Origin of the sequence: Mycobacterium sp. GA-1841, from assembly GCF_001954135.1 — a bacterium.
Classification (GTDB): Bacteria; Actinomycetota; Actinomycetes; order Mycobacteriales; family Mycobacteriaceae; genus Mycobacterium.
On sequence record NZ_MBEQ01000024.1, the window covers coordinates 112,683 to 227,352 of the forward strand.

A 114,670-nucleotide genomic window follows, 5' to 3' on the forward strand; every position below is an offset into this window, starting at 1 on the left:
GCGCCGCCGTACTCGCCGCCGGTGGAGAAGCCCTGAACCATCCGCAGCAGCACCATCAGCACCGGGGCCCAGATCCCGATCGACGCATACGTCGGCACCAGCCCCACACACAGCGTGGAGCCGGCCATCAACAGAATCGTGATGGCCAGCACCTGTTTACGGCCGATCCGGTCTCCCAGCGGCCCCCAGACGAACCCGCCGAGAGGCCGGACCAGGAAGGACACCGCGAACGTCATCAGAGCCAGCAGTGTCGCGTGCTCGGAGCTGCCGGGGAAGATGGCCGCCGATATGTAGGTCACGCCGTAGGCATAGATGCCGTAGTCGAACCATTCGGTGGCGTTACCGATCGCCGAGGCGGCGACGGCACGCCGTTGAACTTCGGGGGGAGTGTCCTCCACAGCGGACTGATCGGTTGTTTCCGATGGACCCGATGAGTCGTTCGTCTCGTTCGTGCCGTCCGAGTGCGCGGTGCCCACGGGACCTCCTCGTGCCTGACGACACTGCTCCCGTCACATACCTCGACGTCGGCTGATGAAGATCAACACCGCAGGGCCAGACCGTAGTTTGATTGGCTACCTTCTGCTCCGCCGCTGACGTTACCGCGCCACACGTCCTGATGCGAATCTCCCCCGTGCTCGGCGGGTCCGGGTCAGAATCGGTGTTCGCCCAACCAGAGGGCATTGACACCGGTAATGCTGCGTTCGGCCTGATCGAGGATGCCCCGCACCGAGTGTCCGACCAACACACCCATGGCCTGCGGCAACGATGCCGCCGCAGGCTGGGACGACGGTTTGGGCCGCAGCATGTCCAACCAGGACGAGCCGGGATAGCCAAGAACCCGCACCTTGGTGTCCGGGTCCAGCCCGGCCAACACCTTGGCCCGGGTGATCGCGGTACGCAGACCACCGAGTTCGTCGACGAGGCCGCGTTCTTTGGCGTCCGACCCCGTCCACACCCGGCCGCGGGCCACCTCCTCGACCTGCTCGACGCTGAGGTTGCGCCCGTGTGCCACCCGCTCGATGAAATCGGTGTACATCACGCCGGTCTCGGCTTCGATGTTGGCATGCTGCTCGTCGGTGAACGGCGCATCCGAGGACCAGGCGTCGGCATTGGCGTTGGTACGCAACGAATCTGTGCCGACCCCGAGTTTGTCCTTGAGCTCACGCGACACCAGTTTCCCGGTGATCACACCGATGGATCCGGTGAGGGTGCCGGCATTGGCCACGATCTCGTCGGCCGCCATCGACACGTAATAGCCGCCCGAAGCCGCGACCGCGCCCATCGATGCAACCACGGGCTTACCCCGCTCACGGGCCCGAACCACTTCGCGCCAAATGGTTTCCGACCCGCTCACCGACCCGCCCGGGCTCTCGACCCGCAGCACGATCGCCGATACGTCGTCGTCGGCCGCGGCCTCCCGCAATGCCGCGGCGATCGTGTCCCCGCCGGCGCTCGAGTTCCCCAGCGGCAGCACCTGCGGCCCGCCCCGGCCGCTGACGATGGGGCCGTGCAAGGTCACCACCGCGACGGTGGGCCTGGCCTTGCGACCGGGAATCGGCGGCGCGGGGACCTTGGGCGCCGTCCGCGCGTATCGCGAAAGATAAAGCCGCGGAAGGGCGTCGGGGTGGCTGTCGGCGTCGGCGCCGGCCTCGGTCGGGCCCCCGGACAACTCCCCGATCCGCGCGTAGGCCTCGTCGCGGAAACCGATGCGGTCGACCAACCCGGCACTGACCGCGGCGTCACGCAACACCGGCGCGGTGTCGGCCAGCGCGTCGACCGCCTCGGGGCTCAGGTTCCGCGATTCCGCGATCGCGTGCCATACCTGGGTCTGCAGGCTCTCGATCATCCGGCCGTCGGCTTCGCGCTGCGCGTCGGTGTACCGGTCCTCGGTGAAAACGTTTGCCGCAGATTTGTATTCGCCGCGGGCGACGAACTGCGCCTCGATGCCCACCTTGTCCAGCGCGTCGCGCAAGAACATCGCGTTGGTGGCGAAACCGATCAGACCGACGGTCCCCGACGGCTGCATCCACACTTCACGGAAGGCCGAGGCCAGATAGTAGGACAACGTGCCCGGATAGGTTTCGGCCCAGGCCACCGTGGGCTTGATGGCGCTGAACGCCGTGATGGCCTCGCGCAGTTCCTGAACCGGACCGGGCGCGGCGGCCGGAAGCTGCACCCGCGCGATCAACCCGGCGACCCGGTCGTCCTCGGCGGCGCGGTGGATCGCGGCCACAGCGTGACGCAACGTCATCGGGCGGCCCCCGCCGGCGATCATCGCGAGGGGGTCGAAGCCGACCGTCTCCGGCGGTATCGACAGGAGATCCAGCTCGAGCACGCAGCCGCTGGGCACGCCGTTGTGGCGGGCGGTGTCGACGCGACGCACCAACGCCTTGAGGTCGTCCTGGCCGGGAAGTCCTGGGAGGAAGGCGAACATGGTTCCGAGCCTACCGGTCACCTGAGAGTGCCGAGCAGACGCAAAACTGCCCCAAAACCGAAGTTTTGGGGCAGCTTTGCGTCTGCTCGCGCAGAGAAAATTACAGCACGGCGGCGAGCCGCCAATTACAGCTCGGTGGCCGAACCGCCGGCAGCGGTGATCGCCTCGCGGGCACTTCCACTGAACTTGTTGGCGGTCACGTCGACCTTGACGGCCAGCTTGCCGTCGCCGAGAACCTTCACCAGGGTGTTCTTGCGAACCAGGCCCTTGGCGACCAGCTCGTCGACACCGACGGTGCCACCCTCCGGGAATGCCTTGTTGATGTCGCCGACGTTGACGACCTCATACTCGGTCCGGAAGCGGTTCTTGAAGCCCTTGAGCTTCGGCAGCCGCATGTGGATCGGCATCTGGCCACCCTCGAACATCACCGGGACGTTCTTGCGGGCCTTGGTGCCCTTGGTACCACGACCTGCAGTCTTACCCTTGGAGCCCTCACCACGACCGACGCGGGTCTTGGCGGTCTTCTCCCCGGGAGCGGGCTTCAGGTCGTGAAGCTTGATAACAGACATCAGGACTTCACCTCCTCCACCTCGACGAGGTGGTGCACAACGTTGATCAGACCACGGGTCTGATCGTTGTCCTCACGCACCACGGACTGACGGATCTTCTTCAGACCCAGCGTCCGCAGGCTTTCGCGCTGCTTCCAGCGTGCGCCGATGGTTCCGCGCACCTGGGTGATCTTGAGTTCTGCCATGGCTATGCCGATCCCTCACGCGCTGCTGCGGCAGCCAGCGCTTCGCTCTCACGCCGGGCCTTGAGCATGCCGGCCGGCGCCACGTCCTCCAGCGGCAGACCGCGACGGGCCGCCACCTCTTCGGGCCGCTGGATCATCTTCAGCGCGGCAACGGTGGCATGCACCACGTTGATCGCGTTGTCGCTGCCCAGCGACTTGGCCAGGATGTCGTGCACGCCGGCGCATTCCAGCACCGCGCGAGCCGCACCACCGGCGATCACACCGGTACCGGGGCTGGCCGGACGCAGCATCACCACACCGGCGGCCGCCTCACCCTGAACCGGGTGGACGATGGTGCCACCGATCAGCGGGACGCGGAAGAAGTTCTTGCGAGCTTCCTCGACACCCTTGGCGATGGCGGCCGGAACTTCCTTGGCCTTGCCGTAGCCGACGCCGACCATGCCCTTGCCGTCGCCGACGATGACCAGAGCGGTGAAGCTGAAGCGCCGACCACCCTTGACCACCTTGGAGACGCGGTTGATCGACACCACGCGCTCGATGTAGTTGCTCTTCTCACCGCTGTCGCGGCCACCACGGCCACCGCGGTCGTCGCGGCGGCCGCGGCCACCACGGTTGTCGGAAGCGCCTGGGCCGCCGGCACCAGTTGCCTGCTCGGCCATCATGCAGTCCTCTCGTTGACAGTCATCAGAATTTCAGCCCGCCCTCGCGCGCGGCATCCGCCAGCGCCGCGATCCGGCCGCCATAGGTGTAGCCACCACGGTCGAACACCACGGTGTCGACGCCGGCGGCCTTGGCGCGCTCGGCGATCAGCTGACCGACCCGAACGCTGTGCGCCTTCTTGTCGCCCTCGACGGCGCGAACATCGGCCTCGATCGACGAGGCAGCCGCCAGGGTGACGCCTTCCAGGTCGTCGACGAGCTGCACGTGGATGTGCCGTGCCGAACGGTTGACCACCAGACGCGGGGTCTGGGCGGTGCCGGAGACCTTCTTGCGCAACCGGGCGTGCCGACGCAGCCGGGAGTTGCGGCGGGTCTCAGAGATGTTCTGCCCCACCGGCTTCTTCTTGGTGGCAGCAGCTGCTGAGTCAGTCTTAGTTGCAGCCATGATTACTTACCTGTCTTTCCGACCTTGCGGCGGATCTGCTCACCCTCGTAACGCACACCCTTGCCCTTGTAGGGGTCGGGACGGCGCAGGCGGCGGATGACCGCGGAGATCTGACCGACCTTCTGCTTGTCGATACCTGAGACCGAGAACTTGGTGGGCGTCTCGACGGCGAAGGTGATGCCCTCGGGCGCCTCGATCACCACGGGGTGGCTGTAACCGAGCGCGAACTCCAGGTTGGAACCCTTGAGTGCGACGCGGTAGCCGACGCCGAAGATCTCCATCTTGCGGGTGTAGCCCTCAGTGACACCGGTGACCAGGTTGGCCACGAGGGTCCGGGACAGACCGTGCAGGGAGCGGCTGCGCCGCTCGTCATCGGGGCGGCTGACCACGATGGCGCCGTCCTCGTTGCGCTCGACGGTGATCGGCTCGGCAACGTCCAGCGTCAGGGTGCCCTTGGGGCCCTTGACCGAGACGTTGCGGCCGTCGATCGTCACATCGACCCCGGCGGGAACCAGGACCGGCTGCTTTCCAATACGCGACATGTTGTGCTGCCCCCTACCAGACGTAAGCGAGGACTTCGCCGCCCACGCCCTGTCGTGCTGCCTGGCGGTCGGTGAGCAGGCCCGAGGACGTGGAGATGATCGCCACGCCCAGGCCGCCGAGCACCCGAGGCAGATTGGTGGATTTTGCGTAGACCCGCAGGCCGGGCTTGGACACCCGGCGCAGGCCGGCGATGCTGCGCTCACGGCTGGGGCCGTACTTGAGCGAGACCACCAGGGACTTGCCGACGCGAGCATCCTCGGTGCGGTAGTCGTTGATGTAGCCCTCTTTCTTGAGGATCTCGGCGATGTTCGCCTTGATCTTCGAGTGGGGCAGAGTCACCTCATCGTGATACGCCGAGTTGGCGTTGCGCAGACGTGTCAAAAAGTCTGCGATCGGGTCAGTCATCGTCATGACAACCGGCTCACCTTCCTCGCGGCGGTTCCCCGTACCCAGTTTTTGGGGGAGGCCTTCCGCAACCTGTTGTTGGGGTCTGTTACCAGCTGGACTTCTGCACGCCGGGCAGTTCACCGGCGTGCGCCATCTCGCGCAGGCAGATGCGGCACAGCCCGAACTTGCGGTAGACCGAGTGCGGACGACCGCACTTGTTGCACCGCGTGTACGCGCGAACCGCGAACTTGGGCTTCTTGTTGGCCTTGTGGATCAACGCCTTCTTTGCCATGTGCTCAGTTCTCCTTGAAGGGGAAGCCCAGCGCCTTCAGCAGCGCACGGCCTTCGTCGTCGTTGGTCGCCGAGGTGACGACGGTGATGTCCATGCCGCGGGGACGGTCGATGGAATCCACGTCGATCTCGTGGAACATCGACTGCTCGTTGAGGCCGAAGGTGTAGTTGCCGGTGCCGTCGAACTGCTTGCCGTTCAGGCCGCGGAAGTCGCGGATACGGGGCAGGGCGATGGAGATCAGCCGGTCCAGGAACTCCCACATCCGGTCGCCGCGCAGCGTGACGCGAGCACCGATGGGCATGCCCTCACGCAGCTTGAACTGTGCGATGGACTTACGGGCCTTGCGGATCTCCGGCTTCTGGCCGGTGATCAGCTGCAGATCGTTGACCGCACCGTTGATCAGCTTGGCGTCGCGGGCGGCGTCACCGACACCCATGTTGACGACGACCTTGACCACGCCGGGGATCTGCATGACGTTGTCGAACTCGAACTGCTTGTTGAGCGCCTCGCGGATCTCTTCGCGGTAGCGCTGCTTCAGCCGGGGCTGAACCTTCTCTGGTGCAGTCATCAGATGTCCTTGCCATTGGTCTTGGCGATGCGGACCTTCTTGCCGGTCTCCTCATCGACGCGGTAACCCACGCGGGTCGGCTTGCCGTCGGAGTCGACGACCATCACGTTGGACACGTGGATCGCGGCTTCCTGGGTGACGATGCCGCCCGAGGATGCGCCGCGCTCGTTCTGCGACTGCGCGGTGTGCTTCTTGATCCGGTTGACGCCCTCGACGAGGACCTTGTCGCGGGTCGGGTAGGCCTCGATGACCTTGCCCTTGGCACCCTTGTCCTTGCCCGAGACCACCAGCACGGTGTCGCCCTTGTGGACCTTCATTTACAAAACCTCCGGCGCCAGCGAGACGATCTTCATGAAGCGCTTCTCGCGCAGTTCCCGGCCGACGGGCCCGAAGATGCGGGTACCGCGCGGGTCGTTGTCGGCCTTGATGATGACGGCCGCGTTCTCGTCGAACTTGATGTAGCTGCCGTCGGCGCGACGACGCTCTTTGACGGTGCGCACGACGACGGCCTTGACGACGTCGCCACGCTTGACGTTGCCGCCGGGGATGGCGTCCTTGACGGTCGCGACGATGACATCACCGATGCCGGCGTAGCGTCGCGATGAGCCACCGAGCACACGGATGCACAAGATTTCCTTGGCGCCCGTGTTGTCGGCGACCTTCAACCGCGATTCCTGCTGAATCACTCGATCTCCTGACCTGGTTTTGTATGCACGCCAGATACCGACCTGGACGTGCGCGGTCTTTGTTTCCGAAGGGCACGCGGGGCTGACTCGTTACAGCAGTCAGCCGAGGTCTGCCCAAGGCAACCCCTACATAGTAGGTGAGCACGGCGAATGCACCAAATCGTGGCTGATCAGCTCACGAACGTGCAGTGAGATCGTACTTTCCTCCCCGACGGTGATCTGTGTGCACCGTCGGCGCTACCCCGCGGCCGCCACGCAGCGAAACCCGATGTGCGTCGTCGAGCTGTCCTGGGACTGCGGGGAGCGCGCCGCCGGACGGTACCGGTGGCAGTACTCCGGTGCGCACAGGTGCGAACCACCTTTGAGCACCTGGTTCACCCTCGGATCAGGGTCGGTGGGAGGCGGGCAGCACGCCGGGGCGTCACCCTGCGGCTGGTGGTGGGCGGTGAACCGGGTGGTGGTCCACTCCCAGACGTTGCCGATCATGTCGGCCAGACCGAAGGCGTTGGGCGGGAAGGTGCCGACCGGCGAGGTGCCGTACCAGCCCAGTGCGCCGTCGTTGCGGTAGGGAAAGCGGCCCTGCCAGGTGTTGGCCATCAAGCGGCCGCCCGGATTCATGTCGTCGCCCCAGGCGTAGGTGCCGTCCGCTCCCCCGCGCGCGGCGTACTCCCACTCGGCCTCGGTGGGCAGCCGCCGTCCGGCCCAGGCCGCGTACGCCGCCGCGTCCGGATAGGCGACCTGGACGACGGGATGGTCGGGTGCCGCGGGCTCACGATCCGGTCCGAACGGGTGACGCCAGTTGGCCCCGGGTGCCCAGTCCCACCATTGACGCCAGTCCCGCAGGTCGACGGGGCCGCCGGCCGGAACGAACACCAGTGCGCCGGGCGCCAGATCGGCCTCGTCCACGCCGGGGTACAGCGCCGGGTCCATCGGCCGCTCGGCAACCGTGACGTATCCGGTGTCCCCGACGAATGCGCCGAACTGCGCGGTGGTGACGGGGTGACGTTCTATCGCGAAGGCACCGACGGTGGCGGTGTGTACCGGAACTTCCTCGGGGTAGAACGCCGTCGAGCCCATCCGGAAGGATCCGCCCGGAAGTTCGACGAGTTCGGTGAACACAGATCCGAGGCTAGTCGCGATCGATCAGTCCTTGGCGAAGGCGGCGGCGAGATCCCGCTCGAGGTCCTGATAGGGCTCGCCGGACAGGTCGACGGTGACCTGCGCGATGGTGCCGCCGGTGAACCCGAACGGTGCCCGATAATGCTGGGACACTGCCGATCCCGGGTTGCGGCCGATGCAGATGCCACCGCCGGCGAGCGCGAACATTCCCGGGTGGGTCTGCATGTCCGCCAGCTCTGCCACCGCCGTGTCGTCGATGAACATCGTGGTGTCACCGAGCGGGGTGTGACTGCCCTCGACCGTGCCGGTGCGCCGGTACTGTACGCCGAAGATGTGCCGCCCCAACGGGATCGGGTCCGGTGAGACCAGCAACTGCTCGTGTTCGCCGAGGAAGTTGTAGACGTAGTGCAGCCGTCCGTCGGCGACGAACAACACGTGGCCGCCGTGGGCACCGCCCTGCTTGAACAGCACCCCTTGCGCGTCGGCGTCGTCCACGTCGGCTTCGGCGAGCACGGTGAACGACTGCCCCCGTAGTTCGGCGGCCGCGCCCAGCCCGACCTCGGCGGTGTGGGGATAGTAGGTGTAGCTGGTTCGCTCGCGGGCCAGGTACGGCCGCCACCGCGTCATGGTCTCCAGGATGTTGAGGTCGGCCAACGGCAGGCCGTGGTATTTCTCGGCCTCGGCGAACCACAACGCCGTCAGTTCGGCGAGTTTGTCGGGGTGTTCGGCGGTCAGATCGTGACACTGGCTACGGTCGGCCTCGATGTGGAACAGCTCCCAGCGGTCAGCGTCGAAGTGTGACCAGCCCGACGGGGTGGCGGCGTGCACGGTGTTGGCGAACCAGCCCTTGTGCCAGACGCCGCGGGTTCCGAGCATGGCGTAGAACTGGGTCTCCTTACCGGTGGGCGCCTCCGGATCATCCAGCGCCACTTTGAAGCTCACGCCGTCCAGCGGCTTCTGCGGCACTCCCCGCACAGTTGCCGGCGGGGTGATACCGAGCAGGTCGTACACCGTCGGGGTGATGTCACAGACGTTGACGTAGTTGTCCCGTACCTCGCCCTGGGCGTCGATCCCGTTGGGCCAGGAGATGATCGCCGTGTCGGCGATGCCACCTTCGTGGGAGGCGTACCGCTTGAACAGCTTGTAGGGCGTGTTGAACGCCAGCGCCCAGCCGATCGGATAGTGGTTGTAGGTCTCCGGCGAACCCAGCCGGTCGATGAACTTCAGCCCCTCCTCGGCGGTGTCGATGTAGCCGTTGAAGAACTTGGTCTCGTTGACCGACCCGTTCGGGCCGCCCTCACCGCTGGCGCCGTTGTCGGAGATCACCACGATGATGGTGTTGTCGAGCTGCCCGGTTTCCTCCAGGAAGTCGAGAATCCGGCCGATCTGGGCGTCGGTATAGGACAGGAACCCGGCAAACACCTCGGCCATCCGGGCGAACAACTTTTTCTCGTCATCCGACAGCGAATCCCACGGTCTGACCGTGTCCTGTGCGGGCCACGGTTCACCGTTGGGCCCCTTGACATCTGAGTAGGGATTGACCGGTGACAGTTCGGTGTCGGGCGGCACGAGGCCCAGTCGTTTCTGGTTTTCCAGCACGATGTTGCGGTAGGCCTCGTAACCCATGTCGAAACGACCCGCGTACCGGTCGGCCCACTCTTTGAACACATGATGTGGGGCATGACCGGCTCCCGGGCACAGGTAGGTGAACCAGGGCTTGTCCGGGGCGATCACCTTGGCGTCGCGGATGAACTCGATTGTCTTGTCCGCCAAGTCGCGGGACAGGTGGTAGCCGTCTTCGGGGGTGCCCGGCGGGTCGACCGGATGGTTGTCGTACACCAGGTCCGGATACCACTGGTCGGTCTCCCCACCCATGAATCCGTAGAACCGTTCGAAACCGCGGGAACACGGCCAATGTCGTTTGGTGGCAGCGAGGTTCGACTCCTCCAAGGGGGTCAGATGCCACTTGCCCACGCAGTAGGTGTTGTAGCCGTTCTCGGTGAGCACCTCCGACAGCAGGGCGCTCTCATACGGAATCCGGCCGTTGCAGTTGGGAAATCCGTCGGTGAACTCCTCGATGGTCGCCATTCCGACCGTGGTGGCGTTGCGCCCGGTGAGCAGAGACGCCCGGGTAGGTGAGCACAGTGCGGTGGTGTGGAACTGCGACAACCGGACACCGCGCTGCGCGATGCGGCTCATCGCCGGCATGTCCACCAACCCGCCGAAACAATCCCAGGTGGCGATGCCGGTGTCGTCCCAGACCAGGTACAGCACATTCGGTGCCCCGTCAGGCGCCGTCGGTGCCGCGTAGGGGCCCCAATCCGGTTCACTGTCGCGGATATCCAGCTCGATCTTGCCTTTGAACGCCGGGTTGAACGCTGAATTGAACGCCGAGTTGGGCCCTGTGGCCATGGCGACCTCGATTCCCGGTTGGCGATTCGACCCCGGTAAGACTGATCGCGGAGAGATTACACCTGCTCACCGACGTTTGCCGGAGAAACTGACGTTCCCTTCAACACCGACGCTGAGGTGGTCGGCCATTGCTGGACCGGCCGCAGCCCAGAGCTATCACAGCAGCTGTGGGATCAGCACCCGGGTATCGGGCACGAAAGCCCAGTTCGGATCGGTCAGATGCGCCTTGAGCTCCGCATCGCTCCACCACCACCCATCGGCGATCTCCTCGGGTTGGTGACTGACCGGGCCGTCCCATCGCGCCTCATATGCAAACAGGTGACACCGCATGGGCTTTCCGGCCCACCGGCCGTCCCAGGCCACCGACGCCAGTGGCGTCAACGGGACCCCGTTGATGCCGAGTTCCTCGGCCAGTTCCCGGGTTGCGGCCTGCACCGGCGTCTCGCCCGGGTCGATGACCCCGCCGGCCAGGCAATCGTGCATGCCGGCGAACACGGCTTTGGTCATGGTGCGTCGGTGGACATAGAGCCGACGGCCGTCGGTCGAGCGCACCAGCACACCGGCACTGCCATGCCACAAGCCCTCGGCATACACGCGTGAACGCGGGGCTGCACCAAGCACTTTCCCGTGGGCGTCGTACACGGCGACGAGTTCGTCGGTCACGGTGCAACGCTAGCGAACCCGGCGCCACCCATGCCCCGGCGCTACGGCGTGACGATGTTGAACCAGAACGGGAAGGTGTCCAGCATGCCCACGAAGTCGTCCACCGATTGGCGGTTGCCCTCGAGCGTGACCTTGTTCTGGTCGATGCCTTCGTCGAGCCTGAGCTTGCCCATTTGGATCTGGTTCATCGTGTCCTTGGTCAGCTTGAGATTCGCGTTGGCGTTCGGGATCGGCGCTGTGGTGTAGTTCAGCACCCCGTTCTCGACGATCAGGCCGTACTGCTTCTTGAGGTCGGTGAAGTCGACGTTCATCGTGATGGTCTTGCCCGCGGCCTTCTGGCCGTTGAGCCGCACGGCCAGATAGTCGAACATCATTTCCGGCGGCATGGCGTTGATGGTGTCCGGACTTGCGGTATCCGTGCCGCCGGCATTCGGAACGCCGTTGCGCAACTCGTAGGCGCCCTGCAGGTACACCGACCGCCACGGCCCCGACTCGGCCTGATACCCCATCTGCTCGAAGCTGTCGGCCAGCAGGTTCTTGGCGTCGGCGTTGTTCGGGTTGGCGAACACCACGTGCTTGAGCACCATCGCGGTCCAGCGGTAGTTGCCCTCGTCGAAGTCCTTCTTCGCCTTCTGCAGCACGGCGTTCTCGCCACCCATGTATTCGACATACTTCTTGCCCGCCGGCTCCGGCGGCAGATCATCGAGATCGGCTGGGTTTCCGTCGTACCACCCCATGTAGCGCTGGTACACCGCACGTGAATTGTGCTTGAGCGTGCCGTAATAGCCGCGGTCAGGCCAGAAGTTGTTCAACTCCGGCGGCATCTGGATCTCTTCGGCGATCTCCGATCCGATGAGTCCGTTGTTCATCAGGCGCACCGACTGGTCGTGAATGTACTTGTACATGTCACGCTGCTTTTTCCAGTAGTCGATGATCTTGTCGCGGCCCCACATCGGCCAGTGGTGGCTCTGGAACTTGACGTCGGTGTTCGGCCCATAGGTGTTGATGGTGTCGTCGAGAAACTTGGCCCAGATCCGCGCATCGCGCACCTGTGCACCGCGCAGCGTCAACAGGTTGTGCATGGTGTTGGTGGTGTTCTCGGCCATCCACATGGCCTTGAATTGCGGGAAGAATGTGTTCATCTCCGTGGGCGCCTCGGTGCCCGGCGTGAACTGGAACTCCATGTCCACCCCGTCGATCGTCATCTTCTGACCGCTGCTGGTCACGAGGTCGGTCGGCAGGATCAACGTGGGTTGGCCGGTGGACACCGTCATGCCGAGACCACCGTTGACGCCGCCCTGCGGATTGCGCGGCAACAGCGCGCCGTACATGTAGACCGCGCGCCTGCCCATGGCATTGCCGGCGATGACGTTCTCACTGACGGCGTCCTCGACGAAGTTCGCCGGCGCAACGACTTTCACCTTGCCGGAATCGACGTCGGCCTGGTTGATGATGCCCCGGACGCCGCCGTAGTGATCGACGTGGGAGTGGCTGTGCAGGACGGCGACGATCGGCCGGGGGCCCAGCTTCTGGTTGACCAGCTCAAGTGCGGCCTTGGCGGTTTCCGGTGAGATCAGGGTGTCGTACACCAGCCAGCCAGTGTCGCCCTTGATGAAGGTGATGTTGGACAGGTCGTACCCGCGGACCTGGTAGATCTTGTCTGGGACCACCTCGAAAAGGCCGTATTCCATGCACAATTGGGCGTTGCGCCACAGGCTGGGGTTGACCGTGTCCGGGGCGGGCTTGTCGTCGGCAATGTATTTCTTGTACTCCTCGAGGTCCCAGATCACATCGCCGTTGTCGTTGGTGATCGTCAGGGTCTCCGGACGCTCGATCAGCCCCCGCTTGGCGTCCTCGAAATCGGACCGGTCACTGAACGGCAGCGAGTCGGCCACTTTCCGGTTGGCGGCCTTGGTGGCCTCGGACGCACCTTTGACACTGTTGTCGGTCTTGACTCCCCCACCGCCACCAGCTGACGATCCACCGTTTGTCTCGTCGTTGCACGCGGCGATCAGCGTGGTCGCGACACCCGCCACGGCCAGCCCACCCAATACCCGGCGCCGCGGGAACTGTGCACGCGATTCGTGAGGCTCATCAGCTTGATACGACTTCGCATTCGGATCCATGTGCGCAAATTATGCCGCCGCGCCTTAGGATCTGCGGGCGAAACACCGTAGTCGAGGTCAAACGGTCCACCAATTCACATCATCGGAAATCACATCCACGGATGCGCCGGCTTCCAACACGAATTTCGACTCAGCATCGATGAGTTGCCGGGCCTGAGCACGTACTTCGACGTCGGCACCCGAATTGTTCTTGACCGTGTACCGCGAACTGTTGTTCCGTGCCGTGGGAAATGTGACCGCTGAAGTGCCGGCGGCCAGCAGGTAGACATAATCCACGCCAGGCGCGTTCGCCAACGTGGCAGCGCCGGACAGTGTGACGACCGAGCGCTGCGGCGACGTCGAATTTCCCGACGTGTTTCCCGCAATACCGACGTTGCGTCCCTCGGCGCGGACCGGCGCCACCCGGTATCCGTTGTTGTCCCATTGATTTCCGGATATCGCCAGATCGTCGACGTAGCGCGCATCGACCGCGTAACTCCAGCCCGCGCCCTGGTCGGTGTTTGCGATGAAGTTGCCGGTGATGTTGAAACCCTTGGTCCGCTGCTCGGCGTCGACCGAGTAGATGCCGATGGCCGGATATTCGTTCGGCGCGCCCTTGCCGCCGTTCGTGATGTTGTTGCCGACGATCGCCACCTGCTCGTGATCGGATGTCATCCACGGCGGCATGGTGAAGACGATCGCCTCACGTCGGGCGCCCTCACAGATGTTGCCGATGATCGTCACCTGTTTGTTGCCACGCAGCTCGATGTTGTGCTGCGGCGCACCGTTGAGATGGTTGGCGATGATGCGCAGCGGGCCCGCCTCGAGCGACAGGTTGGGTCCCGTCGAACCGATGTTGTTGTTGACGATCCACGAGTCGTAGAAGCGATACGTGGTGCGGATGCCGCAGCCGGCGCATTGTTCGATGAAATTGTCGTCGATCCAGTTCAACAACCCGTCGAAGTCGGAGTTGAGCCGCATGCCGTAATCGGTCCAGCCCAGGATCCAACAATGCCTGATGTAAGTCTTGTCCACATCGATGTCGAATCCCGGTGACCCCGCGCAATTCGCATCGATCGTCAGGTTTTCGATGCGACATTCGATCCACCGGCCGCTGATCGGCGCCACGTTCGACGTCACCTTCAACCGGGCCGCATGTTCACCGGCACCGACCAGACAAATGCGAACAAATCCGTCGGAACCGTTGCCGAGGGAGTCCGACAACGCATATTCCCCCGCGGGGAAGAAGACGGTACCGCCGCCACCATCGTGGGCCTGCCGGATCGCGCTCATCACGGCGGCGTGATCATCGGTTGTTCCGTCTCCGAGGGCACCGTGCGACGTCACATCGATCACAGCCATAGTGCCCAATGCTATTGCCGATATCGACGTGGCGGTTCTGCGTATGTCGCATCCTGCGACGGTGGCGATGAAATGATGCCAGTGTCAACAACCAGCCATGGATCACTGTCCAGTGGGAGGTTCGATGGTTCGAGTCATTGTTCTGCTTTCCGCCGCGCTCACCGTGCTGTCGGCGTGTGGCGGATCGTCAGAACCTTCCTCGACAGGCACCGCGGACAACCCCGGCGCCGTCCTGTCTCAATCCCCTTTGGTCAACTTGGTTCCGGCATTGCAGGACGCCAGTTCCGAAGCCAAGGTCATGACGTACGCGTCGCGCAACGGGGTCAACGACGCGGTGTCTCACGTGACCGGGACGGTGTTCGTGCCCAAGGCCGACCCGCCGAAAGATGGCTTCCCGGTCGTCGCCCTCGGGCATCGGACCGCGGGTACGTCACCGGACTGCGCGCCGTCGTTGTCGCCGGATCTGCGTGGTGAGGCGACGACGGTGGTCGCGCTGCTGAATGCCGGTTATGTGGTCACCGTGCCCGACTACCAGGGGCTGGGGAAGCCGACCGAACCCGACGACTACGACTTCCATCCCTACCTGGACTCCACCACGTCCGCGTACAACATGATCGATGCCGTACGGGCGGCGCGGACCATCGCGCCGAACACGTCCACGGCGTGGGCGTCGCTGGGGGCCCTCGAAGGCGGCCAAGCCGCTTGGGCGGCCAACGAACTCGTCGACAACTACGGTCATGACCTCAACCTCGTGGCCGCCGCCGCCTTGGCTCCCATGGCCAACGTCGACGGTCTTGCGGACGCCGCGATGGCCGGCACCTTGACCACCGGCCAGAAACTGGCGTACGTCGCCTATCTCGCGGCGTTGGAAGACCAGTACTACGACGATTTCCAACTCGACGACTACCGCCGCGGGGCCGCCCAACAACACTGGGATGCCCTGCTCGGCTGCAACGACCCCGCCCAACGGACAGCACTGGCCGATCAGATCGGTCCCGACGACCTGCGGCCGGCCAATCCCGAGGCCTTGCGGACGTTGCGTGGGTATCTGCAGAAGACGAGCCTGCCGCAGGGGCCGACGAAGGCTCCGATGTACGTCATCTACGGCGGCGAAGACGCCGTGATCCCGGCGGTCTGGACGGACCGGGCGCTGTCGGACGCATGCACGATGGGCGACGGTATCCAGATCGCGTTCTGGCCGGACAAGACTCGCGAGCAGATCGAGCCTCTCGCGGCGCTGGGCTGGCTCACCGACCGCATGAAATCGATCCCGGCGGCCAACGATTGCCCGGCATTCCTGGCCGGCCACCACCGATGACCGACTGACCACAGCGGAGGGAACCGATGTCACTGACCAGTGGATGGCTGCCGATCACGCTTGAGGTGCTCGCACTCGCGGCCGTGGCCTTCGCCTTCGGGAGACCGCCGCGGTGGTCTCTGCTGCGTTGGGTGACCATCGCCCTTTTGTCGGGTGTGCTGTTCGCGGTGATCGTGCGTGTGGTGGTCAGATACCAGGGCTGGTCGGAGCGAGCCGCGTCGGTGGGCGCGGTGATCTGGGTGGTGATCACCGGATTCGCCACGGCCATCATGGTCCTGGCCTGGCGGCAGAACGCGTGGGGACGGCGCATCGTCTCGGTGCTGGCCATCGCCCTCGCGGTACTGTCCTCGTTCGCGCAACTGAACATCGCCACCGGCTATTTCCCCACCGTGCAGGCGCTGTGGCAGCGTGTGACGGGTTCCGAACCGCCCCAATGGATCGACGAGGCCGAGTTGGCCGCGCTGCGCCAGAGCGGTGAGCAGCCGACCCGCGGAACCATCACGTGGGTGGGCATCCCCAGGGACGCCTCAGGTTTCGGGCACCGGCGCGAGTTGGTCTACCTGCCGCCGGCCTGGTTCCGGTCCGATCCCCCACCGCAACTACCCGCCGTGATGGCCATCGGCGCGGAGTTCAGCCACCCCTCGGACTGGCCGCAGTCCGGCAACGCCCTCAAAACCCTCGACCAGTTCGCCGCGTTCCACCACGGGTCCGCCCCGGTGGTGGTGTTCCCGGATGCCACCGGAGCCTTCAACAACGACACCGAATGCGTGAACGGACCGCGTGGCAACGCGGCCGATCACCTCACCGAAGATGTCCGCCCATACGTGATCTCACACTTCGGCGTGAGCGCCGATCCCGCGCATTGGGGCTTGGCCGGCTGGTCATCGGGGGGAACGTGTGCCCTGATGCTGGCGGTCAGAAACCCGGAGTTGTTCAGCGCATTCGTCGCCCTCGACGGGCAACTCGGCCCCAACAGTGGAACGAGAGACCAGACGATCGCACGACTCTTCGACGGCGATGCCGCAGCATGGGCAGCATTCGATCCCCGGACGATCATCGAAAAGCACGGACGCTACGACAACATGTCTGCGTGGCTGGGGGTTTCGGAGCAGACCCCGACAGTGCACCGTGCTGCCGGCCGGCCCCTGGACGATCCCGACGCCATCGCCGACTGGGACCAGTACTCCGAGGACCACGCGGCCAACGCCAACAAGCTGTGCGCGCTCTTGAGCGCGCACAACGCGCAGTGCTCGGTGGTCAGTTATCCGGGCTCGCACACGTTCGGCGCCGCCGGTGTCGGTTTCGCGAACGCATTGCCCTGGCTGGCCGGCCAACTCGGCACCCCCAATGTCGAGGAGATCCCGCTGCCCGGTTAACCCGGAGCCGGCTCGTTCACCCGGTACAGCCGCCAATCTGGCTGGCCGTCACCGTCATTGGGAACTTCCAACTCCAAAGTGGCGACTTCGGCACCCGTGTCATACAGCGTCGGATACCGCACGTTGAGAGCGTCGGCCGTGCCGCGCCCGGTCGCCGGCACCGCGAGCAGATATCTGATCCCGTTGCCGGGCGGATCGTTGAGCAGCTCTGTGAAATCGGGGTCCGAAGGGATCACGAAAACCCGAGGTCGGCTCGACGCGGCCAGCACCCCGAATCCGTAGACCGTGTCGGTGATCACCGAGCTGTCCGGCAGGTCGAGGTTTTCCAGGTAGGCGGCGATCTTGCGTTCGGTTCCGAACGTCCGGGCGATCTGGTGCTCGATGGCCTTACGGTCGGTGACGTTGTACGGATCGGGCTTGAGTATCGCGCCGAGACCGTATTCCTGTGGTGCATATTCCGGTTGGGCCATACCGAACACCGTCACCGGGATGCCGACCGCCACGGTCAGGGCCACCGCCACATAACGCAGCGCAGGCCGTGGCGGCGACGGATCGGTGACCACGGCGGGCGCATATCTGCCGCGTCGCGTCGGCTTCACGAGCACGCCGTCGGGTACCGCGAGCATCGCCAGGCAGGCCGTCATCGGGATCGCCGTGATGAAGAACCGCAGAAAGGGAAAGGTCGAACCCGAGGCATAGCTATAGGTCTGGAATGCCAGCACCGCACCGAACATGGTCAGCGGCACGACAAGTACCTGCCAGTTCGGCCGGCGCCACCGCTGTATCGCCACCCACGCCGCCAGCGGAACCAGCGTGGGCGCCAACAACATGATGCAGATCAGCGAGAATTCCACTCCATGGGCGAAATTCGGCGCGCTCTTGCCGGATTGTTCGATGATCGCGGTATTGCCGTACTGAGAGGTGAACTGGGCGAAGGCCTCGCCGGTGATCAACCAGCCCGCTGCCGCCCAACCGAGGAATGCCAGCACACCGGGGCCGCTCACGATCAACATGTCCAAGATGGCACGCCGTAATCGGGGTGGTGGTTTGGCCCGCAGATATGTCGTCACACCGACCAGCAGCCCGGCAGAGCCGACCGAGGCCAGCGCGTCATAACGGGTCAGGTAGGCCAGTCCCATCGCGATACCGCCGGCCGCGACGAGGTGGTGGATATCGTCGTCGACCATCCACATGATGATCCGGCGCACCGCCCATGACATGAAGAAGATGAACGGCGCTTCACTCATCCCGTTCGAGCCGTAGAACACGATCATCGGGTTCAGGGCGAACAGCAGTGTGATGGTCACCGAATACCCGCGTGGCAGACCACGATCGGTGCCCATACTCAAAATCTGGACCACCGCACCTGCCATGAATGCCGACGACATGATGGTGCCGGCGAACGCCCGGACCGCCATGTCCGGCCACAGCGGGCTCATCGCGACCGCCGGGATCTGCACCATCGCCGCCACCGGGGTGAAGATGAACCCCAACGCCGCCAGGTGCGGATCCCGACTGAACAGCACCGACTGGGTGGCGACCACGCGCGACAAGGTGTCACCCATGATGAAGCCGTTGCGGATCTGCAGCCAGTACCCGACGGCAAGGTAGAGCACCATGGTGGCGAAGAAGATCGTCAACTTCAGCCGCCGGTCGGAGCCGCCGAGGACGGTGCCGGTCATGCGGCCGCCGGTTCTCCGGAGGCGTCCTCGGGACGCGCGGCCAAGCCGTGAAATGTCTTCTCCCAATACGATGGCTGCCGGATCATCTGGTAGACGCCCTTGGCCGCGGCGACACTCATCATCAGCCAGAACAACGGCACGCTCAGTGCTGCCAGCAACAGGTCCGACCGATCGTCCTCACGCAACGCCACCATGTTCATGTACATGACGGTGACGTTGCCGATGATCATCGCGATCAGGGCCGGAAAGTAGATGAGCACGGGGAACACCGAGGCCACGACCGCGGGCTGGCCGAGGAACCACAGCACGGTGATGAACCAGAACAGCAGGTTGAGGACCGCGATGATCGGGGTGCCGGCCAGCACCAGGCTGAACCGGATGAAGCTTCGTAAACCCAAGGTGCGGTACAACTTCAGCGGTTCACGGATGTGCACCAACCAGGTTTGCAGGTAGCCCTTGTACCAGCGTGAGCGCTGACGCACCCAGTTGATCGGATCGCTGTTGGCCTCCTCCAGGGTGTAGGAATCGATCACCGCGGTGCGATACCCGTTGGACGCGATCCGCAGGCCGAGATCGGCATCTTCGGTGACGTTGAACGGATCCCACGCTCCGATCCGGCGAAGAATGTCGCGACGAAGGTGGTTGGAGGTACCGCCCAACGGTATCGGTGACGAACTCACCATCATGCCCGGCAGCAGATAGCCGAACCACAGCGCATACTCGGCGGTGAACCAGGCGGTGAGCAGATTCTGGTGACCGTTGTGGTACACCAATTTGGCCTGTACGCACGCCACCTCGTCGGGGAGGTCGCGGAACGCCGCCACCACCCGGCGCAGTTGTAGCGGCTCGGGCAGATCCTCCGCATCGAAGATCGTCACGATCTCGCCGGTCGCGAAGTACAGCCCGTAGTTGCACGCCTTCGGTTTGGTCCGCGGATCGGCGGGCGGCACCAGCAGGATGGTGATGACGTCGGATTCCCCGCACTCTTTTGCGGCCTCGATCGTCACGTCGTCGTCGGCCTCGAGCAGCAGCAGCACCTGCAATCGGTCCCGCGGATAGTCCAGGGCATCCATGGCCGAGATGAGGTCGGCCACCACTTCCGGTTCGTTGTACGCCGGCACCAAGATGGTGTAGGGCGGTAGTTCCTCGTCGGGAATCGCACTGGCCACCTCGTCGGGGATGACGATGGGGCGCGACGCCAGCCCACGCTTGAAGATCAACACCCGGTCACCGAGGGTCAACAGATAGGCCAGTGTGCACAACCCGATCAGCACCACCGTGGTTTCCAGTGGCCGCCAGATGCCCAGTGCGACAACGGCCACCAGCAACACCCACAGCGCGGGCCGCTGCCATCCCATCAACGGGTGGGATGCCGAATGCAGCGGATCGTCCTCACGCAGACCGTTGATCGCGCGGTCCAGGGCATACGCACGCTGTTGTTCGGTCGCGGTTTCCGGATCGAAGGTCTGCTCGCCATTCATCGTGCGGCCCCCGGCTTGCCGAACTGCGCGGCGACGAACGCGCGGCCGAATTCCAGTAACAGGCCCTCGTCTTTGAACGACGGGCGGCTCTGGATGAGGACCGCGTTGCCACGGAACAACACGGTCAACAGATTCCGGAGGGTCGCGGCGAGCCCACGCTGCGGATCAGGGAACGGTGCGTCGGGCTGATGGTTGTCCACCGCGAAGATGTCGATGATCTGTTCACGTTTCTCGTCACCCCACGCGAACCGCAGCAGGTCCCAGGTGACCAACAACCGGTCGTCGACCGCCGATACCAGTTTCGCGGTCACCCCGTGTCCGAGGTCGACCATGCGAGGAGCGCTGAGCCGGGCAGCCGTGGTGTCGTAGAGCACCTGCCCCGGATAGGCGTCGAACGAGAACGGCAATTCACTGACGATGCTGTCCACCATGAGAGTGCGCGGCGCGGCGAGTTTGTCGAAGCGAGCATCACCGACGTCAGCCGTCATCCGTTGCCGTACCAGCCGTGCGTCGTCACCGTAGTATCGGGTCACGCCGACCTCGGTGTGTTCGTCGGTGATCGACCAGCCCGGCGGAGCCACCAGCGGCCGGCCCGGCACCAGGTCGAACGGAGCGGTCCGGCTGATCTTGGTCGCGGTCGTGACGGCAGGCAACGGCATGAGCGCCAACGCGATACCCACCGCGAGCACCAGAGGTACTGCTGCCCAGATCTGGCGGGCAGCAAGAGGTTCGACGAGCCTGGCGAACAATCCTTTCGTCTGATGCCGGCGCCTGCTGTATCCGTACCCGATCCCGAGGACCAAGACGAGCGATACCAGCGAGGGAATCATCTGATACGCGAACACTGGCGCGTCGCGAGCCACCACGGCCATGACGCCGACGATCACCAGTCCGAGCACGAGTGTGGCACCTGCCCCGAGAATCGCACTCCCGCGCGTGCGGCCGGTCGCAATCGCGGCCGCGGCCGCGGCGATCACCAGCGTCGCGACCGCCGCGGCGAACCTGCCGCCGCCCAGCAGGATGACCACCACCTGGTACGGCAGCGCCGAGGACAATCCGAACAGCAGCCATACCCAGCCGAACCGGGCCACCGGCCGTATCCCGAACAGCACCAGGGCACTGCTGAGGATGAACACCCCCATCGCGAAGATGTCGAGGCGCAGCAGGTAGAAGAAATCCGAGTATCGCTGGAGCAGGACACCTTGGACCATGAGTGCCAGGCCCAGGCCGATGATGCCGACGATCACATCCGTCTGCCGGTCGTGGATGGGCAATTCCGTGCGGCCCCGGTAATCGATTCCCAGCGCCGCCAGGCCGGCGGCCACCGGGACCATCCACATGTATCCGATCAAGCCGCCGGCCAACGTGGTCTGCCACAGGATGACCAAGCTGTCCCAGAACGCCACGGCGGTGAGCGCGACGATCAGCGCCCATCGAGCCGCCAGCCGAACCCCGTGGCTGAGCGAAAACCACCATTCGGCCAGCCGAGTCCACTCGCCGCGGATGCCCTGGGCCGTGGCCGTCGTCACGACATGCCCCGGGACCGCCCACGCCACGCAACCAATCCGGCACCGAGCGCCGCGAGCACAACGACGCCTGCGCCGACCCACAACCGAAGCGAGTTCCGGTGTGGTGCTGCAGATTCGGCCTGGGAAACCGATGTCGTGAGGGTGAACGGGTCGCGCCCCGGCATCGCGATCGCCGCGTTGCCGGAAAGCCCCGACCATCGGGCCGTGTCGGCGTCCAACCAGCCCAACAGCCGGTCCAACTCTGCGGGCGCACCGGTCGAGGAGGCGACCAGTACCGTCCGCCCGCCGGTGTACACGGTCTGCAGTGAGCCGAAACCGACCTTCGGATCCAGCGTCACCGTGGACGAACTACCCGATCCGTCGACGTTGTCGACAGTGATCACACCTTCGGCGTTCATCCGGACCGGCAGGGCGATCCGTTCATCGTCGAAGCCGTCGGCGCTGATCAACAACGCGGGGTTGGCCGATGCGGCCGCGTCGGCCACGGTTCGCACCTCGGCGTCGAACGGTCGCGAGCTCAGGCGCTGTAGGCCGGTCAGGATCTGGACCGCCCGTCGCAGATTGTCCAGGCCTGAATCGATGCCGACCTCGATCCGTGGCATCATCGCCTGGGGCAAGGACTGGAACCCTTGCGGTAGCGGCGGTTTCGCTTCCTTGCTCTCCACCGGCGTCTCGCCGTCGATCGTCAGCGTGATCGGTTGGAATTCACCGCACCGGCCGGTGTTGCCGGCGGCGTCGATCGCGATGTCGACGTTGGTGTAACGCTGCAGGCGGGAGTTCGGCACGTCGATCCATCGATCGATCACGCCGGACGCCTCGGTCGGCCAGCGGTCGATGGTCTGACCGCCGATGCTCACCACCACCTGGCCCGCGATGCCGGCCGGAAGCGGGGTGTAGGAGCCCTGCAGATGAACGCGCACGTCCTGGACCGCGCGCCCCAGTCGCGTCTGGTCCAGAGGAACCGTGACCCTGGGGTTGACCAACGCGGTGGCGTTGACCCCGGGCTGACCGAGCTGACGGATCGTCGTGTGGTCGGCGGCAAGAGCCGGCGTGCTGGACAACGGCCCCACCACCGCCTTCGATTCCACGGCGAGTTGCGAGATGTCACTGGACAGTAACCGCGCCTGGTTGGTGACCTCGCCCGGCGGCCCCGAGATGAGCAACGCCGGAACGGCATTGGGCCCCGCCAAACTCAGCCCCGGTGCCTGCCCCTCACGCACGATGACCTGGCGTTCCAGCGGCTGCGGTGGCGCGACCGGGCCGGCGCCGACCTCGAGGACATCGACCGCGGGACGCTGAAGCCCGTACCGCGCCACCACGGCCGTGGCAACCCGAATGGCCGCGTCGGCTTCGGACCGCGAAGGATTCGGCGGGACGAATACGGTGAGCTTGTCCAACACCGGTGGCAGGAAGTCCGCGATCACGGTCGGCGGCAATTCCACGCCGCTGAAGCGAACACCGGCGTTGGCCAGGCGCAGGGGGTTCGTCGAGTCATACGCGCAGTAACCGTCCGGCATCGTCAGGTAACTGTTCAACTGCACGGTCACCGCGTTGTCCACGATCCGGGCTCCGGCCAGCGGGAGCACGACCGGCGCCTGATCGGCCGGCAATGGTGTGCGCGACAGGAGCCGCTGCCCCTGGGTCACCTCGATGGTGCCGCCCTGGGTATTGACCGGAACCTGCACTGTGGCAGTCAACTCCGCGGGGGCGAGCCCGCGCGGCACCGGGATGGTGAGGGTTTGCGATCCCTGGATCCCGTAGAACGCGATGTCCGCGTTGACACCCAGGGTGCGCAAATCGAGTGTGGGAGAACTGACCAGCGATGATTGTTCTTCTGGCGCGGCCACAGCAACACCGGGCAACACCGTTCCGACGACGACGGCGGCGGCGGCGGCGACCACCGGCAGGATTCGTGCGGTCATCTGTCGGAGCCTAGGCCGCATCACCTGCGGGTACCCGGCTTCGCCGAAAAATTCATGCGTATCGCTGGCCATCGCTGTTCACTTTCTCGGTGTCGAGGAGGCTGTTTCACCCGCAGCGGGTGAGGCGCCTGCGGGAAACTGGGCAGCTACGAGCCCACGACCGAATCTGGTCAGGAGTTCTTCGTCCTTGAAGACCCCGGCACCCGCATCAAGCACCGCGTTACCGCGGAACAGCAACGTGATCAGGGTGCGAAGATTCGAGGCGATACTGATCGACGGGGTCGGGAACGGTGCGTCGGCATCGTGGTTGTCCACCGCCAGGATGGTGACCCGCTGCGCCAATCTGGAATCACCCCACGCGAATTGCAGTGAATTCCAGGTGACCAACAAATCGTCGTCGACCACCGACAACAGCAGGCCGTCCACCCCGAAACCCAGGTCGATGTGACGCAGCCTGCTCAACCGCACGCTGGTCAGGCCGTAGAGCACCCGGGCCGGATACACCCCGAACGTGAACGGACGCCGACTCACGATACTGTCGACCACCACGGTTCTGGGGCGGGATGACTTGTCCCAACGCGGGTTTCCGAAATCGGCCAGCATCTGCTGACGAACCAGCACCGCGTTGTCACCGTAGAGACGATTGACCGGATGGTCCTCGCGGGCGGTCTCCGACCAACCCCGCGGCGCGGTCAGCGCGGAATCGAATGTCAGAGCGACCGGGCTCGGCCGGCTGATCGGGGCCGTGGTCACCACGGTGGGCAACGGACACATCGACAAGGCCACCGCAGCGGCCGTCACCAACGGAACGCCGGCCCACACCTGTTTGGCCGCAAGCGGTTCGAATTTGCGGTCGAGGAGACGTTTCGGACTCCCCCGGCGTGAGCGCAGATACAAGGTAACACCCACCAGGCAGATCGCCGACAAAGCCGGCAGCTGCTGGAAGGCCAACAGTGGCAGGTCGGGCGCCAGCTGGCTCATGGCGATCAGCACGGCGAAACCCACCACCCAGGCACCGAGCGAGCCGATCACCCCTCGCCGGAAGGTGCGCCCGACGGCGATGCCGGTACCGACAGCCGCGATGAGCAACGTCGCCGCGCCGGCCGCGAACTTACCGCCAGCGAGCAACACCACCGTCAAGTAGTACGGCAAGGAGAAAACCATCGCCGAGAGCAGCCATACCCAGAAAAACCGCGCCACCGGGCGGAGGCCGAAAAGCACTATGCAACAGCACAACACGAACAGCCAGGCGGCGACCAGATCCAACCGCAGCAGGTGGAAGTACAAAGCGTAGCGGTCCAGCAGCGCGGCCTGGATCATCAGCGCGAAACCCAAACCGATGATGCCGACGATGATGTCGGTCTGCCGGTCATGAATGGGCAGCTCGGTGCGGTTGCGCCGCGCTACTCCCAATGCCACCAGTGTGGCGGCCACCGGGACTGTCCAGACGTATCCGCCGATGCCGCCTTCCACCGTCGTGATGACCAGGCTCGCGAAGCTGTCGTAGAAAGCGAACGCCGTCAGACCGACGATCAGGACCCACCGGATGACGAGCCGAAAAGTGGGATGGACGTCGTAGTACCAGGTGAGAAATGCTGCCAGCCCAGACGGTGCGGACGACGACGTGGCAGTCATCCGACCTAGATACCCCGCACCGTCGCTAACGTCACAGTTAATAACCCGACGTGGTGCCCACCGCTCGAAAACGACCGAATAGCACGCCATACCTGCGCCGTCATGAGCGTGATGGTATGGGACGGCCACTGGCGAGCAAACCCATATTTGCATTCACCGCGCAAATTGAACGCCGGTCGGCGGATGTGGCAAATCAAGCCCACCCGATGCCAGGCGGGTTCCCGACGACTTTCCGACGCCCAGCCAGAATCAGCGAATCTCGCCCTCGCCCCAGCGCCGAATTCGACACACCCCGAGCAGCAGGCCACACGCTCGTCCGCCGATGAGGCTGCAGGTGCTACCCGTCGACGACGTCACGGATCCCTCACCGCCGCGGCCCTCACGTCAACGAAAGCCGGCCCACCATCTCCCCCGTCGGCTGCGGCGACCCGCCCTCGGGTTCCATTGTGAACGCCAACGCGATCGAATCCCCGAGATCGCGCACCATGGCGGTGGTCGAGGGTGTGATGGCACCCATCGTCCCCGCCGACGCCGGTCCCTGATCGGTCATCAGCCACATCTGATAGACCATCCCGGGCGGTGGAGGAGTCGCGTCGTTCATCACCACGACACCGGTCCGCTCGTCGCGCGAGTACACGAACGTCGCGGTGCCGCCGGCGCTGAGCTGTCCGGCCGCAGTGCGGACATCGCCGGCCGCTATCACCTGTTCGGCGGTGGTCGGCACGCTCGCCGGGCGCAGGGCGAGCCCCGCCCCGAAGCCGGCTGCGGCGACCACCACCGCGGCGGCGGCCGCCGGCAACCCTGTGCGCCAACGGGAACGGCCACGGTGTGGCTCGCGGGAAACCGCGAGTGCCTGCTCACGCAGGGACGCCGGTGGGGTCACGGCCCCCGTCGACGACACCATCGCCATCGCCTCGCGCACCGCACGCACCTCGGCGCGGAATGCCTCGGCGGTCTCGGCAGGCGCCTCGGCCAGCCGCCGTTCGATGTCGGCGCACTCGGTGTCCGAAACCGCGTCCAACGCATATGCCGTCGCCATATCCGGCAACTCGAAATCTCCTGTCATGTCACCCCCAGACAGTCACGGAGCCTGCGCAGGCCGTCGCGCATCCGGGTCTTGACCGTGCCCAGACTCGTCGACAACCGTTCGGACACCTGCGGGTAGGTCAGACCGTCGTAGTAGGCCAGCTCGATGGCCTGCCGCTGCAAATCGGTCAGCGATCCCAGACAATCGGCCACCTGCCGTCGCTCGTCGGAGTGGATCGCCGAGTCGGCGACCACATCACGATTCCGTTCGGTGCTCACCGCGACGTAATGCGCCTCGCGCCGACTGGCGGCCGCCTCGGACCGCACCCGATCCACCGCACGGCGATGGGCCAACGTCATCAGCCACGCCAGCGCCGACCCCTGCTGCGGCTCGTAGTCGGCGGCACGCCGCCACACCTGGGCGTAGACGTCCTGCGTCGTCTCCTCGCTGTAACCAGGATCGCGCAGAATGCGCAGGATCAATCCGTACACCCGGGCGCTGGTGGCGTCGTACAACCCGGCGAACGCCTCGGCGTCGCCGCGGGCGACCCGGCGCAGCTGAGCGTCGAGGACATTGCTGACGTCCGGCATACGTGCCATTGACCCGTAGCCTAGCGTCAAGCCGACACTGTCCATCGCCGGTCAGCCATACGTGAACGAGAAGGCCTGCAGCCCTTGGCTCAACCGGACTTCGATCTCGCCACGATGCACGTCGCGGTCACTGACGATCTGCCGCAGGGTGGGCGGGCCGCCGACCGGCACGGTCGTGGCCTCCCCGCCCCGCAGCACGGTCACGGTGCCGGTACCTCCCACGACGAGATAGACGTTCTTGGCCCGGTAGTCGAGCTTGATGGCCGAATCGACGCCTCGGGCGGTCGCGCCCTGATAGTCCAGGCGCCAGGACCCGTGGAGGGCGAACGAGTCCGCAGGCAGGCTCGCGGGATATTCGAACCTGGCGTCACCCTCGTCGTACGTACCGCCGCCGGCGTAGTTGATGTCCTTGCCCACACTCAGATAGGTCTCCGGGGTGAGGACCGACGTCGGCGTGATGTCCGGCGCGTTCACCGGCGCCGGCAAGGCGGTGCCGTTGGCGTCCACGAGCAACTCGCGGATCAACCGTTCGGTCACGTCGTAGCCGCCCTCGCCGAATTTCACGTGCCGCACAACACCGTTCGCGTCGATCAGGTACTCGGCCGGCCAGTACCTGTTCTCGTAGTTCGTCCACGTGGAGTACGAATTGTCCAGGGCGACCGGGTAGGTGATGCCCAGGTCGGCCGCACCATCGGCCACGTTGCCGGGCACCCGCTCGAACGCGTATTCCGGCGTGTGCACCCCGATCACGGCGAGGCCGGATTCCTTGTAACGGTCGTACCAGTCGACGACGTGGGGGATCGCGCGTTGGCAGTTGATGCACGAGTAGGCCCAGAAGTCGATCAGTACCACTTTGCCGCGCAGCGATTTCAGGTCGACGGGTGCTCCGCCGGGCGTATTGAGCCATTGACCGATTCCGGTGATCTCCGGTGCCGGACCACAGTTCTGCAGTTCCTCGGCCCCGTCGGCGCATTGCGACAACGCTTTACCGCCGGTCGGGCTCAGCCGGCCGGCCACCTCGCCGGCGGTGGCCACCCGGTCCTGCAGTCCGCGGGTGTAATCCGGGATCGCCCGCTGCAGCTTCGCCGGTACATTGGCGGCCAGCGCCACCGCGAACGCCAGCATCACCACCCCACCGACCAGCCGGATCTTTCGTTGCTGACGACGAAACGCGTTGACCCGCTCGGTAATCCGACGCCCGGCGAGCGCGAAGGCGAGTAGCGGCAGCGCGGCGCCGAGGGCGAACGACAGGGTCAGTACGACGGTGCCCGCGCCGATCGAACCGGTTGCGCCGGCGACGACGATCGCCGCAAGCACCGGACCCGCGCACGGCACATAGAGCACACCGAGTGCCAGCCCCAAGCCGAAACCGCCCCTCCCAGAACCGAACTGCTTCTGCGGTATCCAGCTGAACGGCTTCTCCAGCAGCTGCTCGACGCGCGGGAAGATCAGCCCGAGACCGATCAGCGTCAGTGCCACCAGGCCCGCCCAACGCAGCGCGTCCTGAGGCAGACGCAACACCTGCAGCAGGGCCGAGCCGGCCAACGTCACGACGCTGAAGCTCAGCACCAGCCCGGCGATCACCAGATAGGGACGCAGAGTGTCGGCCAATGTCGGTTTTGCCGCAACGATCGTCGCGCCGTCCGACTCGGTGACACGAGCACTCTGCGCACCGGAGAAGAAGATGACGGGCAGTACCGGCAGGATGCACGGCGAGATGCCGGTGATGAGGCCGCCGAGAAATCCGATGAGCACCAACGTGTACATGATCGGTATTCGGTGCCGACGAACCATCGGATTGGTCCGGATCCGAACCCATCCGCGCCGACCCCCGCTCCGAATACCCACTGACCGAGAAAGTGACGACGGTCACCGTCAATACCGGATAGGGAGTCGGAAATGTTGAACCTTCAGTACAAGGCGGGAGCGGCGGCGGCGATGGCAGCCGCGGCGATGTTCATGCTGCCCGCCTGCGCGAATGACACCGCACAATCCGCGCCGGAGACACCGGAGACCACCAGCGCGCCCGCGGCGCCGATGGCCGGAGACCCGGCATCAGACCTGGTCGGCCCGGGCTGCTCGTCCTACGCGGAAAAGGTGCCGACCGGCCCCGGGTCGGTGGCCGGTATGGCGCAGGACCCGGTCACCGTGGCCGCCTCCCACAACCCGATGTTGACGACGCTGACCGCCGCGCTGTCGGGCAAGCTGAACCCGAACGTGAATCTCGTGGACACCCTCAACGGTGGTGAGTTCACCGTGTTCGCCCCGACCGACGACGCGTTCGCCAAGATCGACCCGGCCACCATCGACATGCTCAAGACAGATTCGGCGATGCTGACGAACATCCTCACGTATCACGTGGTTCCGGGTCAGGCCAGCCCGGCCAAGGTCGTCGGCACCCACCCCACCGTCCAGGGCGCGTCGGTGACGGTGACCGGCTCGGGGGACGCACTGAAAGTCAATGACGCCTCGGTGGTGTGCGGCGGGGTGCACACCGCCAACGCCACCGTGTACCTCATCGACACGGTGCTCATGCCGCCGGCCTGACGACAACTGCAGAGCCAAGCAAAATGCCCCAGATCCGAAGATCTGGGGCATTTTCTGCTCACATTGCGAGGTGCAGGGAAGGAGCGTTTACTTGGCCTTCTCCAGTACCTCGACCAGACGCCACCGCTTGGAGGCGGACATCGGCCGGGTCTCCATCAGCGAGACGCGGTCGCCGATACCGGCGTCGCCGTTCTCGTCGTGCGCCTTGACCTTCTTCGTGGTCCGGATGATCTTGCCGTAGAGCGGGTGGCTCTTACGATCTTCCAGCTCGACCACGATGGTCTTCTGCATCTTGTCGCTCACCACGTAGCCGATGGCGGTCTTGCGACGGCCACGGGTCTCCTCGGTGCGCGGAGTGTGCTTGGGGCCCTTAGTCTCAGCCATCAGCTTTCCTCACCTCCGGGCCCGGAAGCCAGACCCAACTCACGTTCACGCAGCACGGTGTAAACCCGTGCAATCTCCTGGCGCACAGTGCGCAGCCGACGATTGTTGGCCAGCTGACCGGTAGCCATCTGGAAGCGCAGGTTGAACAGCTCTTCCTTCGACTCGCGCAGCTTGTCCTTCAACTCGGTGTCGGACAGTTCGCGCAGTTCACCAGGCGTAGTTCCCACTGCCATCAGAACTGCTCCTCTCGAGTCACGATGCGTGCCTTGATCGGCAACTTGTGGATCGCGCGGGTCAGCGCGTCCCGGGCGATCTTCTCGTCCGGGTAGCTGAGCTCGAAGAGCACGCGACCGGGCTTGACGTTGGCGACCCACCACTCCGGCGAACCCTTACCGGAACCCATGCGGGTCTCGGCGGGCTTCTTGGTCAGCGGACGGTCCGGGAAGATGTTGATCCACACCTTGCCGCCACGCTTGATGTGCCGGTTGATGGCGATACGAGCGGACTCGATCTGCCGGTTGGTGATGTAGGCGTGCTCCAGTGCCTGGATGCCGTAGTCACCGAAGCTCACCGACGTGCCGCCGCTGGCGATGCCACGCTGGCGCGGGTGATGCTGCTTGCGGTGCTTGACCTTACGGGGAATCAGCATGGTTTAGCTCTCCGTGCTCTCAGCGGCCGGCGCAGGCTCAGCAGCGACAACCTCAGTAGCGGCGGGCGCATCTCCGGTGGCGGCGCGGCCGGCTTCGGTGCTCGTCGCCGTGGTGCCCGAAGAACCGCTACGACGCGGCCGGGTGCCCGACGGACGCTCACGACGCGGCCGATCGCTGGCCGGCGCGGCGGCGGCGAGCTCACGCTTGCCACCGACGATGTCGCCCTTGTAAATCCAGACCTTCACGCCGATCCGGCCGAAGGTGGTCTTGGCCTCGTAGAGGCCGTAGTCGATGTCCGCGCGCAGCGTGTGCAGCGGAACCCGACCCTCGCGGTAGAACTCCGAGCGGCTCATCTCAGCACCGCCGAGGCGGCCCGAGCACTGCACCCGGATACCCTTCACGTTCGGCTGACGCATGGCCGACTGGATCGCCTTGCGCATAGCGCGGCGGAACGCCACGCGGTTGCTCAGCTGCTCGGCCACACCCTGGGCGACGAGCTGAGCCTGCGACTCAGGGTTCTTCACCTCGAGGATGTTGAGCTGAACCTGCTTGCCGGTCAGCTTCTCCAGGTCGGCACGAATGCGGTCGGCCTCGGTGCCGCGGCGACCGATGACGATGCCGGGACGCGCGGTGTGGATGTCAACGCGAACCCGGTCGCGGGTGCGCTCGATCTCCACGTCGGCGATGCCGGCGCGCTCAAGACCCGTGGCCAGCAGACGGCGGATGGCGACGTCTTCCTTCACGTAGTCCTTGTACTGCTTGTCGGCGTACCACCGGGACTTCCACTCGGTCGTGATGCCGAGCCGGAAGCCGTGGGGATTGATCTTCTGGCCCACTACTCCGAGCCTCCCTTCGTCTCGGCAGACTGCTTCGTGGCGGTCGCGGCCTTGCTGCCCTGAGCCCGACGGCTACGCGCCGACGCGGCGGCTGCACCCCGTGCGGAACGGCTTGGCCTACTTTCAACGATCACCGTGATGTGGCTGGTGCGCTTGCGGATCCGGAACGCACGGCCCTGGGCACGCGGACGGATGCGCTTGGCGGTCGGACCCTCATCTGCGGTGATGGTCGCCACCACCAGCGTCGTCGGATCCAGCCCGTCGTTGTTCTGCGCGTTGGCGGCAGCGCTGGCGATCACCTTGGCGACCGGTTCACTGGCGGCCTGCGGCGCCCACCGCAAGATGTCGAGGGCTTCCTCGACGCTCTTGCCGCGGACCAGGTCGATGACGCGACGGGCCTTGCTGGCCGAGACGCGCACGAAGCGCGCCTTCGCCGTCGCTGACGGATATTCAGTGACTGTGGTACTCATCGCCGCTTGCTCTTCCGGTCGTCCTTGATGTGACCCTTGAAGGTGCGCGTCGGGGCGAACTCTCCGAGCTTGTGCCCGACCATCGCCTCGGTGACGAACACCGGGACATGCTTGCGGCCGTCATGCACCGCAAAGGTGTGCCCGATGAAGTCGGGGAGGATGGTCGATCGACGCGACCAGGTCTTGATGACCTGCTTGGTGTTCTTCTCGTTCTGAACGTCGACCTTCTTGAGCAGATGGTCGTCGACGAACGGACCCTTTTTAAGACTACGAGGCATCGCTGGTTCTCCTACTCCCTCTGCCCGGCTCAGCGCTTCTTGCCGGTGCGCCGGCGACGGACGATGAGCTTGTCGCTCGGCTTGTTGGGCTTGCGGGTGCGGCCCTCGGGCTTGCCCCACGGGCTGACCGGGTGGCGGCCACCGGAGGTCTTGCCTTCACCACCACCATGCGGGTGGTCAACCGGGTTCATCACGACACCACGGACGGTCGGGCGCTTGCCCTTCCACCGCATACGGCCGGCCTTGCCCCAGTTGATGTTGGCCTGCTCGGCGTTGCCCACCTCGCCGACGGTGGCGCGGCAGCGCACGTCGACGCGACGGATCTCACCGGACGGCATACGCAGCGAGGCGTAGGTGCCTTCCTTACCCAGCAGCTGGATGCTGACGCCGGCCGAGCGGGCCAGCTTGGCACCGCCACCGGGACGCAGCTCCACGGCATGGATCACGGTGCCGGCGGGGATGTTGCGCAGCGGCAGGTTGTTGCCGGGCTTGATGTCGGCGTTCGGCCCCTGCTCGATGACGTCACCCTGCTTCAGCCCCTGCGGCGCGATGATGTAGCGCTTCTCGCCGTCCAGGAAGTGGAGCAGCGCGATGTTCGCGGTGCGGTTGGGGTCGTATTCGATGTGCGCGACCTTGGCGTTGACGCCGTCCTTGTCATGGCGACGGAAGTCGATGACGCGGTAGGCACGCTTGTGGCCGCCGCCCTTGTGCCGGGTGGTGATGCGGCCGTGGGCGTTACGTCCACCCTTGCCGTGCAGCGGGCGAACCAGCGACTTCTCCGGAGTCGAACGAGTGATCTCGGCGAAATCGGAGACGCTGGCACCGCGACGACCGGGGGTCGTCGGCTTGTACTTGCGAATTCCCATATCAGTTAAATCCTCTTAGTTCCCGGCTTTACGCCGGCGCTCCGAACAGGTCGATGGGCTTGCTGCCCTCGGCCAAGGTGACAATCGCGCGCTTGGTGTCCTTGCGCTTGCCGAAGCCCGAGCGGGTGCGCTTGCGCTTGCCCTGCCGGTTGGCGGTGTTCACCGAGCTCACCTTGACGTCGAAGATCTTCTCGATCGCGATCTTGATCTGCGTCTTGTTCGAGTCCGGGTGCACGATGAACGTGTACACGTTGTCCTCGATCAGCCCGTATGACTTCTCCGAGATGACCGGGGCCAGGATGATGTCGCGGGGGTCTGTAATCGTTGCCATCAGACCGACGCTCCTTCTTTGGTATTCGCCGAGATGTAGGCGTTCAGGGCCTCCACCGAGAACACCACGTCGTCAGCGTTGAGCACGTCGTAGGTGTTCAGCTGATCCGGCGAGATCACATGCACACCAGGCAGGTTGCGAACGCTCTTGAGCCCGACCTCGTCGGTGCGGCCGATGACGACGAGCACCTTCTTGTTCTGCGTCAGGCTTCCCAGGAACGACTTGGCGCTCTTGGTCGACGGGGTCTGGCCCTCGACCAGCTCGGTGATCGCGTGGATGCGCTCGTTGCGGGCCCGGTCCGAGAGCGCACCGCGCAGGGCGGCGGCGATCATCTTCTTCGGGGTCCGCTGGCTGTAGTCACGCGGCTGCGGGCCGTGCACGATGCCACCACCGGTGAACTGCGGTGCGCGGGTCGAACCCTGACGCGCCCGGCCGGTGCCCTTCTGCCGGTACGGCTTCTTGCCGCCACCGGAGACCTCACCGCGGGTCTTCGTCGAGTGCGTGCCCTGACGCTTGGCGGCCAGCTGTGCGTTGACCACCTGGTGCATCAGAGCGATGTTGGGCTCGACGTCGAACAGCGCGGCGGGCAGCTCGACGGATCCGTCCGTCTTACCGGCCGGCGTCTTCACGTCAACTTTGAGTGTCATTACTTCTCGCCTCGCTTGATTGCGCTGCGGACAACCACCAGACCACCGTTGCGTCCGGGGATCGCGCCCTTGATCAACAGCACGCCGTTCTCGGCATCAACCTTGTGAACCTTGAGGTTCTGCGTGGTCACCCGGTCGCTGCCCATGCGGCCCGACATCCGGGTGCCCTTGAACACGCGGCCCGGAGTGGCGCAGCCACCGATGGAACCGGGACGACGGTGCACCGCCTGGGCACCGTGCGCGGCGCCCTGGCCGGCGAAGCCGTGACGCTTCATGGTGCCGGCGAAGCCCTTGCCCTTGCTGGTGCCGGTCACGTCGACGTAAGCGCCGTCGGCGAAGATCTCGGCCGTCAGCTCCTGGCCGACCTCGTACTCGGCGGCGGCGGCCTCATCGAGCCGCAGCTCGGCGAGGTGGCGGCGCGGGTTGACACCGGCGGCGGCGTACTGGCCGGCGACGGGCTTGTTGACCTTGCGCGGGCTGATCTCGCCGTAGGCGAGCTGCACGGCGCTGTAGCCGTCGCGCTCGGTGGTACGGATACGGGTCACCACATTGGGTCCGGCCTTCACGACCGTCACCGGGACGACTTTGTTGTTCTCGTCGAACACCTGCGTCATGCCCAGCTTGGTGCCCAAGATGCCTTTTCTTGCCATCTCTTCTGGTCTCCTACTGGATGTTGACGTCGACACTGGCCGGCAGGTCGATGCGCATCAGCGCGTCAACCGTCTTCGGCGTCGGGTCGAGGATGTCGATCAGTCGCTTGTGGGTGCGCATTTCGAAATGCTCCCGCGAGTCCTTGTACTTGTGCGGCGACCGAATGACGCAGTACACGTTCTTCTCGGTCGGCAGCGGCACGGGGCCCACCACGCTGGCACCGGTACGGGTGACCGTCTCGACGATCTTGCGCGCCGAGGCATCAATGGCCTCATGGTCGTAGGCCTTGAGCCTGATGCGGATCTTCTGTCCCGCCACGCTTCTCCTACCTCGCTCCTACTTCGTACATCGGCCGGCCGTATCGGAGTCTCGATGGGTCAACCATCGAAGCCCGTCGGGCCTGGTGCCCGGCGCGGGTGCGCCGAGAATTGCCGCCGCTGTTTACCTGTCTGTGGTCCACCGATCCCCGCGGTCGGGCGTGTCGCCCTCGCGCACACATTTTCGCCTGGATATTTCCGTGCGATCTGTGTTTGGAACCGGATGCGCCCGAGGGCGCCGGTCGTTTGCCCGGCCAGGTGCGTACCCGGCGCAAGGCAACCCGAACAGTATGCCCCAGATCCGGGCGTGCTCCAAATCCTGGATCGAGCCAGCTCGGAGCCTCCCGCTCACCCTCGCCGAGATTGCGCTCAGGGACAAATCCAGTGCCAGTTCTATCCCTGGCGTCAATCTGGGTGCACCCACCCAGCGCAGCGCACCCGAGAGCAGACCTTACTGATGAGTAAGGTAGGCCCGTGACCACCACAGCCACGCACCGAGCCTGGAAGAAGATGTCAGCGCTGCCCGGCGGCAGCTGGGCGTTCTCGGCTGCAGCCGTCGCCCGCGTTCCCTATTTCGCCTCGATCGTCCCGCATGTCGTGCGCATGGAACCGGGACTGGCCGAGGTGACGGTGCCCAAGTGGTTCTTCATCTACAACCACCTGCACACCGTGCACGCCATCGCGTCGTGCAATGCCGCGGAGATGGCGATGGGCATGCTGATGGAGGCCACCGTGCCGACCACACACCGCTGGATCCCCAAGGCCATGAATGTGCAGTACCTGGCCAAGGCGACGACGTCCTTGCGGGCCATCGCCGCGCTGACCCCGCCGGACTTCTCCGACATCACCGAGGGCACCGAGATCGTCGTCCCGGTCAGCATCACCGACCGCCACGGCGACGAGGTGGTGCATGCCGACATCACCACCTGGGTGACACCGGTCTGAGCGCACCGTCGGCGCCTCATTCCAAGTAGGTGCCGTGCCCCTCGCGCACGAAGGGGCCGTCGAACAACAGCACCTCGTTGACCAGGCCGCCGTGCTGATTGCGGTAGTGGATCACCAGGGCCGATTCGCCGCGATAGGTGGCGAGCACTTCGAAGTGCAGATCCGGCATGCCGGCCAGGGCCTTCGTCCAGTAATGCCGCAGTGAGTCCTTCCCACGCACCACTCCGCGGGTCTCCGGGAACAGACGTGCGGCGACCGGCGAGCTGAACACCACGTCGTCGTGGAAGTGCGCCAGCACCGCCTCCACATCGTGCGCGTTCCAGGCGGTCACCCAATCCTGTGCGAACTTCTGCGGATCCGGTGTCGCCATCGAGTTCACTTCTCCTTCAGACCCGCCCAGAACGGGCATTGATGTTCCATCGGGTAGTCAGTATTCACGCGACTGCCGTCGGCCTGCAACGACATTCGTCCGCTTTCCACCTCGGGCCACTCCGGTTGACCGTCCACTCCCGGCTTGCCGTTCCGCACGAAAGCCGTCCAATAGTCGATCATCTGGTCTGAAAGTTGTTGCTGCGCCGGGTTCATCGGCGGCGCCCCGCCGACGTCGAACAGATAGCGCAACTCCAGGGAGTGACTCGCACCCACCGGGAACGGCAGGGTCCTCATCACCTCCGGCGCCGGTGCGGTGCGGTCGTTGAATTCGTAGGCGTAGACCGGGCCGTCGCCGGCCAGCGCGGTGGCGATCCGATCTGACACGCAGGCGAACGCACCATCGGTGACGGCAGCCGAATATGCTTGCGCCACACCGCCGTACCGCCCGATCGGGTAATGCGATCCGATCGCCGCCGCGTCGGGGCCGAACGTCTCGACCAGCAGTCGCGGATAGTCGGCCGCGGTGTAGCGCTGACCTTGCCTGAGGTAACGCAACGCTACGAAGAGCGTGAACTCGTCACGGGTGGTGCCGATCAAGACCGGCACCGGTTCGGACCGGCCGACGGCGAAGGCCGTCAGCGGCGCACTGGGGATCGACGCCGATGCGGTGACCGGACCGGTCAGCTGATCACTGCCGATGTTGTAGTACCAGACCGGCTTCTGCAGCCGCTCGACCGGAAGCGTGCGCAAGCAGGTGGCCGCTGTCGCGGGATCCGGGCAGCCCACCGCGGCGGCGTATTCCTGTGACCGATGGGCTGCCACGGCGAGATCGGCCTGCGCCTGACACGGCGCGCTCATCAGGATCGCGGCGCGGAACAGCCCCGCCGAGCCCGGGGACACCAGATGGTCACACACTGACATGCCGCCCGCGGATTCGCCCGCGACGGTGACCTTTTCGGGGTCTCCACCGAAATCGGCGATGTTGTCGCGCACCCAGCGCAACGCCGCCTGCTGGTCGGCCAACCCGTAGTTGCCGGTCTCCGCGCCGGGCCCCAACGCCGGGTGTGCCAGGAACCCCAGCGCGCCCAGCCGGTAGTTGATCGTCACCACCACGATGTCTCCGCGCGAGGCCAGCCGGCCGGCGTCGTAGATGTCGCCGCTGCCGCCGATGAACGCCCCGCCGTGGATCCACACCATGACGGGGCGCTTCTGCTCCGAGACCGGCGGCGTCCAGACGTTCAGGCTCAGGCAGTCCTCGGCCGCGTTGGCGCCGCGCTCGGGATCCGAATCGGGGTCCTGGATGCAGCGCGGCCCGGGACGGGTGGCGTCGCGTTCCCCCGGCCACTCCGGTGCGGGAGCCGGCGGGGCGAATCGCAGCGGACCGACCGGCGCGGCGGCAAATGGGATACCGGCAAACAGCCGATGCCCGGATGTCACTGTGCCGCGCAGGGTTCCGGTCGCAATCCGCACGAGCGACGGGTCCGGACTTTGCGGGTGACTCGATGCGGGATCGGCCGGCACCGCTTGGCCGCCGCCACGCTCACACCCCGCTATCAGCGTCACCAGCAGTGCCAGCAACACGACGACGCAACGCCCCGATCGCATGGCTGCGAGCGTACGGGGCGGATCACCAGAATCAGGCCCCTTGAGTGGCACCGATCACATAGGGTAAGAATTGACACCCGTCAAGAATCGCTACCCGGAGGAGACCGCATGAGCGCGCCGACGATGGACGATGCCGCGAAGGTGCTCGCCGACCCGACGGCGTACGCCGACGACGTCCGGCTGCACACCGCGCTGAACCACCTGCGCGCCAACAACCCCGTGGCCTGGGTCGACCACCGGCCCTACCGTCCGTTCTGGGCGATCACCAAACACGCCGACATCATGGCCGTCGAGCGGGACAACGAACTGTTCATCAGCGAACCCCGGCCGCTGCTGGCCGCGGCCGCTGCCGACGACCTGGCCAAACAACAACTGGAAGCCGGCATGGGGCTGCGCACTCTGATCCACATGGACGACCCGCACCACCGCAAGGTTCGCGCCATCGGGGCGGATTGGTTCCGGCCCAAGGCAATGCGCGCACTGAAGGTACGGGTGGACGAGCTTGCCAAACGCTACGTGGACAAGATGCGCGACGTCGGGCCGGAGTGCGACTTCGTCACCGCGATCGCCGTCGATTTCCCGCTCTACGTGATCATGTCGTTGCTGGGCCTGCCCGAAGACGACTTCGCGCGGATGCACATGCTGACCCAGGAGATGTTCGGCGGCGACGACGACGAGTACAAGCGCGAGGGCGGCTCACTGCAGGACCAGCTCGCGGTCCTGATGGACTTCTTCGCCTACTTCTCCACGTTGACAGCATCGCGCCGGGCCAACCCGACCGAGGATCTGGCCTCGGCCATCGCCAACGGGACCATCGACGGTGAGCCACTGTCGGATGTCGACACCGCGTCCTACTACGTCATCGTCGCCAGCGCCGGCCACGACACCACCAAGGACGCCATCTCCGGCGGGTTGCACGCACTCATCGAAAACCCCGACCAGCTGGCGAAATTGCAGGCACATCCCGAGTTGATGGGCACCGCGGTGGAGGAGATGATCCGCTGGTCCACCCCGGTCAAGGAGTTCATGCGTACCGCCACGGCAGACACCACGGTGCGCGGTGTGCCGATCGCCAAGGGCGAATCCGTCTATCTGGCCTACGTTTCCGGCAACCGCGACGAAGACGTGTTCGACAACCCGCACCGCTTCGACGTCACCCGGGATCCGAACAAGCACCTGGCTTTCGGCTACGGCGTGCACTTCTGCCTCGGGGCCGCCCTGGCCCGGATGGAGATGAACAGCTTGTTCACCGAGCTGCTGGGCCGGCTGGAGTCCATCGAATTGGCCGGAAAGCCAGAGCTTTCGGCCACCACGTTCGTCGGCGGGCTCAAGCACCTGCCGGTGCGCTACTCGCTGCGCTGAGCCGGCTGAACTGGCGGCTCAGCCGGCGCCCGCCGGTGGGTGGCCAGGAAGCCATCCACCGCGGCCCGCACGCAAGTGGTGTAATCGAATTCGGTCAGCGTGCTGAGCTTGCCCAGCACGATCGGCCCGAGCAGTAGCGCGGCGGCCTGCGTCCGATCCACCTCACCCAGTTCGGCGATGGCCTCGGGACTGTCGAAAATCGCGTCGAACGGCAATGCGTAGTGCTCGGCCACCCGCTCACGCAGGGTCCGCACTTCCGGGCTGTCCGCCTCCCGCCACGGCAGCTGCTCCATGTCGCCGCCGAGGGCCAGCCATGACATCGCGGTGACACTGATCGGCGCCTCGGCGATCGAGTCGGCCTGCGCCTGGACCAGTGCAACCAGCCGATCACGCAGCGAACCTTCCTCCGGCGGCAGCGGCGCTACCGGCAGAAGCGTCCGGAATGCCGCCGCCAGCAAGTCATTTCCACTGGGAAAGTGCCGATACAACGTGGCCCGGGCGACGTTCGCCGCCCGTGTGACTGCATCGACCGTCACCGCGCTCGGCCCGCCGGAGCGCAGCAACGATGTCGCCGCCTCCAGGAGCCGGGCCCGGGACCGGGCCGGACGCGGATCGCTGCTTTCGGCCGCCATGCGTCATCACCTCCACGAAATCAGACTTACCGTCTCTTTACGAGACTGATAGTCTCAAAACTTCACCGACGAAGGAGTCGACAATGCCCGCCACCCTCGTCGAGTCTGGCCAGGATATCGACTCGGCCATGGCCGAACTATCGATCCGGCGGCGCTACTGGCTGTTGACGGTGGCGTGCATGGACGTCTCGATCGTGATCGCCTCGATGGTGGCCCTCAATGCCGCGCTACCCGATATCGCCCGGCAGACCACCGCGACCCAGGCCCAACTCACCTGGGTGATCGATGGGTACACCCTGGCGCTGGCCTGCCTGCTTCTCCCGGCCGGCGCCATCGGCGACCGCTACGGCCGCCGCGGCGCACTCCTGATCGGGCTGACGGTCTTCACGGTGGCCTCGGCCGCGCCACTGATCTGGGACAGCCCGGTACAGCTGATCGTGGCCCGAGCCATCGCCGGGGCCGGTGCCGCATTCATCATGCCCGCCACCCTGTCCCTGCTCACCGCCGCCTTTCCGAAGTCCGAACGCAACAAGGCAATTGGCATCTGGGCCGGCGTGGTCGGATCAGGGGCCGTCTTCGGATTTCTGATCACCGGCGGGCTGCTGCACTTCTGGCCATGGCAGTCCATCTTCGCCACGTTCGCGATCGCGGCGGTGGGCCTGTTCGTCCTGACCTGCACGGTGCCCTCCTCGCGTGATGACACGTCAGCCCCGTTGGACTGGGTCGGGGCGGTGCTGATCGGCGCCGCGGTGGCCGTGTTCGTGCTCGGCGTGGTCGAGGCCCCGGTGCGGGGCTGGACACATCCGTCGGTGTGGGGCTGCCTGGCCGGTGGGGTCGTGCTGGGCGTGTTGTTCACCGCGACACAGCTCAAACGGCCGCACCCGTTGCTCGATGTCCGACTGTTCGCCAAACCCGACTTCGCCACCGGGTCCGTGGGCGTGACGTTTTTGTTCTTCGCCAATTTCGGCTATTTCTTCGTCAGCATGCAGTACATCCAGCTGGTGATGGGTTACAGCCCGATCCAGACGGCATTTGCGCTGTGCCCGTTGATGGTTCCGGTGCTGGCGCTGGGTGCCACCACCCACCTGTATCTCCCCCGGCTGGGCCTGCGCACCTGCGTGGCAGTCGGCCTGCTGGTGATCGCGGCCGGCCTGCTGTGCATGCGTCTGCTCGAGGTGGACTCCGGCTATACCGACTTCGCCTGGCCGCTGTTCATCATGAGTACAGGAATCGGATTGTGCACGGCACCAACGACATCAGCGATCATGGGTGCTGTTCCGGACGAGAAGCAGGGAGTGGCTTCCGCGGTCAACGACACCGGCCGCGAGGTGGGTGCCGCACTGGGCATCGCGGTGGCCGGCTCGCTCCTCGCCGCGCATTACCAGAAACACCTCGCGCCGGTACTCGATGCGCTGCCCGGACTGCCCGCCGCGCTCCGTGAACCGATCCTGGGCTCACTCGCCGAAGCCCTGGCCGTGGCCGGCCAACTGGGCCCGCAGGGACCGGCGGTCGCCGAACTGGCCAAGCAGGCCTTCCTGGAAGCCACGAACTCCGCGCTGTTGGCGATGGCGATCGTGCTGGCGGTGGCCGCCGTGTTCGTCGGGATCTGGGCACCGGGCCGCGACGGACGTCAGCTCCTGCTGGTGCGGCGGCTCAGAACGCGAGAAACTCCGCCGCCCGATGACCGATCATGGCAATGGTCGCGTGCGGGCCGCGGCTGGTGATGCTCGGCATGATCGAGCCGTCCACCACCCACAGATTCTCGACCCCCAACACCCGGCAGGTCGGGTCGAGCACCGCCTCAGGCCCGCTCCCCATCGGCGCCGTCCCCGCCAGGTGTTGCGACGTCGACCATTGTGGTTCACCCACTTCGGCTGTGCGACTGACCAGTTCACGTGCCAACTCGGCGCCACGGCGCAGCGCCGCGACATCCTCGGGCACCGTGTCGTAGCGGTGCTCGATGACGGGGGCCACCCTCGGATCGGCCGAGACCAACCGCACGCGGCCCCTGGAGTGCGGACGCATCAGCGCCACCCCGAGGTGCGGAAGTTCCGCGGGATCGTGCCCGGGCCCGTGCACCATCGCCGAGAACCCCGCCGTGTACGGACGGACCTCGATGCCATCGGCGGTGGTGAGCACTGCCTCCAACGGAGGCAGGTGATCAGTGGGCGTCCAGGAGACCGGAAGCACCCACTCCGGATGGTCCACGGTGTGACTGCCGACGGGTAGACCGCAGACCACGTCGATGCCGAGCGCCTCAAGGTCGGGCGGCGGACCGACACCGGACAGCATCAAAAGGTGAGCTGATCCAATCGCCCCGGCACACAATATGATTCGATCGGCAAGAACCAGCTCGCCGTCGTCGAGCTCAACCCCGGATGCCTGGCCGTTCGCGATGATCACGCGATGCACCGCGGTGTCGGTGAGCACCACCAGATTCGGCCGATTCACCGCCGGCTGCAGAAAAGCGCCACCAGGCCCAACCCTGGTGCCACCGTTGATGTTCAGCGGAACCGCGCCTACCCCGGCCGGGAGGGCCGCGCCGGCATCCGAGCCGTTGAGGTCGTCGATCCAGCCGAACCCCGCCTGCGTTGCGGCGTCGACGAAAGACGCTGTACATCCATCGAATTCACGCATTCGCCGAATCTTGATCGGCCCGTCGGCACCGTGCAGGGCAGTATTGAAATCCAGGTCGGTCTCGATCACCCGGAAGTGCGGCAGGACGTCATCCCAGCTCCAGCCGGCGACCCCCCAGCCATCGAAGTCGGTCGGCAGACCGCGACAGAAGTAACCGCCGTTGACGGCGCCCGAACCACCCACCACCGACCCGCGCACGATCTCGGCGCGCCGGCGCGGCTGCTCGGTGAGCGTGGTGGCGTAGTGGCGCACCACCGAACTGGCCGCACCGATCGGCAGCCGTACACCGTCGGTGATCTGAGCGGCCACCCGCGGGTCAGTGGGCGCCGGCCCGGCCTCGACGACGGTGACCTGACAGTGGGGATCAAGGGAAAGGCGTTCGGCCAACACCGATCCGGCACTGCCGGCGCCGACGATCAAGACATCCGTGTGCTCCGGAGGAGCGTGGTATGGCCAGGTCAAGACGCGCCGTCAGCTCCGCAGCTGCGGCTTGAGCGCACCGAGCTGACGTTCCCGCATCACACCTGTCCACAGGCCCAGGCCGTAGGCCATGTCGTCGAGGCGCTTGAGCAGGACATGGGTCAGCAGGCCGACCGGTTTGGTGTCGTCGTCGGTGTTGCCGCGCCGGGTCGCCCAGTCGACCACACCGTCGAGCACCGCAGCCACCAGCACCGCATGCCGCGCCCGCCGGAACAGCAGAGCGGCGATCAGCGCCACCGGCCAGTAGTGCCGGCAGATCGCCGAGCACAGTTGCAGCGCCGACGACCAGAGTCCGCGCGCAGTCACCGCGGCGACCTCGGTGGGCTCGGTGTCGACCGTGGACAGGGATCGTGCGATGCGCCGGCCGGTGAAGATTGCGAGCACCACCGAGCCCAGGTAACCGACACACGAGCCCATCGCCAGCAGCAGCCACACCATCAAGGTCCAGCCGGAGATCACCACCGGCGCCGTCTTGCCGGGATGCCGGACCGCCAGCGGTGCGGCCGAAGAACCGTAGAAAGCCTTGCGGTTGAACCACTCTCGCAGATCGGTCCGGTGGTCGTGGGCCACGAGCGCGATCGGCTCGTACCGCAGCCGGGCCCCGGACTCGACCAGCCGCCAGCACAGGTCGACGTCTTCGCCGGAGTGCATGGTCTCGTCGAACCCGCCCACCGCGGTCAGTGCCGACCGCCGGCAGATGATCGCCGCACTCGGCACATAGGACACCGGGCCGTAGGGCACCACCGGCGCCTCGCGCACCCCGAGATCCAGTGACGACCGGACCGCCTCGTAACGGGCTACCACGTTGTCGGCGGTGTGCAGCCCGACGATGCGGGGCGCCACCAGGGCCACCGCCGGATCGCAGAAGTGGCCGAGCAACGCCTCCAGCCAGCCGCGGCGGGGCACCACATCCGAGTCCAGGAAAGCCACGAAATCGGTCTCACAGGCCGCCAGACCCGTGTTGCGGGCCGCCGCCGGACCGTTGCTGGTCAGGTGCCGCAGCACCTGCACGTCGCAGTGCATGCCGGCGAACTCGGATTGCGCCACCGGGACCGCCGAACCGTCGTCGACCACGACCACCTTCAGACCGCGCAACGCCGCGATCAACCGGTGCAGCCCGGATACGTTGTCACGCACCGGGATTATGACGGTGACGTCCCGATGGGACGGTCCGCTGGGCGGGCGGGGGTGGGCCACCGTGGCGTCGAGCAAAGTCCGCGCCAATTGCGCACTCTGCGCGTCGTGGACTTCCAGCCGGCCACCGTTGAGCATGGTCTGCGCCGTCGGCGCGAGCCGCAGCAAGCGCGTCGGCGACCCACCCAGCAACGCCGCACCGGCCCCGAGCACCTTGACCCGGCGATCCACCTGCACGGCGAAACCGTCGGGCAGCCTCGGTCCGGTCATGTCAGCAATCCATTCCGGTCCGGCAGCCACCGCCTCATCCGACCCACGCAGCCGTCGACCATCTCAGCAAAGATACGCTCCCCCTCGGCCGCGGTGGCGGTCGTCGGGTCACCGAGCACCCCGACCTCACTGACCGCGGCAATCCCCCCACTGCGCATCGCCGGCATGAGCTCCACCAGCGGGGCGGTGTTCCCCGGAATCAGGTCGTCGAGGGCGACGAGACCCGGTGAAATATGTAGCAATACAGACGTTTCGGTATGCCCCGCATGGGCATCGGCACCGGCGGCGGCACACGGGACCCAGCCGGCATCACGGCCTTCTCCGCGCAACTGCGGCACTGCACCCGCCAGCGCCTCCACGTTGCCGCCGTGGCCGTTGACGAAGACCAACCGACCGGCCCAACTCGATGCGGATCGCCCGTACTCCACCAGCAACGATCGCAGCGCAGCGGTGCCGATCGACACCGTGCCCGGGAACCCCTCGTGTTCGCCGCTGGCGCCGTAGGGGACCGGTGGCGCGACCACCCAGGCACCACCGGAGGCGGCATCGAGGCGCTGGACAACCGCGTCGGCGACCGCGGAAGCAATGCGCGTGTCGGTGTCCAAGGGCAGGTGCGGGCCATGTTGCTCGGTTGAGCCGATGGGAACGATCAACATTGGCGACATGCTGCGTAGCTGCCTCGACGTTGAGTTCCCGAGCCCGCTGGGGAAAGCCACGTGCCGATCGTAGGCCGAATTCACTTACTGTGCGCCAATTGTTGGAGCACGAGCAGCAATTGATTTGCCTCCAGTTTCCCCAGACCCGCCGTGAGCATCACGTACGCCTCTCCTGCCACCCCCGTCACGCTGCACCTCAGGGTGACGGTAAGCCTGTCAGGCGTCGGTGCGCGGGACCCCCAGCGCCCTCAGGAAGCCCTCCGGGACGAGGATGTCCTCCGGCGTCAGGTCATGGATCGAGGACTTCCCCAGCCCGCGCAGCACCGAGTCGATGCCACCGGACAGGATGTCCAGCACGTTCTCGACACCCGCCTGACCGTTGGCAGCCAGACCCCACAGGTAGGCCCGACCGATCATCACCGCCCGGGCGCCGAGCGCCACGGCCTTGACGACGTCGCTACCCCGCCGGATGCCACCGTCCAGCAAAACCTCCACCTGGTCGCCGACCGCTTCGGCGATGGCGGGCAGGCAACGGATCGCCGCCGGCGTCCCGTCCAGGTTGTTGCCACCGTGATTGGACACCGTGATCGCCGAAACACCGGCGTCAACAGCACGTTTGGCATCGTCGACGCGCACCATGCCCTTCAGCAGGAACGGCGCGTCACCCCACTGCTCACGCAGCCAGGCGATGTCCTCCCAGGTCGGTGGTGGGGTACCCATCCACTGTCCGTACGCCTCGAAGAACGGCGGTCCCGGCTCACCACGGCGGCCCTGGTTGGGCACGCGCAGATCCGGCGGCCGCAGATGTTTGCCGAAGCTCCACAGCCAGCGCGGTTTGGTGATCACCTCCGGCGACATCTTGATCATCGTCTTGAGGTCCATCTTCTCCGGGATCTTGGGGCTTCCCCAGTCCCGGCCGTGGCTGAAGCTCCAGTCGGTGGTGGCGATCAGGCCCTTGGCTCCGGCGTCCTTGGCACGCTGCACCCGTTCGGCGATCTCGTCGCGGGTTCCGAGCCAGTAGATCTGAAAGAAGATCTTGTCGTTGACGGCGGTGACTTCCTCCATGGGCTTGCTGGCGAACGAGGACAGCCCCATGGCCGTGCCACGGGCGGCCGCGGCCCGGGCCACCGCCACCTCACCGTCCGGGTCGACCGCTTGCACACCGGTCGGCGAGATGATGACAGGCATCGAAATGTCTTGGCCCATCACGGTTGTTGCCATTTCACGCTTCTCGGTGGCACCCACCACGTGCGGGGCGAAACCGAGTTCGGCGAACGCCTCCACGTTGTCGGAGACCGTCACGCCTTTCTCACTGGCGGAGATCAGCGACGAGTAAGCGGACTTCGGGAGCCGCTTCTTCGCCCGTTGCTGGGCAATGGCGACGGTCTCGAACCAGGTATCACGGGCCATGGGTTACACCGGACTTTCGTTACAGATGCGGGCGGGCGGCTTGGTCAGCAACTTCAGTGCGACCGGGCCCTGCTTCGTGCCGCGCGAATGATCACCACTCGGCTTGGGTTTGGTGCGCTCCAGTGCGAGCGCCGGTTCTCCCCAGCCCTCGACGCACTCGGGATCCGGCCCGTCCATCGGCAGGCCGGTGAAGAACTTGGCGGCCATGCAGCCCCCGCGGCAGGCGTCGTAATGCCCGCAGCCACTGCAGGCGCCTGCCGACTGCGGCTCGCGCAGTTCGCGGAACAACGGGGAGTTCTGCCAGACATTCTGGAAGCCGGACCCGAAACCGGTGTCTTCCAAGATATTTCCGGCCAGGAATTTGTCATGGATGGCGAACGGGCAGGCATACACGTCGCCCACCGGATCGATCAGACACACCACCCGGCCGGCGCCGCACAGGTTCAGCCCGGCCAGCGCGCCGGGCTCGCCCAGGCCCGACAGGTGGAAGAACGAGTCCCCGGTCAAGACCCGCTCGCCGTGGGAAACCAGCCAGTCGTACAGCTGACGCTGCTGGTCCGGGGTGGGGTGCAGCTCGTCCCAGACATCGGCACCGCGACCGGACGGGCGCAGCCGGGTGATCCGCAGCGTGGCGCCGTAGCGGTCGGCCAGTGCCTTGAACTCGTCGAGCTGGTCGACATTGTGGCGCGTGACCACCACGGAGATCTTTGCGTCGGAAAAGCCTGCGGCAGCGAGGTTTTCCAGCGCCCGCACGGCCATGTCGAACGAGCCCTTACCGCGCACGGCGTCGTTGACCTCGGCGTTGGCGCCGTCGAGCGAGATCTGCACGTCGACGTAGTCGCTGGCCGCCAGTTTCGCGGCGACCTCCGGCGTGATGCGCACACCGTTGGTGGAGAACTTGACGCCCACGTGATGCTCGGTGGCGTAGTCGACAAGCTCCCAGAAGTCCGGGCGCACAGTGGGTTCCCCACCGCCGATGTTCACATAGAACACCTGCATGCGTTCCAGCTCGTCGATGATGTCCTTGCACTGTTGGGTGGACAGTTCGCGCGGATCGCGCTTACCCGAGGAGGACAGGCAGTGCACACACGCCAGGTTGCAGGCGTAGGTGAGTTCCCAGGTCAGGCAGATCGGGGCGTCGAGTCCGCTTTCGAACTGTTCGACGAGGCGTGGCACCCGAACAGGTGCAGGTGCAACAGAAGTCATGAGCAATTCCCGGGGATGAGCATTTTCGATGACACCAGCACGCTCAGCGCGTGCAGGTAGGGACCTTGGTCCGAGTCCGAGATTCCGGCCGCGCGGCACGCGGACCGGGCGTCGGGGTGGTCAGCCAGAGAGTTGACCACCTCGACGACCGTCCGGTTCTTCAGAAACGACAGCTTGCGGGTTCCGAAGTGATACAGCAGGGCGCCGAACGGTTCTGGCCGCACCGCCACCTGATGGTGCAATCGCCAGCTGACATCCGGGTCGAATACGACACCGCCGCGCCCCGCCGTTTCGACGACCTGTGTGGACACCGTCAGTAAACCCCGCACATACCGTCGATCGAGACCTCTTCGACGAGCGTCTCGGTGACGAGCTGAGTTTCGGTTTCGGCCTGCGGGTTCTGATCCATGAGTCGCACCTTTCTTTCGGCTGTTCTGGTACCTCTGGGTCTCGACATTTGTGACCTGAGTCGCAAGAATATGGCATCGAGTGCACAAATGGAAGGGCGGATTTCATGCAGGCATCCGGACCCCGGGTCGGTCGGCGCCCGTCCACCACGCAGGACCACATCACCGACGTCGCGCTGGCACTGTTCGCCACCCGCGGCTTCGACGAGGTCAGCGTCGACGACGTGGCCAAGGCCGCCGGTATCGCGCGTCGCACGCTGTTCCGCTACTACGCCTCCAAGAACGCCATCCCCTGGGGTGACTTCGACGCCCACCTGCAACACCTGCGTGAGTTGCTGGCCGCATTGAGCACCGAGATACCGCTGGCCGAAGCACTGCGCGAGGCGCTGCTCTCCTTCAACACCTATGACACACAGGAGATGGCCCAACACCGCCTGCGGATGCAGGTGATCCTGGAAACCGCAGGGCTACAGGCCTATTCGATGACGATGTACGCCGGCTGGCGCGACGTCATCGCCACCTACGCGGCACAGCGGATCGGCGCCGAACCCGGCGATCTAATGCCGCAGACCGTGGGATGGCTGATGCTCGGCGTCGCACTGTCGGCATATGAACACTGGCTTGCCGACGAGGCGGTGGCACTGCCGGACGCCATTTCCCGGGCGTTCGAGGTGGCCCGGCCGGGCCTCGAGGGCCTAGCCCCGTAGCTCGCCCCACGCGCAGGCCAGTGCCGTCGGATTCTGTGGATCGAGCGGTTGGGTGAGCATGACCGGTGCCTGCGACATGAAACGCGGTGTGCCGCCGCGGTGTACGTCGGCAGCATGAGCGGTAAACGGATGCACCAGATACATGTCACCGGGCCGGCCCGTCGCACGAACCACCGGACGGGTCCGGCTGGACCTCTCGACCAGCTCACCGGCTTCGCTGAAGGCCACCGGTCCGGGCCCGAGCACCTTGGCCACGTCGCGGTGTGAACCTACGCGGATCCGCGTCGGGGCATCGTCGGGGCCGACCTCGGACAGCAGTGTCAGCACGAGCACGGTATGTGGTCGGCCACTGACCGCCCACTCCCCTCCGGTCAGCGGGGTGTTGGCATCGATGTGCCAGCCGCGGTCCTCGGCAGGCGGATCTACGGGAAATCGGACCGGGACATTGCCCAGGGAGCCCCGCGGAAGCCAACCACCGAGTCCACAGATCCGATCCAGGGCATCGGTGAGAGCGACGCTGCTCACCAGCTGGCCGAACGGACCCGCGCCAGTCAGATCGGCCGCCCACACCACGGCGTTGGTCCACGATGCCGGATCATCCGGAGACAGCCCGATCTGGGCCCACAACAGATCCCGGGCGGCATCGGCGATTTCGGCCGGCGCGGCCTGTTCGATCTTGACGAACCCGTCCCGCGTGAATGCGTCGACGTTCACCACCCGACCACCATGACCCACCTCGCCTGATCCAGGCCACTGAATTTCCGGCGAAAAAATCTCCCCAACGGGCGTCGGAGTTCGGTGCCCGGCGGCGACGATAACGGTGTGAGCGCCGAAACAGACGCTCCGCGGAAGCTGCTGGCGCTGTACGACGAGGCGTTACCGGCGGTGTACGGGTACTTCGTACGCCGCTGTGGTGACCGCGGAACTGCCGAGGACCTGACGTCGGAGACGTTCCTGGCTGCAATGGACGCAGCCCGCAAGCCGTCGCCGCCTCCGATGTCGGTGCCCTGGCTGATCGGGGTGGCCCGACACAAACTCGCCGACCACTACCGGCGCCGCCATGACCGGTTCACCGTGCCGGTGGCCGAGCTACCCGAACCGGTGGCCCCCATCGACGACTGGGACGCCGAACTGGATCGCCTTGTCGCCGAGGCGGTCCTGGCCCGCCTGCCCGAACACCACCGGACAGTGCTGGTCCTGCGTTACCTCGACGACTGCACCGTCGGTGAGTGCGCCGAACTGATCGGTCGCACGGTGCACGCCACCGAGGCGCTACTGGTGCGGGCACGCCGCGCCTTCAGATCCGAATACCCGACACCGGAGGGAGGGACGTCGTGATCAACAGCCACGATCCGTTGACCGTGCTGAACGGCGACGACCGGCCGGTCTCCCCCGATCCGGCGTTCGCGGCCCGACTCCGGGCCCGGCTCGAATCGGCCCTCACCCTTCCCGAACGCACCCAAGGAGTCGACATGAGTGGAACCGCCACTGCCATCGCAGAACTGAACGAACCGAGCGACAGCCGACCCGTTCCACGGTCCGCGATGATCCCCTATCTGGCTGTCCGGGACGCCCGCGGGGCAATCGCCTGGTACGTCGACGTGTTCGACGCCGAACTCCGTGACGAACCCATCGTGATGGACGACGGCCGCATCGGACACGCCGAACTGGAGATTGCCGGCGGAGTGTTCTACCTGGCTGACGAGTTTCCCGAGATGGGACTGAAAGCGCCCCTTTCCCAGGAGAACTCGGTGAGCTTGATGCTGCACGTGCCCCACACCGACGAAGCGCTGGAGCGGGCCCGAGACGGTGGAGCCCAGGTGCAACGGGAGCCGTACGAGAACTACGGCACCCGCACCGCCACCATCATCGATCCGTCCGGGCACCGCTGGATGCTCTCGGGACCGGTGACCGGCGTCGGCGCCGCCACCGGGAGAATTCAGCACGGCGACGTCGGCTACGTCTCTGTCTGGGCACCGGATATCGAGCGTGCCGCCCGCTTCTACGGCCACGTCCTGGGCTGGACCTTCGATCCGGCCACCCGCCAGGTCACCAACACCGAGCAGCACATCGGGATCTTCGATGCCGACGGTCCGCCCACGCTGTTCTGCTGCTATGCGGTGGCCGATCTGGACGAGGCGCGGCAGGCCATCACCGCCGCCGGTGGCACCGTGGGCGAACCGCAGGTGCGGGAGTTCGGCACGGTCCTCGACGCCACCGACCCGGACGGTACCGCGTTCGCGGTGTTCCAGCCGGCCATCGCGGTCCCCCGCCCTGAACTCAACGGGGCTGGGCCGGGCGAACTTTCATACCTCACCTATGAGGTCACCGATTCGGCGGCATTCAAGGAGTTCTACGGCCGGGTACTGTCCTGGAGCTTCGAGCCGGGGCGCATCGATGACGGCTGGGCTGTCCAGGGCAGCCAACCCATGTCGGGTATGGCCGGCGGCGCGGCGCGGTCCACCGCTGTGCCGATGTGGACGGTCGCCGACATCGACGCCGCGGTCGACCGGGTCCGCGAGGCCGGCGGCACCGTGCTGCAGGAGCCGTCACGACAGCCCTACGGATTGATGGCCGAATGCACCGACGACCAGGGGTCCCGGTTCTACCTCGGCCAGTTCTGACCGCGACGTTCTCTCCGCGAGAAGACGCAAACCCATACCATTTCAAGCGAAAAGGTACGGGTTTGTGTCTGCTCGGCAGGAAGTGTTCGGCAGGAGCGTCAGCCCAAGACGTCGGAGATGGGGGCGCCTGCGGCGATCTTGCCGCGGGCCTTCATCACCTTGCCGGGCATGCCGCCGCCGACGACGCCGACCACCACGCCGTCACGCTCGTAGAAAGCCAGGAACTTGCGGCCGTCGTCTTCCACCACATGCACCACGTCGTCGGCCTCGGGCTCGCCCAGGCACTGGATCTTGACGTCGTACTGATCGCTCCAGAAGTACGGCACCGAGACCACCGGGGAGGCCTCCTGACCCAGCATCGCCGGCACCATGGCCCGCGCCTGGTCGGCGACGTTGCTCCAATGCTCAACGCGCACTTGGCCACCCACGTGGTCCCGCCACGACGCCACATCGCCGATGGCCCATACATTGGGCGCGCTGGAGCGTCCCAGGTCATCGCAGACCACGCCGTTGTCCAGCTCGATGCCGCTGCCTTCCAGCCAGTCGACCGCCGGATGCGAGCCGATACCCACCACCACGAGGTCGGCATCGAGCTCGGTGCCGTCGCCCAGCACCACCTGCTCGACCTTGTCGGTACCGCGGACCTCGGTGACGCCGACACCGCAGCGCACATCGACACCCTCGGCCTCGTGCAGCCGGGTCACCAGCGCACCGATCTTCTCGCCCAGCACCGAAGCCAGCGGCGTCGGCTGTGGCTCCACCAGTACCACCTCGACACCGAGCTTGCGCAGGCTCGCAGCCACCTCGCAGCCGATGAAGCCGGCCCCCACCACCACGGCCCGCCGGGCCTTCCCGGCGTCCTCACGCAGGGCCATGCTCTCGTCGTAGGACCGCAACACGTGGATCCCCGCCAAGTCGCCGAAGGACCGGATGCGCTTGGGGACCAGTCCGGTGGCGATGATGAGCTCTTCGTAGGCCACCTCGGTACCGTCGGCCAACGTCAGCTTCTTGGCGGCGGTGTCCACCGACTGCGCCGCCGAGCCGAGCCGCAACGTGATGTCGTTCTCGGCATAAAACTCGGCCGGCTTGAGCGTGACGTCGTCGGTCTCGGCGCGCAGCACTTCCTTGGACAGCGGCGGCCGGTCGTAGGGCAGATGGTCCTCGTCACTGACGATCGTGACGGGCCCGGTGAACTCTGAACGGCGCAGCTGTTCGGCCGTCCGGGCGGCAGCCAGACCACCGCCGACGATGACGATGCCCGCCGCTGATCCCGTTGATGTAGTCACGTGGGGTTTTTACACGATCGCCGTTGAGCGTTGTGCGCCACCCTACGTTTGCGCTGGCCACCTGCTCACGTCACATCCGGGTCAGGCACGCCGCGGTCGATGAGGTTGGACAGCACCACGATGCTCTCGCTGCGCTCGATGCGGGCCGTGGTGCGGATACGTTCCAGTGCCTCCTCGAGATGACGCATATCGCGGGCCAGTACATGAAGAATCGCGTCGGCGGTGCCGGTCACCGTGGCCGCACTCACCACCTCTGGGATGTCGATCCAGGCCGCGCGCAATTGATCAGGGGCGATGGCGCCCTGGCAGAACACCTGCACATACGCCTCGGTGCGCCAGCCGAGGGCATTCCGGTCGATGACGGTGGTGAAGCCGCGGATCACCCCCGCGGCGACCATGCGATCGACCCGCCGTTTGACTGCGGGCGCCGAGAGATTCACCCGTTGGCCGATCTCGGCGAATGTCGCCCTGGCGTGCTCGGTGAGTTCGGCCAGGATCCGCTCATCCGTGTCGTCCAGATGCTCCACCGCGACCTCCACGCAACAAACCTCCACCATTCCGCCTTTGACGCAAAATATGCCCGCAATGAACGCAACGGGTAGCGATTGATTGCGGGTATCGGGCTTCCTATCGTCAGATGATGACGATTTCCGACGAAGTCATCGCCGACTCCGCGGCGGCGCCCGCCCGCCCCCCGACGCCGCGTCGCTACGCCATGACCGCGCCGCAGCACTTCACCGTCGAATACGCCATCAACCCGTGGATGGACGTCACCGTCCCGGTGGACCCGGCGCTCGCGCTCGCCCAGTGGGAGACGTTGCGGCAGGTCTACACCGATCTCGGCCACTCCGTCGAACTCGTCACCCCTCGCCCCGGCCTGCCCGACATGGTGTACGCCGCCAACGGCGGCTTCCTGATCGGCGACACCGCCGTGGTGGCCCGCTTCGCCTTTGCGCAGCGCGCCGAGGAGACCGAGGCATATGCCGAGTGGATGACCGCGCGCGGCTACCGCCCGCGGTACACCGAACACGTCAACGAGGGCCAGGGCGACCTGCTGCTGGTCGGATCAACCCTGTTGGCCGGATACGGTTTTCGTACCGACCGGCGGGCCCACGTTGAGATCGCGACTTGCACCGGCCTGCCGGTGACCAGCCTCGAGCTCGTCGACCCGCGGTTCTATCACCTCGACACCGCGCTGGCCGTGCTCGACGACTCGACCATTGCCTACTATCCACCGGCCTTCAGCGCCGCCTCGCGTCGAACGCTGCACGAACTGTTCGGCGACACCATCGAAGTGGACTCGACCGACGCCTACGTGCTGGGCCTCAATGTCGTGTCGGACGGTCGGCATGTGGTGCTGCCAACGGCCGCCACCGGGTTCGCCGATCAACTGCGACGCGCCGGATTCGAGCCGATCGGCGTCGACCTGTCCGAGCTTCTCAAAGGTGGCGGATCCGTCAAATGCTGCACGTTGGAGCTGCATCCATGACCACCCTGGACCGCGGACACCGAATCACCGCGACCGCCTCGGCCATCGAGCTCGACAAACGCCATGTCGCGCACAACTACTCACCGCTGCCGGTGGTCGCCGAGAGCGCCGAGGGAGCCTGGATCACCGATGTGAGCGGCCGCCGCTACCTGGATTGTCTGGCCGCCTATTCGGCGGTGAACTTCGGCCACCGTAACCCGGAGATCATGGCCGCCGCGCACGCTCAACTGGACCGGCTCACGCTCGTCAGCCGCGCGTTCCACTCCGAGGCGCTCGGCCCATTCGCCGAAGCGTTGGCCGGGTTGTGCGGCAAGGACCTGGTGTTGCCGATGAACACCGGCGCCGAGGCCGTGGAGAGCGGCATCAAGGTGGCTCGCAAGTGGGGCACCGACGTCAAAGCCGTGCCCGCCGGCGCTGCGAACATCATCGTGGCGCACAACAACTTCCATGGCCGTACCACCACGATCATCAGTTTTTCCGACGATGACACCGCGCGTCGCGGTTTCGGCCCGTACACCCCGGGATTCCGCTGCGTGCCCTTCGGGGACCATCGGGCAACCGAAGAGGCGATCGACGAGAACACCGTGGCGGTGCTGATCGAACCCATCCAGGGCGAGGCCGGCGTCGTCGTCCCGCCCGCCGACTTCCTACCTCGGGTCCGGGAAATCTGCACCAAGAACAATGTGCTGATGATCGCGGACGAGATTCAGTCCGGGCTGGCCCGCACCGGCCGGACATTCTCCTGTGACCACTGGGACGTGGCCCCCGACGTGTACCTGCTCGGCAAGGCTCTGGGCGGTGGTGTGGTCCCGCTGTCTGCCGTGGTGGCCGATCGCGACGTACTGGGTGTGCTGCACCCCGGCGAGCACGGCTCGACCTTCGGCGGCAACCCGTTGGCCGCGACGATCGGCACCACGGTGATCGGGATTTTGCGTCGTGGCGAATTCCAGCGCCGCTCAGCCGAACTCGGTGAGCGTCTGCATGAACGCCTGAGACAACTCGTCGGCCACGGTGTCGCTGCTGTGCGGGGTATGGGCCTGTGGGCCGGCGTGGACATCGATCCGGCGCTGGGCACCGGCAAGCAGTTCGGACTGGCGCTGGCCGAACGCGGTGTCCTGGTCAAGGACACCCACGGCTCGACCTTGCGGTTCGCGCCGCCCCTGGTGGTGACCGCCGACGAGCTCGACTGGGCCGTTGACCAATTCGCTGACACCTTGGCCGAGGCGCGCCGATAATCGGTTGATCGGCACCAAGGAGGCACGATGTCCGCCCCAGCCAACAACCTGACCGGCCAGATGCTGCGGCGAAGGCCGGTCATCGGTGCGCCGGTGGCCCACGGCGCTTCAGACCATCTCCGCCGAAGCATCGGCACGTTCCAGCTCACCTTGTTCGGTGTCGGGGCGACGGTCGGCACCGGCATCTTCATCGTGCTGCAACAGGCCGTTCCCAAAGCCGGTCCCGCGGTTCTCGTCTCCTTCGTGGTCGCCGGCATCGCCGCCGGACTGTCGGCCATCTGCTATGCGGAAATGGCTGCTGCCGTGCCGGTTTCAGGTTCCACCTACTCCTACGCCTACACCACGATGGGCGAGTTCGTCGCCATGGGCGTCGCGGCCTGCCTGCTGCTCGAATACGGCGTGTCGATGTCGGCGACCGCGGTCGGCTGGAGCGGCTACCTGAACAAGCTGTTGGAGAACGTCTTCGGTTGGCGGCTGCCACACGCCCTGTCGGCGGCCCCGTGGGGTGACGACCCCGGGATCATCAACCTGCCCGCGACCGTGTTGATCATGATGTGCGCGCTCCTGCTGATTCGCGGGGCCAGTGAATCCGCAGCCGTCAACACGATCATGGTGCTCCTCAAACTGTGCGTCCTCGGCATGTTCGTCGCCGTCGCGTGCACCGCATTCACCACCGATCATTTCGCCGGGTTCTGGGACAAGGGGTTCACCGGCATCACCGCGGCGGCCGGCACCATCTTCTTCACCTTCATCGGTCTGGACGCGGTGTCGACGGCAGGCGATGAGGTCAGGAATCCGCAAAAGACCATGCCCAGGGCGATTCTCGGGGCTCTGGTGGTGGTCACCAGCGTCTACATCCTGGTGGCGTTCGCCGGCCTGGGCACACAGTCCGCCGATGCCTTCGGTTCCGACGAACAGGCCGAGGCCGGCTTGTCGGTCATGCTCACCAACGTTCTGCACGGGCAGACCTGGGCCAGCACGATTCTGGCTGCGGGCGCGGTCATCTCGATCTTCTCGGTCACCCTGGTGGTGATGTACGGCCAGACCCGCATCCTGTTCGCGATGGGCCGCGACGGCCTGCTGCCGCCACTGTTCGCGAAGGTCAACCCGCGCACCATGACCCCGGTCAACAACACGATCGTGGTCGCCGTGGTCACCGGCTGCCTGGCCGGATTCGTGCCGTTGGACTATCTGTGGGATCTGGTGTCCATCGGCACGCTGGTGGCATTCATCGTGGTCTCGATCGGGGTGATCATCCTGCGGGTGCGGGAGCCGGATCTGCCGCGGGCCTTCAAGGTGCCGGGATATCCGGTGACTCCGGTGCTTTCGGTGCTGGCCTGCCTGTTCGTGCTCTACGGCCTGCCCTACGTCACCTGGCTGTGGTTCGGCCTCTGGGTCGCCGCGGTGTTGGTGTTCTACCTGGTGTGGAGTCGGCATCACAGCGCGCTCAACGACGGAGGTGACGGTTGCCTCCCGGGGGTGACGGCCGGGGTGGATGACGTGGCAACCACGCCCGAGGAGACCCGGTGACCGTCGTCGTCGGCTACCTTGCCGGCAAGGGCGGGTCCGCACCGCTGCACCTCGCGGTCGGCGCAGCCCGCACACTCGACACCTCCCTGGCGGTGGCCACCGTTGTCCCCCGACCGTGGATGAACCCGTCACCGGCCCGCGTCGACGCCGAATATGCCCAGTACGCCACACAATTGGCCAAGTTCTCCGCCGAGGAGGCGCGCCGGCACCTCAGCGCCTTCGACGCCGGCCTGGGCCTCAGCTTCCACCAGTTCGCGCACCGCTCGGCCGCCGAAGGTCTGTTGGATGCCGTCGCTGCGCTCGACGCCGAGGTGTTGGTGCTCGGCTCGGCCGCTGACGGACAACTGGGTCAGGTGGTGGTGGGGTCGACCGCCGATCGGCTGTTGCACTCCTGCCCGGTTCCGTTGGCGATCAGCCCCCGTGGCTACCGTCGGCCGAAAACCGGTGCACTGACGCGGATCACATGTGCCTACCCGGGCACGCCAGAGGCGGTGGCGGTGGTTCGGCAGGTGACCGAGCTGAGCCGACGGCTCGATACGCCCATGCGTGTCGTCACTTTCGCCGTGCGGGGACGCAACATGTACCCGTCCACTGTCGGGTTGTACGCCGAGGACGCCATTCTGCAGGAGTGGGCGAAGCAGGCTCGGCAGGCGCTGGACCGGTTGCGCGACGACGCGGTGGTCGACGGCGGCGTGGATCGGCAGGTCGTCACCGGCGACAACTGGCGTGAGGCGCTCGACGCCACCGACTGGCTCGACGGGGAGATCCTGGCGATCGGCACCACTCCGGTCGGGGCGGTGGCGCGGGTGTTTCTCGGCCCGCACGGATCGAAGATCCTGCGGCACAGCCCGGTTCCGGTGCTGGTGCTCCCCGGCTGAACCTCAGTACTTGAGTACGCCGCGATCGACCGCGATCTGGCTGCCCGACAACGTGGCCGACCCGTCACCGGCCAGCCACGCCACCACATCGGCGACTTCCTCGGGCGCCATGAACGCTGCAAGTCCCTCGTTCTTGCCATCGGTCACCTTGTGATACGGCATGGGAGCGAAGCTGTGCAGGAAGCTCGGGAACTTGGAAAAGATCTCGGCCATGGCCTCCGGCTCGATCATCGGAGTGTCGATCGAGTACGGGTGGATCGAGTTGACCCGGATGCCGTACTCGCCCACCTCGAGCGCCAGCGTGTTGGTCAACGCCACCAGGCCGTGCTTCGAGGCCGCGTAATGGCCGTTGCCCGGAGTGGCTTTCACACCGGCCGACGAACTGACGATGATGATCGACCCGCCGTTGCCGGCGTCGATCATGGCCGGCACCGCGGCGCGGATGGTCCGCCAGGTGCCGTTGAGGTTCACGTCGATCACGGTGTCGAACTGTTCTGGGCTCAGTTCCCACAACCGACCCCAGCTGAGCACACCGGCGTTGGCCACCACGATGTCGAGCCGGCCGAACTGCTCGACACCGTCGGCCACCACCTGCTGCTGGGCGGCCAGGTCGCGGATGTCGACCTCACGCGCGAGTACCTTGCGGCCGGCGGCCTCCACCGCGGCGACCGTCTCGGCCAGATCCTCCGACGTCGCGGCCGGGTAGGTGATGGTGCCGTCGACCGGTCGGCACACGTCGATCGCGATGATGTCGGCGCCCTCGTTGGCCAATCGCACCGCGTGGGCCCGCCCTTGACCGCGTGCAGCGCCGGTGACAAACGCCACCCGACCTTCCAACGACGTTGCCTTACCTGCCGCCATGCCAGGGTCCTTTCACCTAAGTCTGGGCACAGGCTAACACCAGAAGTAGAACGTGTTCCTGGACTGGGTCCGGCCAGTGGGATAACCCAAAGTCAGAGTTCGGCGATGATCTGCTGTCGTTTCGCGGTGTACTCGTCCTCGCTGATGGCGCCCGTCGCACGCAAGGTCTCGAGCTCCTGGAGACGTTGCGCTGTCGAGGGTGCCGGCGGCACGAGCAACGGTGCGCCCGGTGCCGGTGGCGGTGCGGGTGCCGCAGGTGCGGCCGCGGCCGCCACGCGTCGCACCACGGCCTGGACCTCTTCGCGGGCAGCCGGATTGGACCGCAGATCGATCATGTTGTCGATCCTGATGCCGTGCGCCTTGAGGACCTGCAGGATCTCCATCAGCGGACCGGTTTGACCGGTCAGGTCGTAGGTTTTGTTCTCGTCGGCCAGAGTGAACGTCGCGGGCATCAGTCCGCTGACCAAACTGCTTCTCTCCCAATCGATCCGGTATTCGTTGGTGGTGGGGTCGACGAGCGCCACCAACGTGCGGTTGGTGATCATCGGAAGCCGCGACACCGAGGCCAGCACCCGGTCCTGGGTGGCGAACGGCGTGAAGCCGGGTCCGGAGATCTGCAGATCCAGTTTGACCAAAGGCTGTTCGTTGATGCGGGTTCCGGTCTCATGGATCCCGGTGACCTGGGCCAGCGCCAACACACCGACCTGTTCGAGTCTGGAGTTCTGCGCGGCCGATCTCGATCCGGCGGCGGTGATTCCCAGCGCGATCAGCACGTCGATCGCCGTGATCAGCAAGCCGGTCCAGAACATCCACTTCATCATCGGGTCGCCGCCAGTAACGAAGTAGATGGTCAAGAAGATCGGGCCGACGATGCCACACATCAGGACGAAAGCCTGGATGCGTACGTACCGCCAGAAAGTGGACATCGCGCGCTCCCGTCGTCGGCTGGGCGCCATCAGATTAGCGCCCGCAACCACTCAGATCAGGAGTGAACGACTCCATCCGTCGACCCGGCCACCGGCACCGTCTGCTGCGGTATCGACGACGGGCCCAGCAACCCGTACAGCGACCGGGTCCACCGGTATCCGCCGCTGCTGGAGCGGGCGTAGCTGGTGTGCACGGCAATCGCGGTGGCGGTCACCTCGTCGGCGTCCGAATCGTAATCACAGACCGCGTCACCGCGGTCGCACACGCTGATCGTGCGGTTGCCGATCGTGGCGGGCAGCGGGCCCGGGGCGTGCGCCAGGATCGGCCAGTCCTGCGCGACGCCTTTACCGCCTCCGCGTATTGCGGTCGCCGTGCCGAGGTTGAGGGTGGGGTCGGTCGGCAACCGGTCGCCATCGGCGACCAGCAGGGCGGCCACCAGATTCGGGCTACCGGCCAGCGGCGCCAGATTCCGGTGCACCACCATCGCCCCCTGCGAGTAGCCGGCCAGAACCACCTTGCTGGACGGACACTGCTGGGTGAACGCCGCATACTGGTTGGCCAGCGCCGCCACCCCGGCGTCCACACTGCTCATGAATCCGCCCCAGCCGAGCAGGTCACCGTCTGCGGGTACCGGCGCGGCCGGGTAGACCACGGCCTCGGCCGTCATGGTCCGGCCGTCCTGCTGCACCCATCCGCCGAGGTCGCGCAGAGAGTTGTAGACGACGCGACCCATGCCGGCGTCGACCGTCGGATCGTCACGCTCACCGGAGCCGGCGACGCCGATCCAGTGCACGTCCGGACAGCCGGGCGCCGCCTGTGCCGGGCCCGCGGCCAAACCCACCGCCGCGCCACCGAGCACGGCCGCCGCAGCCCACGCCCACATCCGTCGCTTCATGTTGTCCCCAACCCGTGTAGCCCATCTATGCAATAGAGATCGGCTCAGCCGTCACACGCGTTACACCGAACGAGAATCCAGGCCGGCACACAACAGCGGCGCCCGCCACCCGGGTGAATCAGAACGGTAGCCCGATCGCCCGGGTGATGCTCGGCAGCTTGGCGAACGGATCCTCGAAGTGCGGCAGCTGCGGCGGGGGAATTTTCGTCCAATCGATCGGTGGCAGCTGCGGCGGCGGAATCTTCGTCCAATCGATCGACGGCAGCTGCGGCGGGGGCACCTTCGTCCAATCGATCGGTGCCAGCTGCGGCGGCGGCACCTTCGTCCAGTCCACGGTAGGAATGTTGGCGCCGGCCGTAACGGCCGGGCCCAGCATCAACGCCGCCAGGCTGTCCGCCGGAGGTACCGCGGGATTCCCCCAGGGATTCTGGCCATTTTGGTTGGCCCACGTGATGAGGAAGTCGGCCAACACGTTCAGCGCCCCGTTGCCGACCCACCCCGTGGTCCCGGTCACGGCACTGATCACGGCATTGACGGCGGGCGCAGCGTTGGCGGCCGCTGCGGCGGTCTGCCACGAGTCGTACGCGGTACCGAAGTCGAATGTCGGCCAGGCGGGTGCGGCCGCCGCCGGGAGCTGTGCGGGCGGTGAGACTGCCGCGGCCGGCGGAGCCGCCGAAACAGCCGGAGCCGGCGGAGCCGCCGAAACAGCCGGATCCGACGAGATGTTCGGGACGGCGAAGATGTCGGCCAGTCCCCCACCCGAATCGATGGCGGACGTGGCCGCGGCAGGGGGCTTCGGGGCAGATGTCGACGGTGACGTCGGCAGAAGTGCCTCCAGGTTGGGTGTGACCGAGCGGGCCGCTACCGGTTCCGCCGGCGCAGGCGCCTCTGCCGGTCCCGTTGCCGGTGTATGCACCACGGGCGGCGATGCGGCGACCGCCGGACTCGTGTTCTCGGCCGGTGCGGTGTCCGGCCGCTTTGTCGTCACCCCGATCAGCGCCGCTACCGCGACCACCGCGACTGTCGTCGACACACCCGCGATGACTCGCGACGGCGTCAGTTGACCACGGATCTGCTCGGCGCGGGTCGTCACCGTCGGGATCGGTTCGGTTTCCTCGACGTCCACGTCACACCTCGGCTTTCGGCGGTAGGTCGTAGCCGTCAACTCTATTCGCCATCGGCTAATGGCGCACTATACCGAGTCGGCAGTATCAACGTCCGCTGCTCGCCGAATAGCAAACGGCGCCCACCCTTTCGGGTGAGCGCCGTTCGTCGTGCTAGGTCAGATCACAATCACTTGATGATCTTGGTGACCCGGCCGGCGCCGACGGTACGGCCGCCTTCGCGGATCGCGAAGCGCAGGCCCTCGTCCATGGCGACGGGCTGGATCAGCTTGACGGAGATGTCGGTGTTGTCACCGGGCATCACCATCTCGGTGCCCTCGGGCAGGGTCACCACGCCGGTCACGTCCGTGGTACGGAAGTAGAACTGCGGACGGTAGTTGTTGAAGAACGGCGTGTGGCGGCCGCCCTCGTCCTTGGACAGGATGTAGACGCTGCCCTCGAACTCGGTGTGCGGGGTGGTGGTGCCGGGCTTGACCACGACCTGGCCACGCTCGACGTCCTCGCGCTTGATGCCACGAACCAGCAGACCGACGTTGTCGCCGGCCTGGCCCTGGTCGAGCAGCTTGCGGAACATTTCCACACCGGTAACGGTGGTCTTGGTCGTGGTCGGGCGGATGCCGACGATCTCGACCTCTTCGTTGACGTTGATCACGCCACGCTCGACGCGACCGGTCACCACGGTGCCACGACCGGTGATGGTGAAAACGTCCTCGACGGGCATCAGGAACGGCTTGTCGGTCTCACGAACCGGATCCGGGATCGACTCGTCGACGGCCTCCATGAGGTCCTCGACCGACTTGACCCACTTCGGGTCACCCTCGAGCGCCTTCAGAGCGGAAACCCGGATGACCGGAGCGTCCTCGTCGAAGTCCTGGGCGGCCAGCAGTTCGCGGACCTCCATCTCGACGAGCTCGAGGAGCTCCTCGTCGTCGACCATGTCCGACTTGTTCAGCGCCACGAGGATGTAGGGCACACCCACCTGACGGCCCAGCAGAACGTGCTCGCGGGTCTGCGGCATCGGGCCGTCGGTCGCGGCAACCACCAGGATCGCGCCGTCCATCTGGGCGGCACCGGTGATCATGTTCTTGATGTAGTCGGCGTGGCCGGGAGCGTCCACGTGTGCGTAGTGGCGCTTCTCGGTCTGGTACTCAACATGCGAGATGTTGATGGTGATACCGCGCTGACGCTCTTCAGGCGCGTTGTCGATCTGGTCGAATGCGCGCGACTCGTTCAAATCGGGGTACTTGTCGTGCAGAACCTTGGTGATTGCTGCGGTGAGCGTGGTCTTGCCGTGGTCAACGTGACCGATGGTCCCGATGTTGACGTGCGGCTTCGTCCGCTCGAACTTCGCCTTCGCCACTGTGGTGTCCTCCTGGACTGTGTTGGTGCTTGTACTTAAGCAGTGTTGATGTGTTCAGTTGTGATTCCGCCGAGGCGGGCGGGCCAGAGCTTACTGACCCGTCGCCTTCGCGATGATCTCCTTCGACACGTTCGCCGGAACCTCGGCGTACGAGTCGAACACCATGGAGTAGTTCGCCCGGCCCTGGGTCTTCGACCGAAGGTCGCCGACATAGCCGAACATCTCCGACAACGGCACCTGCGCCTTGACGACACGTGCACCGCTGCGCTCCTCCATGGCCTGGATCTGACCACGGCGGGAGTTCAGGTCGCCGATCACGTCACCCATGTAGTCCTCGGGTGTGATGACCTCGACAGCCATGATGGGCTCCAGGATGACCGGCTGGGCCGCCTGAGCGGCCTTCTTCAGCACCTGCGAACCCGCCACCTTGAACGCCATTTCCGAGGAGTCGACCTCGTGGTAGGCGCCGTCAAGCAGCGTCACCTTGATGTTCACCAGCGGGTAGCCGGCCAACACGCCGTACTGCATCGCGTCCTGCGCACCGGCATCCACCGACGGGATGTACTCACGCGGGATGCGGCCACCGGTGACCTTGTTCTCGAACTCGTAGGTGGCACCGTCCTCGCCGACGAACGGCTCGAGGTCGATCAGCACCTTCGCGAACTGGCCGGAGCCACCCGTCTGCTTCTTGTGGGTGAACTCGACCTTCTCCACCTTGCGGCGGATGGTCTCACGGTAGGCCACCTGCGGCTTGCCGACGTTTGCCTCGACCTTGAACTCGCGACGCATGCGGTCGACGAGGATGTCGAGGTGCAGCTCGCCCATACCGCCGATGACGGTCTGGCCGGTCTCCTGGTCCAGGTGGACCTTGAAGGTGGGATCCTCTTCGGCCAGCTTCTGGATCGCGGTGCCCAGCTTCTCCTGGTCACTCTTGGTCTTGGGCTCGATGGCCACCTCGATGACCGGATCCGGGAAGGTCATCGACTCGAGGACGACCTGCTGGTTCGGATCGCACAGGGTGTCGCCGGTGGTGGTGTCCTTCAGACCGATCACGGCGTAGATGTGACCAGCGGAGGCGGATTCCACAGGGTTTTCTTTGTTCGCGTGCATCTGGAACAGCTTGCCCAGCCGCTCCTTCTTGCCCTTGGTGGCGTTGATGACCTGCGCACCGGACTCGACCTTGCCCGAGTACACCCGGACGTAGGTCAGCTTGCCGAAGAACGGGTGCACGGCGATCTTGAACGCCAGCGCGGAGAACGGCTCGTCGGTCGACGGCTTGCGCAGGACCTCTTCGTCCTCCTTGCCGGGGACGTGGCCCTTGACGGACTCGACGTCCAGCGGCGAGGGCAGGTAGTCGATGACGGCGTCCAGCATGGGCTGCACGCCCTTGTTCTTGAACGCACTGCCGCACAGCACCGGGTACAGCTCGCTGCTGACGGTCAGCTTGCGGATGGCGCCCTTGATCTCGTCGATGGTGAGCTCTTCGCCGCCGAGGTACTTCTCCAGAAGCTCCTCGTCGGTCTCGGCGACGGTGTCCAGCAGCTCGCTGCGGTACTGCTCGGCCTTCTCGACCAGATCGGCCGGGATGTCGACGGTCTCGTAGCTCTCACCGAGCTTGGTCTCGCCGCGCCACACCTTGGCCTTCATCTCGACCAGGTCGACGATGCCCTCGAAGTCGTTCTCGGCACCGATCGGCAGCTGGATCACCAGCGGCTTGGCACCCAGGCGGTCCTTGATGGTCTGCACGGTGAAGTAGAAGTCCGCGCCGAGCTTGTCCATCTTGTTGACGAAGCAGATCCGCGGCACGTCGTACTTGTCGGCCTGACGCCACACCTGCTCGGACTGCGGCTCGACACCTTCCTTGCCGTCGAAGACGGCGACGGCACCATCGAGCACGCGCAGGCTGCGCTCCACCTCAACGGTGAAGTCGACGTGCCCGGGGGTGTCGATGATGTTGATCTGGTTGCCGTTCCAGAAGCAGGTGACGGCGGCGGAGGTGATGGTGATACCACGCTCCTGCTCCTGCTCCATCCAGTCGGTCGTGGAGGCACCGTCGTGCGTCTCACCGATCTTGTAGTTGACGCCGGTGTAATAGAGGATGCGCTCTGTCGTCGTCGTCTTGCCGGCGTCGATGTGCGCCATGATGCCGATGTTGCGGACCTTGTTCAGGTCAGTCAGCACGTCCTGTGCCACGGAAGTCTTCCCAACTCTTTCGCTTGCTTGATTAGGTGTTCGATTACGCGCCCGTTGGCACCCGACGCTGGATGCCGGGCGCGGGTATCACCAGCGGTAGTGCGCGAAAGCCCGGTTCGCTTCGGCCATCTTGTGAGTGTCCTCACGACGCTTCACAGCGGCACCCAGGCCGTTGCTGGCATCCAGGATCTCGTTGGCGAGGCGCTCGACCATGGTCTTCTCGCGACGGGCCTTGGAGAAGCTCACCAGCCAGCGCAGGGCCAGCGTGGTGGAGCGATCGGGACGAACCTCGACCGGAACCTGGTAGGTGGCACCACCGACGCGGCGGCTGCGCACCTCAAGGGCGGGCTTGACGTTGTCCAGCGCACGCTTGAGGGTGACGACCGGATCGGTACCGGTCTTGTCGCGGGCCTGCTCCAGCGCACCGTAGACGATGCGCTCGGCCAGCGACTTCTTGCCGTCCAGCAGAACCTTGTTGACCAGCTGGGTGACCAGCTGCGACCCGTAAACCGGATCGTTGACCAACGGACGCTTCGGCGCGGGTCCCTTGCGCGGCATCAGCTCTTCTCCTTCTTCGCGCCGTAACGGCTACGGGCCTGCTTGCGGTTCTTGACACCCTGGGTGTCGAGCGACCCGCGGATGATCTTGTAACGGACGCCGGGGAGGTCCTTCACACGACCGCCGCGCACCAGCACCATCGAGTGCTCCTGCAGGTTGTGGCCCTCGCCGGGGATGTAGGCGGTGACCTCGACCGCGCTGGTCAGCTTCACGCGTGCGACCTTGCGAAGCGCCGAGTTCGGCTTCTTCGGGGTGGTGGTGTACACGCGGGTGCACACGCCGCGGCGCTGCGGGCTGCCCTTGAGAGCCGCCGTCTTCACCTTGGCGACCTTGTCGCGGCGACCCTTGCGGACCAGCTGGTTGATGGTTGGCATGTACCGGCTTTCTCTGTGTTGCTTCTTGCTGTTCTAAGTCTCTGTACTGCAGTTATCCCCCGGTCGCGTACCCCGCGTCCGGGCGTGTCGCACGTTCCTACACCGGCGGAATTCCGATGCGTGATAGACATGCAAATTGGCCCGGCGTGCGGGCACGCTTGCGAAGCACTCAGCCGCGTGCGCCTTCCGGCCAGGCACGATCTACCACAATACCAGGGCTGGCCGTGCCGAACCAAACCCGCTCGCGACAGTCTATCCCCAGGTCAGACGCTACGACCCCGTTTGCCCCATACCCGAGGCCAACCGGCGAAGCATATCGGTGAACACCGCATCGGTGTCGATGTCATCCATCACACCCGTCATTTCCAGCAGGACAAAACCGTGCAGGGCCGACCAGAACTGCAGTGCGGCGTAGAAGGCGTCCTCACCCTCCAGCCCATAAGAGGACAGCACCTCGATCACCGGTCCGGCCGCGGCCCGGGTGGCGGCCGAGTACTCCGGATCGTCGCCGCCGAACGGCATGCGGGTGAATGCCGAGTAGCGGCCCGGATGGTGATGCGCATAGCTGCGGTAGGCACTGGCCATCACCGACACCGCGTCATCGCGGGTCCGGCCGGCGCCGACGGTGTTCAGCATCTCGATGATGTCGTCGATGACCCGCATCCGGACCGTGCGGCGCAGGTCGTCGAGGCTGTGCACGTGGTTGTAGAGGGACGGACCCTTGGTGCCGAGCTGCCCGGCGAGTGCATTGATCGTCAACGCATCCCAACCTTCACGGTCCAGGAATGTCAGCGCCGCGTTGACGATGGTCTCGCGGCTGAGCTTGGTGGTCCGCGCCGGCCGTACCTGGGCACGCTTGGTGCCAGCCGCCTGTGGCTCCGGCCGAGCTGACATGTGCGCACTGCCTTCGGGTCGATGAGATTGCTGATGAGAGGGACGCCCCAGTTGGCTCCGCCGTGAAACTCTAGCCCCTCAGGCAGCGCAGATCAGTTCACCCGGTCCTGACTGAGCCGGGCGAGTTTCTCGGTGATCTGACACAGGTCGGGCAGCATCGCCGGGTTCATCGTCTGGATCGACCAGGTGATGACGTCATCCCCTTTGGCCACATAGATGCTGCACACGTTCGCGTCCGCCGCACGGAAACCCTTGTTGCCGTCGATCGTCAGCTCGGTCAGGGTCCGTCCGGCCCTGGTCTCCAAGGTGCGCTCGGTGTCCATGTCGCTGCCCCGGTACCACCAGGTGGAAATACCCATGCCCGCACCGAAGGTGCCCAGCATCGAGTTCTCCTGCCAGAAGCAGCCGGTGTCGCTGACCACGGCCTTGCTGAACATCGACGAGCCCGCCGCCTCGGCGATGTCGGCATCGGTGATGCCGTTGCACTCCGCGCTGCGAAATCCTCCGTCGACGGATTCCGGCTCGGGAGGCGCGGCCGTGTCGGTCCGCGAGCAGGCAGCCAACGTCATCATCCCGGCCGCCACGGCAGCCAGGCACATCACAGTGCGGGAGCGGTGCGCCACGTCAGAGTTCCGATTGGAGGGTGGCCGACAGCAGCTTCTTGGCGTCGCGGCACGGGTCACCCTTGCCGGCAGGACCGCTGCTGCCGACACCGCGGAACTGCACCCACCAACTGATCACACCGGATCCGGCGGCCGCCGTCGCCGAACAGGCCGCGCCCGTGACGTCTCGTCGGGCCAGGAAGGCCTGGTGCCGTTCCACCACGACATCGGTGATCTCGCCATTGCGGCGCTGCGCCACCGCCCGCTCACGGGCCAGAGATCCGTCCTCGAACCAGGAGAAGAGGACGTCGAGCATCGCCAGTGATCCGGGTTCGGCGGCCGGCCCGGCCTTTCGCGACAACACGTACTGACATACCGCACCGCTGTAGGGGCGCACGATGTTGTCGGCGGCGAGAAGCTCCTGGATCGTGCTGTCGACCAGCAGTCCGCACCGGTCGTCGACGTATCCGAAGCTGCGGTCGGGATCGGCGGTCTCGGTCGACGCGCGCCGAGCCGCCCCGTCGATGGTGTGCGCACACCCCGCGACGGTCACCACGGCTGTGACCGCCACGGCAGCAGCCCGAGCAACACACCGACGCATTGCTGACCACGGTACCCAGCACCGACACCGCCCGCGACTCGTCGGCGACCCCGCGTCAAACTGGACAACACTTGCCGCGGCGCCGAGGATGCCCCGTACTCTTCGTTGCAGCGGACTCTCCGTTGGAGCGGATCGGAAGGGGATCTCACCGTGAATTGGACAGCTGTGAGTCGGACGAAGCTTCTTGGGCTGGCCATCGGTGTGCTCGCCCTGCCGCTTGCCTCCACTGTCGGGGCGCCCAGCGCAGCGGCCAAGAACGGTGACACCCACATCACCGGTCAGGGCATCGAACAAACCTTGGACTGCAACAACTCCACGCTGTTGGTCAACGGAACCGGCAACCGGATCAACGTGATGGGCACCTGCTGGGCCGTGACGGTGCAGGGATCGTCCAACGTCGTCATCGCCGACAACGTCGTCAACGACATCACCGTGTACGGCTGGGACCAGTCCGTGTTCTTCAAGAACGGTGACCCGGCGCTGATCGACCGCGGCCGTGAACTCGGTATGACCAACCAACTCGGCCGCGTACCCGCCTGAGGAAGAAAGTAGAGACAGACCCGTGACCGCCCGTTTTCGCTACTCCCCGCTGATCCTCGGCGCCGGTGCCGCCATTGCCGCGCTCACGCTTTCGGCGTGTGGTTCGGAGAGCTCCGACACCACCACCCCCAGCGCCACCGCCGGATCCTCCGGCGTCAACGTCGAGATCGGCAACACCATCAACTACATGTCGGTCGGCACGACGACGGAGATCGACTGCGGGGACGGCAAATCGCTCACGGTCGGCGGCACCAACAACACGCTGACGGTCAAGGGCACCTGCGCCAACGTCAACATCGGCGGGTCGGACAACAAGATCACCTTCGAGCGGATCGACAAGGCACTGACCATCGTCGGGCTGAACAACACCATCAACTACGCCGCGGGCGACCCCAAGGTGAACAACACCGGGACCAACAACACCGTCGACAAGGGTTAGTCGGCACTGGTTTGGTCGGCACTGGTTTGGTCGGCACCGGCTTGATCCGCACGGGCCCCGTGCCGACCGGCGCCGGCAGCGAACCGGCCCGCACCGTGGGCAGCCTCGTCCTGCACGCGGCCGATGCTGGCGAACTCGAATTCCATTGCCGCCTCTTCGGTTTCACCCCACTGATGGAGCGCCGAGAGCCGGTCGGCCCGCAGGCACTGCTGCGGTAGGCGGGCCAGTTCGGCGGCGAGTTCCTCGGCCTGTTGGCGGGCTTGCCCTCGGGGCACGATGCGGTTGGCCAGGCCGATCGCATGGGCTTCGGCCGCATCGACGGCACGCCCGGTGAGGATCAGGTCCATCGCCCGGCTCTGACCGATCAGACGCGGCAAGCGGACGGTGCCGCCGTCGATCAGCGGCACACCCCACCGGCGGCAGAACACCCCCATCACGGCGTCCTCTTCGACCACCCGGAGGTCACACCACAGGGCCAGCTCCAGACCACCGGCCACAGCATGGCCGCTGATCGCGGCGATCACCGGCTTGGACAACACCATTCGACTCGGCCCCATCGGACCGGGCCCGGTGCGGTGCAGTTGATTCATCTGCGGGGTTCCGAAAGCCTTGAGATCGGCGCCGGCGCAGAAAGTTCCGCCGGCACCGGTCAGCACCGCAACGGCGGCGTCGTCATCGGCATCGAATTGCTCGAAGGCGGCGAACAGGGCCGCGGCAGTGGGGCCGTCGACTGCGTTGCGGGCATGCGGGCGGTCGATGATGACGGTGGTCACCGCACCGTTGCGGTCGACCCGGACGGCGTCGTTCACGTGGCCTCCATAAGTTCGTTCTGGTCGCGCCGGTCGACGAGTTCTGCGGCGAAATCGGTGTACGCCTCACGTAATTCGGCGCCCGGCCAGCGGTCCGGCAGCAGCTCGTCGGGTAGTACCGGGTCGGCGAGAAGGTGCCGCACGATGCCGGCGGCAGCCATGAATCTTCCCGGCACATCGGCTGCGGTAGCCATCTCGTCCAACAACTGCTCGCCGGTACGCCGCCAGCCGGGAAGATCCCACAGCGCGGCGGCCAGTCCGCCCGGATCGTCGTCCCGGGTGTGCAGCAGCCGCACGCGGCCGGTGATCTCTTCGGGCAACGCCTGCTCGAGATTGTCGGGCCGCATCCACACGCCCTCGCGCAGTTCACCGAACCGGTACTGCTGCAGGCTGTTCCGCAGCGAGGCCCGGGTGCGGGCATCCGTGCCGACGCTGGTGATGACCAGCGTCAGCCATTGGCCGTCGTACTCACGCAATCGTGGATCGATCGCGTCGTCCTGGCGGCGCTGCCGGTTCAGCAGCCGGTCCGACAGCCGGTAGCCGTCCTCGGAGCGAACCAGATCGCCCGCGCTGACCATACGGGTCAACGCCACCCGCAACGTCGGCTCCTTGATGTCGAAATCGGCTGTCAGCCTGATCAGTTCGGCCGCACTCGCCCAGGCCGGATGCGCACCGAGCAGCACGCTCAGCACCACTGAGCGAGCCGTCATCCGTTTGAGCCCGGGCATGTCAGACTCCAGAAGGCCGGCGTCCGTAGTCACCCATCGGTTCATCGCGGTGGCGCACTGCCTCGCGGAAGCCGTGTTCAACCGCGTCGGAGACGAACGCGTGCCCTTCCGGTGTGTGCCGGGCGATGCCGTCGAACACCGTGCTGACCATCCGGCTGGTCGCCACACCCTGCTGCAGCAGTGCGGTGTTGCAGGCCAGCTTGGCCATGATGAGCTGGTTGACCGGCATGGCCGCGATCCGTGCCACGAGGCGCTCGGTCCGTTCGTCGAGGTCTTCGGGTTCCGGCGCCTCAACAGCCAGACCCCACTCGGCCGCCTGAGCCCCGGTGAGGCAATCCCCGGTGAACAACAGACGTTTGGCGCGCTGGTCCCCCAGTCGGTGCGCCCACAGTCCGGCGGCCGGAACGCCCCACACCCGCATCGGCGGGTAGCCGATCTTGGCGTCGGCAGCGGCAATCACCTGGTCGGCGTGCAGGGCGATGTCGGTGCCTCCCGCGACACAGTAACCGTGGATCTTGACCACCGTGGGCTTGTCGGCGTGCATGAGGCTGGAGAACCCGCGCACGAACCGGCTCATCATCTGGTAGTCGACCATCGGATCCCACGGTTGATCGGGAAGATGGTTGATCGCCTGGGTCCTGCCGGACAGCACAGTGCCGTCATAGCGGCCTCCCCCGGCCTCGCCGGTTCCGTCGGCGTAGGCGGACAGGTCGAATCCGGCACAGAAGCCTTCGCCGCGGCCGGACACCAGGATCACGTGGACGTCGGGATCCAGATCCGCACGTTCGACGAGGGACTGCAGCTCGACCGGGGTGTCGGCGACGATCGAGTTGCCTTTTTCGGGACGGTTGAACGTGATTCGGGCGATCCGGTCGGTGACCTCGTAGGTCATCGTCTTGAGGTTGTCGAAATCGACGGTCATGCGTTGGTCACCTTCCCCGCGAGCAGACACGAACCTGCCCACTTTTGGCTCGAAAAGGGCAGTTTTGTGTCTGTTCGGCAGTGGCCGTCACCCCTTGACCAACGCCCGCTCGAGGATCGGCGCCAGGTCCAGTCCGGTCGGCAGTGTGCCGAAGGCCTGACCCCACTGCCCGCCCAGCCGGCTGGCCAGGAACGCCTCGGCCACGGCCGGGTGACCGTGGCGCACCAGCAGCGCTCCCTGCAGCGCCAGCGAGATGTCCTCGGCGACCTTACGGCCGCGGTACTGGATGGTCTCGAAGTCACCCAGGTCCGACTGCAACGTGGTGACGTGGCGATCCAGCCGGGGGTCTTGCCCGGCGGTCTTGGCGAGCTCGTCGAACAGCACCTCGACGGACTCCGGACGGGTTGCCATGGCCCGCAACGTATCCAGTGCGCTGACGTTGCCCGAGCCTTCCCAGATGCCCATCAGCGGGGCCTCGCGGTACAACCGCGGCATCCCGGAATCCTCGACATAACCGTTACCGCCCAGGCATTCCATCGCTTCGGCGGCATGCGGGGTGGCCCGCTTGCACACCCAGTACTTACCTGCCGCCAGACCGATCCGGCGCAGCAATGCCTCGCGGTCGTCACCGCGGACGGCCTTGTCGGTCGCGCCGGCCATCCGCATCGCCAGCATGGTCGCAGCCTCGGCCTCCACGGCCAGGTCAGCGAGCACGTTGCGCATCAACGGCTGGTCGATCAGATAGGCGCCGAAGGCCTTTCGATGCTGGGCGTGGTGCACCGCACGGGTCAGACCGGTGCGCATGCTGGTGGCACTGCCCAGCGTGCAATCCAGGCGGGTGAGGTTGACCATCTCGATGATGGTCGGCACACCGCGGCCTTCCTCGCCGACCAGCCAAGCGGTGGCGCCGTCGTACTCGACCTCGCTGGAGGCGTTGGCGTGATTGCCGAGTTTGTCCTTGAGCCGCTGCAGGAACATCCGGTTGCGGCTGCCGTCGGGCAGGATGCGCGGCAGGAAGAAACAGCTCAGGCCGCCCGGGGCCTGGGCGAGCACCAGGAAGATGTCACCCATCGGTGCCGAGGTGAACCACTTGTGCCCGCGCAGCGAGTAGGTGCCGTCGCTGTTGGGCGTGGCCTCGGTGGTGCCGGCGCGGACATCGGAGCCGCCCTGTTTCTCCGTCATCGACATGCCCGCCGTGATTCCGGCTTTCGTCGTCGCGAGCTTGAGTTCCGAGTCATAGACCCGACTGGTCAGCAACGGCTCGTAGATGGCGGCCAGCTCCGGGTTGAACCGCAGCGCAGGCACGACGGCGTAGGTCATCGAGATCGGGCACATGTGCCCGGGCTCGACGGTCCACACCGAGGTCTTGGCTGCGCGCACGACGTGCGAGCCCTCGCGGTCATCTGCCCACGGGGCGCCGTGCAGGCCGTGGGTGACGGCCACGTTCATCAGCTGGTGGTAGGCCGGGTCGTACTCGACCTCGTCGATGCGGTGCCCGTAGCGATCGTGGGTGTGCAGCACCGGCTGGTTGCGATCGGCCAGTTCACCCCAGCGCTGCGCCTGGACACTGCCGTTGACGGCGCCCAGTTCGTGGACCTCGTCGATGCCCCACTCGCCGCCTTCGCGGATCAGCGCCTCGGCGAGCACCGGCGAAGTGGCGGGGTTGTAGTCCTCCAGTGGGGGGACCTGATTGGTGACGACATGTGTATCGACCATGACCTCAGTGTTACAAATTTTCGACAACCGCACAATAGTTGTAATAGTCAGGTCGTTTGGCGTGTCTCACCGTCCGCTTTGTCACGCTGGGGTGACCGTCGAAGCCCGCCGCCACCCCAGCGTGACGCTCGACGGGCGGGGTCGGTTCGGCAGCTCGGGCTCGTCACCCCGGCCTGACTCTCGAGCTCGACGGCCACGCTGACGTGACACAGCGACAGGCGCTCAGGCCGGGTCGAGTTCGGCGACGGCCGTCGACTGCGCGTCGTCTCGTTTAACCGGGACAGACCGGCCCGACCGCCACCCCTCATAGCGATGGAGCGCAAACAGCACCACGCCCGCCAAAGTCCAGCCGAGCAGGATGTCGACCACATAATGCTCGGCGGTGTACACCAACGTGAACGCCATGATCAGCGGATAGGCCACCAGGAACGGCCGCCAGCCGCGGTTGACCCGGTTCCACAAGAACACGGCGACGGCGGCGGTCAGCCCGGCGTGCAGGGACGGGATCGCCGCGACGAGATTCACGCTGGCCTGCCCCTGGTCGATCAGGGCCGTGGCGGTGTGCAGGTTCAGCTTGCCCCAGCCACGCGTGACGATCCGTTCGATCCAGTCGTGTGCGCCGCTCTGACTGTCCTGCATGGCACCCAGCAGACCGCCGTCGGCGGCCTCCCGCGCCGAGCGGAACATGCAGCGCGGCCCGGACGGTCCGCCGTCGACGTCGTCGGCCGTGCAGCGCGCCGCGGCCCACGGAGGTGCGGCCGGCAGCAGGGCGTAGACGGCCAGCGCCGCAAACGACAGCCCGACGAACAAGCGCACGAACCGCTTCCACTCCTCCCGGTCGCGCAGCCACAACACCCCGGCGACCACGTACGGGAGGATGAAAAACGACATGTAGACGGTGCTGATCACCACTTCCCACCATGGCGGGTGCAGCTGCTTCAACCGCTCTTGCAACCACACTGTGGGCACGGTGCCGAAAAACATCCAACGATCGGCATCGACCTGCCGGTGCCACAGGGTCGGCCGGCCCACCAGCGTGGCCGCCCCGCGGCTGAGGTCGTAGGCGGCGAGCACGACCGCGAACGGCAGCCAGTCTCGAATCACGTAGAGCATCCGCCGCCCCTGGCCGATGCTGGCGGCCAGCAGACCGGTCGCGATGTAGAGCAGCAAAAGCTCACGGTTGAACGCAAAGCCGTCGGTGACAGTCCGGTAGATGACGACCGCGGCCCAGGTCAGAATCGCGGCGTACCGCAGCAGGCGCAGCCGGCGAGCACGGGTGTCAACGGTCGCCCATTGCGCCGGGGTCTTGTCTGGGGCCTCGCCGGTTACCGAGTCGTCAACCGCGGTCACAGAGGCGACGTTAGTTCACCTGGTCGTCGCCGTGCGGTTGAAAACGGTTCAGGTTCTCTAATGCGGTCAGCCGGCGTGCTCGCGCAGGAATGCGATGTCGTCCTTGCGTCCGGCCTCGGCGGTCTCGCAGATCACCGGCGCGTCGGCCGCCTTGACCACCGCGGCCAGCAACTGCGGATCGATCTGGCCGGCCCCGAAATTGGCGTGCCGGTCAGCGCCGGAGCCGGCGGCGTCACGGGAATCGTTGCAGTGCACCAGATCGATGCGCCCGGTGATCGCCTTGATCCGGTCCACCGCGTCGATCAAGGCCTCCCCCGCCGCCCAGGCGTGGCAGGTGTCCAGGCAGAAACCGATCCCTTTGTCCCCGATGCTGTCCCACAACCTGGCGATGGTGTCGAAGTGCCGGGCCATGGCGTGGTCACCGCCGGCGGTGTTCTCCAAATACACCGGCACGTCGGTGTTCAGGTAGTCAAGCGCCTTGGCCCAGCGTTCGAACCCGGCCTCCATGTCGTTGTCGTCGGCATGGCCGCCGTGCACGATCAGCGCCGTTGCGCCGATCTCGGCGGCGGCGTCGCACGTGTCCTGCAGGATCTTGCGGGACGGGATGCGGACCCGGTTGTTGGCCGAGGCCACGTTGATCAGATAGGGAGCGTGAACGTACAACGGCACGGTGGACGCCTTGAGAGTTTCGGCATCCTCACGCGGCTTGGGCTTCTTCCAGCTCTGCGGATTGCCGAGGAAGAACTGGACGACGTCGGCCCCGTCGGCGGCGGCCGCGGCCAATGGATCGGTGTTGTCTACATGCGAGCCGATGAGCACGCCGCCAAGTCTAGGCGGGCCCGACGACATCCCTATCCCTTGCGCAGGTCCGGTGCCGGCGCACCGAGCAGCGCCAGCCGGGCCGACTGCCAACCGACCCGCACGGCCGCGGCCACCGACCGCGTCGAGTGCCCGAGAATTCGCACACCAACGCCGCACTCGGATGGCAACGCGCTCACCCCGGCCAGCACATCTCGACACGAACCGAGCGCGTCAACCAACACGGCGGTCAACTCCGACAGCCGATCCGACGGGGCAAGCACAAACAAAGCCACGTGCACGGCAAAGCCGCCCAGCCGTGCCGGGGTGTCGGCACGGCCGGCCGACGACCCGAAGCACAACGTGTCCGACAGCAAGAGTTCGCCACTCGGCCGATGCAGCACCGTCGTCGTCCAGTACAGGTCATAGTCGTGGTATTCACCGGCGCGACCGGGCATCAAGGTCTCGGCGAAGAACACGGTCGCAGTGGGATCGACAACCAACCTGTTGCTGCCGTAGAACCGGCTGCCCTTGAACGGGATCACCGGATCCGGCAGGTACTCCACCACGCTGCCTGCACCGGCGCAGATGTTGACCTGTTGGACGGCATAGCCGGCGTCCATGCCGTAGATCTTGGTGGCCGACTGTGTCGTCACATGCACCTGCGCGCCGGCCGAGACGTCGATGTCGATGCGCAGGCGGTCGCCCTGGAGGATGCCGTCGCCGTGCTGCTGTAGGTAGAGAAACGCCATACCCGGATGTTGCGGATCGAGGTACAGCGGCCGCAGTAGGTACAGCGGCGTGCGGTGGAACTGGCGGACGATACGGGTGGCCCCGGCCACGACGGCGGCATCGATGTCGAGCAGCCCGACAGCGCCCATGCCGTCGGCCGGATACTGCGCGAAGACGGCGGGCAGCCGTGGCGGTGTCCACCACTGGGCGTCCCGGCGGCGCTCAGCACGCGTGACGGCGCCCACGCTAGGCCCGGGTAGGTCGAAGCAGATCGGCCCGACTCAGGTGATCGAGCACCTGATCCAGACCCTGCCCGCTGAAACAGTCGGTGAACACGAACGGCCTGTCCTGCCGCACCGCCGCGGCGTCGCGGGCCATCACCGCCGGGTCGGCATGCACGTACGGTGCAATGTCGATCTTGTTGATCACCAACAGATCCGACGCGGTGATGCCCGGTCCGCGTTTGCGCGGAATCTTGTCGCCTTCGCCGACATCGATGACGAAGATGAAATAGTCCGCCAACGCTCGGCTGTAGGTCAGCGTGAGGTTGTCACCGCCGGATTCGAGCAACACCAGATCGGCATCGGGGAACCGCCCGGTCAGTTGTTGCACGGCATCCAAATTCATCGTCGGGTCATCGCGCACGGCGGTATGCGGACACGACCCGGTTTCCACACCGACCACCCGATCCGGATCGAGCACACCGGCCAGGGCGCCACGGACGTGTTGGGCATCCTCCTGGGTGAAGATGTCGTTGGTGACCACGACGGGACGGTGGCCCCGCGCAACCAGCCGTGGCACCAATGCCTCGATCAGCGCGGTCTTACCGGACCCCACCGGCCCGCCGATGCCGATTCTGGGTACGTCGCCGCCGAGACGCGGCAACGTACCGAGGTCGGCCAGCGCGTGACTGTGACTGTGTTCGGCCATCTCATCTCCTGTCGTACTAGGTGCTGAACAGGCGCAGCGACGCCTGCTCGTGCCTCATGTTCATCACGTCGATCAGCGGCACGCAGCTGCTCAGCTCGTCCAATTCCGCATCGACCACCCGCTGCGACGTCTCCCGCAGCAGGCTCCGGCTGCCGTGCAGAATCGCTTGCGCCACCCGGTGATCCGCGATGTCGAGCCGCACCGCGGCGTTGAGCCAACCAGCCATGAAGGCGTACAACTCGGTGGCCGCCGCGTGGATGAGCGGCACTCCGAGTTCGGCCAGCAGTAGACCCATCACCACCGCGGCGTTGCCCGGCGCGGTGGTGGCCGCCACCGCCGCCCGATGACGTGCCGTGGCCGCACCGCCGAAAACGCCACTGGCGGTGGCCAACAACTGCCGTCCGGTGCGCGTCGACGCGTCGCGTGCCTCCCTCGTCAACTTCACCGCGGTCAGCCGGCGATCCGCCTCGATCGCCAACGCCTCATGTCCGTCGGCGGCGGCGCGGTGGGCATACGCCAACGCGATGCCGTCGCTCGGCGCGAAACCGTGCCGCAACTGATCCGCCAAAAACCCGCCGAGCGTGCCGATGTCGGTCGACCGCGTGATCACACCGTGTTGAACAAGTGACTCCAGGCCATGCGACAACGTGTAGCGCCCACTGGGAAACGACGCATCTGCCAGTTGCAGTGCGCTGATGAAGCCCGGTATCGAGTCAGACAATGTAGTACAACTGCGACATCGACACCCGGTCGGCCGGTTCCACGGTGGCCCGCTCACCGTCGAGGTAAACCTGAAACGTCTCCGGGTCGATGCGGATGTCCGGAGTTGCGTTGTTGCGCACCATCTGTTTCTTGCCGACAGCCCGGCAACCACGCACCGGCTCCACCCAACGGTCCAGGCCGATCCGTTCCGGTATTCCGGCGGCCACGGCCGAGGCCGACATGAACGTCATCGACGTGCGGGCTGCAGCCGCCGTCTCGCTGCCGAACATGGGGCGCAACAGCACCGGTTCGGGTGTCGGGATCGAGGCACTGGGATCACCCATCATGGCCCAGGCCACCATCCCGCCCTTGACGACGAACTTGGGCTTCACGCCGAACGTGTTGGTCGGCCACAACACAATGTCGGCGATCTTGCCGGTCTCCAACGAGCCGACGAGGTGGGCAATGCCATGTGCCAGAGCCGGGTTGATGGTGTACTTGGCCAGATAGCGCAATATTCGGCCGTTGTCGTGTTCGGCGGTGTCTCCGTCCGAGGGCCCGGTCTGTTGTTTCATCTTGTCGGCTGTGCGCCAGGCGGTGGTGACGGTATCGCCGATGCGGCCCATCGCCTGCGAATCCGACGAATACATCGACAACACGCCACGATCCTGCAAGACATCCTCGGCCGCCTCGGTTTCACCGCGGATGCGCGACTGCGCGAACGCGATGTCCTCCGGGTTCTGCGGATTGAGGTGGTGGGTGACCGTCGTCATGTAGAAAAGGTTGTCGGTGGTGTCCGTGGTGTACGGCCGGGTCGGATTGGTCGACGAGGGAAGCACATTCGGCAGTGCCGCGATCGCCATGATGTCGGGTGCGTGGCCGCCGCCGGCACCCTCGGTGTGATAGGTGTGAATCGTCCTGCCATTGATCGCATCGATGGTCTCGGAGAGATAGCCGCACTCGTTGAGCGAATCGGTGTGGATGGCCACCTGAACGTCGTAGTCGTCGGCGACGGACAGCGCACAATCGATGACGGCCGGCGTCGCACCCCAGTCCTCGTGCACCTTCAGGCCGCAAGTTCCCGCGTCCAGTTGCTCGACCAACGCGGCCGGACGGCTGCTGTTCCCCTTACCGAGCAACCCGACATTGACCGGAAAGCCCGCCGTTGCCTGGAGCATCCGCGCGATATTCCAGGGTCCCGGAGTGCAGGTGGTGCCCTTGGACCCGTCCGCAGGTCCGGTGCCGCCGCCGATAAGTGTGGTGATGCCGTTGGACAGGGCGTGTGGCACCTGCGCGGCACTGAGGAAGTGCACGTGTGCGTCGACGCCGCCGGCCGTCGCCACCAGTCCCTCGCCCGAAATCACCTCGGTGCCCGCGCCGATCACCAACGCCGGATCGACACCGTCCTGGAGGTAAGGATTGCCCGCTTGACCGACGCCTGCGATCCTTCCGTCCTTGATTCCGATGTCCGCCTTGACGATTCCGAGAATGGGGTCCATCACGATCGCCGCGGTGATGACAAGGTCGAGTGCGCCGTCGGCATTGCGGATGCCGGGTGCCTGACCCATGCCGTCCCGGACCGTCTTGCCGCCGCCATATACGACCTCTTCGCCCGGAGTGAGCAGGCTGCGTTCGACCTGGGCGATCAATTCGGTGTCGGCGAGCCGGAAGCGGTCACCGACGGTGGGGCCGTACAGCGAGACGTACGTACGCCGTGGGATCGAGCTCATGACGAAACCTCGTGATCCATACCGAGGTAGCCACCATCACTGGCACGCCGCAACGCCCGCCTCGCGGTGTGTTCGGCGGTCACCGCACCACCTACCAACTCGTTGAAACCGAGAATCCGCTGTGAACCACCGAAATCGACCAGATCCACTTCCTTTTCGTCGCCGGGTTCGAATCGGACGGCCTTTCCGGCGGGCACGTCGAGGCGTTTGCCCAACGCCCGCGGACGGTCGAAGTCCAGCGCCCGGTTCACTTCGAAAAAGTGGTAATGCGAACCGATCTGGATGGGCCGGTCGCCGGTGTTCTTCACGAGCAGTTTTGTGACCGGTCGGCCCGCGTTGATTTCGACGGGTTCGTCGCTGATGAACCATTCACCGGGAATCATGCCGCCTCGTTTCAGTTCGGATCAGGGAATGGGATTGGATACCGAAATCAACTGACTGCCGGTCTTGAATGTCGCCTCGATCTGAACCAGCGTCACCAACTCGGGCACGCCCGGCATGACGTCGTCGCGGGTGAGGACTTGTTTGCCCAATTCGATGGCATCGGCCACGGATGCGCCGTCGCGGGCCGCCTCGAGCAGAGCTTCGCAGATCAGCGCGATGGCCTCCGGAAAATTGAGCTTGGTTCCGCGTTGTTTTCGCCGCCGGGCCAGGTCGGCAACCTGGTAGATGACGAGTTTCTCGGTCTCCCTCGGCGAGAGCATGAGCGCAGAGATCCAGGTCTCGGTACCAGGGGTCGATGTGGTCGCCATGGTCGACTCGCCGGACTCCCGATGACCGTCCTGGTGTGCCACGCTCGCCTCCACTTCGCCGAGCCCCGGTTACCCCTGGCCGGGTCCGTTAAACAACATCGGCGACCGTGCACGAAAAAGCCCCCGACTCCCAAAACGGGAGCGGGGGCTTTTCCGAACCAACTAGCGGTAGTCGCTGTATCCGTAATCGTCCAGCGGAACCGCAGCACCGGTGGCCGCACCGAAGTCCGGGCTGTAGTACTGATCCTCGTAGGACGGGATCGTGTACGCCGCAGCGCGGGCCTCTTCGGTCGGCTGCACCTGGATGTTGCGGTAGCGGTTGATACCGGTACCGGCCGGGATCAGCTTGCCGATGATCACGTTTTCCTTCAGACCCTGCAGCTTGTCGCTGCGGCAGTTGATCGCCGCATCGGTCAGCACGCGGGTGGTCTCCTGGAACGACGCCGCCGACAGCCACGAATCCGTGGCCAGCGATGCCTTCGTGATACCCATCAGCACCGGACGTCCGGCCGCGGGCTCGCCGCCCTCGGCCACGACGCGACGGTTCTCCGACTCGAACTCGGCACGCTCGGTCAGCGAGCCGGGCAGGAACTCCGTCGAACCCGAATCGATGATCGTGACGCGACGCAGCATCTGCCGGACGATGACCTCGATGTGCTTGTCGTGGATCGACACGCCCTGGGCCCGGTAGACCTCCTGGACCTCCTTGACGAGGTGGATCTGCACCTCGCGGGGGCCCTGGACCCGCAGCACCTCGTGCGGATCGGCGGAGCCTTCCATCAGCTGGTCGCCGACCTCGACGTGGTCACCGTCGGTCAGCACGCCTTCGGAGCCGTCCTCGTGGGTGATCACGCGCAGGCGCTGACGCTTGGAGAGCTTGTCGTAGACAACTTCCTCGCCGCCATCGTCGGGGACGATGGTGATCTTGTAGAACTTGTCCGTCTCCTCCAGCTGGACCCGGCCCGCGACGTCGGCGATCGGCGCCTTGTTCCGCGGGATACGAGCCTCGAACAGCTCCTGGACACGCGGCAGACCACCGACGATGTCGGCGCCACCGGTAACACCACCCTGGTGGAAGGTACGCATGGTCAGCTGGGTACCGGGCTCACCGATGGACTGGGCGGCGACGATGCCGACGGCCTCGCCGATGTCGACCAGCTTGCCGGTGGCCATCGAACGGCCGTAGCACTTGGCACACACACCCGACGCGGAGGCGCAGGTCAGCACGGAGCGGACCTTCACCTGCGTGATGCCGGCCGCCAGCAGCGCGTCGATGGCCGGGTCGCCCAGGTCATGGCCGCGCTCGATGACAACGTTGCCCTTGTCGTCGACCGCGTCGGTGGCCAGCGTGCGAGCGAACGCCGAGGTCTCGACATGCGCATCGCGGATCAGCGAACCATCCGGGCCGCGCTCGGCCAGCGTGACGATGATGCCGCGCTCGGTCTCACAGTCGGTCTCGCGCACGATGACGTCCTGCGACACGTCCACCAGACGACGGGTCAGGTAACCCGAGTCGGCGGTACGCAGAGCGGTGTCGGCCAGACCCTTACGAGCACCGTGGGTGTTGATGAAGTACTCCAACACCGTCAGGCCCTCACGGAACGAGGACTTGATCGGGCGCGGGATGAACTCACCCTTCGGGTTGGTCACCAGCCCCTTCATGCCGGCCAGGGTGCGGGTCTGGGTGAGGTTACCCGTGGCGCCCGACTTCACGATCGTGATGATCGGGTTGTCGGCCGGGTAGTACTCCTCCAGCGCCTTACCCACCTCTTCGGTGGCGTCCTGCCAGATCTTGACCAGGGACTCGTTGCGCTCGTTGTGGTTCAGCGCGCCGCGCTGGTACTTGCGCTCGATCGCCTCGGCCTCGGCCTCGTGCCGCTCCAGGATCTCCTGCTTCTGCGGCGGCACCAGCACGTCGGCCATCGAGACCGTGACACCCGAACGGGTGGCCCAGTGGAAACCGGCGTCCTTGAGCTTGTCGACGGTCTGCGCCACCACGATCATCGGGAAGCGCTCGGCCAGATCGTTGATGATCCGGGCCTGGACCTTCTTGTGCATCTGCTCGTTGACGAACGGGTAGCCCTTGGGCAGCAGCTCGTTGAAGAGCACCCGGCCCAGCGTGGTGTCCGCGGTCCAGGCGTCGCCCGGCTTCCAGCCGTTCTCGAAAAGTTCCGCCTCGATGTTGGCCGGCGGACGCGCATCGGTCAGCCGCACCTTGATCTTCGCGCGCACCGACAGCGCACCGCGGTCCAGGGCCATGATGGCCTCGGCCGGGCTGCTGTACACACCCTGCTCGGCGGAATCCTTGCCGGCCGGCACGTACTCGCCCTTGTCCCCCTCGACGAGGGTGGTCAGGAAGTACAGACCGGTCACCATGTCCAGACGCGGCATGGCCAGCGGCTTGCCCGACGCCGGCGACAGGATGTTGTTCGAGGACAGCATCAGGATGCGGGCCTCGGCCTGGGCCTCTGCCGACAGCGGCAGGTGCACAGCCATCTGGTCACCGTCGAAGTCGGCGTTGAACGCCTCACACACCAGCGGGTGCAGCTGGATGGCCTTGCCTTCGACCAGCTGCGGCTCGAAGGCCTGGATACCCAGGCGGTGCAGGGTAGGTGCACGGTTCAGCAGCACCGGATGCTCGGCGATGACCTCTTCGAGGACATCCCACACCTGGGGACGCTGACGCTCCACCATGCGCTTCGCGCTCTTGATGTTCTGTGCGTGGTTCAGGTCGACCAGACGCTTCATCACGAACGGCTTGAACAGTTCCAGCGCCATCAGCTTCGGCAGACCGCACTGGTGCAGCTTGAGCTGCGGACCGACGACGATGACCGAACGGCCGGAGTAGTCGACGCGCTTACCGAGCAGGTTCTGACGGAAGCGGCCCTGCTTGCCCTTGAGCAGATCGGACAGCGACTTGAGCGGACGGTTGCCCGGGCCGGTGACCGGACGACCACGACGGCCGTTGTCGAACAGCGCGTCCACCGACTCCTGAAGCATGCGCTTCTCGTTGTTGACGATGATCTCGGGCGCGCCCAGATCGATCAGTCGCTTGAGCCGGTTGTTGCGGTTGATCACGCGGCGGTACAGGTCGTTCAGGTCGGAGGTGGCGAAGCGGCCACCGTCGAGCTGAACCATCGGACGCAGCTCCGGCGGGATCACCGGGACGGCGTCGAGCACCATGCCCAGCGGGGAGTTGCCCGACTGCTGGAAGGCCGCGACGACCTTCAGACGCTTGAGCGCGCGCAGCTTCTTCTGCCCCTTGCCGCTGCGGATGGTCTCGCGCAGCGACTCGGCCTCGGCCTCGATGTCGAAGGTCTCGATGAGCTTCTTGATCGACTCCGCGCCCATGGCACCGGTGAAGTACTCGCCGTAGCGGTCCTGCAGCTCGCGGTAGAGCACCTCGTCGACGATCAGCTGCTTGGGGGCCAGCTTGGTGAAGGTGGTCCAGATCTCGTCGAGCCGGTCCAGCTCACGCTGGGCCCGGTCGCGGAGCTGACGCATCTCGCGCTCGCCGCCGTCGCGCACCTTGCGGCGCACGTCGGACTTGGCTCCCTCGGCTTCGAGCTCGGCCAGGTCGGCCTCGAGCTTCTGGGCCCGGGCCTCCAGGTCGGCGTCGCGCTGATCCTCGACGGCCTTCTTCTCGACGACCATCTCGGCCTCGAGCGTGGACAGCTCGTTGTGGCGCATCTCGGTGTCGACCGAGGTGATCACGTAGGCCGCGAAGTAGATGATCTTTTCCAGATCCTTCGGGGCCAGGTCGAGCAGGTAGCCCAACCGCGACGGGACACCCTTGAAGTACCAGATGTGCGTGACGGGTGCGGCCAGCTCGATGTGGCCCATCCGCTCACGACGCACCTTGGCGCGAGTGACCTCGACACCACAGCGCTCACAGATGATGCCCTTGAAGCGGACGCGCTTGTACTTACCGCAGTAGCACTCCCAGTCGCGAGTCGGTCCGAAGATCTTCTCGCAGAACAGGCCGTCCTTCTCAGGCTTCAGCGTGCGGTAGTTGATGGTCTCCGGCTTCTTGACCTCGCCGAAGGACCAGTTGCGGATGTCGTCCGCAGTGGCCAGGCCGATGCGGAGTTCATCGAAGAAGTTGACGTCTAGCACGTAACTCCCTTTCCCCTTGCGGGTGTTGAAACTAAATGGCTGGCGGTCTTAGGCGAGGTCTTCGACTGAAGCGGACTCGTTGCGCGACAGGTTGATTCCCAGGTTCGCGGCAGCGCGCTCCAGGTCCTCGTCGTCACCGTCACGCATCTCGATCGCCGCGCCGTCGCTGGAGAGCACCTCAACGTTGAGGCACAGCGACTGCAGTTCCTTGAGAAGCACCTTGAACGACTCCGGGATACCGGGTTCGGGGATGTTCTCGCCCTTGACGATGGCCTCGTACACCTTGACCCGGCCGACGGTGTCGTCGGACTTGATGGTCAGCAGCTCCTGCAGGGTGTAGGCCGCGCCGTAGGCCTGCATGGCCCAACATTCCATCTCACCGAACCGCTGGCCACCGAACTGCGCCTTACCACCGAGCGGCTGCTGGGTGATCATCGAGTACGGGCCGGTGGAACGAGCGTGGATCTTGTCGTCCACCAAGTGGTGCAGCTTGAGGATGTACATGTAGCCGACCGTCACCGGGTACGGGAACGGTTCGCCACTGCGGCCGTCGAACAGCGTCGCCTTGCCGTCGGCGTTCACCATGACGTCACCGTCACGGTTCGGCAGCGTCGAGCCGAGCAGACCGGCCAGCTCCCCTTCCTGGGCACCGTCGAACACCGGGGTGCTGACGATGCTGTCGGCCGGGGCCGAGTACAGGTCCTCGGGCAGCTTGCCCGCCCAGTCCGGCGTTCCCGCGGCGACGTCGATGTTCCAGCCAGCCTTGGCCACCCACCCGAGGTGGGTTTCCAGGATCTGGCCGATGTTCATACGACGCGGCACACCGTGGGTGTTCAGGATGATGTCCACCGGGGTGCCGTCGGGCAGGAACGGCATGTCCTCGACGGGCAGGATCTTGCCGATGACGCCCTTGTTGCCGTGGCGTCCGGCGAGCTTGTCGCCATCGGAGATCTTGCGCTTCTGGGCCACGTAGACGCGGACCAGTTCGTTGACGCCGGCGGGCAGCTCGTCGTCGTCCTCACGCGAGAACACGCGGATGCCGATGACCTTGCCGGACTCACCGTGGGGCACCTTCAGCGAGGTGTCGCGAACCTCGCGGGCCTTCTCACCGAAGATGGCACGCAGCAGGCGCTCTTCCGGAGTCAGCTCGGTCTCACCCTTCGGGGTGACCTTGCCGACCAGGATGTCGCCGTCGCGGACCTCGGCACCGATGCGGACGATGCCGCGTTCGTCGAGATCGGCCAGCACCTCGTCGGAGACGTTCGGGATGTCCCGGGTGATCTCCTCGGCGCCCAGCTTGGTGTCGCGGGCATCGATCTCGTGCTCTTCGATGTGAATCGAGGTGAGCACGTCCTCTTCAACCAGGCGGTTGGACAGGATGATCGCGTCCTCGTAGTTGTGGCCTTCCCACGGCATGATCGCCACGAGCAGGTTCTTGCCCAGGGCCATCTCACCGTTCTCGGTGCACGGACCGTCGGCGACGACCTGGCCGGCCTCGACACGCTGCCCGGCGTCCACGATCGGACGCTGGTTGGCGCACGTGCCGTGGTTGGACCGGGCGAACTTGCGCATCCGGTAGGTGTGCCGGGAGCCGTCGTCGGCCATCACGGTGATGTAGTCGGCCGAGACCTCCTCGACGACGCCCGCCTTCTCCGAGACGATGACATCGCCGGCGTCGATCGCGGCGCGCAGCTCCATACCGGTACCGACCAGCGGGGCCTCGCTGCGCACCAGCGGAACCGCCTGGCGCTGCATGTTGGCACCCATCAGGGCGCGGTTGGCGTCGTCGTGCTCGAGGAACGGGATCATCGCGGTCGCGACAGAGACCATCTGGCGCGGGGAGACGTCCATGTAGTCGACGTCGGACGGGGCCACGTTCTCGACCTCGCCGCCCTTACGACGAACCATCACGCGGTCCTCGGTGAACCGGCCGTCGGCGTCGATCGGCGAGTTGGCCTGCGCCACGACGTGGCGGTCCTCCTCGTCGGCGGTCAGGTAGTCGATCTGGTCGGTGACGACACCGTCGGCCACCTTCCGATACGGCGTCTCGATGAAGCCGAACGGGTTGACCCGGGCGTACACCGACAGCGAGCCGATCAGACCGATGTTCGGGCCCTCAGGGGTCTCGATCGGGCACATGCGGCCGTAGTGGCTGGGGTGCACGTCGCGGACCTCAAGGCCGGCGCGCTCACGGGACAGACCACCCGGGCCCAGCGCCGACAGACGACGCTTGTGGGTCAGACCCGACAGCGGGTTGTTCTGGTCCATGAACTGCGACAGCTGGCTGGTACCGAAGAACTCCTTGATCGCCGCCACGACGGGACGGATGTTGATCAGGGTCTGCGGCGTGATCGCCTCGACGTCCTGGGTGGTCATGCGCTCACGCACGACGCGCTCCATGCGGGACAGGCCCACGCGGATCTGGTTCTGGATCAGCTCACCCACGGTGCGCAGACGGCGGTTGCCGAAGTGGTCGATGTCGTCCACCTCGACCGGGACCTCGACGCCACCCGGAACGGTCATCGAGGTCTGGCCCTCGTGCAGGCGCACCAGGTACTCGATGGTCGCGACGACGTCTTCCTCGGTCAGCGTGTTCGAGGACGACTGCACGGGCTTGTCCATGTTCAAGCCCAGCTTCTTGTTGACCTTGTAGCGGCCGACGCGGGCCAGGTCGTAGCGCTTCTCCTTGAAGAACAGGTTCTCCAGCAGGGTCTGCGCGGACTCCTTGGTCGGCGGCTCGCCCGGACGCAGCTTGCGGTAGATGTCCAGCAGCGCCTCGTCGGGACCGGCGGTGCTGTCCTTCTCCAGGGTGCCCATCATGATCTCGGAGAAGCCGAAGCGCTCGGTGATCTGCTCGTTGGTCCAGCCCAGCGCCTTGAGCAGCACGGTGACCGGCTGACGGCGCTTACGGTCGATGCGCACGCCGACGGTGTCGCGCTTGTCGACGTCGAATTCCAGCCACGCGCCGCGGCCGGGGATCACCTTGACGCTGTGCAGCGTCTTCTCGGTGGACTTGTCGATGCTCTCGTCGAAGTACACACCGGGAGAGCGCACGAGCTGGCTCACCACGACACGCTCGGTGCCGTTGATGATGAAGGTGCCCTTCTCGGTCATCATCGGGAAGTCACCCATGAAGACCGTCTGGCTCTTGATCTCGCCGGTGTTGTTGTTGATGAACTCGGCCGTGACGAACAGCGGGGCCGCGTACGTCATGTCCTTGTCTTTGCACTCGTCGACGGGCGCCTTGACCTCATCGAAGCGCGGATCAGAGAAGCTCAGCGACATCGAGCCCGAGAAGTCCTCGATCGGAGACAGCTCTTCGAGAACCTCTTCGAGGCCGCCCTTGGGGTCGGTCTCGCCGCGGTCGACGGCCTTCTGGCGCCACGAGTCGGCGCCGACGAGCCAATCGAAGGAATCGGTCTGAACGTCGAGTAGCCCCGGAACCTCAAGCGGTTCACGGAGCTTGGCAAATGAAACTCGGTTCGGTGCTCCTGGGACGGAGTTATTGGTGTTAGCGTTCGCTGTGCTCTGGCTAGAGACTGCCAAGATGCATCCTTCCAGCACCTCATGCGACTTTTGAAAAGGCCAGCAAGAGCCGTCCTTCCGGGCCGCGATTCTGCGTCGGTTCGGCTGGCTATTTCCTGCTTCAGCCCGTCCAAAAACCCATACGCACGGCACTCAGGACTAGGTGCTGAGCAACGCTCAGGCTAGAACGACGATGTGCAGGTCAGGTGAGATGGGCAGGATGCAGCCAGCGCAACGTCCAACGATAGCGCACGTCCGCCACTTATTCAACGAGCATTCCTCAACCACCACACATCCACTGCATGAGACGGGTCACTCGGCGCTGGCTGGCATCCCTGAACCCTTCACACATTCTGCCCAACAGATTGGCCTGTCCGTGGCCTTCCGTCAAGGGGTGACGCGCGGTTTGGTGCGGCGAACCCTGCGCTGAACCGCAGCTCACGCAAGCGTCGGCTGCACGTATACGGCGACTCCTGTCTACGACACAAATCAGGCCGGACCCTTGGGGTCCGGCCTGATTGCTGAAACTCAGTTCTGCTGCGTCTGCTGCGGTACTTCGATGACGCCGGTCGGGGCGTCATCCTCGACCACCCGGTGGTGGCGCGTGGTCGGCTCATCGCCGAACTCGTGCGTCGCGTACTTGTGGGTGCCGTCTAGGTCGTCGAGGATCGCGGCCTGGGCGGCCGGCGGCAGGGTGTGCAGGATCTCGCGCACCCGGGCCTGACGACGGGCCACGCCCTGACGCTCGGGCATACCCGGGGTCGCGGTGAGCTGCGGCGGCACGCCCTCGATCTCCTCGACACCACCGTCGTGCTGGCCGGCATCCAACATCGCCTGCTCGGCGGCCGCGGTCGCCTCGTCCTTCTCCTCGGACATGCCGATCGGGCCGATCCGACGACCGTTGAGGAACTGCTTGACGACGGGCTCCTCACTGGTCAGCAGCACCTCACGGGGGCCGAACATGACCAGCTGCTTGCGGAACAGCATGCCGATGTTGTCCGGCACCGTACGGGCGATGTTGATGTTGTGCGTCACGATCAGCACCGTCGCGTCGATCTGGGCGTTGATGTCGATCAGCAGCTGACTCAGATAGGCGGTACGCACCGGGTCCAGACCGGAGTCCGGCTCGTCACACAGGATGATCTGCGGGTCGAGCACCAGGGCGCGGGCCAGGCCGGCACGCTTGCGCATACCGCCGGAGATCTCACCGGGGAACTTGTGCCCGTCATTGGGCATACCGACGAGCTCGAGCTTCTCCATCACGATGTTGCGGATTTCGCTCTCGCTCTTCTTCGTGTGCTCACGCAACGGGAAGGCGGTGTTGTCATAGATGTTCATCGAGCCGAACAGCGCGCCGTCCTGGAACAGCACGCCGAACAGGGTCCGGATCTCGTAGAGTTCCTTGGCCGAGCACTCCAGGATGTTGGTGCCGTCGATGATGATCTCGCCGCGCTCGGGGCGCAGCAGGCCGATCAGAGACTTCAGGAACACCGACTTACCGGTACCCGACGGACCCAGCAGCACACTGACCTCGCCGGCGGGGATCGACATCGTGACGTCTTCCCAGATCTTTGACGATCCGAAAGATTTACTCAGCCCCGTCACATCGATTTGGACGCCCATCAAAGATCCTTCCGCCTACGGCTCACCCCGCCACCTGCTGCGGCCTGTGGCTTGAGTCACCATAGCGCACGGCGTACCACCCACACGTGCTTGTCCCTATATACCCGGTGCACTTTCAGACCAATCGTGCGTGAACAGCAAAGAACCCCCGAATCCGGGAGGATTCGGGGGTTCGTGCGGTCCAGTTGTGGACTACTTGACGGTGACGCTGGCGCCGGCGGCCTCGAGCTTGGCCTTGGCGTCCTCGGCGGCTTCCTTGGAGACCTTCTCCAGCAGCGGCTTGGGAGCGCCGTCGACCAGATCCTTGGCTTCCTTCAGGCCCAGGCCGGAGACGATCTCGCGGACGACCTTGATGACGCCGATCTTCTTGTCGCCGGCACCCTCGAGGATGACGTCGAACTCGGACTGCTCCTCGGCGGCCTCGGCGGCGGCCGGGGCGGCACCCGCGGCGGCAACGGCGACCGGAGCGGCAGCGGTGACCTCGAAGACCTCTTCGAACTGCTTCACGAACTCAGAGAGCTCCAGCAGGGTCATTTCCTTGAAAGCGTCGAGCAGTTCGTCGGTGGACAGCTTGGCCATGTTTATGGTCCTTCCTGATTTTTCTTACAGATGTTGGGTGGTTTGTGCGGTTGCGGTTACGCGACAGCGGTTGAGCAGCTACTACGCCGCCTCTTCGGCAGCCTTCTTCTCCTGCAGCGCCGCGGCGAGGCGGGCCACCTGAGAAGCGGGAGCGTTGAACAGGCCGGCAGCCTTGGACAGGTTGCCCTTCATGGCACCTGCCAGCTTGGCGAGCAGAACCTCGCGCGACTCGAGGTCGGCGATCTTCTCGACCTCGGCCACGGACAGCGCCTTGCCGTCCATGTAGCCGCCCTTGATGACGAGCGCCTTGTTGTCCTTGGCGAACTTCTTGATCGCCTTGGCGGCGTCAACGGGCTCACCCTGGACGAACGCGATCGCCGTGGGACCGGCGAACAGCTCGTCGAGACCTTCAATGCCGGCTTCCGACGCAGCGCGCTTCACCAGAGTGTTCTTGGCGACGGTGTACGTGGCGGAGGCGCCGAGGGAACGACGCAGCTCAGCCAGGTTCGCCACGGTCAGCCCGCGGTACTCGGTGACGACGGTGGCCGTCGACGCCTTGAACTGCTCGGCAATGTCGGCAACCGCCGTGGCTTTGTCAGCCTTGGCCATGCATGCCTCCTTGTGGTGGGTATCGGGCGCTCCACCAACTTGGGGCCGTGAAATGACGAACGCCCCGACGCAGACAGGTCGGGGCGCAGAAATAACCAATACAAAACTGGTCTAGCCTCGTCCTCCTGCGTGGGCCGCCGGGTCTCTGATGAGCCGCTTGCGCGAAGAACAACAGACACTTCCCGGACCTTCAACCTATTGCTAGGTGACCGACGGTCTTCGGTGGAACGCGACCAGAGTAGCCGAACACCTACCAATCAGCCAAAACGGTCAGCACCAGCAACACGAACGCCGCTGCAAGCAGGCCGACCCGCACCCAATGCAGTCGATCCCAGCGCCGGGCCAGTTCGTGAAATTGCCCTGGGTCCTCACCTGCGTCGTCACCACCGAATCCGGCGGCGACACGGTTGTTGATCGGCACCAGCACGGTGACGCTCAGGACCATGACCAGCACCATCATCACCACTGCCGTGACGAGCAACGGCCCCGGACTGAGCACCGTGGCAGCGATCAGCAATGCCGTCGACGCCATGTACCAGAACGGCATCGCGGTCCCGAGGGTCTTGGCGCCGGTGCCGCGGGCCTGCCGATAGGCGGTGTCGGGCAGGCGCTGCAGGATCGGGTTCGTGAAGGCGGCGACACCGAACTCGACGCCTAGCAGCGGGCCGGTGATGATCACCGCAACGATCTGCACGATTTCTTCCATGTCATCCAGGCTGGTCACTATGCTGACAAAAAACAAGGTACTGACAAATTAGTCAGCTCACGAAGGGCCGGAACCGTGGCGGTTTCCAAGAAAGAGATCGGCGAGTGCCCGATCGACGCGACGTTGTCGGTGATCGACGGCCGCTGGAAGGGGACCATCCTGTGGCGGCTGGCCGATGGGCCGATGCGCACCGCCGAACTGCGGCGCAGCATTCCCGACATCACCGAGCGGATGCTGATCCGGCATCTGCACGATCTGGTCGACGCCGGGATCATCGATCGCCATGACGCGGGGACGGTGCCGCCCTGCGTGCACTACTCGATCTCCGACTACGGCATGACACTGGCGCCGGTTTTGCAGGCGTTGTGCGACTGGGGCCGAAGCCACATCCAAAAGCAGCGCAATCAGCCGCGGGCCAGGGCGGCCGCACCCACCAGGCCGGCATCGCCGCCGAGTTCGGCGGCGACCACTCGCAGTCCGCGCAGGAAGTCCAGTCCGGCGTAATGCGCCAACGCTTCCTGTAGCGGGCCGAACAGCAATGGCCCGGACTTGGCCACTCCCCCGCCGACCACCACGAGGTCCAGGTCGCACACCGCGGCCACCGAGGCGATCGTCGCCGCCACGGCGCGTGCACCCCGGGCAAAGGCTCTGAGCGCCAACGAATCTCCGTGGACGGCCGCATCCCCCAGCGCCTTGGCGTCAGTACCGGTCCACCCTTGTCGCCGGGCCCACCGCACCATGCTGGGCCCCGATGCGACCGTCTCGACACAGCCGCGCCCACCGCACGTGCACGGCTCGTCACCGTCCGGATCGACGACGACGTGGCCGACGTGCCCCGCGTTGCCGGTGCGGCCGTCATACGGCATCCCGTCGAGGACCAGGCCGCCACCAACTCCGGTCGACACCACCATGCCGAGAAGAAATTGCGCGCCCCGGCCCGCACCGCGCCATTGCTCCCCCAGCGCCATACACAGCCCGTCGCCGCCGAGTCGTACCGGCAACCGCGTCGCCGCCCGCACCCGCTCGACGAGCGGAAAGTCCTGCCACGCCGGGATGTTGATCGGGCTGACGGTGCCGGCCGGCAGGTCGATCGGTCCGGCCGAGGCGACGCCGACGCCGACGGCCGCGCCCCCGGCCACCCGCCCAGTCTCGGCAAGCAACGTCTCGACCACCGTCCACACGGCCTCCGCATCTCCGTCGGGAGTGGGCAGTTCAGCCCGATGGACCAGTGCGCCGTCCGGGTCGACCAGGCCGGCGGCGATCTTGGTGCCGCCGATATCGAGGGCCGCGGTGAGTGTCATGCCGGGCCACCTTCAGTGTTTGTGCGTGTTGTCGGGTTGGCGAGGGTCACCGGGATGTTCGTAGCCGGGGGCGAGTTCCACCACTGCCGCGCAGCGCCCGTCGAGCCACCGCCGGAATTCCTGCCTGCCGGCAGCCGCGCGCAGGTGCGACGCGATCTGGTCGCGGACCGCTTCCAGTGACGGTGTGACGGGCGGGGCGTGCCAACCGTGGGGACCGCTGTCCGCGGCGGCGAAGCGCAGTGGGTTCCTGGCGTGATAGGCCGTCACGTCGGCATCCGAAACATTCACCGCTGCAGTCACTTCGGCAAATACCGCACGTGCGAGCGAGGTGCCCAGCACCGCCGCGGCGATGCTGCCGATCTCCAACCGGGCCGCGGTGTCGGGTAGCACCGTCTCCAGCGCCGGTGCACCCTCGGCGGTCAGGCCGCGCACCGCCGCCTCGCCGGCCACGACACGTTCGGCGGTGACCAGCTGCGTGAGCCAGCGGCGCAACTGGCGGCCCTCGCTGGTGCCGGGCCGGGGCAGCGCCGCGGCCCGGTTTCCAGCCCGCAGCGCGGCTTCCCGATCGTCGATTTCCTTGATCGACACGGCTTTTCCGGCCACCTGCGCCGCCCATGCCGACTGGTTCATCGCACCGTCACCTTGACTGCCGGCGAATAGATCAGCCGACCGGCACACCCCACCCGGATCAGTGCCCACCACTGCCCCGGCTCGAGCCACCGTGGCGGCGCGACCTCGAACACGATCTCGGCGGTGCCACCCGCGGGGATCTCGGTGCCCACGGCAGCCGGCCCGATCCACTCCCAGGTGCCCCAGGGGCTGAGCACATGGGCCTCGGCGGAGAGGCTGCTGTGCGCGTCGGTGCCGATCGTGACCGACAGCTGCGCGGTCTCGCCCGCTGTGACGTCGACGGCCTGCGGCTCGGATATCAGGTTGAGCACGTGGTGTCCCGGTGCATCGATCGTCACGACGCAGACGTCCTCGACCACCTGCCGCCACGACGGCGGCAAGGCTTCCGAGCCGCTGCCGGTCACCGAGAGTTCGGCGCGCAACGGGTACAGCCCGGGCCCGGCGGCGGCCGGGATGCTCAGCACCACATCGGTTTCCAGATACTCGCAGGGTGGCAGCACATAGGGCAGTTCGGTCGGCTGCACGTTCCATCCCGCCGGCGCGTGCAATCGGACCCGGCCGTGCAGCGCGGCGTCGGTGCAGTCGCTGGCGGCGGTGAGTCGCACCGTCACGTCGGTGCCGGGTTGCGCGATGACGCCGTCGGGATGCAGGTACGCAACGGCCGGCAGACCACCCAACGGGGCCGGACCGCGGTTGTGCAGCCAGTACCGGGCGTAGAGCGGCTGGGCCGTCTCGGCTTCGGGCGCCAGCTGCTGGTGCTCGCGTCGCAGTACTTGTGGCAGGTTCAACCGGGTTGACACCGTGGCGATCTGGTAGCCGTGGAGGCTCAGGTGGGAGGGCTGGTCGGGCACCGGCTCTTCCAGCAGGTTCAGGTTCGCGGCTGTCGACACCGCGCGTAATCCGGAGCGCAGGGTCACCTCAGCGGTGTTGCCGGTGATCTCGACCAAGCGGGCAGTTATCCCGGCGGCCGGGTCGGCACTGCGCACACTGCCCGACGCCAGCGGGTTACCGGTGACTTTGAGCGCACCGAGCTGTACGACGCCGGCCGGCTCGATCTCCAGCAGCGATCCCCAGGCCGGCAGGCCGCCGGCCTCCTCGGACTCCACGACCATCGGCTGCAGCGGTCGGTTGAATTCGGCGGCGCTCGATGCCACTCCGACCGTGCGCCAATCGCCGTCACCGGTGACCAGGGCGTAGTCGAATGTGTGTGTCCAGTGCTGCAATTGGAAGTTGGAGCCGTCCGGCGCGGTGCGCCGGGGCGGGTCGATCCACGTACCCGAGGGCCAACCGGTGCAGGACCGCATGAGCGACGTGTGCAGCGTGCCGTCGGGCTCGATGGCAAAGCTCGGTACGCCGCGGTTGAGCAGCGCGACGGTGCGGTCGTCGAACGGCTGGACCGCCGACGGCGCGTCTTGGGCGACGACGATCTCGGCGTCGGCCAAGTCGTCCACCACCGCACCGAGGTCGCCGGCCAGGATCAGCACCGGCAACGCGCGCACTGCACGCAGATCGGCGCCAGGTACCCAGTGCTCGGTCAATGCGGCCGCGGCAGGTACCCACACCCGGGCCGAGCCGGTCGCCTCGAGCTGCCGTTTGACCTCGTCGGCGTAGGACACGTCGGCTTCGGCGAGAACCGCGGCAGTGAACGGGTTTTCGTCCGGGCCGCCGAGCGCGAAGCGGGTATCGGGCAGGTTCGAGTCCACGCTGAGGTCACCGTAGCGAGGTTTGTCGGCGGCACTGCAGGTCGCGGTCACCCCGGCCCGTACCAGGGCCACCATCAACTCCCGCGGGTCCACTCCCTCGGTGTCGGGGGCAATCACCTCCGCCACCGACACGGCGCGGACGTCAGAGCCGATCCGCACCCGGGCGGCAGAGGACAACCCGAACCAACCGTAGGCCGGGTTGTCCAGTGTCCACGGATGTTGTGCCGCGTCAACGGCAGTGTCGGCGGAATCGGCCGCGTGCGCGTGCATCAACCCGAACCCGCGTCCGATCACCGCGTCGCCGACCTCACTGACCGGCAGCGCCCCGGGCACCGGACACGGCCAGCGCAGCCGTACCAGCCGGTCGGCTCCGGTGAACTCGTCGATCGTGGTGCGGCAGTCCACTCGGTCCACGCCGTCCCAGAGCGTGATGATCTGGGTGTAGCGCAACAGCTCTCCGATGCGCCCGCGCACGATCACACGTTGCCCGAGCGCGCTGCGGTAGCACTGCACCGACTCGGCCGGGAAGGCCGAGGAACCCTGGACGCCGCCGGTGGGCAGCAGGTGCCAGGGGCCCTCGCCGGCCTCGGGGTGCGCCGAATATTCCTCGTAGACGGCCAGCTCGTTGCCCACAGCCCCGGCGGCGATGAGTTCGCGGCCGCCGTCGGTCAGCGAGCACACCCCGCCGCCGCGGGCCGCATCGACGCGTATCCGGTAGCGCGCAGTGGTGATCTCGGCTCCGGTCGACGGCTCCCATCCGCTGCCGGTTCCGGCGCCGAATCGGTAGGACCGCCAGCCCAGCGACGGCACGACGACGGCCCGCCAGCTGACGGTCAGCCCGTCGTGCTCGACGAGCACGGGAACCTCGTTGCCGTCGCTGTCGTACAGTGCGCCGGGAAACGGGTCGTCCAGGTGCACGGTGACGATGTCGGAGCGATTGTGCGCCACCGTGTTCCACACCACCACGGACCCGTCGACCGCCTCGGACAGCAGGCGCAGCGAATTGTCGCGCGCCGTGACGCCCAACTCCCAGGCATCACGCCAGCCGGTCAGCAGGTCGAGATAGACCTGATCGGACTCCGAGCCGGTGATCGCGTCGTGGTGCGCGCCGTAGGCCAGCTGCACCCAGGCCTTGGCCAGGGCCGCCTGCGGATAGTCGGCGCCGCCGAGGAGCCCGGCGAACACCGCGAACTTCTCGGCGTCGAGCACCGCATCCTCGGCGGCCCGGTTGGCCTGCTTGGTGTCGATGTAGGAGACGTCCTTGCCGGTGTAGATCGGGTTCATGTCCCGGGTCTGCGGCGAGGCCGCGATCCCACACGAATCGATCTCGTCACGCACCGCGGCGAAGAATTCCGATGGCAGCGCACACACGAACTTGGGCCAGGCGTATCGCGAGTTCCAGTCCCGGTGAATCTCGGTGACCCACTTGTTGGGCGGGGTGTAGTCGGTGCCGACGGGCAGTAACACGTTGCGGGTCAACGCAACCCGTTTGAGTTTGGCGAACAGGGCGTAGGTGGACTCTTCCGCGTCGGCCAGGCAGGCGGCCGAGTCCATCCACCACCCGGCCGAGTAATGCGCGGGCATGTAATGGGTCAGCAATCCGCGGCCCGACGGCGCGATCCATTCGAACTCGCTGGCGAACTGCATGCGCTCGGGATCGCCGTCGTTCTGCATCGGGCCCCATTGGTGATGCGGTCCGCGCGCCCAGGAGCTCGAGGTCAGGCCGGCGTCCGCGGCCATCCCCGGAAACTGCGGATCATGCCCGAACACGTCGAGTTGCCAGGCGGTGGCCGGCTCGGCACCCAGCACGTCGCGCTGAAAGCCCATGCCGTGCACCAAGTTCCGGATGGCGGTCTCCGGGCTGGTGAGGTTGGTGTTGGGTTCGTTGTAGGTGCCGCCCATGATCTCGACGCGGCCCTCGGCGATGAACCGGCGCAGGTCGGCCCGGTCTTCGGGGCGGGCGTCCCAGTACGGTTTGAGGTAGTCCACCTCGGCCAGTACGAACTTGTAAACCGGTTCGCGGCGAGCCATTTCCAGGTGGGCGTGGACGAGGTCGAATCCGTTGGTCTGCCGGCACTGGCCGGGCGGGTCTTCGGTCCACACGCTGGTGTAGGCGGCCTGGGTGTTCCACCACACCGGGTCGTAGTGGAAGTGGCTGATCATGTACATGGTCCAGCCGGGCTCGGCGACGGTGAACTCGAAGTCGGTCGTGTTCATCCGGGCCTGCCGGACTTCCCCCGGCACGCCGTGTTCGACGTCCACCGGGACCTCGACGGTGCCCTCGCCGGGCGCCGCGATCGCCTCTCCGGACAACCTGTCGCCGCTGATCCGCACCGGTGTCGGCGAGGTACATCCGGTGTAGCGCACCCGAACCAGCTGCCGAGGCGCATCGTCCGGCCCGGCAAACAGCTCCGTCGTCTCCACTGACGTGACGTGCATCCGAAAACCCTACGGCTTGGCGGACACCGAGATGTCGACAACCAACGCACGGTGGTCCGAGATCGCCAGGCGCGGCGCGGCGCAGGTCCCGGCGGTCAGGCTCGGATCGTCGGTGAGGATGTGGTCGAGCTGCGTCGTGGGCTCATCGGCCGGAAACGTCGGTGCGCTACCGAGAGGATGCCAGCGGCCCGGTCGGCCCGGCCCCATGTTGAGGTCGCCCATCAGCAGTCGGGGCCCGGGGAACCCGCGCAGATCCCGCACCAAGTGGCGCAGTTGTACCCGGTTCCAGTTCGGGACGAACGACAGGTGGGTGTTGGCCACGGTCATCGGTCCCAGCGGGGTGTCGACGCGGGCCACCACCGCCGCCCGCGGTTCCTCATGGATGATCCGGAACTGCCGGATTCCCGACACGTACATCGGGAATCGGAACGGAATTCGCGGCAGGCGCACCACCTGCCAGTTCTCGACCGGGTACCGCGACAGCAGGGCGATGCCGTAGGCGGCGGTGCCGGGTTGTTCGCTGCCGGTGGCGGCCATCCAGGTGGCACCGGGTGTTCCGGAGATCGCGGCGACGAACCGGTGGTTCACGGCGTTCATCGCCTCGGCGGCCACGGCGGTCAGGTCGGCCTTGCCGGAACGGGGCTGATCGCAGTCGACTTCCTGCAACGCGAGGATGTCGGCGTCCAGCTCGGCCACCGCGGCGGCCAATCGACTCAGGTCGACGTCGCCGTCGTGGACGCTTCTTCCGTGCAAGATGTTGAAAGTTGCCAGCCGCATGGGTACTCCATACCCACAACTGCATCCGACCACCAGGACGATGCCCGAGACCCCGGGATGGCACGTGCTCGATCGCAACGATGACCTGCGCGACGCGCTCAAACGCGCGGCCTCGGCATTCAAGACACATGGACCCGCCTTCGCGCTGGCGGGTAGCTACGCGCTGTGGGCCTACGGCGCACCGGAGCCGGTGCACGACGTCGATTTCGTCGTGTCCGAGACCGACGCCGAGGCGGCCGAGGTGACGCTGCGCAAGGCCGGATTCCAGATCGTGCACGTCCCCGAGGATTGGTTGTTCAAGGCCTATCCCGACGACGACGTCCTCGTCGATGTGCTCTATCAACTCAACGGGAGGTCGGTGGGACCCGAGCTGTTGGGTTCGGCCGAGGTGCTCGATGTGCTGGCGATCCGGATGCCGGTGTTACCGCCGACGGTGGTGGTGTCCGAGAAACTCCGTTCGCTCAATGAGCACCATTGCGATTTCGCCGCGCTGCTGCCGGCCGCGCGCGCGGTGCGCGAACAGGTGGACTGGGATGCGGTGCGGGTCGCGACGGCCGACAACGATTTCGCCGCGGCCTTCCTGACGCTCGTCGACCGGCTCGGCATCACCTGATTTCTCCCGCCGAGCAGACGTAAACCTGCACAATTTCGGCGGAAATTGTGCAGGTTTACGTCTGCTCGCGGGGGGAAGCGCGGTGCACGCGGGCCGCGACGGTGCGCACCGCCTCGATCACCTCGGGCGGTTCGAGCACCTCGAAGTCGTGCCCCACGGTGGCGAAGTACAACACCATCCGCTCGGGGTCGTCGGCCCCGGTGGTGACGATGCAGGCGTCGGGTCCGTCGGGTTCGACCGTGGCCGAGGCCGGTGGAAACCGTTGTGCCACAAGCTCCTGCGGCGCGAAGTAGCGCACCCGAGCGACGTAGCGGTAGGGCGAGGAGCTGATCGCCCGCCGTACATAGTCGGCCGCGTCCGGGGCCTGGCGCGGTGTGAACGTGCTGCCGCGGGCCGTCACCGCCGACATCCGGTCCAACCGCAGGGTGCGCCAGTCGGCGCGGTCGCGGTCGTGGGCCAGCAGATACCAACGCCGACCGGTGGTCACCAGTTGGTAGGGCTCCAGCCGGCGTTGTGTCCGGTTGCCCCGGATGTCGGTGTAGTCGAGGCTGACATGTTCGTGGTCGCGGCAGGCGCGGGCCAGCGTCATCAGCACATTCGGTTCGACGGGCCGGTCCGACGAGTGGGGCGCCAGGGTGACGGTCGCGTCGTGCACCGCAGCGACCTGTGAGCGCAACCGGGCGGGCATGACCTGATCGAGTTTGGACAGGGCCCGCAACGCGGATTCGCCGACGCCCGCGACGCTGCCGCCGGCGGCCAGGCGCAGACAGACGGCCATGGCGACGGCTTCGTCCGGGTCGAGCAGCAGTGGTGGGAGCGCCGCTCCGGCGCCCAGTTGGTAGCCGCCGCCGTGGCCCTTGCTGGCGTGCACGGGGTATCCGAGCTCGCGCAGTCGCTCGATGTCCCGACGGACGCTGCGGGTGGTGACGCCGAGACGGCCGGCCAACTCCGCACTGGTCCAGGCCCGACGCGATTGCAGCAGCCCGAGAAGGTGCAGCACGCGGCCGGTGGTTTCCGACATGGTCCCAGTGTCGCGCACTTTTAGGACCGAACCTGTCCTATATCCGTGCGACCGTATCCGTATGTGGACAAACCTGCTGGCCGAACAATTGGACTTCCACTGGACCCATCAGCTCCGAGGACGCCTGGACGGCCTGACCGACGAGGAGTATTTCTGGCAACCGGTACCGGACTGCTGGACGGTGCATCCCGACGGCGGTATCGATTTCAGTTACCCTGCGCCCCAACCGGAACCGTTCACCACCATCGCGTGGCGGCTGGCGCATGTGATCGTCGGTGTGTTCGCGATGCGCAACCACTCCCACTTCGGCGGACCGCCCGCCGACTACGAATCATGGCCCTATGCCACCGACGCGACGACCGCGCTGTCCCAGCTCGATGATGCCTATCGACATTGGATCGACGGGGTCCGCCGGCTCGACGACAACGATCTGAAACGTCCGTGCGGGCCGGCCGAGGGTCCCTACGGCAACGAACCGATGGCCACCCTGGTTCTGCACATCAACCGCGAAGTCATCCATCACGGTGGAGAAATCGCCTGTATCCGTGACCTTTACGCCCACACCAACACCAACACCACCGAGGAGAACTGAGCAATGCCCGGAATGCCGCCACCCGCCGCCGACGAACGCCACACCCTGATCGAATTCCTCGCCTTTCAGCAGAACGCCTTCTTCGCCGTCGCGCACGGGTTGACCGACGAGCAGGCCCGGTCGACCCCGTCGGTCAGCGCGCTGTCGGTGGGCGGCCTGATCAAGCACGTCACCGCAGTGCAGAACAGCTGGGCCGCTCGCGTCGAACATGGTCCGCAGTTTCCGCCGCCGGATCCCCGACCGTTCGAGGAGCAGGCCGCCGAGTACGCCGACATGTACGTGATGCGCGAGGACGAAACCCTGGCCGGCCTGCTCGAGGCGTTCAAGGCCCAGAATGCCGAGACACTGCGGGTTTTCGCCGAGAAGGATCTCGACACCGCCGTTCCGGTCCCCCACGACGTGCCCTGGTTCCCGCAAGATGTCGACAACTGGTCGGTGCGGTGGGTCGCCATGCACCTGACCGAGGAGCTCAGCCGACATGCCGGGCACGCCGACATCATCCGCGAATCCATCGATCGCGCAACGATGTACGAGCTGTTGGCCGCCGAGGAACAGTGGCCCGAGACCGATTGGATCAAGCGCTGGCGGCCGGCGGGAGTCTGACTAACGACCGGATCTAACTGGCGGCGCCGAGTACCAGGCGCAACGCGTAGTCCACCACGACCTCCAGATCGTCGCCGAGGTTGCCGCCCAGCCACTGCTGGGCGAGCTCGGCCATCGCCCCGGTGTACATGGCCGCGCCTACCTGCGCGGCCACCGGGTCGGAGTTCGGGCTGAGCCGACCGCCTTCGGTCAACACGGCCTCGCGCAGCAGGTCCTGGGTTGCCGCCCGTCGGGAGGCCAGGACCGGGTTGGCCCGGGCGTCGGTGAACAGCACGCGTCCCCGGCGCGGGTCGGCGGAGCTGAAGCCCAGCACGGCAGCGATTCCGGCGCGGGTCCGGGCCCGAAGGGAATCGGGGGCTGCGGTCGTCGCCGCTTCGACGTCGGCGGCCAGGGCCGCGCTGACCTCGTCGTAGACCGCGCCCAGCAGGTCGTCGGTGTCGGCGAAGCTTTCGTAGAAATACCGGGTGTTCAACCCGCATTCGCGACAGACCGAGCGCACCGAGAGCGCGGCCTCACCGCCGTCGCCGAACACCCGGTACGCCGCGTCGATCAGCAGCGCGCGGCGTTCGGCGCGGCGGTCCGTCAGCGGCACGCCGGCCCATCGCGTCGCATTGGACGCCGGGGAGGACATCGCTCAAGCTTAAGTCTGGTCACACCTGTACCCAAAATGTATTCTGGCTACAGACGTAACCAGAAAGGGGCGCGCGGTGGACATGCCACACCAAATCCTCGAGCAGATGCTGCAGCGGAAGTTCGACAAGGACGTTCGTCAGCACTACTTCCGAGGCATGGAGTTCGCCGGGCCGGCCGGCGATCCCGGTTGGTTCGGCCCCGGCAGCGCGGTCTGGCATGTGCACTCCCACACCGAGGCACTGATCTTCGGCCTGCAATGCGCGGCGTACATGGAACGGCTCGATCCCTCGATCTACTGGATGGGCATGCACCATTCGCGATTGGTCAAGCGCGATCCCGAGACCGGGATCGCGGTACCGAAGATCGACCCGCAGGGTGCGGCGGTGCGGCTGGGCCATTCCATCGCGTTTTTCATCGGCACCGCCTACGGCAACACCGAAACCGCCGAACGGGTGTCGAAGACGGTGCGCTCCATGCACCACACCATCAAGGGCACCCGCCCCGACGGCGCCGTCTATGACGCCGACGATCCGGACTGGCTGCGCTGGAACTACGCCACCGTGGTGTGGGGGCTGGCCACCGCCCACGAGATCTACCACCCGAACCCGTTGCGCGGCAAGAAACTTGACCGCTACTACGGCGAGTTCGTCCGCGTGGGACATGCCCTCGGCGGCACCGACCTGCCGAGCACCAAAGCCGAGACGCTGGACTGCCTGGAGTCCTACCTACCCAAACTCGCACTCACCCACGGTGCGGCGATGGCCACCGGATCCAATCTGCCGATGCCGCAGAGTGCGGTGGACTGGGCCATCCGCGACACCATGCCGAAATGGGCCAAGCAGCTCATCGGGCACACCGATCCGAACCCGATCGAACGGGCGGCGCGGCGCGGCATCGTGTGGTCCGTCATCAACGGTCTGCACACCGCGGCCGGCACCACACTCGAGTTCCGGCAAGCGCAGAAGCGCGTCGCCGGCGGCCTCGATCCCTTGCTGGCGCCCCACACCGAGCCCACCTACGTGCGCGGCAGCGACCCGGTTCTCAGCCGCGACGAGATCGAACACGACTTTGCGTCGGTGTGATGCACGGCACAGATGTTTTTGGCCCAACCGCGGGCTTTGAGACACTGCTGCTATGAGCACTACGCCGCCGAAAACCAAGCACCGCGAGGTCGCCAGGTTGAGCCGGGTGCCGTTGCCGGTCGAAGCCGCCCGCATCGGCGCCACCGGTTGGCAGATCACCCGAACCGGGGCCCGTGTCGCCGCCAGCATGTTCGGCCGCGGATCCCTGCAGCAGAAGATCATCAAGCAGGTGCCGCAGACTTTCTCCGACCTGGGGCCCACCTACGTCAAGTTCGGCCAGATCATCGCCTCAAGCCCGGGCGCGTTCGGTGAACCGCTGAGTCGCGAGTTCCGCAGCCTGCTCGACCGGGTGCCGCCGGCCGACACCGATGAGGTGCACAAGCTCTTCGTGGAGGAACTCGGCGACGAGCCCACGAACTTGTTCGCCACCTTCGACGAGAAGCCGTTCGCCTCGGCCTCGATCGCACAGGTGCACTACGCCACGCTGCACAGCGGCGAGGAAGTCGTGGTCAAGATCCAACGGCCGGGCATCCGCCGACGGGTTGCCGCCGATCTGCAGATCCTCAAGCGCGGCGCCCAGCTCGTCGAGTTGGCCAAGTTGGGCCGGCGGCTCTCGGCCCAGGACGTGGTCGCCGACTTCGCCGACAACCTGGCCGAGGAGCTGGACTTCCGGCTGGAGGCCCAGTCGATGGATGCGTGGGTGTCACACATGCACGCCTCACCGCTGGGTGAGAACATCCGGGTGCCGCAGGTGTACTGGGATCTGACCAGCCAGCGGGTGCTGACGATGGAGCGGGTCACCGGGGTGCGTATCGACGACGTCGCCGCGATCCGCAAGAAGGGTTTTGACGGCACCGAGCTGGTCAAGGCCCTGCTGTTCAGCGTGTTCGAGGGTGGTCTCAAGCACGGTCTTTTCCATGGCGACCTGCACGCGGGCAATTTGTACGTCGACGACGACGGCAAGGTCGTGTTCTTCGACTTCGGCATCATGGGCCGCATCGACCCGCGCACGCGCTGGCTGCTGCGGGAGCTGGTGTACGCCCTTCTCGTCAAGAAGGACCACGCCGCGGCAGGCAAGATCGTGGTGCTGATGGGGGCCGTGGGGACGGTGAAACCCGAAGGTCAGGCCGCCAAGGATCTGGAAGCGTTTGCCACCCCCCTGACCATGAAGTCGCTGGGCGATATGTCCTACGCCGAAATCGGCAAGCAGCTCTCCGCGCTGGCCGACGCCTACGACGTCAAGCTGCCCCGGGAATTGGTGCTGATCGGCAAGCAGTTCCTCTACGTCGAGCGCTACATGAAGTTGTTGGCGCCGAAGTGGCAGATGATGAACGATCCGCAGCTCACCGGCTACTTCGCGAATTTCATGGTGGACATCAGCCGGGAGCACAAGGACGCCGATGCCGGAATCGAGGACTGAGTGGCCGGCATGAAGGTGCGCACCGGCTTCGCGAAGTCGTCGGCAAACCCCGGCGAGGTCGACCTCTACTACGAGGACATGGGCGACCCGAATGATCCGGCCGTGCTGTTGATCATGGGCCTGGGTGCACAGATGTTGTTGTGGCGCACCGGTTTCTGCGAGAAGCTGGTCAATCAGGGCTTGCGGGTCATCCGGTACGACAACCGTGACGTCGGCCTGTCCACCAAGCTGTCCGGCAAGCGCGTGGACTCCCCGCTGCCGGTGCGGATGGTCCGGTCTTTCCTCGGTCTGCGCAGTCCGGCGGTCTACACACTCGAAGACGTCGCCGACGATGCTGCCGCGCTGCTCGATCACCTCGGCATCGACGACGCCCACATCGTGGGCGGGTCGATGGGCGGGATGATCGCGCAGGTGTTCGCGGCCCGGTACGCCCAGCGCACCAGGTCGCTGGCGGTGATCTTCTCCAGCAACAACCAGCCGCTGTTGCCGCCACCGGGCATCAAGCAGTTGCTGTCGGTGATCACCGGGCCGCCGGCCAATTCGTCGCGAGAAACCATCATCGACAACGTCGTTCGGATCAGCCGGCTCAACGGCAGCCCGGCCTATCCCGCCCCGGAGGAAGAGATCCGCGCCCAGGCCGCCGAACTGTACGACCGCGCCTATTACCCGGCCGGGATCGCCCGGCATTTCGATGCCATCCTCGGCAGTGGCAGCCTGCGCCACCACGACAGGAAGATCACCGCGCCCACGGTGGTGATCCATGGCCGGGCGGACCGGCTGATGCGTCCGTCCGGCGGTCGGGCGGTGGCCCGCGCCATCGAGGGCGCGCGCCTGGTGCTGATCGACGGGATGGGACACGAATTGCCCGAACCGGTGTGGGATGAGGTCGTCGGAGAGCTCAAGACGAATTTCGCCAACGCGAGCTAGATATTCGCGAATGCAACGTTAATTCGGTGCCGGACCATTGCCGGCGACAGAAAGCTCGCTTACTGGCCGATGTCGCTCTAGAGTGGCTGCAGCAGTCTGGGGGGGCGGCTAGGTCAAGACGTGGCTTGGTGCGGCTCCGCCCGGTCGGTTTCTGCCCAAGAGGTGCGTCTGTGGCCAAACACCCGGTCAAGCTCAAGCCCCATTTCGACGACGTACAGGCTCATTACGACCTGTCCGACGACTTTTTCGCCCTTTTCCTGGATTCGACCAGGACCTACAGCTGCGCGTACTTCGAACGCGATGACATGACGCTCGAAGAAGCCCAGCTCGCCAAGATCGACCTCTCGTTGGGCAAGCTCGGGTTAGAGCCCGGGATGACCTTGCTCGACGTGGGATGCGGCTGGGGCGGGACAATGATGCGGGCACTGGAGCGCTACGACGTCAACGTCATCGGGCTGACCTTGAGCCGCAACCAGGCCGACCACGTACAACAGCGCTTCGACAATTCCGACAGTCCGCGCACCAAGCGGGTGCTGCTCGCGGGCTGGGAAGAGTTCGACGAGCCGGTGGACCGGATCGTGTCGATCGGGGCGTTCGAGCATTTCGGACCCGACCGCTATGACGACTTCTTCAGCCTCACCCACCGCATCCTGCCGGACGACGGCGTCATGCTGCTCCACACCATCACCGCGATGAATCCCCGCTATGCGGCGGAGCGGGGCATCCCGCTCACCTTCGAGTTGGCGAAGTTCATCAAGTTCATCCTGACCGAGATCTTCCCGGGCGGGCGATTGCCTTCGGTCGAGATGGTCGAAGAGCATGCGGACCGGGCGTCGTTCACCCTGACCCGGCGCCAACCGCTGCAGCTGCATTACGCGCGCACCCTCGATCTGTGGGCGGCGAATCTGGAGGCTCAGCACGACGAGGCGGTCCGGATCCAGTCCCAAGAGGTCTACGACCGCTACATGCGCTATCTCACCGGCTGCGCAAACCTCTTCCGGGTCGGCTACATCGACGTCAACCAGTTCACGTTGCAGAAGTGAGCGTGTCGCCGCAACCTTCGCCAACACAGCACGGTGCGGCGATTTTCGGCAGGAATCGCCGGCCAGCGCGCCGCCCTTGACGTTTGCCGGCAAAACTCTTTGACAGCTGTCACGTCCTGCTGAGAGTCACCTGTTGTAGGCTGACGACTCGGCGGGGAGAACTCTAACGCTTGGAGCAATTCGAATATGTCGAAGTTGACACCCAAATATGAAGAACTGCAGTCGATCTACGACATTTCAAACGAATTCTACGAACTGTTCCTGGGTCCCACAATGGGCTACACGTGCGGCTATTACGAACGTGAGGACATGACGGGCGCCGAGGCGCAGATCGCCAAGTTCGACCTCGCCCTGGGCAAGCTCGGCCTGGAACCCGGCATGACCCTGCTGGACATCGGTTGCGGCTGGGGCGCCTGCATGGCCCGGGCGATCGAGAAGTACGACGTCAACGTCATCGGTCTGACCCTGAGCGGCGAGCAGCGGGAATACGCCATCGAAAAGCTTTCCCAGGTCCCCACCCAGCGCAATGTCGAGGTCCGGCTGCAGGGCTGGGAAGAATTCGACGACAAAGTCGACCGCATCGTGTCGATCGGCGCCTTCGAGCATTTCGGATTCGAGCGGTATCCGGCGTTTTTCGAGACCGCCTACAACGCGCTGCCCGACGACGGCATAATGTTGCTGCACAACATCACCGGATTCGACCTCCGTCAGGGGCAGAAGCTCGGCCTGCACATGACGTTCGAGGACGCCCGGTTCGCCCGGTTCATCATGACCGAGATCTTCCCCGGCGGCCGGCTGCCCTCGGTGGAGATGGAGCAGGAGAAGGCGATCGAGGCCGGGTTCAAGGTCACCCGGGTCCAGGAGATCGGCCCGCATTACGTCCGCACGCTCAAGTACTGGGCAGACGCGCTGGCGGCGCACAAGGACGAGGCCATCGCGATCCAGAGCCAAGAAATCTACGACCGCTACGACAAGTACCTCAACGGCTGCCAGAAGTACTTCGCCTCCGGCCACATCAGCGTGCATCAGTTCACGCTGCAGAAGTAGTCGGCAAAACTTTTTCGGCGGGCTGTCGGATCTCGGCGGTGCCGTTCGTCGGTTGGGTAGAGAGTGGAACATACGGTTCTGCTCACTGCCCACCGGAGGACGACGATGCTGTACTTCGCTTTACTGATCAGCCCGGATGTAGAACTCGCACCTGAGCAGCGGGCCGAGGGCATGGCGGCGTTCCAGGCCTTCCACGCCCGGGCCCGTTCGGCGATACGGGCGGGTGATGCCCTGGACAAGGCCGCTGTGCCCACGCGTATCAGCGGCGGACCCGACAAGCCGGTGGTCACCGACGGCCCGTTCGCCGAAGGCGCCGAAGTGGCCTGTGGCTACTACGTCTTCGAGGCCGACAACCTCGACGAGGTGCTGACCCTGGCGCGCGATATCCCAGTCGCCCAGTTCGGTGCGGTCGAGATTTGGCCCATCGTGCACTGGCAGGCACCTGAGCAGCCGCTCGGAAACGATTGGCTGGCATTGCTGCTGGAACCGCCGGAGCTGGTGAACACCCCCGGCACCGATGAGTGGAACGAGCAGGCGGGCCGACACGTCGAACTTGCCGAAACCCTCGGCGACAAGACGCTGGCCGGTGCCCCGTTGCACCCGCCGTCGACGGCGACCACCGTCCGGGTGCGGGACGGCAAGGTGATGGTCACCGACGGCCCGTATGCCGAGGGCGCCGAAGTGGCCAATGGTTTCTACGTGTTGCGGGCCGCCGACCGCGACGAAGCCGTCAAGCTCGCGTCGATGATCCCGGCGTCTGCCATCGAGGTCCGCCGGTTGTCGGGGCTCGCCGGCCTGTAATCGCCTGATGATCCAACTGGACGGCATCTTTCGGCGCGAGTGGGGTCCGACGGTGGCGGTCATCGCTCGGTGGTCGGGCGATCTCACCGTGGCCGAGGATGCCGTCCAGGAGGCCTGCGCACAAGCCGTCCGGGTCTGGCCGGACCAAGGCGTCCCCACCAATCCCGGGGCGTGGTTGACCACCGTCGCGCGCAATCGGGCGCTGGACCGGTTGCGACGTGAATCGTCGCGCCCGGGACGAGAATTCGCGGCCGCTTACGAGCGCGTCGGGACATCGGAGGAGATCGAATTGCACCCGGTGCGCGACGACGAACTGCGGATGATGTTCACCTGCGCCCATCCGGCATTGGACCGCAGCTCGCAATTGGCGCTGACCCTGCGGCTGATCTCCGGGCTCACCGTCCCCGAGATCTCCCGTGCCCTGCTGCAGAGCGAAGCGGCGGTCGGGCAGCGAATCACCCGCGCCAAGAACAAGATTCGTCAAGCCAACATCCCGTTGCGGGTTCCACCACCCGAGCTTCTCGATGAGCGCACCCCACACGTCCTCGGCTGCGTCTATTCGGTGTTCACCGAGGGTTACTGGTCGACGGGTGGACCCTCGGCCATCCGCGACGACCTGTGTGATGAAGGGGTGCGGCTCGCCGGTGAGCTGTGCGATCTGATGCCCGACAACCGCGACGCGCACGCCCTCACCGCCCTTGTGCTGCTGCATGATTCGCGTCGCCGGACCCGGGTCGACGACACCGGCGCCTTGGTGCCGCTCGACGAGCAGAACCGGAGCCGTTGGGACCGCGGCCGCATCACCCGAGGTCTGGAACAGCTGCGGCTGGCAGAAGGTGCAGCGGGATCGTATCTTCCGCAAGCGGTGATCGTGGCGGTGCACGCGACGGCGCCGGCCTGGCAACACACCGACTGGGCCACCATCTGTCTGGCCTACGATCGTCTGCTCACCCTGGCCGACTCCCCGGTGGCTCGCGCAAATCGCGCTCTGGCCATCGGCTTTCGTGACGGGTTTGATGCCGGGCTGGCCGCGCTCGACGAGGTGGCCGATGATCCACGGCTGGCCCGGACGAACGCAGTGGCCTCGATCCGCGCCGATCTGCTGCGCCGAGCCGGGCGGTGCGGTGAGGCGCAGCGCTGGTATCGCATTGCACTGGATGGCGACAACGTGTCCGCGCCTGCTGCGGCATTCCTGCGGCGTCGCCTCGCGGAGTGCGTCGGCTGTTGATGTCCAACAGACACAAACCTGCCCCTTTTCAAGCGAAAAGGGGCAGGTTTGCGTCTGCTCGCGCAGAGAAAATTACGCCTCGGTGAAGTTCCGGGTCACCGCCGGGTCAACCGGGATACCCGGGCCGGTGGTGGTGGAGACGGTCACCTTCTTGAGGTAACGACCCTTCGACGACGACGGCTTGGCCCGCAGCACCTCGTCGAGCGCGGCGCCGTAGTTCTCCGCCAGCTTGGCATCGTCGAAGGACGCCTTGCCGATCACGAAGTGCAGGTTGGCCTGCTTGTCGACACGGAAGTTGATCTTGCCGCCCTTGATGTCGGCCACAGCCTTGGTGACATCGGGGGTGACGGTGCCGGTCTTGGGGTTCGGCATCAGACCGCGCGGGCCCAGCACGCGGGCGATCTTACCGACCTTGGCCATCTGATCCGGGGTGGCGATGGCGGCGTCGAAGTCCAGGAATCCGCCCTGGATCTTCTCGATCAGGTCGTCGCTGCCGACCACGTCGGCGCCGGCGGCCAGTGCCTGCTCGGCCTTCTCGCCGACGGCGAACACCGCGACGCGGGCGGTCTTACCGGTGCCGTGCGGCAGGTTGACGGTGCCGCGCACCATCTGGTCAGCCTTGCGCGGGTCCACACCGAGGCGGATGGCGACCTCGACCGTGGCGTCCTGCTTCTTGGAGGAGGTCTCCTTGGCCAGCTTCGCCGCCTCAAGAGGCGTGTAGAGCTTGGTCCGGTCGACCTTCTCCGCGGCTTCGCGGTATGCCTTGCTGTTCTTGCTCATTTGTGAAATCCAATCGTGTTCTTGGAGTCGTGGTGCGGGCCGATGCCAGCCCTCCCACTGGGGGTGCGGATATCCGACCTCTGTGGTCGGGTCGGTCCGCGTCGCTATTCGACGGTGATACCCATCGAGCGGGCGGTGCCGGCGATGATCTTCGACGCAGCGTCGATGTCGTTGGCGTTGAGATCGGCCTTCTTGGTCTCAGCGATCTCGCGCACCTGGTCCCAGGTCACCTTGGCGACCTTGGTCTTGTGCGGCTCGCCCGAACCCTTCTGCACACCGGCGGCCTTCAGCAGCAGCTTGGCGGCGGGCGGGGTCTTCAGTGCGAACGTGAAGCTGCGGTCCTCGTAGACGGTGATCTCCACGGGGATGACGTTTCCGCGCTGCGACTCGGTCGCGGCGTTGTACGCCTTGCAGAACTCCATGATGTTGACGCCGTGCTGGCCAAGTGCAGGACCGACCGGCGGGGCGGGGTTGGCCTGCCCGGCCTGGATCTGCAGCTTGATGAGCCCGGCGACCTTCTTCTTCGGGGCCATGCTTGTGGTGTTCCTTACTTGCTCATCCGTGGGCGCCGAAACGCCCGGTTACTAGCCGCTGTGGCGACTAAATCTTGGAGACCTGGTTGAAGGTCAGTTCGACGGGTGTCTCGCGACCGAAGATGGACACCAGCACCTTGAGCTTCTGCTGCTCGGCGTTGACCTCGCTGATCGAGGCGGGCAGCGTGGCGAACGGGCCGTCCATGACGGTGACGGACTCGCCGACCTCGAAGTCGACCAGGATCTCCGGCCGTTCGAGGGTGGCCTCGGTGCTGGCACCGGCCGCGGCGGCGGCAGCGCTGGACTTGGCGGGTTTCTTGGCGGCGCCCTGCGGCAGCAGGAACTTCACGACGTCGTCCAGCGACAGCGGCGACGGGCGTGAGGTGGCGCCGACGAAGCCCGTGACACCCGGGGTGTTGCGCACCGCGCCCCAGGACTCGTCGTTGAGTTCCATGCGCACCAGGATGTAGCCCGGCAGCACCTTGCGGTTGACCTGCTTGCGCTGGCCGTTCTTGATCTCGGTGACCTCTTCGGTGGGCACCTCGACCTGGAAGATGTAGTCGCCGACGTCCAGGTTCTGCACGCGGGTCTCGAGGTTGGCCTTCACCTTGTTCTCGTAACCGGCGTACGAGTGGATGACGTACCAGTCACCGGGCTTGAGCCGCAGTTCCTTCTTGAGTGCGACGGCCGGGTCTTCGTCTTCGTCGGCGGCAGGCGCCTCGTCGGCGGCTTCTTCGGCCTCGCCGGCATCTTCGGCCTCGTCGACCGGGGCCTCGTCGGCGGCAGGCGCCTCATCGGCCGTATCGGCGGCTGCGGCGTCCTGGTCTTCGGTCAGATCGTCGGTCTGCGACTCGACGCCGTCGACGTCAACGATCTCGTCGGCGAACGTCTCGTCGCCGTCGAACGTGGTCACGTTGTCAGTCCTCTCTCAATTCCAGATCAGGTGCCGAACACCAGCGACACCAGCTTCGCCAGGCCGAAGTCGGCGCCGGCGATCAGTGCCACCATGAACGCCAGGAAAACCAGCACCACCGTGGTGTAGCTGACCATCTGCTTGCGGTTGGGCCAGATCACCTTGCGGAGCTCGGCCACGACCTGTCGCAGGTAGGTGACGACGAACATGATCGGGTTACGCGACGGCCCGGTCTTCTTCTTGGCCTTCGCGGTCTTCTTGGCTTTGCCGGAGTCGGTCTTGGCCTCGCTCGACGCTGTGTCGTCCTCGGCGGCCTCGTCGCTGTCGCTCTCAGCGACCGCACCGCGTCGGCTCCGCTTGCCGGTCGGGCGCAGCGGCCGGGTCACCACCGCGGTCTGACCATGGCTGGTGCCGGTTGTCCCGGTGTCGGTGCCCTCGGTTCCAGTGTCGTCTGCGGAGCCGGCACCTTCGCGCTCGTCGCTCACCGCATACTCCGTTCATTTCCTAGCGGACTGTTTGTTGCGGTCACCTTCCAGTGTCCACACGTTGTCGAGTATTCAGTTTGAGCAGGGGCGACAGGACTTGAACCTGCAACCTGCGGTTTTGGAGACCGCTGCTCTGCCAGTTGAGCTACGCCCCTCTGTCGGTGACATGCTGGCGCTGTCGTCACCGCACTGCGCCGAGGCTCACACAATTCGCGCGCGGCCCGTTCACGGTCAAGCCGACGGACAGCGCGCTGAAATGGGAAAAACCCCGAGTGCCGAGTGTACCCCGGCGTGGGTGTCATCTACTAATCGCACGCGCTGACGACACCCCGTCCACGATCACTCGCCGGCGGCCTTGCGCACCACCTTGCCGGTCTCCGGATCCCACTTGACCTGGATGGAATCGTCGCCTTCATGACCCATCATCGTGGTGAAGGCCTCGAGGACCACATCCCCGTCGTCGTTGGTGCAGACGTTGTGGGTGACCACGATGTCGGCGCCGAACCGCTCGTCGACGGACTGGATCGTCATGACCGCGTGCAGCTGATCGCCGGCCTTGAGCGGCTTGCGATACAGGAACTTCTGATCCACCTGGACGATCTGCATGGTTTCCATGCCGACGTCGACATTCTGGAAGAAGTGCTCCTGCACCAGTAGCGCCAAGGTGGAGGCGAAGGTCAGTGGGGCGACCAGGGCATCGTGGCCGAGCTCGGCGGCGGCCGCCTCGTCGTGGCTGGCCGGGTCCATGGCCTTGACGGCCTTGGCGTACTGACGGATCTGCTCGCGGCCGATCAGGAAGGGGTGCGGATATTTCCAGACCATTCCCCGGATGTCGGTCTTGAGTGCCATGCCCGCAGACCTCCCTAAGCCAGTTTGGCAGTTGCGACAGCGCGGCCGAAGATCTTCTTTCCTCCGGCGGTGGCCGAGATGGCGATGGTCACCAGCTTGTCGTCCGGGTCGACGGACTTGACTCGGCCGTTGAACACGATCTCGGCCCCGACGCCGTCGTTGGGTACCGGCACGACGGCGGTGAACCGGACGTTGTACTCGGTGACCGCGGCCGGATCGCCCACCCACGAGGTGACGTAGCCGCCGCCGAGGCCCATGGTGAGCATGCCGTGGGCGATGGCGGTGTCGAGACCGACCTGCTTGGCGATCTCGTCGTCCCAGTGGATCGGGTTCAGGTCGCCGGACACGCCGGCGTAGTTGACCAGGTCGCCGCGGGTCAGAGGAATGACCTTCTCCGGAAGCGTGTCACCGACCTTGACCGAGCTGAATTCACGCAGAGCCATCAGAAAAACCCTCTTCTCCGTCACCCGAGCGACCCGCCAGGGTCGTGTAGGACTCCTGGACCAAATCACCGTTGTCGTTGGTGATGATGTTCTTCGTCACGATGATGTCGGTGCCGTGCGCCTTGCGAACGGAGTGCACGGACACGTCGCAGTACAGTTTGTCGCCGGCCTTGATCGGCTTGACGAACTTCAGTTCCTGGTCGACCTGGACGATCTGGGCGTCCTGGATGGCGATGTTCGCGTGCTCGAAGAACGCCGACTGCGCCTGGTATCCGAAAATGCAGATGAAAGTCAGCGGCGCGGGGAGCCGGTCGTGTCCGATCTCGGCTGCAGCGGCCTCGTCGTGAAAGAAATCATCGTCGTTCTTGACTGCGATGGCATGTTCGCGAATCTTCTCGCGACCGACCTCGTAGTGCTCGGGATACCGGTACTGCATCCCGACGATGTTCGTCGACAGACCCACGAGCCCAGGGCTACCGCGACTCTTTGTGCGGCTGGTGAGTACCGCAGTTGGGGCAGAACTTCTTGATCTCGAGCCGGTCGGGATCGTTGCGGCGATTCTTCTTGGTGATGTAGTTGCGGTGCTTGCACACCTCGCACGCCAAAGTGATCTTCGGCCGTACGTCGGTACTCGACGCCACGTCAGTTCTCCCTGCTCAAAATCACGCTCTGCTTTTGATGTTCCTGTAGCGGTGGGGAGGCTCGATCTCCCGACCTCACGATTATGAGTCGTGCGCTCTAACCAGCTGAGCTACACCGCCCCGATCGACGCGGGCGGGGCTCCGCCCCGGGCGTCCACCGAGCCCCCTAACGGAATCGAACCGTTGACCTTTTCCTTACCATGGAAACGCTCTGCCGACTGAGCTAAGGGGGCCTGTTGCGCGTCCGTACCCGCGCAGCCTTAAAGAGGGTACAGCCTCCCCGGCGGCCGCACCAAACCGCAGGTCAGCACGGCCGTCGGGGAGTTATTTCGCCTGGTCGCTAGTCCAGCAGCCAATCGTTGGGGGCGAACAGCTCGCAGTGCATCCGCTCGGCGACGACGCCGCGGCCGGCCAGCTGGGTGCGGACCGCCTCGACGAAACCGGGTCCACCGCACAGGTAGTACGCCGCGTCGGCGGGCAGCTCGATGCCGTCGAGCTTGAGCAGCCCGGCGTGGACGCCGGGGGCGCCGCCGGTGACGCCGTCCTCGTACCAGAGGTCGAGGTTGGCGTTGGGCAGCGCGTCGATCAACTCGTGCTGACGTTCCCGCAGCGGGTGGGCGGTGTCGCTGCGGTCGGCATG

At 66.0% G+C, this 114,670-nt stretch carries 118 protein-coding genes, 3 tRNA genes and 1 pseudogene (2 of these 122 only partly in view); 26 read left to right on the forward strand and 96 right to left on the reverse strand.

What is annotated here, in order from left to right; all coding sequences use genetic code 11:
- The 17 genes from A5740_RS06815 to A5740_RS06895 all read right to left on the reverse strand — a co-directional run.
- On the reverse strand, positions 1-398 hold the 5' end (the start) of the coding sequence (locus A5740_RS06815) for an MFS transporter (protein ID WP_254849109.1). 964 nt of this gene lie to the left of the window's left edge; 398 of the gene's 1,362 nt are visible here — the first part of the coding sequence; it begins with the start codon at positions 396-398; its stop codon lies beyond the left edge, outside the window.
- 251 nt (positions 399-649) lie between these two features.
- Positions 650-2,434, reverse strand: a complete 1,785-nt coding sequence (sppA, locus tag A5740_RS06820) for a signal peptide peptidase SppA (protein WP_076192558.1) — start codon at positions 2,432-2,434, stop codon at positions 650-652.
- Positions 2,435-2,559: 125 nt separating this feature from the next.
- Positions 2,560-3,003, reverse strand: coding sequence for a 50S ribosomal protein L15 (rplO, locus tag A5740_RS06825; RefSeq protein ID WP_076192560.1), 444 nt, complete (start codon positions 3,001-3,003; stop codon positions 2,560-2,562).
- Positions 3,003-3,188, reverse strand: a complete 186-nt coding sequence (gene rpmD / locus A5740_RS06830) for a 50S ribosomal protein L30 (protein ID WP_076192562.1) — start codon at positions 3,186-3,188, stop codon at positions 3,003-3,005. Before rpmD ends, rplO begins: the two co-directional genes overlap by 1 nt.
- A 2-nt stretch (positions 3,189-3,190) precedes the next feature.
- Entirely contained in the window at positions 3,191-3,847 is a 657-nt protein-coding gene (gene rpsE / locus A5740_RS06835; RefSeq protein ID WP_076192879.1) for a 30S ribosomal protein S5, read from the reverse strand.
- A 25-nt stretch (positions 3,848-3,872) separates the two neighbouring features.
- Positions 3,873-4,292: a 50S ribosomal protein L18 gene (gene rplR / locus A5740_RS06840; protein WP_139334976.1), complete on the reverse strand. Its 420-nt coding sequence runs from the start codon at positions 4,290-4,292 to the stop codon at positions 3,873-3,875.
- Positions 4,293-4,294: 2 nt separating this feature from the next.
- Positions 4,295-4,834: a 50S ribosomal protein L6 gene (rplF, locus tag A5740_RS06845; protein WP_076192564.1), complete on the reverse strand. Its 540-nt coding sequence runs from the start codon at positions 4,832-4,834 to the stop codon at positions 4,295-4,297.
- 13 nt (positions 4,835-4,847) lie between these two features.
- Positions 4,848-5,246 (reverse strand): 30S ribosomal protein S8, encoded by a 399-nt coding sequence (gene rpsH, locus A5740_RS06850; protein ID WP_036441169.1) that lies wholly within the window; start codon positions 5,244-5,246, stop codon positions 4,848-4,850.
- Between the two features lie 82 nt (positions 5,247-5,328).
- Positions 5,329-5,514, reverse strand: a complete 186-nt coding sequence (locus A5740_RS06855) for a type Z 30S ribosomal protein S14 (protein WP_003883429.1) — start codon at positions 5,512-5,514, stop codon at positions 5,329-5,331.
- Positions 5,515-5,518: 4 nt separating this feature from the next.
- Positions 5,519-6,082 (reverse strand): 50S ribosomal protein L5, encoded by a 564-nt coding sequence (gene rplE, locus A5740_RS06860; RefSeq protein ID WP_076192566.1) that lies wholly within the window; start codon positions 6,080-6,082, stop codon positions 5,519-5,521.
- Positions 6,082-6,399 carry a 50S ribosomal protein L24 gene (gene rplX, locus A5740_RS06865; RefSeq protein ID WP_003883431.1) on the reverse strand — a complete coding sequence of 106 codons (318 nt, stop codon included), beginning with the start codon at positions 6,397-6,399 and terminating at the stop codon, positions 6,082-6,084. The genes rplE and rplX overlap by 1 nt, the downstream gene beginning before the upstream one ends.
- Positions 6,400-6,768: a 50S ribosomal protein L14 gene (rplN, locus tag A5740_RS06870; protein ID WP_003883432.1), complete on the reverse strand. Its 369-nt coding sequence runs from the start codon at positions 6,766-6,768 to the stop codon at positions 6,400-6,402. It abuts the gene before it with no gap.
- A gap of 237 nt (positions 6,769-7,005) precedes the next feature.
- Positions 7,006-7,887, reverse strand: a complete 882-nt coding sequence (locus tag A5740_RS06875) for a formylglycine-generating enzyme family protein (RefSeq protein ID WP_076192567.1) — start codon at positions 7,885-7,887, stop codon at positions 7,006-7,008.
- A gap of 24 nt (positions 7,888-7,911) precedes the next feature.
- A complete protein-coding gene (locus A5740_RS06880) occupies positions 7,912-10,299 on the reverse strand; it encodes an arylsulfatase (protein ID WP_076192569.1) in 2,388 nt (795 codons plus the stop codon).
- Between the two features lie 156 nt (positions 10,300-10,455).
- Complete coding sequence (locus A5740_RS06885) at positions 10,456-10,962, reverse strand: NUDIX domain-containing protein (protein ID WP_076192571.1); 507 nt, start codon at positions 10,960-10,962, stop codon at positions 10,456-10,458.
- Between the two features lie 41 nt (positions 10,963-11,003).
- The gene (locus A5740_RS06890) at positions 11,004-13,088 is read right to left on the reverse strand and encodes an alkyl/aryl-sulfatase (protein ID WP_217696685.1); all 2,085 of its coding nucleotides are present in this window, start codon (positions 13,086-13,088) and stop codon (positions 11,004-11,006) included.
- A gap of 57 nt (positions 13,089-13,145) precedes the next feature.
- The gene (locus A5740_RS06895; RefSeq protein ID WP_076192572.1) at positions 13,146-14,429 is read right to left on the reverse strand and encodes a glycosyl hydrolase family 28-related protein; all 1,284 of its coding nucleotides are present in this window, start codon (positions 14,427-14,429) and stop codon (positions 13,146-13,148) included.
- 124 nt (positions 14,430-14,553) lie between these two features.
- Here A5740_RS06895 and A5740_RS06900 point away from each other — a divergent pair, with 124 nt between their 5' ends.
- Complete coding sequence (locus tag A5740_RS06900) at positions 14,554-15,747, forward strand: lipase family protein (protein ID WP_175616183.1); 1,194 nt, start codon at positions 14,554-14,556, stop codon at positions 15,745-15,747.
- A 26-nt stretch (positions 15,748-15,773) separates the two neighbouring features.
- Positions 15,774-17,123, forward strand: a complete 1,350-nt coding sequence (locus A5740_RS06905) for an alpha/beta hydrolase family protein (protein ID WP_076192576.1) — start codon at positions 15,774-15,776, stop codon at positions 17,121-17,123.
- On the opposite strand, the gene A5740_RS06910 is transcribed toward A5740_RS06905, so the two are convergent.
- The 8 genes from A5740_RS06910 to A5740_RS06945 all read right to left on the reverse strand — a co-directional run bounded on the left by A5740_RS06910 (position 17,120) and on the right by A5740_RS06945 (position 28,756).
- Entirely contained in the window at positions 17,120-18,805 is a 1,686-nt protein-coding gene (locus A5740_RS06910; protein ID WP_076192578.1) for a glycosyltransferase family 39 protein, read from the reverse strand. The two genes, A5740_RS06905 and A5740_RS06910, sit on opposite strands and share 4 nt — an antisense overlap.
- On the reverse strand, positions 18,802-20,286 hold the full coding sequence (locus tag A5740_RS06915; protein WP_076192580.1) for a glycosyltransferase family 2 protein: 1,485 nt from the start codon (positions 20,284-20,286) through the stop codon (positions 18,802-18,804). Before A5740_RS06915 ends, A5740_RS06910 begins: the two co-directional genes overlap by 4 nt.
- Complete coding sequence (locus A5740_RS06920; protein WP_139334977.1) at positions 20,283-21,815, reverse strand: hypothetical protein; 1,533 nt, start codon at positions 21,813-21,815, stop codon at positions 20,283-20,285. Before A5740_RS06920 ends, A5740_RS06915 begins: the two co-directional genes overlap by 4 nt.
- The gene (locus A5740_RS06925) at positions 21,812-23,737 is read right to left on the reverse strand and encodes a hypothetical protein (protein ID WP_076192584.1); all 1,926 of its coding nucleotides are present in this window, start codon (positions 23,735-23,737) and stop codon (positions 21,812-21,814) included. Before A5740_RS06925 ends, A5740_RS06920 begins: the two co-directional genes overlap by 4 nt.
- Positions 23,738-23,815: 78 nt before the next feature.
- Complete coding sequence (locus A5740_RS06930; protein WP_076192585.1) at positions 23,816-25,372, reverse strand: hypothetical protein; 1,557 nt, start codon at positions 25,370-25,372, stop codon at positions 23,816-23,818.
- Between the two features lie 379 nt (positions 25,373-25,751).
- Complete coding sequence (locus A5740_RS06935; RefSeq protein ID WP_076192587.1) at positions 25,752-26,438, reverse strand: anti-sigma factor; 687 nt, start codon at positions 26,436-26,438, stop codon at positions 25,752-25,754.
- Entirely contained in the window at positions 26,435-26,998 is a 564-nt protein-coding gene (sigK, locus tag A5740_RS06940; RefSeq protein ID WP_076192589.1) for an ECF RNA polymerase sigma factor SigK, read from the reverse strand. The genes A5740_RS06935 and sigK overlap by 4 nt, the downstream gene beginning before the upstream one ends.
- A 42-nt stretch (positions 26,999-27,040) precedes the next feature.
- Positions 27,041-28,756 carry a cytochrome c biogenesis protein DipZ gene (locus A5740_RS06945; protein ID WP_076192590.1) on the reverse strand — a complete coding sequence of 572 codons (1,716 nt, stop codon included), beginning with the start codon at positions 28,754-28,756 and terminating at the stop codon, positions 27,041-27,043.
- 132 nt (positions 28,757-28,888) lie between these two features.
- Between A5740_RS06945 and A5740_RS06950 the strand changes: the two genes are divergently transcribed.
- On the forward strand, positions 28,889-29,536 hold the full coding sequence (locus A5740_RS06950) for a fasciclin domain-containing protein (RefSeq protein WP_076192592.1): 648 nt from the start codon (positions 28,889-28,891) through the stop codon (positions 29,534-29,536).
- An 87-nt stretch (positions 29,537-29,623) separates the two neighbouring features.
- On the opposite strand, the gene rpsQ is transcribed toward A5740_RS06950, so the two are convergent.
- The 11 genes and pseudogenes from rpsQ to rpsJ form a co-directional block, all read right to left on the reverse strand.
- Entirely contained in the window at positions 29,624-29,920 is a 297-nt protein-coding gene (gene rpsQ / locus A5740_RS06955; protein ID WP_066901419.1) for a 30S ribosomal protein S17, read from the reverse strand.
- Positions 29,920-30,153, reverse strand: coding sequence for a 50S ribosomal protein L29 (gene rpmC, locus A5740_RS06960; protein ID WP_036441250.1), 234 nt, complete (start codon positions 30,151-30,153; stop codon positions 29,920-29,922). Before rpmC ends, rpsQ begins: the two co-directional genes overlap by 1 nt.
- Positions 30,153-30,569, reverse strand: coding sequence for a 50S ribosomal protein L16 (gene rplP / locus A5740_RS06965; RefSeq protein ID WP_065461613.1), 417 nt, complete (start codon positions 30,567-30,569; stop codon positions 30,153-30,155). The genes rpmC and rplP overlap by 1 nt, the downstream gene beginning before the upstream one ends.
- A 3-nt stretch (positions 30,570-30,572) precedes the next feature.
- Positions 30,573-31,406, reverse strand: a complete 834-nt coding sequence (rpsC, locus tag A5740_RS06970) for a 30S ribosomal protein S3 (protein WP_076192594.1) — start codon at positions 31,404-31,406, stop codon at positions 30,573-30,575.
- 14 nt (positions 31,407-31,420) lie between these two features.
- A pseudogene (rplV, locus tag A5740_RS06975) lies at positions 31,421-31,876 on the reverse strand (50S ribosomal protein L22); the annotation flags it as partial.
- Complete coding sequence (gene rpsS, locus A5740_RS06980) at positions 31,873-32,154, reverse strand: 30S ribosomal protein S19 (protein WP_003883480.1); 282 nt, start codon at positions 32,152-32,154, stop codon at positions 31,873-31,875. The gene rpsS and the pseudogene rplV, both read right to left, overlap by 4 nt.
- 29 nt (positions 32,155-32,183) lie before the next feature.
- Entirely contained in the window at positions 32,184-33,020 is an 837-nt protein-coding gene (rplB, locus tag A5740_RS06985; RefSeq protein ID WP_076192598.1) for a 50S ribosomal protein L2, read from the reverse strand.
- A gap of 28 nt (positions 33,021-33,048) precedes the next feature.
- A complete protein-coding gene (rplW, locus tag A5740_RS06990) occupies positions 33,049-33,351 on the reverse strand; it encodes a 50S ribosomal protein L23 (protein WP_067765279.1) in 303 nt (100 codons plus the stop codon).
- Entirely contained in the window at positions 33,351-33,998 is a 648-nt protein-coding gene (rplD, locus tag A5740_RS06995; protein WP_076192600.1) for a 50S ribosomal protein L4, read from the reverse strand. Before rplD ends, rplW begins: the two co-directional genes overlap by 1 nt.
- Positions 33,998-34,648 (reverse strand): 50S ribosomal protein L3, encoded by a 651-nt coding sequence (rplC, locus tag A5740_RS07000; protein WP_076192602.1) that lies wholly within the window; start codon positions 34,646-34,648, stop codon positions 33,998-34,000. Before rplC ends, rplD begins: the two co-directional genes overlap by 1 nt.
- Before the next feature lie 13 nt (positions 34,649-34,661).
- On the reverse strand, positions 34,662-34,967 hold the full coding sequence (rpsJ, locus tag A5740_RS07005) for a 30S ribosomal protein S10 (RefSeq protein WP_003883485.1): 306 nt from the start codon (positions 34,965-34,967) through the stop codon (positions 34,662-34,664).
- A 509-nt stretch (positions 34,968-35,476) separates the two neighbouring features.
- Here rpsJ and A5740_RS07010 point away from each other — a divergent pair.
- Positions 35,477-35,911, forward strand: a complete 435-nt coding sequence (locus tag A5740_RS07010; protein WP_083653963.1) for a hotdog fold domain-containing protein — start codon at positions 35,477-35,479, stop codon at positions 35,909-35,911.
- 16 nt (positions 35,912-35,927) lie between these two features.
- Here A5740_RS07010 and A5740_RS07015 read toward each other — a convergent pair whose 3' ends face one another.
- Entirely contained in the window at positions 35,928-36,281 is a 354-nt protein-coding gene (locus A5740_RS07015) for a nuclear transport factor 2 family protein (RefSeq protein ID WP_076192884.1), read from the reverse strand.
- 5 nt (positions 36,282-36,286) lie between these two features.
- A complete protein-coding gene (locus A5740_RS07020) occupies positions 36,287-37,888 on the reverse strand; it encodes a carboxylesterase/lipase family protein (protein ID WP_076192606.1) in 1,602 nt (533 codons plus the stop codon).
- A 108-nt stretch (positions 37,889-37,996) separates the two neighbouring features.
- Between A5740_RS07020 and A5740_RS07025 the strand changes: the two genes are divergently transcribed.
- Entirely contained in the window at positions 37,997-39,250 is a 1,254-nt protein-coding gene (locus tag A5740_RS07025; RefSeq protein ID WP_076192608.1) for a cytochrome P450, read from the forward strand.
- On the opposite strand, the gene A5740_RS07030 is transcribed toward A5740_RS07025, so the two are convergent.
- On the reverse strand, positions 39,235-39,882 hold the full coding sequence (locus A5740_RS07030; RefSeq protein ID WP_076192610.1) for a TetR/AcrR family transcriptional regulator: 648 nt from the start codon (positions 39,880-39,882) through the stop codon (positions 39,235-39,237). The two genes, A5740_RS07025 and A5740_RS07030, sit on opposite strands and share 16 nt — an antisense overlap.
- 83 nt (positions 39,883-39,965) lie before the next feature.
- Between A5740_RS07030 and A5740_RS07035 the strand changes: the two genes are divergently transcribed.
- Positions 39,966-41,606 (forward strand): MFS transporter, encoded by a 1,641-nt coding sequence (locus A5740_RS07035; RefSeq protein ID WP_076192612.1) that lies wholly within the window; start codon positions 39,966-39,968, stop codon positions 41,604-41,606.
- Here A5740_RS07035 and mftG read toward each other — a convergent pair.
- The 7 genes from mftG to mftA all read right to left on the reverse strand — a co-directional run bounded on the left by mftG (position 41,536) and on the right by mftA (position 48,084).
- Entirely contained in the window at positions 41,536-42,981 is a 1,446-nt protein-coding gene (gene mftG / locus A5740_RS07040) for a mycofactocin system GMC family oxidoreductase MftG (protein WP_076192613.1), read from the reverse strand. The two genes, A5740_RS07035 and mftG, sit on opposite strands and share 71 nt — an antisense overlap.
- 9 nt (positions 42,982-42,990) lie before the next feature.
- Positions 42,991-44,403, reverse strand: a complete 1,413-nt coding sequence (gene mftF / locus A5740_RS07045) for a mycofactocin biosynthesis glycosyltransferase MftF (RefSeq protein WP_076192615.1) — start codon at positions 44,401-44,403, stop codon at positions 42,991-42,993.
- Positions 44,400-45,143 (reverse strand): mycofactocin biosynthesis peptidyl-dipeptidase MftE, encoded by a 744-nt coding sequence (gene mftE, locus A5740_RS07050; RefSeq protein ID WP_076192617.1) that lies wholly within the window; start codon positions 45,141-45,143, stop codon positions 44,400-44,402. The genes mftF and mftE overlap by 4 nt, the downstream gene beginning before the upstream one ends.
- 132 nt (positions 45,144-45,275) lie before the next feature.
- Positions 45,276-46,469 (reverse strand): pre-mycofactocin synthase MftD, encoded by a 1,194-nt coding sequence (mftD, locus tag A5740_RS07055; RefSeq protein WP_076192618.1) that lies wholly within the window; start codon positions 46,467-46,469, stop codon positions 45,276-45,278.
- A gap of 3 nt (positions 46,470-46,472) precedes the next feature.
- Complete coding sequence (gene mftC / locus A5740_RS07060; RefSeq protein ID WP_076192620.1) at positions 46,473-47,675, reverse strand: mycofactocin radical SAM maturase; 1,203 nt, start codon at positions 47,673-47,675, stop codon at positions 46,473-46,475.
- A complete protein-coding gene (gene mftB, locus A5740_RS07065) occupies positions 47,672-47,986 on the reverse strand; it encodes a mycofactocin biosynthesis chaperone MftB (protein ID WP_076192622.1) in 315 nt (104 codons plus the stop codon). The genes mftC and mftB overlap by 4 nt, the downstream gene beginning before the upstream one ends.
- A gap of 2 nt (positions 47,987-47,988) precedes the next feature.
- Positions 47,989-48,084 carry a mycofactocin precursor MftA gene (gene mftA / locus A5740_RS07070; RefSeq protein WP_003881928.1) on the reverse strand — a complete coding sequence of 32 codons (96 nt, stop codon included), beginning with the start codon at positions 48,082-48,084 and terminating at the stop codon, positions 47,989-47,991.
- Between the two features lie 105 nt (positions 48,085-48,189).
- On the opposite strand from mftA, the gene mftR reads away from it, so the two are divergent.
- Positions 48,190-48,789, forward strand: a complete 600-nt coding sequence (gene mftR / locus A5740_RS07075; protein WP_076192623.1) for a mycofactocin system transcriptional regulator — start codon at positions 48,190-48,192, stop codon at positions 48,787-48,789.
- Here the strand turns inward: mftR and A5740_RS07080 are convergent.
- Positions 48,778-49,506, reverse strand: a complete 729-nt coding sequence (locus tag A5740_RS07080; RefSeq protein ID WP_076192886.1) for a phytanoyl-CoA dioxygenase family protein — start codon at positions 49,504-49,506, stop codon at positions 48,778-48,780. The two genes, mftR and A5740_RS07080, sit on opposite strands and share 12 nt — an antisense overlap.
- Positions 49,507-49,611: 105 nt before the next feature.
- Here A5740_RS07080 and A5740_RS07085 point away from each other — a divergent pair, with 105 nt between their 5' ends.
- Positions 49,612-50,127 (forward strand): RNA polymerase sigma factor, encoded by a 516-nt coding sequence (locus A5740_RS07085; protein ID WP_076192888.1) that lies wholly within the window; start codon positions 49,612-49,614, stop codon positions 50,125-50,127.
- Positions 50,124-51,413 (forward strand): VOC family protein, encoded by a 1,290-nt coding sequence (locus tag A5740_RS07090; RefSeq protein WP_139334978.1) that lies wholly within the window; start codon positions 50,124-50,126, stop codon positions 51,411-51,413. The genes A5740_RS07085 and A5740_RS07090 overlap by 4 nt, the downstream gene beginning before the upstream one ends.
- 98 nt (positions 51,414-51,511) lie before the next feature.
- Here the strand turns inward: A5740_RS07090 and A5740_RS07095 are convergent, their stop codons facing one another.
- Positions 51,512-52,699 carry an NAD(P)/FAD-dependent oxidoreductase gene (locus tag A5740_RS07095; protein ID WP_076192625.1) on the reverse strand — a complete coding sequence of 396 codons (1,188 nt, stop codon included), beginning with the start codon at positions 52,697-52,699 and terminating at the stop codon, positions 51,512-51,514.
- A 65-nt stretch (positions 52,700-52,764) separates the two neighbouring features.
- Complete coding sequence (locus A5740_RS07100; protein WP_076192893.1) at positions 52,765-53,226, reverse strand: Lrp/AsnC family transcriptional regulator; 462 nt, start codon at positions 53,224-53,226, stop codon at positions 52,765-52,767.
- Between the two features lie 113 nt (positions 53,227-53,339).
- On the opposite strand from A5740_RS07100, the gene ddaH reads away from it, so the two are divergent.
- The 4 genes from ddaH to A5740_RS07120 are packed head-to-tail and all read left to right on the forward strand — an operon-like array spanning position 53,340 to position 57,831.
- Positions 53,340-54,188, forward strand: a complete 849-nt coding sequence (gene ddaH, locus A5740_RS07105) for a dimethylargininase (protein WP_076192895.1) — start codon at positions 53,340-53,342, stop codon at positions 54,186-54,188.
- Positions 54,185-55,423, forward strand: coding sequence for an ornithine--oxo-acid transaminase (gene rocD / locus A5740_RS07110; protein WP_076192626.1), 1,239 nt, complete (start codon positions 54,185-54,187; stop codon positions 55,421-55,423). The genes ddaH and rocD overlap by 4 nt, the downstream gene beginning before the upstream one ends.
- 27 nt (positions 55,424-55,450) lie before the next feature.
- A complete protein-coding gene (locus A5740_RS07115; RefSeq protein WP_076192628.1) occupies positions 55,451-56,953 on the forward strand; it encodes an amino acid permease in 1,503 nt (500 codons plus the stop codon).
- On the forward strand, positions 56,950-57,831 hold the full coding sequence (locus A5740_RS07120) for a universal stress protein (RefSeq protein ID WP_076192630.1): 882 nt from the start codon (positions 56,950-56,952) through the stop codon (positions 57,829-57,831). The genes A5740_RS07115 and A5740_RS07120 overlap by 4 nt, the downstream gene beginning before the upstream one ends.
- 3 nt (positions 57,832-57,834) lie before the next feature.
- Here A5740_RS07120 and A5740_RS07125 read toward each other — a convergent pair whose 3' ends face one another.
- The 11 genes from A5740_RS07125 to A5740_RS07175 form a co-directional block, all read right to left on the reverse strand.
- Entirely contained in the window at positions 57,835-58,692 is an 858-nt protein-coding gene (locus A5740_RS07125; protein ID WP_076192632.1) for a mycofactocin-coupled SDR family oxidoreductase, read from the reverse strand.
- Positions 58,693-58,784: 92 nt separating this feature from the next.
- On the reverse strand, positions 58,785-59,618 hold the full coding sequence (locus tag A5740_RS07130) for an SHOCT domain-containing protein (protein ID WP_076192633.1): 834 nt from the start codon (positions 59,616-59,618) through the stop codon (positions 58,785-58,787).
- Positions 59,619-59,674: 56 nt separating this feature from the next.
- Complete coding sequence (locus A5740_RS07135; RefSeq protein WP_175616184.1) at positions 59,675-60,514, reverse strand: cutinase family protein; 840 nt, start codon at positions 60,512-60,514, stop codon at positions 59,675-59,677.
- A 118-nt stretch (positions 60,515-60,632) separates the two neighbouring features.
- A complete protein-coding gene (locus tag A5740_RS07140) occupies positions 60,633-61,640 on the reverse strand; it encodes a hypothetical protein (protein WP_076192635.1) in 1,008 nt (335 codons plus the stop codon).
- Positions 61,641-61,807: 167 nt separating this feature from the next.
- Positions 61,808-62,998, reverse strand: coding sequence for an elongation factor Tu (tuf, locus tag A5740_RS07145; RefSeq protein WP_067765353.1), 1,191 nt, complete (start codon positions 62,996-62,998; stop codon positions 61,808-61,810).
- Positions 62,999-63,088: 90 nt separating this feature from the next.
- Positions 63,089-65,191 (reverse strand): elongation factor G, encoded by a 2,103-nt coding sequence (gene fusA / locus A5740_RS07150; RefSeq protein ID WP_076192637.1) that lies wholly within the window; start codon positions 65,189-65,191, stop codon positions 63,089-63,091.
- Positions 65,192-65,278: 87 nt separating this feature from the next.
- A complete protein-coding gene (rpsG, locus tag A5740_RS07155; RefSeq protein WP_018601866.1) occupies positions 65,279-65,749 on the reverse strand; it encodes a 30S ribosomal protein S7 in 471 nt (156 codons plus the stop codon).
- Positions 65,749-66,123, reverse strand: coding sequence for a 30S ribosomal protein S12 (gene rpsL / locus A5740_RS07160; protein ID WP_066901499.1), 375 nt, complete (start codon positions 66,121-66,123; stop codon positions 65,749-65,751). The genes rpsG and rpsL overlap by 1 nt, the downstream gene beginning before the upstream one ends.
- Before the next feature lie 270 nt (positions 66,124-66,393).
- Positions 66,394-67,017 (reverse strand): TetR/AcrR family transcriptional regulator, encoded by a 624-nt coding sequence (locus A5740_RS07165; protein WP_076192639.1) that lies wholly within the window; start codon positions 67,015-67,017, stop codon positions 66,394-66,396.
- 92 nt (positions 67,018-67,109) lie between these two features.
- Complete coding sequence (locus A5740_RS07170; protein WP_371454731.1) at positions 67,110-67,586, reverse strand: DUF3558 domain-containing protein; 477 nt, start codon at positions 67,584-67,586, stop codon at positions 67,110-67,112.
- 55 nt (positions 67,587-67,641) lie between these two features.
- Entirely contained in the window at positions 67,642-68,220 is a 579-nt protein-coding gene (locus A5740_RS07175) for a DUF3558 domain-containing protein (protein ID WP_076192641.1), read from the reverse strand.
- 150 nt (positions 68,221-68,370) lie between these two features.
- Here A5740_RS07175 and A5740_RS07180 point away from each other — a divergent pair, with 150 nt between their 5' ends.
- A complete protein-coding gene (locus A5740_RS07180) occupies positions 68,371-68,760 on the forward strand; it encodes a DUF3060 domain-containing protein (protein WP_076192642.1) in 390 nt (129 codons plus the stop codon).
- Positions 68,761-68,782: 22 nt separating this feature from the next.
- The gene (locus A5740_RS07185) at positions 68,783-69,199 is read left to right on the forward strand and encodes a DUF3060 domain-containing protein (RefSeq protein ID WP_076192644.1); all 417 of its coding nucleotides are present in this window, start codon (positions 68,783-68,785) and stop codon (positions 69,197-69,199) included.
- Here A5740_RS07185 and A5740_RS07190 read toward each other — a convergent pair.
- From A5740_RS07190 to A5740_RS07275, 18 genes are all read right to left on the reverse strand, one after another.
- On the reverse strand, positions 69,196-70,008 hold the full coding sequence (locus A5740_RS07190) for a crotonase/enoyl-CoA hydratase family protein (RefSeq protein WP_076192646.1): 813 nt from the start codon (positions 70,006-70,008) through the stop codon (positions 69,196-69,198). The genes A5740_RS07185 and A5740_RS07190 overlap by 4 nt on opposite strands.
- Positions 70,005-70,736: a PaaX family transcriptional regulator C-terminal domain-containing protein gene (locus A5740_RS07195; protein WP_076192648.1), complete on the reverse strand. Its 732-nt coding sequence runs from the start codon at positions 70,734-70,736 to the stop codon at positions 70,005-70,007. The genes A5740_RS07190 and A5740_RS07195 overlap by 4 nt, the downstream gene beginning before the upstream one ends.
- Position 70,737: 1 nt before the next feature.
- The gene (locus A5740_RS07200) at positions 70,738-71,658 is read right to left on the reverse strand and encodes a crotonase/enoyl-CoA hydratase family protein (protein WP_076192649.1); all 921 of its coding nucleotides are present in this window, start codon (positions 71,656-71,658) and stop codon (positions 70,738-70,740) included.
- An 87-nt stretch (positions 71,659-71,745) separates the two neighbouring features.
- Positions 71,746-73,374: an acyl-CoA dehydrogenase family protein gene (locus tag A5740_RS07205; RefSeq protein ID WP_076192651.1), complete on the reverse strand. Its 1,629-nt coding sequence runs from the start codon at positions 73,372-73,374 to the stop codon at positions 71,746-71,748.
- Between the two features lie 222 nt (positions 73,375-73,596).
- Positions 73,597-74,724, reverse strand: coding sequence for a phosphatase PAP2 family protein (locus A5740_RS07210; RefSeq protein WP_076192652.1), 1,128 nt, complete (start codon positions 74,722-74,724; stop codon positions 73,597-73,599).
- 66 nt (positions 74,725-74,790) lie between these two features.
- The gene (locus tag A5740_RS07215; protein ID WP_076192654.1) at positions 74,791-75,543 is read right to left on the reverse strand and encodes a deoxyribonuclease IV; all 753 of its coding nucleotides are present in this window, start codon (positions 75,541-75,543) and stop codon (positions 74,791-74,793) included.
- 32 nt (positions 75,544-75,575) lie between these two features.
- Positions 75,576-76,499 (reverse strand): urease accessory protein UreD, encoded by a 924-nt coding sequence (locus A5740_RS07220; RefSeq protein WP_076192655.1) that lies wholly within the window; start codon positions 76,497-76,499, stop codon positions 75,576-75,578.
- A gap of 1 nt (position 76,500) precedes the next feature.
- Positions 76,501-77,184: an urease accessory protein UreG gene (gene ureG, locus A5740_RS07225; protein WP_076192657.1), complete on the reverse strand. Its 684-nt coding sequence runs from the start codon at positions 77,182-77,184 to the stop codon at positions 76,501-76,503.
- Between the two features lie 16 nt (positions 77,185-77,200).
- Positions 77,201-77,905, reverse strand: a complete 705-nt coding sequence (locus tag A5740_RS07230; RefSeq protein WP_175616185.1) for an urease accessory protein UreF — start codon at positions 77,903-77,905, stop codon at positions 77,201-77,203.
- Positions 77,898-79,616 carry an urease subunit alpha gene (gene ureC, locus A5740_RS07235; protein WP_076192658.1) on the reverse strand — a complete coding sequence of 573 codons (1,719 nt, stop codon included), beginning with the start codon at positions 79,614-79,616 and terminating at the stop codon, positions 77,898-77,900. The genes A5740_RS07230 and ureC overlap by 8 nt, the downstream gene beginning before the upstream one ends.
- Positions 79,613-79,999, reverse strand: coding sequence for an urease subunit beta (ureB, locus tag A5740_RS07240; protein WP_076192660.1), 387 nt, complete (start codon positions 79,997-79,999; stop codon positions 79,613-79,615). Before ureB ends, ureC begins: the two co-directional genes overlap by 4 nt.
- A 21-nt stretch (positions 80,000-80,020) precedes the next feature.
- Positions 80,021-80,320: an urease subunit gamma gene (locus A5740_RS07245; protein WP_371454732.1), complete on the reverse strand. Its 300-nt coding sequence runs from the start codon at positions 80,318-80,320 to the stop codon at positions 80,021-80,023.
- Between the two features lie 210 nt (positions 80,321-80,530).
- Positions 80,531-84,484, reverse strand: a complete 3,954-nt coding sequence (locus A5740_RS07250) for a DNA-directed RNA polymerase subunit beta' (protein ID WP_076192661.1) — start codon at positions 84,482-84,484, stop codon at positions 80,531-80,533.
- Between the two features lie 48 nt (positions 84,485-84,532).
- Positions 84,533-88,048, reverse strand: coding sequence for a DNA-directed RNA polymerase subunit beta (locus A5740_RS07255; protein WP_076192663.1), 3,516 nt, complete (start codon positions 88,046-88,048; stop codon positions 84,533-84,535).
- A gap of 489 nt (positions 88,049-88,537) precedes the next feature.
- On the reverse strand, positions 88,538-89,632 hold the full coding sequence (locus tag A5740_RS07260) for an ABC transporter ATP-binding protein (protein WP_076192665.1): 1,095 nt from the start codon (positions 89,630-89,632) through the stop codon (positions 88,538-88,540).
- A gap of 192 nt (positions 89,633-89,824) precedes the next feature.
- Positions 89,825-90,211 (reverse strand): 50S ribosomal protein L7/L12, encoded by a 387-nt coding sequence (gene rplL, locus A5740_RS07265; protein ID WP_064932920.1) that lies wholly within the window; start codon positions 90,209-90,211, stop codon positions 89,825-89,827.
- An 81-nt stretch (positions 90,212-90,292) separates the two neighbouring features.
- The gene (gene rplJ / locus A5740_RS07270; RefSeq protein WP_064868596.1) at positions 90,293-90,820 is read right to left on the reverse strand and encodes a 50S ribosomal protein L10; all 528 of its coding nucleotides are present in this window, start codon (positions 90,818-90,820) and stop codon (positions 90,293-90,295) included.
- A gap of 250 nt (positions 90,821-91,070) precedes the next feature.
- Complete coding sequence (locus tag A5740_RS07275; RefSeq protein ID WP_076192906.1) at positions 91,071-91,526, reverse strand: DUF1772 domain-containing protein; 456 nt, start codon at positions 91,524-91,526, stop codon at positions 91,071-91,073.
- A gap of 75 nt (positions 91,527-91,601) precedes the next feature.
- On the opposite strand from A5740_RS07275, the gene A5740_RS07280 reads away from it, so the two are divergent.
- On the forward strand, positions 91,602-92,030 hold the full coding sequence (locus tag A5740_RS07280; protein WP_076192666.1) for a helix-turn-helix domain-containing protein: 429 nt from the start codon (positions 91,602-91,604) through the stop codon (positions 92,028-92,030).
- Here the strand turns inward: A5740_RS07280 and A5740_RS07285 are convergent.
- The 4 genes from A5740_RS07285 to A5740_RS07300 are packed head-to-tail and all read right to left on the reverse strand — an operon-like array spanning position 91,931 to position 98,376.
- Positions 91,931-92,827, reverse strand: coding sequence for an ROK family protein (locus tag A5740_RS07285; protein ID WP_076192668.1), 897 nt, complete (start codon positions 92,825-92,827; stop codon positions 91,931-91,933). The genes A5740_RS07280 and A5740_RS07285 overlap by 100 nt on opposite strands.
- A gap of 12 nt (positions 92,828-92,839) precedes the next feature.
- The gene (locus tag A5740_RS07290; protein WP_076192670.1) at positions 92,840-93,457 is read right to left on the reverse strand and encodes a malonyl CoA-ACP transacylase; all 618 of its coding nucleotides are present in this window, start codon (positions 93,455-93,457) and stop codon (positions 92,840-92,842) included.
- Positions 93,454-97,599, reverse strand: a complete 4,146-nt coding sequence (locus A5740_RS07295; RefSeq protein ID WP_076192671.1) for an NEW3 domain-containing protein — start codon at positions 97,597-97,599, stop codon at positions 93,454-93,456. Before A5740_RS07295 ends, A5740_RS07290 begins: the two co-directional genes overlap by 4 nt.
- Positions 97,600-97,608: 9 nt before the next feature.
- The gene (locus A5740_RS07300) at positions 97,609-98,376 is read right to left on the reverse strand and encodes an endonuclease/exonuclease/phosphatase family protein (RefSeq protein ID WP_076192673.1); all 768 of its coding nucleotides are present in this window, start codon (positions 98,374-98,376) and stop codon (positions 97,609-97,611) included.
- 40 nt (positions 98,377-98,416) lie between these two features.
- Between A5740_RS07300 and A5740_RS07305 the strand changes: the two genes are divergently transcribed.
- Complete coding sequence (locus tag A5740_RS07305; RefSeq protein ID WP_076192675.1) at positions 98,417-98,989, forward strand: hypothetical protein; 573 nt, start codon at positions 98,417-98,419, stop codon at positions 98,987-98,989.
- A gap of 55 nt (positions 98,990-99,044) precedes the next feature.
- Here A5740_RS07305 and A5740_RS07310 read toward each other — a convergent pair whose 3' ends face one another.
- Positions 99,045-100,010, reverse strand: coding sequence for a YafY family protein (locus A5740_RS07310; RefSeq protein WP_076192676.1), 966 nt, complete (start codon positions 100,008-100,010; stop codon positions 99,045-99,047).
- Positions 100,011-100,071: 61 nt separating this feature from the next.
- Between A5740_RS07310 and A5740_RS07315 the strand changes: the two genes are divergently transcribed.
- Positions 100,072-100,602, forward strand: coding sequence for a DinB family protein (locus tag A5740_RS07315; protein WP_076192677.1), 531 nt, complete (start codon positions 100,072-100,074; stop codon positions 100,600-100,602).
- 3 nt (positions 100,603-100,605) lie between these two features.
- The gene (locus A5740_RS07320) at positions 100,606-101,205 is read left to right on the forward strand and encodes a DinB family protein (RefSeq protein WP_076192678.1); all 600 of its coding nucleotides are present in this window, start codon (positions 100,606-100,608) and stop codon (positions 101,203-101,205) included.
- A gap of 13 nt (positions 101,206-101,218) precedes the next feature.
- On the opposite strand, the gene A5740_RS07325 is transcribed toward A5740_RS07320, so the two are convergent.
- A complete protein-coding gene (locus tag A5740_RS07325) occupies positions 101,219-101,836 on the reverse strand; it encodes a TetR/AcrR family transcriptional regulator (protein WP_076192680.1) in 618 nt (205 codons plus the stop codon).
- Between the two features lie 76 nt (positions 101,837-101,912).
- On the opposite strand from A5740_RS07325, the gene A5740_RS07330 reads away from it, so the two are divergent.
- From A5740_RS07330 to A5740_RS07360, 7 genes are all read left to right on the forward strand, one after another.
- A complete protein-coding gene (locus A5740_RS07330; RefSeq protein WP_076192681.1) occupies positions 101,913-102,920 on the forward strand; it encodes an oxygenase MpaB family protein in 1,008 nt (335 codons plus the stop codon).
- Positions 102,921-102,972: 52 nt separating this feature from the next.
- Complete coding sequence (locus tag A5740_RS07335) at positions 102,973-104,340, forward strand: AarF/ABC1/UbiB kinase family protein (protein WP_076192683.1); 1,368 nt, start codon at positions 102,973-102,975, stop codon at positions 104,338-104,340.
- A 9-nt stretch (positions 104,341-104,349) separates the two neighbouring features.
- Positions 104,350-105,267 (forward strand): alpha/beta fold hydrolase, encoded by a 918-nt coding sequence (locus A5740_RS07340; RefSeq protein ID WP_076192909.1) that lies wholly within the window; start codon positions 104,350-104,352, stop codon positions 105,265-105,267.
- Between the two features lie 170 nt (positions 105,268-105,437).
- Positions 105,438-106,310, forward strand: coding sequence for a cyclopropane mycolic acid synthase family methyltransferase (locus A5740_RS07345; RefSeq protein ID WP_076192684.1), 873 nt, complete (start codon positions 105,438-105,440; stop codon positions 106,308-106,310).
- A gap of 186 nt (positions 106,311-106,496) precedes the next feature.
- The gene (locus A5740_RS07350; protein ID WP_076192686.1) at positions 106,497-107,357 is read left to right on the forward strand and encodes a cyclopropane mycolic acid synthase family methyltransferase; all 861 of its coding nucleotides are present in this window, start codon (positions 106,497-106,499) and stop codon (positions 107,355-107,357) included.
- A 105-nt stretch (positions 107,358-107,462) separates the two neighbouring features.
- Complete coding sequence (locus A5740_RS07355; protein ID WP_076192687.1) at positions 107,463-108,158, forward strand: YciI family protein; 696 nt, start codon at positions 107,463-107,465, stop codon at positions 108,156-108,158.
- Positions 108,159-108,165: 7 nt separating this feature from the next.
- Complete coding sequence (locus A5740_RS07360) at positions 108,166-109,386, forward strand: RNA polymerase sigma factor (RefSeq protein ID WP_076192689.1); 1,221 nt, start codon at positions 108,166-108,168, stop codon at positions 109,384-109,386.
- A 72-nt stretch (positions 109,387-109,458) separates the two neighbouring features.
- On the opposite strand, the gene rplA is transcribed toward A5740_RS07360, so the two are convergent.
- The 12 genes from rplA to A5740_RS07420 form a co-directional block, all read right to left on the reverse strand.
- A complete protein-coding gene (gene rplA / locus A5740_RS07365) occupies positions 109,459-110,166 on the reverse strand; it encodes a 50S ribosomal protein L1 (protein WP_076192690.1) in 708 nt (235 codons plus the stop codon).
- A gap of 104 nt (positions 110,167-110,270) precedes the next feature.
- Positions 110,271-110,699 (reverse strand): 50S ribosomal protein L11, encoded by a 429-nt coding sequence (gene rplK / locus A5740_RS07370; protein WP_003881829.1) that lies wholly within the window; start codon positions 110,697-110,699, stop codon positions 110,271-110,273.
- Positions 110,700-110,766: 67 nt separating this feature from the next.
- The gene (gene nusG / locus A5740_RS07375; protein WP_076192692.1) at positions 110,767-111,612 is read right to left on the reverse strand and encodes a transcription termination/antitermination protein NusG; all 846 of its coding nucleotides are present in this window, start codon (positions 111,610-111,612) and stop codon (positions 110,767-110,769) included.
- Positions 111,613-111,638: 26 nt separating this feature from the next.
- On the reverse strand, positions 111,639-112,097 hold the full coding sequence (gene secE / locus A5740_RS07380; RefSeq protein ID WP_076192693.1) for a preprotein translocase subunit SecE: 459 nt from the start codon (positions 112,095-112,097) through the stop codon (positions 111,639-111,641).
- A gap of 82 nt (positions 112,098-112,179) precedes the next feature.
- A tRNA-Trp gene (locus A5740_RS07385) sits at positions 112,180-112,252 on the reverse strand.
- Positions 112,253-112,436: 184 nt separating this feature from the next.
- Positions 112,437-112,946, reverse strand: coding sequence for a (3R)-hydroxyacyl-ACP dehydratase subunit HadC (gene hadC, locus A5740_RS07390; RefSeq protein WP_076192695.1), 510 nt, complete (start codon positions 112,944-112,946; stop codon positions 112,437-112,439).
- A 14-nt stretch (positions 112,947-112,960) separates the two neighbouring features.
- The gene (gene hadB / locus A5740_RS07395; RefSeq protein ID WP_067777233.1) at positions 112,961-113,389 is read right to left on the reverse strand and encodes a (3R)-hydroxyacyl-ACP dehydratase subunit HadB; all 429 of its coding nucleotides are present in this window, start codon (positions 113,387-113,389) and stop codon (positions 112,961-112,963) included.
- Positions 113,376-113,852: a (3R)-hydroxyacyl-ACP dehydratase subunit HadA gene (gene hadA, locus A5740_RS07400; protein WP_076192697.1), complete on the reverse strand. Its 477-nt coding sequence runs from the start codon at positions 113,850-113,852 to the stop codon at positions 113,376-113,378. Before hadA ends, hadB begins: the two co-directional genes overlap by 14 nt.
- A 10-nt stretch (positions 113,853-113,862) precedes the next feature.
- Positions 113,863-114,030, reverse strand: a complete 168-nt coding sequence (rpmG, locus tag A5740_RS07405; protein WP_003881823.1) for a 50S ribosomal protein L33 — start codon at positions 114,028-114,030, stop codon at positions 113,863-113,865.
- Between the two features lie 46 nt (positions 114,031-114,076).
- A tRNA-Met gene (locus tag A5740_RS07410) sits at positions 114,077-114,150 on the reverse strand.
- 40 nt (positions 114,151-114,190) lie between these two features.
- A tRNA-Thr gene (locus A5740_RS07415) sits at positions 114,191-114,263 on the reverse strand.
- A 107-nt stretch (positions 114,264-114,370) separates the two neighbouring features.
- Positions 114,371-114,670, reverse strand: the 3' portion of a protein-coding gene (locus A5740_RS07420; protein ID WP_076192699.1) for a globin domain-containing protein. The gene runs 936 nt beyond the window's last position; only the last 300 of its 1,236 coding nucleotides appear in the window; its start codon lies off the right edge, out of view; the stop codon is at positions 114,371-114,373.

Bases quoted from the DNA above. Each gene is read 5' to 3' on its own strand.
- ureB (WP_076192660.1), bottom strand. From the start codon at position 79,999: ATGATTCCCGGTGAATGGTTCATCAGCGACGAACCCGTCGAAATCAAC.
- A5740_RS07290 (WP_076192670.1), bottom strand. From the start codon at position 93,457: ATGAACCAGTCGGCATGGGCGGCGCAGGTGGCCGGAAAAGCCGTGTCG.
- A5740_RS07015 (WP_076192884.1), bottom strand. From the start codon at position 36,281: ATGGCGACACCGGATCCGCAGAAGTTCGCACAGGATTGGGTGACCGCC.
- A5740_RS06935 (WP_076192587.1), bottom strand. From the start codon at position 26,438: ATGACAGGAGATTTCGAGTTGCCGGATATGGCGACGGCATATGCGTTG.
- A5740_RS06905 (WP_076192576.1), top strand. From the start codon at position 15,774: ATGTCACTGACCAGTGGATGGCTGCCGATCACGCTTGAGGTGCTCGCA.
- rpsQ (WP_066901419.1), bottom strand. From the start codon at position 29,920: ATGGCTGAGACTAAGGGCCCCAAGCACACTCCGCGCACCGAGGAGACC.
- A5740_RS07175 (WP_076192641.1), bottom strand. From the start codon at position 68,220: ATGCGTCGGTGTGTTGCTCGGGCTGCTGCCGTGGCGGTCACAGCCGTG.
- hadB (WP_067777233.1), bottom strand. From the start codon at position 113,389: ATGGCTCTGCGTGAATTCAGCTCGGTCAAGGTCGGTGACACGCTTCCG.
- A5740_RS07125 (WP_076192632.1), bottom strand. From the start codon at position 58,692: ATGGCGGCAGGTAAGGCAACGTCGTTGGAAGGTCGGGTGGCGTTTGTC.
- A5740_RS07295 (WP_076192671.1), bottom strand. From the start codon at position 97,599: ATGCACGTCACGTCAGTGGAGACGACGGAGCTGTTTGCCGGGCCGGAC.
- rplA (WP_076192690.1), bottom strand. From the start codon at position 110,166: ATGAGCAAGAACAGCAAGGCATACCGCGAAGCCGCGGAGAAGGTCGAC.
- mftA (WP_003881928.1), bottom strand. From the start codon at position 48,084: ATGGATCAGAACCCGCAGGCCGAAACCGAAACTCAGCTCGTCACCGAG.
- rpsS (WP_003883480.1), bottom strand. From the start codon at position 32,154: ATGCCTCGTAGTCTTAAAAAGGGTCCGTTCGTCGACGACCATCTGCTC.
- rplW (WP_067765279.1), bottom strand. From the start codon at position 33,351: ATGGCAACGATTACAGACCCCCGCGACATCATCCTGGCCCCGGTCATC.
- A5740_RS06895 (WP_076192572.1), bottom strand. From the start codon at position 14,429: ATGGCTGTGATCGATGTGACGTCGCACGGTGCCCTCGGAGACGGAACA.
- rplF (WP_076192564.1), bottom strand. From the start codon at position 4,834: ATGTCGCGTATTGGAAAGCAGCCGGTCCTGGTTCCCGCCGGGGTCGAT.
- A5740_RS07275 (WP_076192906.1), bottom strand. From the start codon at position 91,526: ATGGAAGAAATCGTGCAGATCGTTGCGGTGATCATCACCGGCCCGCTG.
- rplC (WP_076192602.1), bottom strand. From the start codon at position 34,648: ATGGCAAGAAAAGGCATCTTGGGCACCAAGCTGGGCATGACGCAGGTG.
- A5740_RS07195 (WP_076192648.1), bottom strand. From the start codon at position 70,736: ATGCCCGGGCTCAAACGGATGACGGCTCGCTCAGTGGTGCTGAGCGTG.
- sigK (WP_076192589.1), bottom strand. From the start codon at position 26,998: ATGGCACGTATGCCGGACGTCAGCAATGTCCTCGACGCTCAGCTGCGC.
- rplK (WP_003881829.1), bottom strand. From the start codon at position 110,699: ATGGCCCCGAAGAAGAAGGTCGCCGGGCTCATCAAGCTGCAGATCCAG.
- A5740_RS07355 (WP_076192687.1), top strand. From the start codon at position 107,463: ATGCTGTACTTCGCTTTACTGATCAGCCCGGATGTAGAACTCGCACCT.
- A5740_RS07310 (WP_076192676.1), bottom strand. From the start codon at position 100,010: ATGTCGGAAACCACCGGCCGCGTGCTGCACCTTCTCGGGCTGCTGCAA.
- A5740_RS07305 (WP_076192675.1), top strand. From the start codon at position 98,417: ATGCCCGAGACCCCGGGATGGCACGTGCTCGATCGCAACGATGACCTG.
- A5740_RS06880 (WP_076192569.1), bottom strand. From the start codon at position 10,299: ATGGCCACAGGGCCCAACTCGGCGTTCAATTCAGCGTTCAACCCGGCG.
- A5740_RS07245 (WP_371454732.1), bottom strand. From the start codon at position 80,320: ATGCTCTCGCCGAGGGAGACCGAGAAACTCGTCATCTACCAGGTTGCC.
- A5740_RS07350 (WP_076192686.1), top strand. From the start codon at position 106,497: ATGTCGAAGTTGACACCCAAATATGAAGAACTGCAGTCGATCTACGAC.
- A5740_RS07300 (WP_076192673.1), bottom strand. From the start codon at position 98,376: ATGCGGCTGGCAACTTTCAACATCTTGCACGGAAGAAGCGTCCACGAC.
- A5740_RS07165 (WP_076192639.1), bottom strand. From the start codon at position 67,017: ATGTCAGCTCGGCCGGAGCCACAGGCGGCTGGCACCAAGCGTGCCCAG.
- rplO (WP_076192560.1), bottom strand. From the start codon at position 3,003: ATGTCTGTTATCAAGCTTCACGACCTGAAGCCCGCTCCCGGGGAGAAG.
- mftR (WP_076192623.1), top strand. From the start codon at position 48,190: ATGCAGGCATCCGGACCCCGGGTCGGTCGGCGCCCGTCCACCACGCAG.
- A5740_RS06925 (WP_076192584.1), bottom strand. From the start codon at position 23,737: ATGACCGCACGAATCCTGCCGGTGGTCGCCGCCGCCGCCGCCGTCGTC.
- rpmD (WP_076192562.1), bottom strand. From the start codon at position 3,188: ATGGCAGAACTCAAGATCACCCAGGTGCGCGGAACCATCGGCGCACGC.
- ddaH (WP_076192895.1), top strand. From the start codon at position 53,340: ATGACGATTTCCGACGAAGTCATCGCCGACTCCGCGGCGGCGCCCGCC.
- A5740_RS07010 (WP_083653963.1), top strand. From the start codon at position 35,477: ATGTCAGCGCTGCCCGGCGGCAGCTGGGCGTTCTCGGCTGCAGCCGTC.
- A5740_RS06855 (WP_003883429.1), bottom strand. From the start codon at position 5,514: ATGGCAAAGAAGGCGTTGATCCACAAGGCCAACAAGAAGCCCAAGTTC.
- rocD (WP_076192626.1), top strand. From the start codon at position 54,185: ATGACCACCCTGGACCGCGGACACCGAATCACCGCGACCGCCTCGGCC.
- mftC (WP_076192620.1), bottom strand. From the start codon at position 47,675: ATGACTTCTGTTGCACCTGCACCTGTTCGGGTGCCACGCCTCGTCGAA.
- A5740_RS07170 (WP_371454731.1), bottom strand. From the start codon at position 67,586: ATGACGTTGGCTGCCTGCTCGCGGACCGACACGGCCGCGCCTCCCGAG.
- A5740_RS07360 (WP_076192689.1), top strand. From the start codon at position 108,166: ATGATCCAACTGGACGGCATCTTTCGGCGCGAGTGGGGTCCGACGGTG.
- A5740_RS07205 (WP_076192651.1), bottom strand. From the start codon at position 73,374: ATGGTCGATACACATGTCGTCACCAATCAGGTCCCCCCACTGGAGGAC.
- hadC (WP_076192695.1), bottom strand. From the start codon at position 112,946: ATGGCACTCAAGACCGACATCCGGGGAATGGTCTGGAAATATCCGCAC.
- rplD (WP_076192600.1), bottom strand. From the start codon at position 33,998: ATGACACTCAAAGTTGACGTGAAGACGCCGGCCGGTAAGACGGACGGA.
- A5740_RS07285 (WP_076192668.1), bottom strand. From the start codon at position 92,827: ATGACACTCACCGCGGCCCTCGATATCGGCGGCACCAAGATCGCCGCC.
- sppA (WP_076192558.1), bottom strand. From the start codon at position 2,434: ATGTTCGCCTTCCTCCCAGGACTTCCCGGCCAGGACGACCTCAAGGCG.
- ureG (WP_076192657.1), bottom strand. From the start codon at position 77,184: ATGGCCGAACACAGTCACAGTCACGCGCTGGCCGACCTCGGTACGTTG.
- A5740_RS06930 (WP_076192585.1), bottom strand. From the start codon at position 25,372: ATGACTGCCACGTCGTCGTCCGCACCGTCTGGGCTGGCAGCATTTCTC.
- rplE (WP_076192566.1), bottom strand. From the start codon at position 6,082: ATGACTGCACCAGAGAAGGTTCAGCCCCGGCTGAAGCAGCGCTACCGC.
- A5740_RS07260 (WP_076192665.1), bottom strand. From the start codon at position 89,632: ATGGGCGTCCAAATCGATGTGACGGGGCTGAGTAAATCTTTCGGATCG.
- A5740_RS07335 (WP_076192683.1), top strand. From the start codon at position 102,973: ATGAGCACTACGCCGCCGAAAACCAAGCACCGCGAGGTCGCCAGGTTG.
- rpsE (WP_076192879.1), bottom strand. From the start codon at position 3,847: ATGGCCGAGCAGGCAACTGGTGCCGGCGGCCCAGGCGCTTCCGACAAC.
- rplX (WP_003883431.1), bottom strand. From the start codon at position 6,399: ATGAAGGTCCACAAGGGCGACACCGTGCTGGTGGTCTCGGGCAAGGAC.
- A5740_RS06890 (WP_217696685.1), bottom strand. From the start codon at position 13,088: ATGGATCCGAATGCGAAGTCGTATCAAGCTGATGAGCCTCACGAATCG.
- A5740_RS06945 (WP_076192590.1), bottom strand. From the start codon at position 28,756: ATGTACACGTTGGTGCTCATCGGATTTCTCGGCGGCCTCATCACCGGC.
- A5740_RS07325 (WP_076192680.1), bottom strand. From the start codon at position 101,836: ATGTCCTCCCCGGCGTCCAATGCGACGCGATGGGCCGGCGTGCCGCTG.
- A5740_RS06915 (WP_076192580.1), bottom strand. From the start codon at position 20,286: ATGAATGGCGAGCAGACCTTCGATCCGGAAACCGCGACCGAACAACAG.
- ureC (WP_076192658.1), bottom strand. From the start codon at position 79,616: ATGAGCTCGATCCCACGGCGTACGTACGTCTCGCTGTACGGCCCCACC.
- rplJ (WP_064868596.1), bottom strand. From the start codon at position 90,820: ATGGCCAAGGCTGACAAAGCCACGGCGGTTGCCGACATTGCCGAGCAG.
- rpsG (WP_018601866.1), bottom strand. From the start codon at position 65,749: ATGCCGCGCAAGGGACCCGCGCCGAAGCGTCCGTTGGTCAACGATCCG.
- rplR (WP_139334976.1), bottom strand. From the start codon at position 4,292: ATGGCTGCAACTAAGACTGACTCAGCAGCTGCTGCCACCAAGAAGAAG.
- A5740_RS07115 (WP_076192628.1), top strand. From the start codon at position 55,451: ATGTCCGCCCCAGCCAACAACCTGACCGGCCAGATGCTGCGGCGAAGG.
- A5740_RS07340 (WP_076192909.1), top strand. From the start codon at position 104,350: ATGAAGGTGCGCACCGGCTTCGCGAAGTCGTCGGCAAACCCCGGCGAG.
- A5740_RS06950 (WP_076192592.1), top strand. From the start codon at position 28,889: ATGTTGAACCTTCAGTACAAGGCGGGAGCGGCGGCGGCGATGGCAGCC.
- A5740_RS07130 (WP_076192633.1), bottom strand. From the start codon at position 59,618: ATGTCCACTTTCTGGCGGTACGTACGCATCCAGGCTTTCGTCCTGATG.
- A5740_RS07320 (WP_076192678.1), top strand. From the start codon at position 100,606: ATGCCCGGAATGCCGCCACCCGCCGCCGACGAACGCCACACCCTGATC.
- rplP (WP_065461613.1), bottom strand. From the start codon at position 30,569: ATGCTGATTCCCCGTAAGGTCAAGCACCGCAAGCAGCATCACCCGCGC.
- A5740_RS07315 (WP_076192677.1), top strand. From the start codon at position 100,072: ATGTGGACAAACCTGCTGGCCGAACAATTGGACTTCCACTGGACCCAT.
- mftD (WP_076192618.1), bottom strand. From the start codon at position 46,469: ATGGCCCGTGATACCTGGTTCGAGACCGTCGCCATTGCCCAGCAACGG.
- A5740_RS07025 (WP_076192608.1), top strand. From the start codon at position 37,997: ATGAGCGCGCCGACGATGGACGATGCCGCGAAGGTGCTCGCCGACCCG.
- A5740_RS07135 (WP_175616184.1), bottom strand. From the start codon at position 60,514: ATGAAGCGACGGATGTGGGCGTGGGCTGCGGCGGCCGTGCTCGGTGGC.
- A5740_RS06910 (WP_076192578.1), bottom strand. From the start codon at position 18,805: ATGACCGGCACCGTCCTCGGCGGCTCCGACCGGCGGCTGAAGTTGACG.
- A5740_RS07030 (WP_076192610.1), bottom strand. From the start codon at position 39,882: ATGGCGGCCGAAAGCAGCGATCCGCGTCCGGCCCGGTCCCGGGCCCGG.
- rpsL (WP_066901499.1), bottom strand. From the start codon at position 66,123: ATGCCAACCATCAACCAGCTGGTCCGCAAGGGTCGCCGCGACAAGGTC.
- rplL (WP_064932920.1), bottom strand. From the start codon at position 90,211: ATGGCCAAGCTGTCCACCGACGAACTGCTCGACGCTTTCAAGGAAATG.
- A5740_RS07200 (WP_076192649.1), bottom strand. From the start codon at position 71,658: ATGACCGTCGATTTCGACAACCTCAAGACGATGACCTACGAGGTCACC.
- A5740_RS07035 (WP_076192612.1), top strand. From the start codon at position 39,966: ATGCCCGCCACCCTCGTCGAGTCTGGCCAGGATATCGACTCGGCCATG.
- rpmC (WP_036441250.1), bottom strand. From the start codon at position 30,153: ATGGCAGTGGGAACTACGCCTGGTGAACTGCGCGAACTGTCCGACACC.
- mftF (WP_076192615.1), bottom strand. From the start codon at position 44,403: ATGACCGGACCGAGGCTGCCCGACGGTTTCGCCGTGCAGGTGGATCGC.
- A5740_RS07020 (WP_076192606.1), bottom strand. From the start codon at position 37,888: ATGCGATCGGGGCGTTGCGTCGTCGTGTTGCTGGCACTGCTGGTGACG.
- A5740_RS06900 (WP_175616183.1), top strand. From the start codon at position 14,554: ATGGTTCGAGTCATTGTTCTGCTTTCCGCCGCGCTCACCGTGCTGTCG.
- rplB (WP_076192598.1), bottom strand. From the start codon at position 33,020: ATGGGAATTCGCAAGTACAAGCCGACGACCCCCGGTCGTCGCGGTGCC.
- rpsH (WP_036441169.1), bottom strand. From the start codon at position 5,246: ATGACGATGACTGACCCGATCGCAGACTTTTTGACACGTCTGCGCAAC.